At 64.1% G+C, this 92,297-nt stretch carries 78 protein-coding genes and 2 pseudogenes (1 of these 80 only partly in view); 43 read left to right on the top strand and 37 right to left on the bottom strand.

Annotated features, from left to right (window positions below; all coding sequences use genetic code 11):
* Nucleotides 1-139: 139 nt before the first annotated feature.
* The 5 genes and pseudogenes from ACP7AX_RS07710 to ACP7AX_RS07690 all read left to right on the top strand — a co-directional run.
* A pseudogene (locus tag ACP7AX_RS07710) lies at nucleotides 140-634 on the top strand (ParB/RepB/Spo0J family partition protein); the annotation flags it as partial.
* 71 nt (nucleotides 635-705) lie between these two features.
* Complete coding sequence (locus ACP7AX_RS07705; protein ID WP_131685269.1) at nucleotides 706-1,830, top strand: tyrosine-type recombinase/integrase; 1,125 nt, start codon at nucleotides 706-708, stop codon at nucleotides 1,828-1,830.
* A gap of 122 nt (nucleotides 1,831-1,952) precedes the next feature.
* Complete coding sequence (locus ACP7AX_RS07700) at nucleotides 1,953-3,938, top strand: tyrosine-type recombinase/integrase (RefSeq protein WP_426225993.1); 1,986 nt, start codon at nucleotides 1,953-1,955, stop codon at nucleotides 3,936-3,938.
* 102 nt (nucleotides 3,939-4,040) lie between these two features.
* Complete coding sequence (locus ACP7AX_RS07695) at nucleotides 4,041-4,754, top strand: hypothetical protein (RefSeq protein WP_426225992.1); 714 nt, start codon at nucleotides 4,041-4,043, stop codon at nucleotides 4,752-4,754.
* 391 nt (nucleotides 4,755-5,145) lie between these two features.
* Nucleotides 5,146-6,003: pseudogene (locus ACP7AX_RS07690) on the top strand (ParB/RepB/Spo0J family partition protein); the annotation flags it as partial.
* 312 nt (nucleotides 6,004-6,315) lie between these two features.
* On the opposite strand, the gene ACP7AX_RS07685 reads toward ACP7AX_RS07690, so the two are convergent.
* Nucleotides 6,316-7,197: a hypothetical protein gene (locus tag ACP7AX_RS07685; protein ID WP_426225991.1), complete on the bottom strand. Its 882-nt coding sequence runs from the start codon at nucleotides 7,195-7,197 to the stop codon at nucleotides 6,316-6,318.
* Between the two features lie 734 nt (nucleotides 7,198-7,931).
* Between ACP7AX_RS07685 and lepA the strand changes: the two genes are divergently transcribed.
* Nucleotides 7,932-9,785 (top strand): translation elongation factor 4, encoded by a 1,854-nt coding sequence (lepA, locus tag ACP7AX_RS07680; RefSeq protein WP_426225990.1) that lies wholly within the window; start codon nucleotides 7,932-7,934, stop codon nucleotides 9,783-9,785.
* A 36-nt stretch (nucleotides 9,786-9,821) separates the two neighbouring features.
* Nucleotides 9,822-11,051 carry a radical SAM family heme chaperone HemW gene (gene hemW, locus ACP7AX_RS07675; protein WP_426225989.1) on the top strand — a complete coding sequence of 410 codons (1,230 nt, stop codon included), beginning with the start codon at nucleotides 9,822-9,824 and terminating at the stop codon, nucleotides 11,049-11,051.
* 30 nt (nucleotides 11,052-11,081) lie between these two features.
* On the opposite strand, the gene ACP7AX_RS07670 is transcribed toward hemW, so the two are convergent.
* Together ACP7AX_RS07670 and ACP7AX_RS07665 are read right to left on the bottom strand one after the other, a co-directional pair.
* Nucleotides 11,082-11,492 carry a DUF4870 domain-containing protein gene (locus tag ACP7AX_RS07670; protein WP_131684084.1) on the bottom strand — a complete coding sequence of 137 codons (411 nt, stop codon included), beginning with the start codon at nucleotides 11,490-11,492 and terminating at the stop codon, nucleotides 11,082-11,084.
* Nucleotides 11,493-11,618: 126 nt separating this feature from the next.
* On the bottom strand, nucleotides 11,619-12,470 hold the full coding sequence (locus ACP7AX_RS07665) for a DUF3097 family protein (RefSeq protein WP_131684085.1): 852 nt from the start codon (nucleotides 12,468-12,470) through the stop codon (nucleotides 11,619-11,621).
* A gap of 210 nt (nucleotides 12,471-12,680) precedes the next feature.
* Between ACP7AX_RS07665 and hrcA the strand changes: the two genes are divergently transcribed.
* The 3 genes from hrcA (at nucleotide 12,681) to ACP7AX_RS07650 (ending at nucleotide 15,682) form a co-directional block, all read left to right on the top strand.
* Nucleotides 12,681-13,694 (top strand): heat-inducible transcriptional repressor HrcA, encoded by a 1,014-nt coding sequence (hrcA, locus tag ACP7AX_RS07660; protein WP_131684086.1) that lies wholly within the window; start codon nucleotides 12,681-12,683, stop codon nucleotides 13,692-13,694.
* 75 nt (nucleotides 13,695-13,769) lie between these two features.
* Nucleotides 13,770-14,897, top strand: coding sequence for a molecular chaperone DnaJ (gene dnaJ, locus ACP7AX_RS07655; RefSeq protein WP_131684087.1), 1,128 nt, complete (start codon nucleotides 13,770-13,772; stop codon nucleotides 14,895-14,897).
* A 2-nt stretch (nucleotides 14,898-14,899) separates the two neighbouring features.
* Nucleotides 14,900-15,682, top strand: coding sequence for a 16S rRNA (uracil(1498)-N(3))-methyltransferase (locus ACP7AX_RS07650; protein WP_426225988.1), 783 nt, complete (start codon nucleotides 14,900-14,902; stop codon nucleotides 15,680-15,682).
* On the opposite strand, the gene ACP7AX_RS07645 is transcribed toward ACP7AX_RS07650, so the two are convergent.
* Nucleotides 15,669-16,607, bottom strand: coding sequence for a GerMN domain-containing protein (locus ACP7AX_RS07645; RefSeq protein ID WP_426225987.1), 939 nt, complete (start codon nucleotides 16,605-16,607; stop codon nucleotides 15,669-15,671). The two genes, ACP7AX_RS07650 and ACP7AX_RS07645, sit on opposite strands and share 14 nt — an antisense overlap.
* 386 nt (nucleotides 16,608-16,993) lie before the next feature.
* On the opposite strand from ACP7AX_RS07645, the gene ACP7AX_RS07640 reads away from it, so the two are divergent.
* The 5 genes from ACP7AX_RS07640 (at nucleotide 16,994) to ACP7AX_RS07620 (ending at nucleotide 22,514) form a co-directional block, all read left to right on the top strand.
* Complete coding sequence (locus tag ACP7AX_RS07640; RefSeq protein ID WP_426225986.1) at nucleotides 16,994-18,079, top strand: PhoH family protein; 1,086 nt, start codon at nucleotides 16,994-16,996, stop codon at nucleotides 18,077-18,079.
* On the top strand, nucleotides 18,076-18,549 hold the full coding sequence (ybeY, locus tag ACP7AX_RS07635; RefSeq protein WP_108598106.1) for an rRNA maturation RNase YbeY: 474 nt from the start codon (nucleotides 18,076-18,078) through the stop codon (nucleotides 18,547-18,549). The genes ACP7AX_RS07640 and ybeY overlap by 4 nt, the downstream gene beginning before the upstream one ends.
* Complete coding sequence (locus ACP7AX_RS07630) at nucleotides 18,546-19,877, top strand: hemolysin family protein (protein WP_426225985.1); 1,332 nt, start codon at nucleotides 18,546-18,548, stop codon at nucleotides 19,875-19,877. Before ybeY ends, ACP7AX_RS07630 begins: the two co-directional genes overlap by 4 nt.
* A complete protein-coding gene (gene era, locus ACP7AX_RS07625; RefSeq protein ID WP_426225984.1) occupies nucleotides 19,861-20,835 on the top strand; it encodes a GTPase Era in 975 nt (324 codons plus the stop codon). Before ACP7AX_RS07630 ends, era begins: the two co-directional genes overlap by 17 nt.
* Before the next feature lie 98 nt (nucleotides 20,836-20,933).
* The gene (locus tag ACP7AX_RS07620) at nucleotides 20,934-22,514 is read left to right on the top strand and encodes an LCP family protein (protein ID WP_426225983.1); all 1,581 of its coding nucleotides are present in this window, start codon (nucleotides 20,934-20,936) and stop codon (nucleotides 22,512-22,514) included.
* Nucleotides 22,515-22,616: 102 nt separating this feature from the next.
* Here the strand turns inward: ACP7AX_RS07620 and ACP7AX_RS07615 are convergent, their stop codons facing one another.
* The gene (locus ACP7AX_RS07615) at nucleotides 22,617-24,569 is read right to left on the bottom strand and encodes a M13 family metallopeptidase (RefSeq protein WP_426225982.1); all 1,953 of its coding nucleotides are present in this window, start codon (nucleotides 24,567-24,569) and stop codon (nucleotides 22,617-22,619) included.
* Between the two features lie 253 nt (nucleotides 24,570-24,822).
* Here ACP7AX_RS07615 and leuA point away from each other — a divergent pair, with 253 nt between their 5' ends.
* The 3 genes from leuA (at nucleotide 24,823) to ACP7AX_RS07600 (ending at nucleotide 28,220) form a co-directional block, all read left to right on the top strand.
* A complete protein-coding gene (gene leuA / locus ACP7AX_RS07610; protein WP_426225981.1) occupies nucleotides 24,823-26,562 on the top strand; it encodes a 2-isopropylmalate synthase in 1,740 nt (579 codons plus the stop codon).
* An 84-nt stretch (nucleotides 26,563-26,646) separates the two neighbouring features.
* On the top strand, nucleotides 26,647-27,399 hold the full coding sequence (gene recO, locus ACP7AX_RS07605; protein ID WP_426225980.1) for a DNA repair protein RecO: 753 nt from the start codon (nucleotides 26,647-26,649) through the stop codon (nucleotides 27,397-27,399).
* Nucleotides 27,400-27,401: 2 nt separating this feature from the next.
* A complete protein-coding gene (locus tag ACP7AX_RS07600; protein ID WP_426225979.1) occupies nucleotides 27,402-28,220 on the top strand; it encodes an isoprenyl transferase in 819 nt (272 codons plus the stop codon).
* Here the strand turns inward: ACP7AX_RS07600 and ACP7AX_RS07595 are convergent.
* Entirely contained in the window at nucleotides 28,187-29,284 is a 1,098-nt protein-coding gene (locus ACP7AX_RS07595; protein WP_426225978.1) for an alpha/beta hydrolase, read from the bottom strand. The two genes, ACP7AX_RS07600 and ACP7AX_RS07595, sit on opposite strands and share 34 nt — an antisense overlap.
* The gene (locus tag ACP7AX_RS07590; protein WP_426225977.1) at nucleotides 29,281-30,396 is read right to left on the bottom strand and encodes an alpha/beta hydrolase; all 1,116 of its coding nucleotides are present in this window, start codon (nucleotides 30,394-30,396) and stop codon (nucleotides 29,281-29,283) included. The genes ACP7AX_RS07595 and ACP7AX_RS07590 overlap by 4 nt, the downstream gene beginning before the upstream one ends.
* 71 nt (nucleotides 30,397-30,467) lie before the next feature.
* Between ACP7AX_RS07590 and ACP7AX_RS07585 the strand changes: the two genes are divergently transcribed.
* Nucleotides 30,468-31,574, top strand: a complete 1,107-nt coding sequence (locus ACP7AX_RS07585) for a quinone-dependent dihydroorotate dehydrogenase (RefSeq protein ID WP_426225976.1) — start codon at nucleotides 30,468-30,470, stop codon at nucleotides 31,572-31,574.
* Nucleotides 31,575-31,691: 117 nt separating this feature from the next.
* Here the strand turns inward: ACP7AX_RS07585 and ACP7AX_RS07580 are convergent, their stop codons facing one another.
* Nucleotides 31,692-32,294, bottom strand: a complete 603-nt coding sequence (locus ACP7AX_RS07580) for a DUF3043 domain-containing protein (protein WP_131684099.1) — start codon at nucleotides 32,292-32,294, stop codon at nucleotides 31,692-31,694.
* 53 nt (nucleotides 32,295-32,347) lie between these two features.
* Between ACP7AX_RS07580 and ACP7AX_RS07575 the strand changes: the two genes are divergently transcribed.
* The 5 genes from ACP7AX_RS07575 (at nucleotide 32,348) to ACP7AX_RS07555 (ending at nucleotide 37,565) form a co-directional block, all read left to right on the top strand.
* Nucleotides 32,348-33,793 carry a dipeptidase gene (locus ACP7AX_RS07575; RefSeq protein ID WP_426225975.1) on the top strand — a complete coding sequence of 482 codons (1,446 nt, stop codon included), beginning with the start codon at nucleotides 32,348-32,350 and terminating at the stop codon, nucleotides 33,791-33,793.
* A 183-nt stretch (nucleotides 33,794-33,976) separates the two neighbouring features.
* Nucleotides 33,977-34,366, top strand: a complete 390-nt coding sequence (locus tag ACP7AX_RS07570) for a HesB/IscA family protein (protein WP_108600854.1) — start codon at nucleotides 33,977-33,979, stop codon at nucleotides 34,364-34,366.
* 187 nt (nucleotides 34,367-34,553) lie between these two features.
* A complete protein-coding gene (coxB, locus tag ACP7AX_RS07565) occupies nucleotides 34,554-35,426 on the top strand; it encodes an aa3-type cytochrome oxidase subunit II (protein ID WP_131684101.1) in 873 nt (290 codons plus the stop codon).
* A gap of 10 nt (nucleotides 35,427-35,436) precedes the next feature.
* Nucleotides 35,437-37,167, top strand: a complete 1,731-nt coding sequence (gene ctaD, locus ACP7AX_RS07560) for a cytochrome c oxidase subunit I (protein ID WP_426225974.1) — start codon at nucleotides 35,437-35,439, stop codon at nucleotides 37,165-37,167.
* Nucleotides 37,164-37,565, top strand: coding sequence for an aa3-type cytochrome oxidase subunit IV (locus ACP7AX_RS07555; protein WP_131684103.1), 402 nt, complete (start codon nucleotides 37,164-37,166; stop codon nucleotides 37,563-37,565). Before ctaD ends, ACP7AX_RS07555 begins: the two co-directional genes overlap by 4 nt.
* 377 nt (nucleotides 37,566-37,942) lie before the next feature.
* Here the strand turns inward: ACP7AX_RS07555 and ACP7AX_RS07550 are convergent, their stop codons facing one another.
* On the bottom strand, nucleotides 37,943-38,311 hold the full coding sequence (locus ACP7AX_RS07550) for an HPr family phosphocarrier protein (RefSeq protein WP_426225973.1): 369 nt from the start codon (nucleotides 38,309-38,311) through the stop codon (nucleotides 37,943-37,945).
* Between the two features lie 206 nt (nucleotides 38,312-38,517).
* Between ACP7AX_RS07550 and ACP7AX_RS07545 the strand changes: the two genes are divergently transcribed.
* Nucleotides 38,518-39,327, top strand: coding sequence for a GntR family transcriptional regulator (locus ACP7AX_RS07545; RefSeq protein WP_426225972.1), 810 nt, complete (start codon nucleotides 38,518-38,520; stop codon nucleotides 39,325-39,327).
* Between the two features lie 69 nt (nucleotides 39,328-39,396).
* Here ACP7AX_RS07545 and ACP7AX_RS07540 read toward each other — a convergent pair whose 3' ends face one another.
* The 4 genes from ACP7AX_RS07540 to ACP7AX_RS07525 form a co-directional block, all read right to left on the bottom strand.
* The gene (locus ACP7AX_RS07540; RefSeq protein ID WP_131681329.1) at nucleotides 39,397-41,070 is read right to left on the bottom strand and encodes a cytochrome bc1 complex cytochrome b subunit; all 1,674 of its coding nucleotides are present in this window, start codon (nucleotides 41,068-41,070) and stop codon (nucleotides 39,397-39,399) included.
* Nucleotides 41,054-42,115 carry a cytochrome bc1 complex Rieske iron-sulfur subunit gene (locus tag ACP7AX_RS07535; RefSeq protein ID WP_131681330.1) on the bottom strand — a complete coding sequence of 354 codons (1,062 nt, stop codon included), beginning with the start codon at nucleotides 42,113-42,115 and terminating at the stop codon, nucleotides 41,054-41,056. Before ACP7AX_RS07535 ends, ACP7AX_RS07540 begins: the two co-directional genes overlap by 17 nt.
* 102 nt (nucleotides 42,116-42,217) lie before the next feature.
* Nucleotides 42,218-43,006 carry a cytochrome bc1 complex diheme cytochrome c subunit gene (locus tag ACP7AX_RS07530; RefSeq protein ID WP_131681331.1) on the bottom strand — a complete coding sequence of 263 codons (789 nt, stop codon included), beginning with the start codon at nucleotides 43,004-43,006 and terminating at the stop codon, nucleotides 42,218-42,220.
* An 87-nt stretch (nucleotides 43,007-43,093) separates the two neighbouring features.
* Entirely contained in the window at nucleotides 43,094-43,768 is a 675-nt protein-coding gene (locus tag ACP7AX_RS07525; protein ID WP_426225971.1) for a cytochrome c oxidase subunit 3, read from the bottom strand.
* Nucleotides 43,769-43,879: 111 nt separating this feature from the next.
* On the opposite strand from ACP7AX_RS07525, the gene trpD reads away from it, so the two are divergent.
* Entirely contained in the window at nucleotides 43,880-44,938 is a 1,059-nt protein-coding gene (gene trpD, locus ACP7AX_RS07520; protein WP_131681332.1) for an anthranilate phosphoribosyltransferase, read from the top strand.
* A gap of 8 nt (nucleotides 44,939-44,946) precedes the next feature.
* Here the strand turns inward: trpD and ACP7AX_RS07515 are convergent, their stop codons facing one another.
* From ACP7AX_RS07515 to ACP7AX_RS07495, 5 genes are all read right to left on the bottom strand, one after another.
* The gene (locus ACP7AX_RS07515) at nucleotides 44,947-45,540 is read right to left on the bottom strand and encodes a hypothetical protein (RefSeq protein ID WP_426225970.1); all 594 of its coding nucleotides are present in this window, start codon (nucleotides 45,538-45,540) and stop codon (nucleotides 44,947-44,949) included.
* 2 nt (nucleotides 45,541-45,542) lie between these two features.
* The gene (locus ACP7AX_RS07510; RefSeq protein ID WP_426225969.1) at nucleotides 45,543-46,655 is read right to left on the bottom strand and encodes a chitinase; all 1,113 of its coding nucleotides are present in this window, start codon (nucleotides 46,653-46,655) and stop codon (nucleotides 45,543-45,545) included.
* Between the two features lie 95 nt (nucleotides 46,656-46,750).
* Nucleotides 46,751-49,078: a bifunctional polysaccharide deacetylase/glycosyltransferase family 2 protein gene (locus ACP7AX_RS07505; protein ID WP_426225968.1), complete on the bottom strand. Its 2,328-nt coding sequence runs from the start codon at nucleotides 49,076-49,078 to the stop codon at nucleotides 46,751-46,753.
* A 227-nt stretch (nucleotides 49,079-49,305) separates the two neighbouring features.
* A complete protein-coding gene (locus tag ACP7AX_RS07500) occupies nucleotides 49,306-49,587 on the bottom strand; it encodes an Lrp/AsnC ligand binding domain-containing protein (protein WP_131681336.1) in 282 nt (93 codons plus the stop codon).
* A gap of 83 nt (nucleotides 49,588-49,670) precedes the next feature.
* Nucleotides 49,671-50,096, bottom strand: coding sequence for a DUF3054 domain-containing protein (locus ACP7AX_RS07495; protein WP_426225967.1), 426 nt, complete (start codon nucleotides 50,094-50,096; stop codon nucleotides 49,671-49,673).
* Between the two features lie 103 nt (nucleotides 50,097-50,199).
* Between ACP7AX_RS07495 and ACP7AX_RS07490 the strand changes: the two genes are divergently transcribed.
* The 5 genes from ACP7AX_RS07490 to ACP7AX_RS07470 are packed head-to-tail and all read left to right on the top strand — an operon-like array spanning nucleotide 50,200 to nucleotide 60,455.
* Entirely contained in the window at nucleotides 50,200-51,057 is an 858-nt protein-coding gene (locus ACP7AX_RS07490; RefSeq protein ID WP_426225966.1) for a hypothetical protein, read from the top strand.
* Between the two features lie 6 nt (nucleotides 51,058-51,063).
* The gene (locus ACP7AX_RS07485) at nucleotides 51,064-54,333 is read left to right on the top strand and encodes a beta-phosphoglucomutase family hydrolase (RefSeq protein WP_426225965.1); all 3,270 of its coding nucleotides are present in this window, start codon (nucleotides 51,064-51,066) and stop codon (nucleotides 54,331-54,333) included.
* On the top strand, nucleotides 54,330-56,930 hold the full coding sequence (locus ACP7AX_RS07480) for a cation-translocating P-type ATPase (RefSeq protein WP_426225964.1): 2,601 nt from the start codon (nucleotides 54,330-54,332) through the stop codon (nucleotides 56,928-56,930). Before ACP7AX_RS07485 ends, ACP7AX_RS07480 begins: the two co-directional genes overlap by 4 nt.
* 40 nt (nucleotides 56,931-56,970) lie before the next feature.
* Entirely contained in the window at nucleotides 56,971-59,433 is a 2,463-nt protein-coding gene (ppsA, locus tag ACP7AX_RS07475) for a phosphoenolpyruvate synthase (protein ID WP_426225963.1), read from the top strand.
* A complete protein-coding gene (locus tag ACP7AX_RS07470; RefSeq protein ID WP_426225962.1) occupies nucleotides 59,430-60,455 on the top strand; it encodes an ATP-dependent 6-phosphofructokinase in 1,026 nt (341 codons plus the stop codon). Before ppsA ends, ACP7AX_RS07470 begins: the two co-directional genes overlap by 4 nt.
* A 39-nt stretch (nucleotides 60,456-60,494) precedes the next feature.
* Here ACP7AX_RS07470 and ACP7AX_RS07465 read toward each other — a convergent pair whose 3' ends face one another.
* On the bottom strand, nucleotides 60,495-60,917 hold the full coding sequence (locus ACP7AX_RS07465) for an Hsp20/alpha crystallin family protein (RefSeq protein WP_426225961.1): 423 nt from the start codon (nucleotides 60,915-60,917) through the stop codon (nucleotides 60,495-60,497).
* A gap of 156 nt (nucleotides 60,918-61,073) precedes the next feature.
* Here ACP7AX_RS07465 and ACP7AX_RS07460 point away from each other — a divergent pair, with 156 nt between their 5' ends.
* On the top strand, nucleotides 61,074-61,538 hold the full coding sequence (locus ACP7AX_RS07460) for a pyridoxamine 5'-phosphate oxidase family protein (RefSeq protein WP_426225960.1): 465 nt from the start codon (nucleotides 61,074-61,076) through the stop codon (nucleotides 61,536-61,538).
* Between the two features lie 16 nt (nucleotides 61,539-61,554).
* On the opposite strand, the gene ACP7AX_RS07455 is transcribed toward ACP7AX_RS07460, so the two are convergent.
* From ACP7AX_RS07455 to ACP7AX_RS07425, 7 genes are all read right to left on the bottom strand, one after another.
* Nucleotides 61,555-64,005 carry an HAD-IC family P-type ATPase gene (locus ACP7AX_RS07455; RefSeq protein ID WP_426225959.1) on the bottom strand — a complete coding sequence of 817 codons (2,451 nt, stop codon included), beginning with the start codon at nucleotides 64,003-64,005 and terminating at the stop codon, nucleotides 61,555-61,557.
* A gap of 76 nt (nucleotides 64,006-64,081) precedes the next feature.
* Nucleotides 64,082-64,540, bottom strand: coding sequence for a flavodoxin domain-containing protein (locus tag ACP7AX_RS07450; RefSeq protein WP_131681345.1), 459 nt, complete (start codon nucleotides 64,538-64,540; stop codon nucleotides 64,082-64,084).
* A complete protein-coding gene (locus ACP7AX_RS07445; protein WP_131681346.1) occupies nucleotides 64,537-65,592 on the bottom strand; it encodes a zinc-binding dehydrogenase in 1,056 nt (351 codons plus the stop codon). Before ACP7AX_RS07445 ends, ACP7AX_RS07450 begins: the two co-directional genes overlap by 4 nt.
* Before the next feature lie 117 nt (nucleotides 65,593-65,709).
* Nucleotides 65,710-66,564, bottom strand: a complete 855-nt coding sequence (locus ACP7AX_RS07440; RefSeq protein WP_426225958.1) for a universal stress protein — start codon at nucleotides 66,562-66,564, stop codon at nucleotides 65,710-65,712.
* Nucleotides 66,551-67,087, bottom strand: a complete 537-nt coding sequence (locus ACP7AX_RS07435; protein ID WP_426225957.1) for a universal stress protein — start codon at nucleotides 67,085-67,087, stop codon at nucleotides 66,551-66,553. Before ACP7AX_RS07435 ends, ACP7AX_RS07440 begins: the two co-directional genes overlap by 14 nt.
* 89 nt (nucleotides 67,088-67,176) lie before the next feature.
* Nucleotides 67,177-68,181: a zinc-dependent alcohol dehydrogenase family protein gene (locus ACP7AX_RS07430; RefSeq protein ID WP_426225956.1), complete on the bottom strand. Its 1,005-nt coding sequence runs from the start codon at nucleotides 68,179-68,181 to the stop codon at nucleotides 67,177-67,179.
* Nucleotides 68,182-68,187: 6 nt separating this feature from the next.
* Complete coding sequence (locus ACP7AX_RS07425; RefSeq protein WP_131681350.1) at nucleotides 68,188-68,655, bottom strand: pyridoxamine 5'-phosphate oxidase family protein; 468 nt, start codon at nucleotides 68,653-68,655, stop codon at nucleotides 68,188-68,190.
* A 159-nt stretch (nucleotides 68,656-68,814) separates the two neighbouring features.
* Between ACP7AX_RS07425 and ACP7AX_RS07420 the strand changes: the two genes are divergently transcribed.
* Nucleotides 68,815-70,572 (top strand): GAF domain-containing protein, encoded by a 1,758-nt coding sequence (locus ACP7AX_RS07420; protein WP_426225955.1) that lies wholly within the window; start codon nucleotides 68,815-68,817, stop codon nucleotides 70,570-70,572.
* Between the two features lie 24 nt (nucleotides 70,573-70,596).
* On the opposite strand, the gene ACP7AX_RS07415 is transcribed toward ACP7AX_RS07420, so the two are convergent.
* On the bottom strand, nucleotides 70,597-71,280 hold the full coding sequence (locus ACP7AX_RS07415) for a response regulator (protein ID WP_426225954.1): 684 nt from the start codon (nucleotides 71,278-71,280) through the stop codon (nucleotides 70,597-70,599).
* Between the two features lie 86 nt (nucleotides 71,281-71,366).
* Nucleotides 71,367-72,008, bottom strand: a complete 642-nt coding sequence (locus ACP7AX_RS07410) for an NADPH-dependent F420 reductase (RefSeq protein ID WP_426225953.1) — start codon at nucleotides 72,006-72,008, stop codon at nucleotides 71,367-71,369.
* Between the two features lie 215 nt (nucleotides 72,009-72,223).
* Here ACP7AX_RS07410 and ACP7AX_RS07405 point away from each other — a divergent pair, with 215 nt between their 5' ends.
* Complete coding sequence (locus tag ACP7AX_RS07405; RefSeq protein ID WP_426225952.1) at nucleotides 72,224-73,870, top strand: DUF4389 domain-containing protein; 1,647 nt, start codon at nucleotides 72,224-72,226, stop codon at nucleotides 73,868-73,870.
* On the opposite strand, the gene ACP7AX_RS07400 is transcribed toward ACP7AX_RS07405, so the two are convergent.
* Genes ACP7AX_RS07400 through ACP7AX_RS07390 form a run of 3 tightly spaced genes read right to left on the bottom strand, consistent with a single transcriptional unit; the run spans nucleotide 73,854 to nucleotide 77,129 of the window.
* Nucleotides 73,854-75,020: an ABC transporter permease gene (locus ACP7AX_RS07400; protein ID WP_131681354.1), complete on the bottom strand. Its 1,167-nt coding sequence runs from the start codon at nucleotides 75,018-75,020 to the stop codon at nucleotides 73,854-73,856. The genes ACP7AX_RS07405 and ACP7AX_RS07400 overlap by 17 nt on opposite strands.
* Complete coding sequence (locus tag ACP7AX_RS07395) at nucleotides 75,017-76,189, bottom strand: ABC transporter permease (protein WP_426225951.1); 1,173 nt, start codon at nucleotides 76,187-76,189, stop codon at nucleotides 75,017-75,019. Before ACP7AX_RS07395 ends, ACP7AX_RS07400 begins: the two co-directional genes overlap by 4 nt.
* Before the next feature lies 1 nt (nucleotide 76,190).
* Nucleotides 76,191-77,129, bottom strand: coding sequence for an ABC transporter ATP-binding protein (locus ACP7AX_RS07390; RefSeq protein ID WP_426225950.1), 939 nt, complete (start codon nucleotides 77,127-77,129; stop codon nucleotides 76,191-76,193).
* Between the two features lie 69 nt (nucleotides 77,130-77,198).
* On the opposite strand from ACP7AX_RS07390, the gene ACP7AX_RS07385 reads away from it, so the two are divergent.
* On the top strand, nucleotides 77,199-79,100 hold the full coding sequence (locus ACP7AX_RS07385; RefSeq protein ID WP_426225949.1) for a heavy metal translocating P-type ATPase: 1,902 nt from the start codon (nucleotides 77,199-77,201) through the stop codon (nucleotides 79,098-79,100).
* A 17-nt stretch (nucleotides 79,101-79,117) separates the two neighbouring features.
* Here the strand turns inward: ACP7AX_RS07385 and ACP7AX_RS07380 are convergent, their stop codons facing one another.
* From ACP7AX_RS07380 to ACP7AX_RS07365, 4 genes are all read right to left on the bottom strand, one after another.
* Nucleotides 79,118-79,597: a pyridoxamine 5'-phosphate oxidase family protein gene (locus ACP7AX_RS07380; RefSeq protein WP_426225948.1), complete on the bottom strand. Its 480-nt coding sequence runs from the start codon at nucleotides 79,595-79,597 to the stop codon at nucleotides 79,118-79,120.
* 10 nt (nucleotides 79,598-79,607) lie between these two features.
* Nucleotides 79,608-80,468, bottom strand: a complete 861-nt coding sequence (locus ACP7AX_RS07375) for a universal stress protein (RefSeq protein ID WP_426225947.1) — start codon at nucleotides 80,466-80,468, stop codon at nucleotides 79,608-79,610.
* An 87-nt stretch (nucleotides 80,469-80,555) separates the two neighbouring features.
* A complete protein-coding gene (locus ACP7AX_RS07370; RefSeq protein ID WP_426225946.1) occupies nucleotides 80,556-81,998 on the bottom strand; it encodes a DUF5129 domain-containing protein in 1,443 nt (480 codons plus the stop codon).
* Entirely contained in the window at nucleotides 81,998-82,459 is a 462-nt protein-coding gene (locus tag ACP7AX_RS07365; RefSeq protein WP_426225945.1) for a GyrI-like domain-containing protein, read from the bottom strand. The genes ACP7AX_RS07370 and ACP7AX_RS07365 overlap by 1 nt, the downstream gene beginning before the upstream one ends.
* Nucleotides 82,460-82,562: 103 nt before the next feature.
* Between ACP7AX_RS07365 and ACP7AX_RS07360 the strand changes: the two genes are divergently transcribed.
* The 5 genes from ACP7AX_RS07360 to ACP7AX_RS07340 all read left to right on the top strand — a co-directional run bounded on the left by ACP7AX_RS07360 (nucleotide 82,563) and on the right by ACP7AX_RS07340 (nucleotide 87,689).
* A complete protein-coding gene (locus ACP7AX_RS07360) occupies nucleotides 82,563-82,925 on the top strand; it encodes a putative glycolipid-binding domain-containing protein (RefSeq protein ID WP_426226003.1) in 363 nt (120 codons plus the stop codon).
* Between the two features lie 593 nt (nucleotides 82,926-83,518).
* On the top strand, nucleotides 83,519-84,475 hold the full coding sequence (locus ACP7AX_RS07355) for a hypothetical protein (protein ID WP_426225944.1): 957 nt from the start codon (nucleotides 83,519-83,521) through the stop codon (nucleotides 84,473-84,475).
* A gap of 170 nt (nucleotides 84,476-84,645) precedes the next feature.
* The gene (locus tag ACP7AX_RS07350) at nucleotides 84,646-85,827 is read left to right on the top strand and encodes a type III polyketide synthase (protein ID WP_426225943.1); all 1,182 of its coding nucleotides are present in this window, start codon (nucleotides 84,646-84,648) and stop codon (nucleotides 85,825-85,827) included.
* A gap of 13 nt (nucleotides 85,828-85,840) precedes the next feature.
* Nucleotides 85,841-86,545, top strand: coding sequence for a class I SAM-dependent methyltransferase (locus ACP7AX_RS07345; RefSeq protein WP_426226002.1), 705 nt, complete (start codon nucleotides 85,841-85,843; stop codon nucleotides 86,543-86,545).
* Nucleotides 86,538-87,689, top strand: a complete 1,152-nt coding sequence (locus ACP7AX_RS07340; RefSeq protein ID WP_426225942.1) for an FAD-dependent oxidoreductase — start codon at nucleotides 86,538-86,540, stop codon at nucleotides 87,687-87,689. The genes ACP7AX_RS07345 and ACP7AX_RS07340 overlap by 8 nt, the downstream gene beginning before the upstream one ends.
* Nucleotides 87,690-87,716: 27 nt before the next feature.
* On the opposite strand, the gene ACP7AX_RS07335 is transcribed toward ACP7AX_RS07340, so the two are convergent.
* A complete protein-coding gene (locus ACP7AX_RS07335; protein ID WP_426225941.1) occupies nucleotides 87,717-88,136 on the bottom strand; it encodes a nuclear transport factor 2 family protein in 420 nt (139 codons plus the stop codon).
* A gap of 57 nt (nucleotides 88,137-88,193) precedes the next feature.
* Here ACP7AX_RS07335 and ACP7AX_RS07330 point away from each other — a divergent pair, with 57 nt between their 5' ends.
* Nucleotides 88,194-88,850: a peptide deformylase gene (locus ACP7AX_RS07330; RefSeq protein ID WP_426225940.1), complete on the top strand. Its 657-nt coding sequence runs from the start codon at nucleotides 88,194-88,196 to the stop codon at nucleotides 88,848-88,850.
* Between the two features lie 12 nt (nucleotides 88,851-88,862).
* Here ACP7AX_RS07330 and ACP7AX_RS07325 read toward each other — a convergent pair whose 3' ends face one another.
* Nucleotides 88,863-90,893: a S9 family peptidase gene (locus ACP7AX_RS07325; RefSeq protein ID WP_426225939.1), complete on the bottom strand. Its 2,031-nt coding sequence runs from the start codon at nucleotides 90,891-90,893 to the stop codon at nucleotides 88,863-88,865.
* Nucleotides 90,894-90,933: 40 nt separating this feature from the next.
* Here ACP7AX_RS07325 and ACP7AX_RS07320 point away from each other — a divergent pair, with 40 nt between their 5' ends.
* Together ACP7AX_RS07320 and ACP7AX_RS07315 are read left to right on the top strand one after the other, a co-directional pair.
* Nucleotides 90,934-91,818 (top strand): methyltransferase domain-containing protein, encoded by an 885-nt coding sequence (locus tag ACP7AX_RS07320; RefSeq protein WP_426225938.1) that lies wholly within the window; start codon nucleotides 90,934-90,936, stop codon nucleotides 91,816-91,818.
* Nucleotides 91,819-91,930: 112 nt separating this feature from the next.
* Nucleotides 91,931-92,297 carry the 5' portion of an NfeD family protein gene (locus tag ACP7AX_RS07315; protein WP_426225937.1) on the top strand. Its footprint extends 98 nt past the window's final position, so only the first 367 of its 465 coding nucleotides appear in the window; its start codon is at nucleotides 91,931-91,933; its stop codon lies off the right edge, out of view.

The raw sequence follows: 92,297 nt of genomic DNA, 5'->3' as shown, positions 1-92,297 counted from the left end.
CCAGGCGACAACTTGGTCCGCGCCGCACCTGTATCCCGCCCGCTTGACAGACATAGAAGCGTCGGGGGGAGAGGGGAAGCTGGCCGGTCACCACGAGCCGCCCCACCCACCACATTCCTCTGCAAAAGGAGCAAAAACCATGAACACCACACCCACGCTGGAAATGCTCGACCCCAAAACCCTCACCATCGACATCAACGTCCGCAAAGACGCCGCGCTCACCCCCGCCTTCGTGGCCAGCATCAAAGAACACGGCGTCCTCGAGCCCGTCATTGCACACCGTAAGGACGACGGGATCGTGCACGTCCTGATGGGACAGCGCCGCACCCGCGCCGCCGTCGAAGCCGAACGCCCCCTCATCCCGGTCATGGTGACCGAAAGCCCCGAAGAAGCAGAACGCATCGTCACACAGGTGGTCGAGAACATCCAACGCTCCGCGCTGAGCGAGGCCGACGAAGCCGACGCCTACCACCAGCTCTCCCTCATCGGCGTTTCAGCGGCACAGATCGCCAAGAAAACCGGGCGGACCAAGATCACCGTCGAGGACGCGCTGAAGGCCAAATCCACCGCCGCCGGGGACGCCGCCCTGGGCAGAGGATGCACCATTGAAGAGGCCCTGATTCTGGCCGAATTCTTTCTTATGTGGACACTGCGAGCCTCACGGAGGATGAAGGCTGGGGGTGTTGCACTGGGAAGGTGACGCAGATGCGGGTTGTTACGACCAAGTCATCCGGGGTGGTTTCATCGGTGACACTTCATGACCGGGACGGTGCCAAGGTTGTGCCTGTGTGCAGATTCCTGCAGCACATCCTGGATTCGGGCGGGAGCCCGAATACCGCCTCCGCCTACGGATTTGATTTGAAGAACCTGTTCGAGTTCCTGAACCAGGCCGGCATCGAGTGGAACGATTTCCGGCCCGCCGTTGCTTTGGACTTCCTGGGGTGGTTGCGGAGGCGCCCTAGTCGGCGGCCGGCGCAGCGACTGGGTTTGGCCGTGACCGGGTCCGAAGGCCGGTTGTTGGCGCCAGCCACCGCTGCCCGCGTGTTGGCAGCTGTGTCGAGCTTCTATGAGTGGGCCATCATTGCGGAGCTTTTCGATGCCGAGAACCCGATGCGCCGCCAACCGGACGCGGTGCTGGCGAGGGTGGCGGAACGGCACCGCCCGTTTACAGGTGGGGCGAGCAGACAGCAGCCTATCCGGCGGCAGATCCGGGTCAAGCTTCCCCTCCGGTTGCCGCGGCCGCTGGCCGAGCCAGAGGTCGAAGCCCTGTTGGAGAGCATGACCTGCCTGCGGGATCTGGCCATGGTGTTGTTGATGCTCGACGGGGGCTTGCGCCCTGGGGAAGTCCTTAGCCTTCACCTGCGGGACATCTCATACGGCCGCAGGCGAGTCGTCGTCCGCAAACGTGACGACCACCCCGGCGGGGTGAGGGGAAAGTCCCGCCAGGAGCGGGTCGTGGATGTCCTGGAGCCCCGCACCCTGGACGCGGTTAACAGGTACGTCTTACGGGAACGACCCTCACGGTCCGCGAGCCCTTTCCTTTTCCTTGTGGGCGGGCATGGGGCTAGGGCCTGCGAGCCGCTGTCCTATCCCGCGCTGGTGCGGATGTTCGCCCGCCGGCTGGATGGCCTCGGTCTTCGAACACCCGAAAAAACACCGCATGCGCTGCGCCATACGCACGCGAGCCTGATGTGGGAGGCGGGAATGCGTGAATTGGCCCTTCAACAACGCCTGGGACATGCTTCACCGGAATCCACCCGTATCTATACCCGGGTCTCGGACGCCCAAGTCAGGGATGAATATCGCGCCGCACTGGGCAGCCTCAAGTGAGCCCGGGGACCGGCGCACTGAAGCGGGCTACTTTTCCCTCGGCCCGCAGGCATGCTTCGGAAACCGAGTACGGTGCCTGGGTTAAAGCCCATGTCCCGAACCAAGCCGCACGTTACGAGCGGATGGCAGCCTACCGCCGGTTCGTCCGCGCTTGGCCGGATTTGGAGGAATGGTTCGCCGCGCCCCTCCTGGTGAGGGCTGGTTTCACCGGCGGTCCTCTACGCGCGACGGGGCGCACCGGCACGTTCAGCGCCAGCGGCTATCTGGTGTATCTGGCCCTTGTCCACGGCATCGGCCTGGATCATGAGTTCCTCTTCGTCCGTAAGTACGCGCGGCTCTTCAGCGTTCAGGCCGGCGGCCGCGGGCTGGGCGTAGACCTGGAGTTGTTGGACACTCACGCAGCACGCCTGACGGAACTCGGTTACGGCGCCACCTCGTCCCGTTCCAACCTCACCTGGACGATCGGACGGCTACTGCTGTCTCGAGGCGATCCCGACATCACAGTCATCACCGCCGAGGACCTGTTCGATCTGGCTGAGAAGATCCGCAGCTTTGGGCAGCGGAAGGACTTCGAGGAGCTGCGCGCGGCGCTTTACCGGAAGTCTCCCTGGCAGATGACAGGGGAGGACGCCGGAGAACGTTTCATCAGAGCCCATCTGGCCAAAGTCCATTGCCTCCACGTCCTGCTGTTCAACATCAACCAGGTGACAGAACCGCCTATGACCGGGACAGTCCGCCGTGCGGGCTGGGAAGAGAATCTGCTGCCCGAGCCCTGTCCGCCCTTGATCCGGGCAGTTATCGAGCGCTACCTTCTTACCCGCCTGGAGGCAGGGTTTGACCGCCCGCAGACCGTCAGGCTGGCCCGGGACGGCCTACGCCGGCTGGTCAACTGGCTGGGACGCAAACACCCTCACATCACTTCCCTTGCTCAGCTGGACCGGGCCCTGATCGAAGACTACCTGCGATGGCTGCCCACCTACCTCAGCCAGAACACCGGCGAACCTTTGCATGCAAGGACCCGCAAACACGAAATCAACGCCATCGGCAGCTTCTGCCGCGACACCGGAATCTGGGGCTGGGACCACGTTCCAGGCCGGCCCTTGCTGACCACCCGAGACGGGCCCCGCAATCCCCAAACCATTCCCCGCTACCTGCCACAACATGAACTGGATGCCTTGATGAGCGCCGTCGACGGGCTCACAGATCCCCTGCAGCGGACCGCGTTGCTGCTCCTGCGCTGGTCAGGGGCACGGCGGGACGAGATTAGGCGGCTGACCTGCGACTCCCTGGACACTTATGTCGGCGGCCACCCCCGGCTGCGGATCCCGGTCGGCAAAGGCCACTCCGAACGACTGATTCCGCTGCACCCCGACGCAGCTGCCGCACTGCAGGAAGCCATCAAACTCACCAAGACCACGAAAGCGGTACCCCGTCACGACCCCACCACAGGCAGATTAGAAGAGTACGTTTTCATCCGCAAAGGCCGCCTCCTGTCCTCCGCCACTCTTTTCGACGACGCCTTCGAAAAGGCCTGCACAGCCGCCGGACTGGTCGACGCCAACGGAACCAGGACAGTGAGTGCGCACAGGCTCCGCCATACCCTGGGCACCCAACTTGCCGAGAACGGGGCACGGATACAGACGATCATGACCATATTGGGGCACAAGAGCGCAGCCATGTCCATGATCTATAGCCGCATCTCCGACCCGGAAGTCCGGCGTCAATACGAAGCTGCCCTTACAGCCGGCAACCGCATGGCCGGCCCTGCAGCCGAGGCACTCATGAACGACAAACTCGATGACCAGGCCCTCCACTGGCTACAGACCAACTTCCTCAAAACAGAACTGGAGCTTGGCCACTGTCTCCGGCTGCCCGCTGAAGGTCCTTGTGAATGCGAGCTCATGCTTTCATGCCCAAAATTCCTCACCACAAGCGAGTACGTCCCCAGGCTCCAGGCACGATTGAACCGCGAGAAAGACCTCATCGCCGATGCCCAGCTCCGGGGATGGCCGCGTGAAGTTGAACGCCACGAGGCAACACAACGCCGCATAAGAAAGCTGCTGACCGACCTGGACGAGAGCCCATCGGTGGTTAATCATTTGACTTGACTAATTGGGCCTCCGCTGTTTGACTCCCAGCGGGGGAGCGAAGTGAATGGTCCGTCCCCCACTAACAATGATTTGGGGGAACGAACTTTGAAGAAGTTGAAAATGACATTTGTTGCCGTAGCTGCCGCTGCGCTCTGTCTGACCGCAGTGCCACCAGCCACGGCTTCAAATGGGAAGAGCGAAAGCCACGAAGCTCAGGTGGATAAAATTTTGGCATCGAAGTACTGGAGCCAAACAACGCCGGCAACAGAGGTTCAGAAGGCGAACCGCAAAGCTCTACCAGTCGATGTAAAGGAGGCCTTGGCCGCCGTCGCACTTGATGAGACCCTCAACGACGAGCAGTCAGCAGTACTTTCTGCTGCCGGTCTTGCCGAACTGGATCCAAAGAACACGACTTGGAAATTCTCCGAAGCTGAAACGGTGGCGGTGCCAGTTGAAAAGTCGCCAGTAGCCTCACCGCTGACCTTGAACCTGATGGCAGCGCAATGCTGGATCACGACGGCGGAAGTCCAAAAGTGGAGTTTTGCGACTCAATCTTTCGGTTGGAAACGGCAGGTTGATTGGTGCGCCGACGGGTCGCGAGTGACTAGCCGCCACAGGGACTTTCCCTCTGTCGGATACGTGGACTTCACGTATCACTATCGAGGAGCGGACGGTATCCAGGCGAATCCTGTAGGCGGTTGGCAGGTGCGCACCTACCAGTCCGCCACTTTCGAACAGTGCCCGACTCACCTGGGATGCACAAACACCTACCGGCCTTGGATCGAATTCCAGTTGTATGGCAACAACACCGCGTCACATACTAAAGGTGTCTGAAACTTTTTGATGGAGCTTAGGGGGAGCAGTGAATAAGTGGGCATGGATTCTGGTACTTACGGGAACGGCATTTCTCGTGTTCGTTCTGCCATACATCATGGCAGCGTTTGCTGTTGCCCCGAATGGAACCGAAACTCTTCTGCTGGTACTCCTACTCTGGGCCGCCACTTGGATGGTAAGCCGTAGGCGTGCTCGAGGGAGCGCAACAACGAGGTAAGACTCAAAGTTGATCCAGAGACAAGGAGGACCGCGCGAAAATGGCGCGGTCCTCCTTGTCTTACGGGAATCAAGCTCCCCGTCGAGCGTCGTGCGGTCGCAAACTGACGTTCTCGGGGAACGCGGGCTCGTATTCGCAGAACGACCTTGACGGCCAGAATCTGTCCACATAATTGAAGGCGACGCCGAAGCGACCGAGGAACTTGAATCAGTCCTCGCTGACGAACCCGACATGCTCCTGCACGTCACCCAGCGCCTGCGGGACAAGCGGGACATCGCCGCCGCGCGTGCCGCGCTGGTCGCCGAACTCGAAGGCCAGGGCAAGACCATCGTGGAGGACGCGGGCCACTACGCCGACGAAGAAGCCCTGTACGTCTCGGCCGCGAACCGGGCCGATGGTGAACCTGCCACCGAGGACGACGCCAACGCCTACATCATCCAGCGCGACTGGCAAGGCACCCACACCGCTAAACCAGTCATCAGTGGATGGAAGGAACTCGGCTTCACTCCGCGCCACGAGCGCTACGACGGCACCCGACAGGCGCAGTCCGGCCCCATGACTGAGGAACAGAAAGCCGAACGGAAGACCCTTATCGCCAATAACAAGGCCATGGAGTCCGCTGGTTTCGTACGCCGGGAGTTTGTGAAGAACCTGCTGGCTCGCAAGCAGGCACCCAAGGGATGGCAGTACTTCACCGTCCACGCCATCACCCACCACCCTGAGACCGCCAGCGGTTATCAAGGTGAAGTTGCCGCAGAAATGATTGGAGCCAAAACCGAAGACAAGAGCGGACGCTGGGGCTGGAACCCGCTCCGCGACCACGTCGCCAGCACCACCGCACGGCCCGAGTTTTCCTTGATCGCCTTGATCTGCGCGGGGTACGAAAAGACCATAGCCAAGGACTCATGGCGGTCACCGCACCAAAGCCACCGCGACTACCTCAACCAGCTGGTCACATGGGGCTACACCGCATCCGAGACCGAGCAAATCATCATCGACAGCGGCAAGGAAACCACCACCGAAGCCGCATAAGACCACCTTGCCGGGCGGCAGGAACACCGCCCGGCAAGGGCTCCACCCACCACAGGCAGGGCCAGGAACCTCCCAAAAGTGGGGCGGTCCGCCGCCCAAGACACACCACGGCAGCCACTCACCAGCGGCGGACCGCCGCTCAACGCGACACACTCCCTGGAACCATCCCCCCGCGGGACTAGGAACAACGACGATCCCCGTCCCATGGCAGCGTTACAAAGAGTTCAGCTAGGCTGAACCATAGATTTCCTTTGCAGAGGGAAACCCAGGAAGGGCCGGCGCATCAAAAAGTGCCGGCCCTTCCGCTCTACCTCAGTAATTGGGCATGAGGGTGATCCTAAAAATGCGCTCTAGGACATTCTTCTCTTTCGCGGCATCGTATTCGACGATCTGCCACTCGCGTTTATCCTCCCAAAACAGCATCATGACGTTGCCGTAATCCGGATGAGAAGCCAGGTTTTTAACTACAGAGTCGCCTTGCTGGTCATTGATGGCGTTCTTGGTTTCGACAAGCAAAATGCCGTTCCCTCGCTGACGGTTTTTCACTCCAACGACGAAATCAGGGTAGAACTGGTACTTGTTCGGGAGTGGAAGACTGACGGACTCTGGGCGGCGGACTGGGTTTCTGTGCCACCAGCGAACGGTCCCCGTTAAGTCATCATCAAGTTCCTGCGCTAGCTGCAGTTCCCATGAATTCATGTTCGCCGGGAAGACACCATAGATGTTGAGGCGAGCTCCGAGGAGACTCTCCTCCGAGCTGAGGACTTCGGGCAGTGGTTCGGCATCGATTGAAATCATGTTTCGGGTGATGCTTTTCGCGACGGCACTCCGCAGGGCTGTGGGTCGCAATGCCAAGATCTTGTTCAACCCCGCGACTCTTTTTTCTTCCGTTTCGAATCCGGAAAGTCCCGCCCTCTGAACTTCCTTTGTGAACTGCTGCAGCAGAGCCCCTTGCAGCCCCTTCATGTCGATCACCTGAAGTTCGTCAGCGGAGATGAGGATCGCTTGAGCGCGGGCATCAATTTCTTTCTGTGCCAACGCAGCATGGAAGTTCTCAGAAGTTCCAGCGGTCTGTGTGAAGAGGTCGTACTCCCGCTTGATGATCTTGGTGGACGACTTCAATGCCATGAGCAATGCGTCGTTGTCGAACCGGAAGTTATCCACGACATCTTGCAGGATGGTTGAGCTGTCCATCGAACAGACAGCTTTCTTTAGTCGTGACGGTACGCCGAGATCCTGGCGCTTTGGATAGGACCAAGTCTTTGGTGCTGCTGGAGGGCACGTGGGCACAGCGGACGACCCTGTCGGCAGACCAAAGTGATCGAGGATGGCGCCAAACTCCTGTTGGGTGCCAGGACGACCGGGTCTGGTAGCCGAGGAATCGTCAGTAGATTGGACGGCCTCATCTGATCCGCTAGGTGCCGGCTCTGGCTGGGTGCCCACCAATTTGCCCTGCTCGTCCAGATAGTGTGTTTGGCCGTGGGTTGTAGTTGTTGTTGTGGGCGGTAGGTCGCCCACAACCACGACAGCAATATTTGAGGTCACTGAGGCGAGCGAGGATTTTACTGCATTGATTCGGTCGGCCGCCGACGTGAGGCCCGTCTGCGACTCGTTGTCCGAGAGATAGACATAGCCCGAATTGAGACTGTCTTCGGTGTTGCTCTCTGCGGGGCTGCAGGGCCGGCAGGCCGGGCTGTGCCGGATCTGAATTTCTCCAGGACCCTGACCGTCATCCGGACGGCGCTGGCCAAGGAGCGGAGGTTAATAGGCATGGGCCAACAATATCGCCGGCCCGGTGTTGCCCGTTGGATGCGGTGCGATGGGCCCCGACGTGGGACACTGGAGGTTCTAAATGTGCGGCCCGGCCGCAGGGTGCCTTCGGTGCGTCCTGCAGGCGGCCGCGTGAATGCCAACAGTAAGGACCCTGCGTGTCTCCCATGGCCCGCACCGCCCCGGTGCCCGCCGCGACAGATCCGGCCATCATTCGGAATTTCTGCATCATCGCGCACATTGACCACGGTAAATCCACGCTGGCCGACCGCATGCTGCAGTTCACCGGGGTCGTTCAGTCCCGCGACATGAAGGCCCAGTACCTGGACCGCATGGACATCGAACGCGAGCGCGGCATCACCATCAAGTCCCAGGCCGTCCGCATGCCGTGGGAACTCGAAGGCAACAGCTATGCGCTGAACATGATCGACACTCCCGGTCACGTTGACTTCACCTACGAGGTCTCCCGCTCGCTGGCAGCCTGCGAAGGCGCAGTCCTGCTGGTGGATGCGGCGCAGGGCATTGAGGCCCAGACCCTCGCCAACCTCTACCTGGCGATGGAGAACAACCTCACCATCATCCCGGTCCTGAACAAGATCGATCTCCCGGCCGCCCAGCCCGAAAAGTACGCCGCGGAGCTTGCCAGCCTGATCGGCGGCGACCCCGACGACGTCCTCCGTGTCTCCGGCAAGACCGGCATGGGCGTTGAAGCCCTGCTGGACAAGATCGTCCGCGACCTCCCCGCCCCCAAGGGTGACCCGAACGCCCCTGCCCGGGCCATGATCTTCGACTCCGTGTACGACACCTACCGCGGCGTGGTGACCTATGTCCGCGTCGTTGATGGCATGCTCCACCCCCGCGAACGCATCCAGATGATGTCCACCCGGGCCACCCACGAACTCCTTGAAATCGGCGTGAGCTCCCCGGAACCAACCCCCTCAAAGGGCCTTGGCGTGGGCGAGGTGGGCTACCTGATCACCGGTGTGAAGGACGTCCGGCTCTCCAAAGTGGGCGACACCGTCACCAACCTTGCCAAGCCGGCGGCCCAATCCCTCCCGGGCTATGCGGATGCCAAACCGATGGTCTTCTCCGGCCTGTATCCACTGGACGGCACTGACTACCCGGTGCTGCGTGACGCCCTGGAGAAGCTGATGCTTAACGACGCGGCTCTGGTTTACGAACCGGAAACGTCAGCGGCGCTGGGCTTCGGCTTCCGCGTAGGCTTCCTCGGTCTGCTGCACCTGGAGATCACCCGGGAACGGCTCGAACGCGAGTACAACCTGGACCTGATCTCCACCGCCCCCAACGTCGAATACGAGGTGACGCTGGAGGACAAGAAGGTGGTCCATGTGACCAACCCCAGCGAATACCCCACCGGAAAGGTCGCCGAGGTCCGCGAACCGATGGTTTCGGCGACCATCCTGGCACCCAACGAATTTGTCGGCGCCATCATGGAGCTGTGCCAGAGCCGCCGCGGCGTTATCGGCGGCATGGATTACCTCTCCGAAGACCGCGTGGAAATCCGCTACCGGCTGCCGCTCGCGGAGATCGTTTTTGACTTCTTCGACATCCTCAAGTCCAAGACCCGCGGTTATGGCTCGCTGGACTGGAAGGCCGACGGCGACCAGGTGGCCGATCTCGTCAAGGTGGACATCATGCTCCAGGGCGAACAGGTTGACGCCTTCTCCGCCATCACCCACCGTGACAAGGCCTACGCCTACGGCGTCATGATGACCACCAAGCTCCGCGAGCTCATACCGCGCCAGCAGTTCGAGGTACCCATCCAGGCCGCCATTGGCTCCAGGATCATTGCCCGCGAGAGCATCAGGGCCATCCGCAAAGACGTCCTGGCCAAGTGCTACGGCGGCGACATCTCCCGTAAGCGCAAACTGCTGGAGAAGCAAAAAGAAGGCAAGAAGCGTATGAAGATGGTGGGCCGCGTGGAGGTCCCCCAGGAAGCGTTTATCGCTGCGCTGACCACGGACGAGTCCAAGGACAAGGCCAAGAAGTAATGATGAGCGTGGCCCTGACCACCGGAGGCCGCCGCAATGCCTAGCACCCTTCCCCTCGGCGACCCGGCGCCGTCGGACGGTCTGCTGCCCAGCCAGGCAACAGACGGTTCTGCGGAACGCGCCTTTGGGCTGTACGTGCACATCCCGTTCTGTGCTGTGCGCTGCGGGTACTGCGACTTCAACACGTATACGGCCACCGAACTCGGCGGCGGTGCTTCCCAGGATGCCTACGCGTCCACAGCCGTGTCCGAAGTGGATTTCGCCGCTCACGTCCTCCGGGGCTCAGGGCTGCCGGACCGGCCGCTGAGCACCGTCTTCTTCGGCGGCGGTACCCCTACCTTGCTCCCTGCTGAAGACCTCGCACAGATCCTGAGTGCCGCCGTCGGGCATTGGGGCCTGGAGCCTGGCGCCGAGGTCACTACCGAGGCGAACCCGGACTCGGTCACCCCCGAATCCCTGGCCATCCTCAAGGAAGCGGGCTTCACTCGCGTTTCCTTCGGCATGCAGTCCGCCGTTCCCCACGTCCTGAAGGTCCTGGACCGCACGCACACTCCCAGCCGTGTGCCGCAGGTGGTGCAGTGGGCCCGCGACGCCGGCCTGGCCGTGAGCCTGGACCTGATCTACGGAACGCCGGGGGAGTCCCTGGCTGACTGGCGCTTATCCCTGGAGACAGCGCTGTCCTACCAGCCGGACCACATCAGCGCCTATGCGCTGATCGTGGAGGACGGCACCAAACTCGCCGCCCAGATCCGGCGGGGCGAAGTTCCAGGCATCGACGACGACGACCACGCCGACAAATACGAACTCGCCGACGAACTCATCACCGCGGCAGGGCTGGGCTGGTACGAGGTCAGCAACTGGGCCCGCACACCGGAGCAGGCGTGCAGGCACAACCTCGCGTACTGGCGGGGCGATGACTGGTGGGGTATCGGTCCGGGCGCCCACTCGCATGTTGGCGGTGTGCGGTGGTGGAACGTCAAGCATCCCACTGCGTACGCCGGACGGCTGGCGCAAGGGCTCTCCCCGGCCGCCGGACGGGAAACCCTGGATCCGGAAACCCGTGAGGTGGAGCGGGTCATGCTCGAGGCGCGGCTCGTCTCGGGGCTTGCGGTCTCAACACTGGGGGAGCCGGGCCGTCACGCCATGGCCGGGCTGATCGCCGACGGCCTGGTGGAGGCGCCGGCTGCGTTCCGCGGAAAGCTGGTGCTGACCCTCAAGGGCCGCCTGCTGGCCGACGCAGTGGTGCGGCGGATCCTGCCGGACTGAAACCGCTTAAAGCGTTGGTGTGGCTGGGGACTACTTGATCCAGCGCAGGTTGTACTGGTATCGGTGCGGCTGGCCTTTGTTGACATGGATGCCGGCGGCCACCGAGAAGCACGTCAGGGCGATCCAGATCAGGGTGGCGATGACGGCAAATATGTTTCCCACCACGGGGATGAAGACCAGAAGGTTGGCCACCAGTGCAGCAATGGTGGGCGGCAGGCTGAAGTTGAGGGCTTCCTTGGACTCCTGCGCTGTGAAGGGGCCGCGCTCCCTGAAGATCAGGAAAATCAGCAGTGAGGGAACGCAGCCAAGGATCCCGCCAAAGTGGGCGAGGGTGGCCCACTGCCGGTCTTCGCTGGCCGTGAGGGGCAACGCATTTGCGGGAACGCCCTGGTACTCCGAACGGCCGTGATCGTCCGGGTGCTCGCGTGCGTTTTGTGCCACTGTTCATTCCTTCGAGAGTGCAATAGTGCTTGTTGGAGAGTACTTGCCTGACGAAACGGCTGCCTCCGCAGTACCAAGAATACTGGGTCAATGGCCAAATGCCCCGCCGGCGTCCTTCCCGGTCAGCTAAGGCACTGTCAGGAAGTCGATGACTTCCTCCACCCGGCCCAGCAGGGACGCTTCCAGGTCCGCGTAGGTGTGGACCGCGCCCAGGAGCTTCTGCCAGCCGAGCCCGATGTCCTCCTTGGTGGCGTGCGGCCAGCCAAACGCCGCCAGGATGCCCGTCTTCCAGTCCTGCCCCCGGGGAACCACCGGCCACTTGCTAATACCCAGCACCGATGGCCTGATGGCCTGCCAGACGTCAACGTAAGGGTGCCCCACGATCAAGACGTTGCCGGCCGCCCCCGGCGATGCCATTACCCCAGCTGCGATGCGGGACTCCTTGGAGTCAGCCACCAGGTGGTCCACCAGCACACCCAGCCGCCTGCCGGGTCCCGGCTGGAAAGCAGCCACCGCCCCCGCCAGGTCATCGATGCCATGCAGAGGTTCGACGACGATGCCTTCCACGCGCAGGTCATCGCCCCAGACCTTTTCGATGAGTTCGGCGTCGTGCTTTCCTTCCACCCAGATCCTGCTCGCCTTGGCTACCTGCGCACGCTGGCCTGCCACGCGCACTGAGCCGGAGGCCGTCCGGCCGGCGCTGGCCGGAATCCCGGGCTGCCGTGGAGCGGGGGGCATCAGCCGGATGGGCTGGCCCTCCAGGAGGAAACCGAAGCCAAGCTTGAAGGAACGGGACTTGCCGCGCCGGTCTTCGAGGGCCACCACGTGCATGCCGCCGGACTTTTCCACCCGGGTCACGGCACCCACCCAGCCGGACTGCGCGTCTTCGAGGACCATTCCCCGCTCCACCGGAACCTCGGGGAGTTCATTCCTGACGGGCGCCTTGATTTCCTGCGGACCCCAATTCTGGTACTGCATCGGTTGACTCCGCCTTGCGCTAGATGGTCCCCCGGAGTTTCGCCCGGAGCGGTACCAATGCTAACAACGGGGCGAGTCATATTAGACTGTTAGCACTTAGGCATGTCGAGTGCTAACGCCGGCCAGTCCTTCCCGGCTGCCCTGTCCGCAGGATCGGGAGGATGCCGGCGGCCCGGCCGGACAGCCGCGACCCGTAGATGGAGGTGGAGTGTGAGCGAGCCGCGCAAACTTGAAGTACTGCGTGCCATCGTGGAGGACTACGTGCACTCCCGTGAGCCTGTGGGTTCCAAAGCTTTGGTGGAACGCCATCACCTTGGCGTCTCCAGCGCCACCATCCGCAACGACATGGCGGCGCTGGAGGACGAAGGCCTGATTACGGCACCGCACACCAGCGCCGGCAGGATTCCCACTGACAAGGGCTACCGGCTGTTCGTGGACCAGATCTCCGCGGTCAAGCCGCTCTCCCCGGCAGAGCGCCGGGCCATCCAGTCGCTGCTGGAGGGCTCCGACGATCTCGACGACGTCCTCGAGCGGACGGTCCGGCTGCTGTCGCAGCTGACCAACCAGGTTGCCGTGGTGCAGTACCCGCACCTCAGCCGGGCAACCATCCGGCACATCGAATTCGTCCTCCTGGCCCCGCGGCGGGTCCTCGTTGTCCTGATTGCCAACACCGGCAAGGTCGAACAACGGGTGACCGACGTCGGCCAGGACCTTGGCGAGGACGCCGTCGCCGGGTTGCGGACCCACTTCCTCGGATCCCTGTCCGGCACGCCGCTGAGCCAGCTGACCCAACTGCTGCCGGCGGTGGTTTCGTCGGTCAGCCCTGGGCAGCGCGCAGCCGCGCAGGCGCTGGCACACGGCCTGGAAACACTCGCCCACAGCAGCCGCGAAGACCGTATGGTCATGGCAGGAACAGCGAATCTTGCCCGGTCCAATGTGGACTTCCCCCTGAGTATCGGCCCGGTCCTGGAGGCGCTGGAGGAGCAGGTGGTGATGCTCAGGCTCCTGAGCGAAATGGCGCAGGATCCCCGCGGTGTGACCGTGAGCATCGGGCGCGAGAACCCCTACGTCGGCCTGGCCGAAGCATCCGTAGTGGCCACGGCCTATGGACCGGACAGCACCGCCAAGATCGGCGTCCTGGGCCCCACGCGCATGGACTACCCCACCACCATGGCCGCCGTCAGGGCAGTCGCCCGCTATCTTTCAAGAATTCTGGGTCCGTAACAGCACCGGCCCAGGCACCATGAGCAGTGCCGGCGGTCCAGCCGCCGGCAGTACAACAAGGAAGAGATACGAACTTTGAGCAGCCACTACGACGTCCTCGGGGTCTCGCCGGAAGCCACCGGAGAAGAGATCAAGAAGGCCTACCGCAAGCTGGCCCGCACACTTCACCCGGACGTCAACCCCGGAGATGATGCGTCGGACCGCTTCAAGGCCGTGACCCACGCCTATGAGGTGCTTTCGGATCCCCAGAAACGCCGGGTCTATGACACCACCGGCAACGAGAACGGCACCGACAACGGCTTCGGCGGCGGCAGCTACGCCGGCCAGGGCTTCGCGTTCCAGGACATCTTCGACACCTTCTTCGGGGCCGGCGGCCAGGCCGGTCCGGCGTCCCGGGTCCGCCGTGGCCAGGATGCGCTCATCAGCGTCCGGATCGAACTCCGGGACGCCGTGTTCGGCGTCAACAAGAAGCTTGAAGTCGATACCGCCGTCACGTGCCCCACCTGCAACGGTTCATGCTGCCGTGAGGGCAGCCACCCCGAACGCTGCGATATCTGCGGTGGCAGCGGCCAGGTCCAGAGGGCCGTCCGTTCCATTCTGGGCCAGGTCATGACGGCCGCCCCGTGTGGCAGCTGCGAAGGCTTCGGCACCGTCATCAAGGATCCCTGCAACGAGTGCAGCGGCCAGGGCCGTATCCGCAGCCGCCGTTCGCTCACCATCAAGGTGCCGGCCGGTGTGGCAACAGGCACCCGGATCCAGCTCTCCGGCCAGGGCGAAGCCGGCCCGGCCGGCGGACCCTCCGGAGACCTGTACGTCGAAATCCGTGTCAACAACGACGCCACGTACGCCCGCGACGGCGACGACCTCCACGCAACCCTCAACATTCCGATGACCGCGGCCGCCCTTGGCACCGAGCTTTCACTGGAGACCTTCGACGGGCTCCAGGAGATTGACGTGAAGGCCGGGACGCAGTCCGGGGAGATCATCACGCTCCGCGGCCTGGGCGTGACCCACCTGCGCGGGTACGGCCGCGGCGACCTGATGGTCCACCTCCAGGTGGAGACGCCGGCGAAACTCGATGCCGCCCAGGAGGACCTCCTCAGGCAGCTGGCGAAGTTGCGCGGAGAACAGTTCACCGAGGGCAAGCTGGCCGTCAGCGGCGGCGTGTTCGCGAAGCTGCGGGACCGGTTCGGTAACCTGTAGCGGTGAGCAATCCCGTCTTCTTCAGTGGTGCAGGGACGCTGGACCACATGATTCCCGGCGCTGTGTTCGTCCTTGAAGGTCCGGAGGCGCGCCACGCGGTGACCGTGAAGCGGCTCGCCGCGGGGGAACCGGTGGACATCGCCGACGGCGCCGGAAAGCGGCTCACCGGAAAAGTTGTTTCGGCGTCCCCCGCTGGGCTCACGGTGGAATGCGCGGCGCTGGCGCTTGAGGAACAGCCTGCTGTCAGGCTGGTGCTGGTCCAGGCTTTGGCCAAGGGGGACCGGGACGAACTGGCCGTCGAAACCGCCACGGAGTTAGGGATCGACGCCGTGATCCCCTGGCAGTCGGAACGGTCCATTGTGCGGTGGAAGGGTGAGCGGGCCGCCAAGGCACATGCCAAATGGCAGTCCGTGGTCACGGCCGCCGCGAAACAGGCACGCCGCGCATGGATCCCCGAGGTGCGTGCCGCCGTCGAGACGCCGGGCCTCGCCGCCGCCGTCGCGTCCGCAGACCTGGCGGTGATCCTCCATGAAGACGCAGTGCGGCCGCTGCGTACTGTGCTGGAGGCGTGGCAAGCTGCCGAACCCGGGCCCGGTCCGCTGGAAATCCTGCTGATCGTCGGCCCGGAGGGCGGCATCAGCCCCCGCGAAGTCACCAGGCTCTGTGATGCCGGCGCAGTGACGGCACTGCTGGGGCACCACGTCCTCCGGTCCTCCACAGCAGGGCCTGCAGCGGTGGTGCTGGCGAGTGACGTACTGGGGCGCTGGAGCGCTACCCGACAGTAAAGTTCCGGGTATCCACGTTCAGCTCCTGGCCGGTGCCGGCGTCCACCTGCGAGACCCGGAGCTCGTAGTTGCCTGAGGAGAGACTGAGGGCAAGCGTGAACAGGCCCGACTGGGCGGCTTCTGTACCGGCGGTGGTTTCCCCGGTCAGGTAAGGCGCTTTGTCCCCGTTTCCTTCCACCCGCAGGATCTGCCACCCCAGCTTGCCGCCCGCAATGGTACTGCGGCCGCTGATCTTGACACTGCCGCCCGCGAGGGTGGTGCTTTCCTGCGGGTCGATGATCCACACGGGTGCCGCCAGCCCGCCGGCACGTGACATCGGGCCACCGAGCTGGACGTGATCGAATGCCATATAGTCCGTGTGACTGTCCACCAGCACCCTGACCTGGATTTGCTGGCCGGAGTCGATCAGGCCGGAGCTGGCCGCTGCGGCCGTGGCCGTGTAGACCAGCTGCTGGACGGCACGCACGGCCATATCGGCGTCGAGGTTGCTGTTGAACGCGTCCTCGGAGAGGTCCACGGTGATCACATTCTTGCCTGAGATGGAGGACGCCAGTTTTTCGGGATTCTGCCAGGGCGTGAAGAAGTCCGGGTCCAGCGGCTTTTCGGACATCATGGCGCGCAGGGCACGCGTCACCGGATTTTCCTGTTCCGGCACGTCCCGGAATTCGCGGTAAAGGAAAACGTTGCCGTTGCTGCGGCCAAGCCAATAGACCGGAGCTTTGTTCGAGGACTGGGTGGTCTCCAGCGGTGCGCTGGTGGCGGGAACACCGGGCGAGCCCGACGCGGCAGCAGTGGCGCTTCCCGGCAGGGTGGATTCCGGGCCAGGCTCCGCGATGCAGCCGCTGAGCAACAGGAGGGCAGCGAGGGAACCCACGGCTGCGCGCAGACGCAACCGCCGCGCGGCACGTCCCGCAGTAAGGGGCATCGCTGTGTCCGGCACTCTGGTGGCCCTGTCCTTCCTGAAAGTGAATACTGAGGCGTGGGCCTCCTGAGCCGGTCCCCGGACGGCTTTGATTTCCAGCATGGCATAGCGGGTTGTGCCACAAGGCCGGAAGCGGGCGCGGGGGCGCAACTGCAACGGGAACGATATGAGCCCGATATGAAGTTGATACCTAATGACATCCCTGCAGTTGGGAATCTTCGGGTCCGCCGGCTGCCCGGGGGCATCAGTGGCTCCGCCGGAGTGCGCCTGCTGGCGTAAGATGGAAGGAATCCGTTGGCTCCTGCGTGCGCGGCAACAACCCGCTCAGGCAGCCGCCGTCGGCAGATGAAATCGAACTGGAGGGGACCACGGGCCTGCGGGCCAGCACCATGACTGAATCAACGAACGGAAAGCGCCGGCTGAATACCGACCGCGCCGCCGGAGAATTCCCCCATTCACTTCCCGGTGTCCGGACGGAGGTGGTTCTCTTCGACAACTCCGATCAGATGGTCCAATCCCTCGGCAGCCACGATGAGGCCCTGCGTTTCATCGAAGAGCAGTTCCCTTCAGTCAACTTCCATGTCCGTGGGAACGAACTGTCCATCAGCGGACCTGCCACCGAAGTGCCCCGCATCATGCGGCTGCTTCATGAGGTCCGCGGCCTGGTAGCCCGCGGCACAGTCATCAGCCCCGCGGTTCTGCAGCAGCTTGTGGCCTTGCTGCGCAGCCAGTCCCTGCAGAATCCTGTGGACATCCTGACTCACGACATCCTTTCCAGCCGTGGAAAGACCATCAGGCCCAAAACGCTGAACCAGAAGAACTACGTTGACGCGATTGACGCGAATACCGTCATCTTTGGCATCGGCCCAGCAGGCACCGGCAAGACGTACCTGGCCATGGCCAAAGCGGTCCAGGCATTGCAGCAGAAGGAAGTCAGCCGGATCATCCTGACCAGGCCCGCGGTTGAAGCCGGCGAGCGGCTTGGCTTCCTGCCGGGCACCCTCAGCGACAAAATCGATCCCTACCTGCGTCCGCTGTACGATGCCCTCCACGACATGATGGATCCCGAGTCCATCCCGCGTCTTATGGCTGCCGGCACCATCGAAGTGGCTCCTCTGGCGTACATGCGCGGACGCACGCTCAACGACGCCTTCATCATTCTGGACGAGGCACAGAACACCACGCCTGAACAGATGAAGATGTTCCTGACCAGGCTGGGCTTCGGCTCCAAAATGGTTGTCACCGGCGACGTCACCCAGGTGGATCTTCCCTTCGGCACCCGCTCCGGGCTGCGGATTGTGGAGGAAATCCTGCAGGGCATCGAAGACGTCAACTTCACGGTCCTGGACTCAACGGATGTGGTCCGCCACCGCCTGGTGGGTGACATCGTCCGGGCCTACAGCCTGTGGGACGACGTCCAGCGGAACAAAGTCAAGCATTCGGTCAGTCGCGAAAAGCGGGGGGAACACGCATGAGCATCGAGGTGAACAACGAGTCTGGCGTCCAGGTGGACGAAGCAGAGCTCGTGGCCCTGTCGCGGTACATTTTCGAGCAGCTGTACATCCATCCGCAGGCTGAACTCTCGATCCTCCTGGTGGACGAACCTGCCATGGAAAAGCTTCACATTGAACTGATGGACGAGCCAGGTTCCACCGATGTGCTCTCGGTCCCCATGGACGAGCTGACACCCGGCACACCGGACCGGCCCACCCCGCAAGGAATGCTGGGGGACATTGCCGTGTGCCCGCAGGTGGCCCAGGCCCAGGCCAAGAATGCCGGCCATTCCCTGCAGGATGAGATGCTGCTCCTGACCACGCACGGGATTCTCCACCTGCTCGGCTACGACCATGCCGAGGCCGAGGAGAAGGAAGAGATGTTCGGCCTCCAGCGGCAGCTGCTCTCGGGATTCACCGGCAAAGACGCACCCGCCGAGACCACGCAGTGACGCCCCTGATCCTTGTTGGCATGGCCCTGGCATTCCTCAGTACGGCGGCACTCCTGACCGCGGCTGAAGCCGCTTTTACTTTCCTTCCCCGGCACGATGCCGAAGACGCGCTCCTGAAGAGCCGCGGCAACGCCATGAAGCGCATTCTGGCCCAGCCGGTAGCCCACATCCGGGCGTTGAGGTTCTGGCGGGTCTGGTTCGAGATGGCCTCCGCGGTTGCCGTGGCGGTCCTGCTGCACAGCCTGCTGGACAACGTGTGGCTCGCCGGCCTTGCAGCCACCGGAATCATGGCCCTGCTGGGGTTCGTTATTGTCGGGGTTTCCCCGCGCCAGATCGGCAGGCTCCACTCCGCGGCCGTTGTCCGCTCCACCGCCGGCATGATCCGGTTCCTGACGTGGATCCTCGGCCCCATCCCGGGATGGCTCGTAGCACTTGGAAGCGCCGCAGCGCCCGGCGCGCCGGCGGGGGATGAAGCCTTCTTCAGCGAACAGGAGTTCCGCGAACTGGTGGACCGGGCCTCCGAATCGGACATGATCGAGGACACGGAAGCGGAAATGATCCAGTCCGTCTTCGATTTCGGCGATACCCTGGTACGCGCAGTCATGGTGCCCAGGACGGACATCCTCACGATCGACGCCGGCTCAAGCCTCAGGCGGGCTATGTCCCTTTTCCTGCGTTCCGGGTATTCCCGGATGCCCGTGATCCGCGACAATACGGACCAGATCCTCGGGATTGTCTACCTGAAGGACGTCGCGGCAACGCTGCACGAACTGGGACCCGACGACGAACAGCCGCGGATTGAAGCACTGGCCCGCGAAGTGCGTTATGTCCCCGAATCCAAGCCGGTCAGCGACCTGCTGCGGGAACTGCAGAAGGAATCGACCCACGTGGCCATCGTCATCGACGAATACGGCGGCACGGCCGGCCTTGTCACGCTCGAGGACCTCATTGAGGAAATTGTGGGCGAAATCGTGGATGAGTACGATACCGAAAGCGCCGAAGCCGTTGCCCTGGGCGACGGCTCCTACCGTGTCAGTGCCCGGATGAGCATTGACGATCTGGGGGAGCTTTTCGATATTGAGCTCGACGACGACGAAGTGGACACCGTGGGCGGCCTCCTGGCCAAGGCCCTGGGCCGCGTACCGATCGTGGGAAGCAGCGTGGATGTGGATGGCATCACCTTGCGCGCCGAAAGGCTTGAAGGCCGGCGCAACCGGGTCAGCCACATCATTGCGGCACCCGCACCAGCAGTAGACACTGACCTTGAAGACCTCCTCGACGAGGCCGAAGCAACCCAGCAGGGAGTTCCACGTGAACAAGAAAAATAAGCCACCGGCCAACCAGAATCCAGCCGCACCGGACTTCGGCGGCTACCGGGCCGGTTTTGCGGTCCTGGTGGGGCGCCCGAACGCAGGAAAATCGACCCTCACCAACGCCCTGGTCGGGCAGAAGGTGGCCATCACGTCCGCCAAGCCGCAGACCACCCGGCACACCATCCGGGGGATCGTCCACCGCGACGACGCCCAGTTGATCCTGGTGGACACCCCTGGCCTGCACCGCCCCCGGACCCTGCTGGGAAAACGCCTCAACGACCTCGTGGCGGACACCCTTGCAGAGGTTGATGCGATCGGCTTCTGCTTGCCTGCAAACGAAAAGATCGGCCCCGGCGACAAATTCATTGCCGCACAGCTCGCCGCCATCGGCAACAAGCCGGTTATTGCCATTGTGACCAAGGCGGACACGGTTGACCGCCAGGGGCTGACCGAGCAGCTGCTTGCGGTCGCTGCCCTGGGACGCGACGTCCTGGGGGAGGACGGCTGGAAGGACATCGTGCCCGTCTCCGCCACCGACGGTTTCCAGGTCAGTACGGTGGCCGACGTGCTGATAACCCACATGCCGGCGTCACCCCCGCTGTATCCGGACGGCCACCTCACGGACGAACCGGAAGCGGTGATGATCGCCGAACTCATCAGGGAAGCTGCCCTCGAAGGCGTCCGCGACGAATTGCCGCACTCGTTGGCAGTCGTCGTCGATGAGATCGTCCCGCGTGAGGGCAGGCCGGAGGACCGGCCGTTCCTCGATGTCCGGGTCAATCTCTATGTGGAACGTCCTTCCCAGAAGGCCATCATCATCGGCAAGGGCGGCGCCCGGCTCCGCGAAGTCGGCACCAATGCCCGCAAGGCGATCGAAGCGTTGCTCGGTGCCCGGATCTACCTGGACCTTCACGTCAAGGTGGCAAAGGACTGGCAGCGCGACCCCAAACAGCTGGTCAAGCTGGGGTTCTGACGCCGTCATTATTCTCCTTCCCCGGCCGGTCATCGGGAAGTTCCCAGCCTGGGCAACTAAAATGGACCGGATTTTGATTTCAGAGGAAGGTACACCACATGGGGCGAGGCCGCGACAATCGCGAGTACGGTGCTGACCCGTCAGCCGGAAACGGTCCGGTTTCCCGGCACGCGGACAGCTCCACCATGGGCGTTGCCCGGCACCTTGGATCCCAGGGGCGGATGCCCGCCTGGCTTAAAGTGACAGCCGCGGTCCTGACAGTCCTGGTGGTGGCTGGCCTCGGCTTTGCCGGGTACTGGTACTTCCGGCTGCAGTCCAACATCACCACCGCACCCCTGAATGCCGGTGACAGCAACGGGAGCGGTACCAACGATTTCACCGGCAGGATGCAGATCCTGATCCTGGGCTCGGACACCAGGGACGGAAAAAACTCCGAGTACGGTGGCGTGGACGAGTCCACGGGCTACGGCAAGGCCGATGTCATGATGCTGATGGACATCTCGGCGGACAACAAACGCGTCAGCGTCATCAGTTTCCCCCGGGACCTGCTGGTGGACATCCCGCAGTGCACGGATCCTGAGACGAAGCAGGCCTACCCGGCACGCAGCGGCATCATGATCAATGAAGCCATGGCGGAGGCGGGCATCGGTTGCGCCGTCGACACGGTTAACCAGCTGACCGGCCTGGAAGTCGACCACTTTATGATGGCTGACTTCAACGCCGTCAAGGAACTCTCCAATACGGTGGGCGGGGTGGACGTCTGCATCAGCGATGCTGTTTACGATCCGGACTCCCAGCTCCGGCTGCCGGCGGGCACGTCCGCTGTCCAGGGCGAAATGGCCCTGGCCTTCCTGCGGACCCGGCATGCTTTCGCTGACGGTGGCGACCTCGGGCGCATCCGGGCGCAGCAGGGTTTCCTCTCCTCCCTTACCCGCAAGATCAAGGACGACGGTACTTTGTCCGACCCTGGGAAGATGCTCAAGATCGCGGATGTGGTGACGCAGAACCTCACGGTTGACGAAGGCCTCGCTTCGGTCCCTTCATTGGTCACCATCGGAAACCGGCTCAAGGACATCGACATCAGCAAGGTGGCCTTCGTGGCAGTGCCCACCACGCCGGCAGTGACAGATGTCAACCGCCTCCAGGTCGCGGAGCCTGCCGGTTCGCAGCTGTTTACCGCCCTCCGCGAGGATGTGGACCTCACAGATCCCACAGCCCCCACCACTCCGTCGCCGGCGCCTTCAGAAACGGCGTCCCCGTCTGCGGCGCCCACCGAAACAGCCCCCCCGGCGGCTCCGTACGACAAAGCGATCCAGCCGGTCACCGTGGCCAACGGTACCGGCGTCACAGGACGGGCCCAGGAGATCGTGCAGGCCCTGCTTGCGGGCGGCTTCGCTCAAACGGGGCAGTTCGCAGCCGCTCCGGTGGAGCAATCGGTGATCTACTACGGGCCGGACTTCGCAGATGTGGCCGCTGACGTCGCTGCCGTGCTGGGGATTCCCGCCACGCAGGTACTGTTGGCTCCTGCCATCCCGGGTGTGCAGGTCTACCTGGGGACGGACTTCATGTCCGGCACTGCTTACGGAGCCGGGGTGACCCTCCCCGAGGACATCGTCAACCAGACTGCAGGTGACAGCGTGTGCCAGCAGGCCAATCCGGTGCTGATCGTGCAGGACTGACGGACAGTACGGCTGGACCGGACCTGCAAGGGTCCACAGGTTGCAGCTGAGGCGGGGCCCGTAGTGAATCGGGCCCCGCCTCTTTTTGCCTCGTCTGAACTGCTACCAAATGCTGACGCGTGCCTCCGGCTCCATCCACATGCCGTCCTGGTCCGTCACGCTGAAGGCCTCGTGGAACGCGTCGAGGTTCTTCGCGATGGCGTTCGTCCTGAACTCGTTGGGGGAGTGGGGATCGGTGGCGAGCCGCCGGATTGCTTCCTCGGGGCGGATCACCTGCCGCCAGCCGGCCGCCCAGGAAGCGAAGAAGCGCTGCTGCCCGGTCAGTCCGTCCAGCACTTCAGGCTCTTTGCCGTCAAGGCTGAGAAGATACGCCTTGTAGCCGATGGTCAGGCCGCCAAGATCGCCGATGTTTTCCCCCAGCGTCAGTTTGCCGTTGACGGTGTGCCCCGGTGCGGCGTACGGGGACAACACCTCGAATTGGGCCACCAGCTTCGCGGTGAGTTCCTCGAATGCCTTCCGGTCTTCCTCGCTCCACCAGTTCCGCAGGGCGCCGCCGCCGTCGAACTGAGAGCCTTGGTCGTCAAAACCGTGGCCGATCTCGTGGCCGATCACTGCACCGATACCGCCGTAGTTGACCGCGTCGTCGGCATCCGCCGTGAAGAACGGCGGCTGGAGGATGGCGGCGGGGAAGACGATCTCATTGAGCATCGGATGGTAGTAGGCATTCACCGTCTGGGGTGTCATGAGCCACTTGTTGCGGTCCACCGGCTTGCCCACCTCGTCCAGGTGACGGTCGACGTCGGCATTATGGGCGCGCTCGACGTTACCCAGCAGGTCGCTGGGATCGATTTCCACCGCGGAGTAGTCGATCCACTCGTCCGGATAGCCGATCTTCGCCCGGAACGCGTCAAGTTTCCGCAGGGCTTCAACCTTCGTCTCCTCGCCCATCCAGTCCAAACCTGTGATGCTCTGCCGGTAGGCCTCGATCAGGTTGGCCACCAAGGTCTGCATGCGGGCTTTGTGCGTTTCGGGGAAGTGCTTCGCGACATAAATCTGGCCCACGGCTTCGCCCAGACCGGCTTCGACCACCGCCACACCCCGCTTCCAGCGGTCCTTGTTCCGGGGAGTTCCACTGATGGTGGTCCCGTAGAAGGCGAAGTTGGCATCCACAAACTCCGAGGACAGATAAGGGGCGGCTGAGTTGATGACCCGCAGGGCGAGCCACTCCTGCCAGACGGACAACGGCTCAGATTCCAGCAGGCCGGCGGCTCCGCTGAAGAAGTCCGGGGTGCTGACCACGATTTCCTGCCGTTTCCCGGCTTCCACGCCCGCGGCGTCAAACCAGGTGTTGAGGAGGGGGAACAAGGCACCTGCTTCCTCGGCGGACTTGAGGTTGTAGGTCTTCTGCGGATCCCGCAGGGTCACATTGTCCCAGTGATGGGACGCGAGACTGGTTTCGAGAGCCACTACCCGGGTGGCTGCCGTGGCCGCATCCTCTACTCCCGCCAGCGTCAGCATGGTCCGCACATGGTCTGTATATGAGCTGACCATCGGCGCGAACTTTTCTTCGCGGTAGTAGGACTCGTCCGGCAGGCCCAGTCCGCCCTGGCCTGTATAGAGCAGGATGCGGTCGGGGTTGCCGGCGTCCGGTGCAGGGTAGATGTAGAAAAGCCCGGAGACGTCGGCGCGGAACAACCTGCCGGCCAGCGCCACCAGCTCGGAAACCGAGCCGGTGGCAAAAACCTCGGCCAGCCGCCCGCGGATGGGCTCCATTCCCTTGGCCTCCACGGTGGCCTCGTCCATGAAGCTGTTGTAAAGCTCCCCGACCTTGCGCTCGATCCCGCTGGCGGCCTCGCCCTTGCCCGCTGCTTCTTCGATGATCTCGCGGACCGCAATTTCAGCCCCATCGCGAAGTGCGGTGAAGGTCCCTTCCAGCGGCCGGTCATCGGGAATCTCCGTGGCTTTGAGCCATGCTCCGTTGACGTGCTGGTAAAGGTCATCCTGCGGCCGGACGGTGTGGTCGATGTTGGACAAGTCGATCCCGGAGATGGGCACGAAAGCTCCTTCGTGTGACATGCCGCTGCCGGCGCTGGCACCGGTGCGGCGTCTGCATGGTGGACGTAACGGGAGTTGTAGCTCCTCCATCTTACGCACGCGTGTTACTCTCAAAAGGTGCGCGCAGAGCTCCTCCTTCTTAGTTGCCGCGGCGAGGCCTCAGACGCGATCTAGCGCAAGGCCCATCCTCGTCGCGGAGTTTGTGTTGCCCGGCCTCCCTTTCACAAGAACCATAGAAAAGGCCCGATAAGTAATGCGAAACGCACAGAAGCCCTCAGGAATGCCTGCCCACCGCTACCGCCCGTTCCAGGACCTGATCAAGGTTGAAATGCCGGACCGGACCTGGCCGGACAAAGTCATCACCAAAGCCCCCCGCTGGTGCGCCGTGGACCTGCGCGACGGAAACCAGGCGCTCATTGATCCCATGAGCCCGGCGCGCAAGATGAAGATGTTCGAGCTGCTGGTGGGCATGGGCTACAAGGAAATCGAAGTCGGTTTCCCCTCCGCATCCCAGACAGACTTCGATTTCGTCCGCCAGCTCATCGAGGGCAACCGCATCCCGGACGACGTCACCATCCAGGTCCTGACCCAGGCCCGCGAACACCTGATCGAACGGACCTACGAGTCCCTGGTCGGGGCCAAGCAGGCAATCGTCCACCTGTACAACTCCACCTCGGTCCTGCAGCGCCGGGTGGTGTTCAACCAGGACCAGGACGGCATCCTGGACATTGCGCTGCAGGGTGCGCGGCTGTGCAAGAAGTATGAGGAAACACTGGGTGACACCCGCGTCACCTACGAATATTCCCCGGAGTCCTTCACCGGCACGGAGCTGGATTACGCCGTCCGGGTCTGCAACGCCATCGCCGATGTTTTCGAAGCCTCGGCCGACAACCAGGTCATCATCAACCTGCCCGCCACCGTGGAAATGGCCACTCCCAACGTCTACGCCGATTCCATCGAGTGGATGAGCCGGCACCTCCACCCGCGCGAGGGCATCATCCTGTCCCTGCACCCGCACAACGACCGCGGCACCGGGGTGGCCGCCGCCGAGCTGGGCTACCTGGCCGGCGCCGACCGGATCGAGGGCTGCCTGTTCGGCAACGGCGAGCGGACCGGCAACGTTGACCTCGTCACGCTGGGACTGAACATGTTCGTCCAAGGCATTGACCCCATGATTGATTTCTCCAACATCGACGAAATTCGCCGCACCGTCGAGTACTGCAACCAGCTGCCGGTCGCCGAACGCTCACCCTACGGCGGGGACCTGGTCTTCACCGCTTTCTCCGGGTCACACCAGGACGCCATCAAGAAGGGGTTCGAGGCGCTGGAGAAGGACGCCGCGGCGGCAGGACTGGACGTTGCGGACTTCAACTGGGAGGTGCCGTACCTGCCCATCGACCCCAAGGACCTCGGCCGCACCTACGAGGCCGTCATCCGGGTCAATTCACAGTCCGGCAAGGGCGGTGTGGCCTACCTGCTCAAGAACGAGCACAGCCTGGACCTGCCGCGCCGCGCCCAGATGGAATTCTCCGGCGTCATCCAGAAGCGCACCGATACCGTTGGCGGCGAAGTCAGCGGCGCGCAGCTGTGGCAGGCGTTCCAGGATGAGTACCTGCCCTCCAGCCAGGCGGACGGGCAGTGGGGCCGCTACGCTTTGGGCGCGGTCAGCACTGAAACCGACGACGACGGCGGGATGACACTGCACGCCAACCTGACCGTGGATGGTGCACAGGTCCGCCGGACCGGGACCGGTAACGGGCCGATCGCCGCGCTGCTCAGCATCCTGCGCGAAGACGGCATGGATGTCAGGGTCCTGGACTACAGCGAACATGCTCTCTCCGAAGGCGGTAACGCCCTGGCGGCCGCCTATGTCGAATGTGCCGTGGGGGAGCGGGTCCTGTGGGGCGTCGGCATCGATGCGAACACCAGCATGTCCTCGCTGAAGGCAGTCATTTCCGCTGTCAACCGCGCCGTCCGGGACGCCCGCGCCTGATCCCGTTGCGGGGTTGGGGGCGGGTACCCCCGCCCCCCCACCCCCCGGGGTTGCCCTTTCCGGCAGTCAGTGCGAAGATTAACCGTGGTCCAACAATCCTTTGCCTCGCGGTCCTACCGCGATGACGCCGTCGTGCTCCGGACGCACAAGCTGGGCGAGGCGGACCGCATCATCACGCTGTTGACCAAGCATCACGGCCAGATCCGCGCCGTCGCGAAGGGCGTGCGCCGGACCAGCAGCAAATTCGGCGCCCGGTTGGAGCCATTTATGGTGGCCGACCTTCAGCTCGTGTCCGGCCGGACCCTGGACATCGTCACCCAGGCCGTGGCCAAAGGGGCCTACGGCGGCGCTATCGCGGCCGACTACGCCAGTTATACCGTCGCGGCGGCCATGACCGAAACAGCGGAGAAGCTGACCGACGTCGACGGCGAGGCCGGGACCGCCCAGTACAACCTGCTGGTCGGCGCCCTGGCGTCCCTGAGCCGTGCTGAACATGCGCCCGGTCTGATCCTCGATTCGTACCTCCTGCGGGCCCTCGCCACGGGCGGCTGGGCGCCCAGCTTCACAGACTGTGCGCGCTGCGGGCGGCGGGGGCCGCATACAGCGTTTTCCGCCCCCATCGGCGGCATGGTCTGCGCTGACTGCCGTCCCCCCGGCTCGCCCGCCCCTGCAGCTGAGACCGTCAGCCTGCTGGCCGCCTTGCTGACGGGAGACTGGACGACGGCGGACGGCTCGCAGGAGCCGCACCGCAGGGAAGGTGCCGGCCTGGTGGCCGCTTACCTGCAATGGCATCTCGAACGAGTCCTCAAATCCCTCAAGCATGTGGAGCGTAGCTGATAGTGGCACTGGGAAAAAAGCAGAACCTTGCGCGGCAGCGGACCCCCCCGGTGATGGCGCCGTATCCCCATCCTTCCGGTGCTGTTGCCCCGGCGATTCCCGCAGAATTCGTTCCGCGGCATGTAGCCATCGTCATGGACGGCAACGGCCGTTGGGCCAACCAGCGGGGCCTGCCCAGGATCGAGGGCCACAAGGCCGGTGAGCCGGCGCTACTGGACGTGATGGCCGGCGCCATCGAGCTGGGGATCGAATATGTCAGCGTTTATGCCTTCTCCACCGAAAACTGGCGCCGCTCACCCGAAGAGGTGCGCTTCCTGATGGGTTTTAACAAGGATGTGCTACGGAGGCAGCGGAACCAGCTGGACGAGTGGGGTGTCCGGGTACGCTGGTCCGGCCGCCGGCCACGGTTGTGGGCCTCGGTGATCCGCGAACTCGAAGAGGCGGAAGAGTTCACGGCCGGCAACAGCACCTGCACCTTGAACATGTGTGTTAATTACGGTGGGCGGGCTGAGATCACCGACGCCGTCTCGGCCATCGCCTCGGAGGTTGCGGCCGGGCGGCTCAAGCCTGGGGCAATCAGCGAGAAAACAATCCAGAAGTATCTGGACGAACCGGACCTGCCCGATGTGGACCTGTTCCTGCGGAGCTCGGGGGAGCAGCGGTTGTCGAACTTCCTGCTCTGGCAGTCGGCCTATGCGGAGTTCGTCTTTATGGACACGCTGTGGCCCGATGTGGACCGCCGGACCCTCTGGAAAGCCGTGGAGATCTACGCCCAGCGGGACCGGCGTTACGGTGGCGCTGTGGACGCGGCCGCGCCGTAACCTCCCGCTCCGTGAGGATGGGAGCGCGCCCAGCCTGCAACGTCCCCGTAGGCTTCCTCCCGGATGAGCCGCCGCGAGAGGAAGACATCGTGGATCGCACCGGGGTAACGGAACACGGCGACCCTCCGCCCCAACCGCAGGGCCCGCCCGGCGGTTTCCTCAACATCAATCACAGCATCCACATGCATCAGGTCCTCGGACCACTCGGCCTGGATCCTGGTCCGGTCCGAGAGCAGCACCAGCACCGGTGCGGTGATGTCCAGCCCCTTGGCAACGGCAGCGTGCCCTGCCAGCACCGCTTTCGCCCAGCCGGCCCGGATGGGGAATGACGCAGCAGGCCGCCAGACGGGATGGAGCTGCCACTCACCATGTGCCTCGCTGCTGACGCTTTGCCAGTAGCCAGGCATTTCAGGAAAGTGGAAAGGACGCCGCGGATCCGCCCGGGCTACCGGTTCCACCAGGTGCATGGCGATGTTCCGGATCAGGCTGCTGCCCTGGAGCTCCAGCCACGGCGCGTTCAGGATCAGGGTCCCCAACGCACCCGGATGACGGTCCGCCCACATCGCCGCTATGAGGCCGCCGAAGGAATGCGCCACAAGGTGAATTGTCGGGGAGCCGCCCGGACCGGCGGGATGACCGACGTCGGCCTTGATCGCCGCCAGGGCAGCCTCCAGGTCCTCATCGTAGATATCGAGTTCCGTGGCAAAGCCAGGGGTCTGCCACTCGCGCAGGCTCCGCCCGAACTTCCTGAGGTCAAGGGCATAGAAATGGAAGCCCTGCGCCGCGAGTTGCTCAGCCAGTTCCGCCTGCAGAAAGTAGTCAGCCCAACCATGCAGGTAAAGCACCACCCCGGCACCGGAACCATGGCTGTTGTCCTCGCCCACCTCCGGCGGCCTGGCGTACCGGACCAGGGTGGCAACAACGGCTCCTTCGTCGTCGGGCGCCAGGGGCAGTTCCCGGACCTGGAAGTCCGGGCCGAGGAAATCCTCGGTCCAGGGGTCCTTGGCTGCGCCCTCCGGTAACGGATCCCTGCCCGGCAGGGCCCCGGCCCTCGGCCCTGTCATGGGCGGTGTCCAGGTTCGGCGCTGCCCGGGAAGCCGTAACCCCGCAACCACCGGGTGAGCCGCTCGTAGGCATCTGCCCGGATTCTGGCCGGTGAGAGGAAGACGTCATGGAGAGCGCCGTCAATCCGTTCCACGGTGACAGTGCGCCCCAGCGTCAGCGCCCGGAGCGCAATGATATTGACGTCCAATACGGCATCGGTCCGCCGCATTTCTTCGGTCCAGAAGGGCCCGGTGGCGCTGCCCCGGGAGAGCAGCACCAGGATGGGAACATCGATGGCCAGGCCGCGGGCCACCTTTGCATGGCCGGAAAGCACTGCACTCAGCCAACCTGCCCGTAAGGGGAAAGCCATCGGCGGCCGGAATTTGTCATCAAGTGCCCACTCGCCGTCGGCCGAACTGCTGATGGTCCGCCAATAGAATCCCCGCTCCGGAAGGCGAAGGACAGCCTCCGGGCGGAAGCGGGCCACCGGCCCCACCATGGTGGATGCCGCGCGGCGCACCAGCGAGCTCCCGTGCATCTCCAGCCACGGGCTGTTCAACACCAGGTGGGACACCGTGCCCGGGTGGTTGCTGACCCAAAGGGCCGCCACGAGGCCGCCGGTGGAGTGCCCCATCATGGTGAGCAGCATTGATTTGTCCGGAGCGCGGGACTGGTGGGACTGCTCATCGGGGGACATGTCCTTACCAGGGGACACATCGGAACGGATGATTCCGATCGCGTATTCAATCTCGGCGTCGTAATCGGCAAGGTTGGCCACGTAACCACCGGGAGCATCAGGACGGAGGCTGCGCCCGTGGTTGTGCATGTCCAAGGCATAGAACTCGTAGCCGTGACTGGTCCAGAACTGAGCCAGGTCCACGTTGAAGAAGTAGTCGCTCCAGCCGTGGAGGAACAGCACGGTGCGCCGCGGCCCCTGCCAATCCCCGGGATCCGTGGCGGCACCCGCCGCAGGACCCGCCCCAACGGGCGTCCCCTCCCCAGGACCCTCGCCAACGGGCGTCCCCGGACGAAACCGGACCAGCGTGGCGGTCCGCTGAACGCCGTCGGCGCCGGCGGCCAGGAACGTGCGCGCCTCAAAACCTTCACCAAGGATGTCTGGCTGCCACGTCATGGTTTCATGCTAACCGCCCTGCAGAAGGCTGCCGGTTTGGTCTGGACCGCCCAAGACGGAAAACTAGAGCCATGCGCGTATATCCGACATTCTTCAGGCTGGCCTTTTCATGGATGGACGCCGAACGCGCCCACAAGATCGGATTCAAGGGGATCAGGCTCGTCCATGCTTCCGGCGCGGGCCGCGCACTGGCCAGGTTCACGGCACCGGCGCCGTCCCTGCAGACCACGGCATTCGGGGTCACCTTTCCATCCCCGTTCGGACTCGCCGCCGGCTTTGACAAGGAAGGCCTGGGCATCGAGGCGCTGACCGAGCTTGGGTTCGGCCATGTGGAGGTGGGGACCATTACCGGCCAGGCGCAGCCTGGTAACGAGAAACCGCGCCTGTTCCGGCTGATTGAGGACCGCGCGGTGATCAACCGGATGGGGTTCAACAACGACGGCGCAGCAGCCGTGGAGCCGCGCCTCAAGGCAGCGCGTGCGGCCCTGCAGCGCAGACACCCCAACGTGCGCCCCGTGATTGGGGTGAATATCGGGAAGAGCAAAGTGGTGGAACTCGAGGATGCCGTGGCTGACTACCTGGTGAGCGCACGGAGCCTCGCGCCGGCCGCAGACTATCTGGTGGTCAATGTGAGCTCGCCGAACACGCCGGGCCTGCGGCTCCTGCAGGATGTGCAGACGCTGCGTCCGCTCCTGACCGCGGTGGGGGAGGAGGCGGACCGTGCGGCCGGGCGGCATGTCCCCCTCCTGGTGAAGATTGCCCCGGACCTCAGCGACGAGGACATCGACGACGTTGCCCGGCTGGCATTGGACCTCGAACTGGACGGGATCATCGCCACCAATACGACCATCGCCCGTACCGGGCTGACCTCGCCGGCAGGGAAGGTTGCCGAGTGCGGCCCAGGCGGGCTGTCCGGGGCTCCCCTGAAGCAGCGTTCGCTGGAAGTCCTCCGCCGGCTTCGGGAAGCCACCGGTGGCGCCATCACCCTGGTGGCCGTTGGCGGCGTGGAGACGGCCCGGGATGTTCAGGAGCGCCTCGACGCCGGTGCAACCCTGGTCCAGGGCTACACCGCCTTCCTCTATGAAGGGCCGTTCTGGGCGGCGCGCATTAACCGCGAACTGGGCAAGGCCCGGAACAGCAGAGGCGTTGGCAGCGGGAAAGCCACTACTGAAATCTGACTACCCAGCGCAGCGCATTCCGGCGGGCTGAAAACAACGAAACCCCGGCGGAAAGTCCGCCGGGGTTTGTCGGTTAAGAAAGGGAGTGTGCGGCGGAACAGGGTCCGGCCGGGCACATCAGGACGGGTACTGGCCGCGCTTCACGAGTGGCTTGGGAAGCCTCAGCTTGCGGAACTGCAATGACCGCATGGAGCCGTACCAGACAGTGCCGCGCTCCACTTCGCCGAATTTGGCAGTCAGCTTCTTGCGGAGCTGGCGGGACAGGATAAATACGTCCACGAAGACAGCCAGGAACATCACCCAGAAACCACCCAGGACATAAATCATCTGCTCGCTGGAGGCGGGGACGATCAACGAGATGATAACGAAAACGAGGGCACCGAACATAAGGTACTCACCGAGGCTGAAGCGGGCATCCACGTAATCACGGGTAAAACGTTTTTGCGGGCCCTTGTCACGCAGGGGCAGGAATCTTTCGTCACCGGTATCAAGTGCCTGGCGCATTTTGGTCCGCTGGTCCTGGATGGCCTGGCGCTCAGCAGCCTTGGATGCCTTGCGGTCCTCCGGCACCAGGGGCCGCTTCCGCGCAGCTTCCTGGGCCTTACGCGTGGGCGTGGGTGCGCCCTTGCCAAACGCGGCATCCTGCCGGGCGGCCGCTTCAGCGGCCTGCTGGTCTATTGTTTGCTGCGCCGTTGGCGCTTCCTTTTTACGTCCGAACACCCCAACAGAATACCTTGCGGCCCGGGAGATTCCGCGCGGGTATTGTGATCGCCATGACTTCCTCTCCAACGGACACTCCGCGCGATGCCACCAGCTCCGAGAACCCCCGCCCGGCCGGGACCTTTGATACGGCTGAGCTCCGGCTGTCCGTCAGCAAGTCCTTCGACGCCACGATGGCCCGCCTCAAGGAGCTCGTAGCCATCCCGGGCATCGCCTGGCCAAGTTTTGATCCCGCCCCGCTGGATGCCAGCGCCCGGTCGGTAGCCGAACTGCTGCGTGCGGCAGGACTCGAAGAAGTTCAGGTTCTGCGCAGCAAGAAGGCGGACGGAACCGACGGCGGGCCAGCCGTCGTCGCACGGCGCCAGGCAGCGGCCGGAAAGCCGACCATTCTTTTGTATGCCCACCACGACGTCCAGCCGCCCGGCGATCCGGCGCTGTGGGAATCGGAGCCGTTCGCCGCCGTCGAGCGTGACGGCCGGCTCTACGGCCGCGGCGCGGCGGATGACAAAGCCGGCATCATGGCCCACGTGGCCGCGTACACGGCTGCCACTGAGGTCCTGGGCAGTGAGTTCGGCCTCGGCGTGACGTTTTTCATCGAAGGTGAGGAGGAAGCCGGCTCGCCCACCTTCCGCCCCTTCCTGGAGACGCACCGCGAACTGCTCAAGGCGGACGTCATAGTTGTCGCCGATTCAAGCAACTGGAAGGTGGGCGTTCCCGCCCTGACCACCAGCCTGCGGGGCCTCGTGGACGGAACGTTCGAAGTCCAGGTGCTCGAGCATGCGGTCCATTCGGGCATGTTCGGCGGCGCCGTGCTGGATGCCCCCACCCTGCTGGCCAGGCTCATTGCCACACTCCATGATGCCGAAGGCAACGTTGCCATTGAAGGCCTGGTGTCAACCGATAACGTCGCCGTGGACCTCAGTGAAGCGGAGTACCGCGCTGACGCCTCCGTCCTGGACGGCGTGCGACTGGCAGGCACGGGCAGCATTGCCTCACGGCTGTGGACCAAACCGGCGTTGTCCATCATTGGCTTTGATGCTCCCGCCGTTGACGTGGCTTCCAATACCCTGCTGCCGCGGGCACGCGCCAAGTTCAGCCTGCGGCTGGCCCCGGGACAGGTGCCCTCAGAAGCGATGGACGCCGTCCGTCGCCACGTTGAAGCCAACGCACCCTTCGGGGCAAAGGTGGTATTCACCCCGGGTGAAAGCGGCAACCCGTTCCTGACCGACACGTCGTCCCGGGCTGCAGGGTTCGCCATGTGGGCCTTGGGGGAGGCCTGGGGTGTGCCCGCAGTGGAGATGGGAATCGGCGGATCGATTCCCTTTATTGCGGACCTGACCGAGGTGTACCCTGACGTGCAGATCCTCGTCACCGGTGTCGAGGACCCGGATTCGAGGGCCCACAGCGCCAACGAGTCCCTCCACATTGGCGATTTCGAGAACGCAGTGGTGGCCGAGGCGCTGCTGCTGGCCCGGTTGAATGCGGACGGCCTGGCCTGAGCCTGCTGCCGAAAACGGCAATGGGCGCCGCGCAGGGAACAACCAGGCCGTACTGATGGTTACGCCAGGAGTTAGAGCTACACGTCTGACCGAAGTAGCATGTAGCTATAGCCCGTACCGTATCCGTAGGGGCAGGTGCCGCCCAGGCAGCACCGCCAGGACCCGTCCTAAGAAGGTAGGCCAATGAGCACCGCAACCAATGAGAACAGCACCGAAACCACCAGCGCCGGCAGTGAAGAACTGGCTGCCCACGAGGTCAAGTTGACCGACGTCGCCGCAGGCAAGGTCCGCAGTCTTCTCGAACAGGAAGGCCGTACCGACCTTCGCCTCCGGGTTGCTGTCCAGCCCGGCGGGTGTTCGGGACTGATCTACCAGCTCTACTTCGACGAACGCCTGCTCGACGGCGACGCCGTCCGCGATTACGACGGCGTTGAAGTTGTCGTTGACAAGATGAGTGTGCCCTACCTGAGCGGTGCCAGCATCGACTTCGAGGACACCATCTCCAAGCAGGGTTTCACCATCGACAATCCCAATGCCGGCGGATCCTGCGCCTGCGGTGATTCGTTCCACTGACCCGGTCTTTTCGCCCGATGCCGGCGCCTGTTTTCCGTAGCCCAGAAACGGCACGGAGGCACGGCGCCGACATGTGGGCGAAACGCCCGGCGGAGCGGTAAGCTCTACACCGAGTAGTAAAACTTTTAGTGTGCCCGGGACTGCTTTTTGCTTGCCGGGCTCCAGCAACAAGTAGGAAGGGCCGTCTGTGAGTTCGCAGAACCGAACCGGCAGCCGACGCACAACGATCACTACGATCTCAGCCTTGGCAATCGCCGGCGCGTTGGTTTTGACTGGATGTTCGCCAGAGGTAGAGAGAGGGTGGCTGCCCACAGAACGTGGCACCACCAGTAACACTGACCGCATCATGGACCTCTGGGTCAACTCATGGATTGCTGCCCTGGTTGTGGGCACCATTACCTGGGGTCTGATCATCTGGTGCATCGTGGCCTACCGGCGCCGCAAGGGGACAGTAGGATTCCCGCGCCAGACCAGCTTCAACCTCCCGCTCGAAGTCTTTTACCTGACCATCCCGATCTTCATGGTCCTGGTGTTCTTCTACTTCACTGACCGCGACCAGCAGGCCATTGACGACCGTTCCCAGCCAGCCGACGTCGTCGTTGACGTCCGTGGCAAGCAGTGGGCCTGGGACTTCAACTACAAGGCCGGCGAGGTCATTCAAGAGGACGTCTACGAAGCCGGTGAGCAGGCGCACCTGACAGGCAACACGATCGACAAGGAAAAGCTCCCCACGCTTTACCTGCCGGTCAACAAGTCAGTCGACCTTGAGCTCAACGCCCGCGACGTCATCCACTCCTTCTGGGTCCCCGCCTTCCTGCAGAAGCGCGACATGATTCCGGGCAAGACCAACTACATCAGGTTTACGCCAACCAAGGAGGGCACCTACGACGGTAAGTGTGCCGAGCTCTGCGGCGAGTACCACTCCGAAATGCTGTTCCGCGTCAAGGTGGTGTCCGAAACTGAATTCCAGGCACACATGGACGAACTCCGGTCCGCCGGCAACACGGGCCTCCTCGGTGAAGAGTACGACCGTAACCCCAACCTGAACGAAATTAAGTAAGGGGAGCGACGTGGCTACGTACACTCAATCCGCACCCACCACCGGCGTCCTTACGGCCCCCGTGGTTCCCAAATCCAAGGGACGCATCGTCGTCAACTGGATCACCTCCACTGACCACAAGACCATCGGGTACATGTACCTGATCGCGTCCTTCGTGTTCTTCTGCTTCGGCGGCGTGATGGCCCTGCTGATCCGCGCCGAGCTCTTCGAACCCGGTATGCAGATCCTGCAGACCAAGGAGCAATACAACCAGCTGTTCACCATGCACGGCACAGTGATGCTGCTGATGTTCGCTACGCCCCTGTTTGCCGGCTTCACCAACGTGATCATGCCGCTGCAGATCGGTGCCCCGGACGTGGCCTTCCCCCGTCTGAACGCGCTGGCTTTCTGGTTCTTCCTCTTCGGTTCCACCATTGCGGTCTCCGGATTCATCACCCCCCAGGGTGCCGCTTCGTTCGGCTGGTTCGCTTACGCGCCGCTGTCCAACACAACCTTCAGCCCCGGCGTTGGCGGTGACCTGTGGGTGTTCGGCCTGGCGTTGTCCGGCTTCGGCACCATCCTTGGCGCGGTCAACTTCATCACCACCATCGTGTGCATGCGGGCCCCTGGCATGACCATGTGGCGCATGCCGATCTTCACGTGGAACGCCCTGATCACGTCCATCCTCGTGCTGATGGCGTTCCCGCCGCTGGCTGCAGCGCTGTTCGCCCTGGGTGCGGACCGGCGTTTTGGTGCGCACATCTTTGATCCGGAAAACGGCGGTGCAGTCCTCTGGCAGCACTTGTTCTGGTTCTTCGGGCACCCCGAGGTGTACATCATCGCGTTGCCGTTCTTCGGCATCGTCTCGGAGATCTTCCCGGTCTTCAGCCGCAAGCCGATCTTCGGCTACAAGGGTCTGGTGTATGCCACCATCGCCATTGCTGCGCTGTCCGTGACCGTATGGGCCCACCACATGTACGTGACCGGCTCGGTCCTGCTGCCGTTCTTCGCCTTCATGACCATGCTGATTGCAGTACCCACCGGCGTGAAGTTCTTCAACTGGATCGGCACCATGTGGCGCGGTTCGCTGACGTTCGAGACGCCCATGCTCTGGAGCATCGGCTTCCTCATCACGTTCCTCTTCGGTGGCCTGACCGGCATCATCCTGGCCTCACCGCCGCTGGACTTCCACGTCTCGGACTCGTACTTCGTGGTAGCGCACTTCCACTACGTAGTGTTCGGCACCGTGGTGTTCGCCATGTTCGCCGGCTTCTACTTCTGGTGGCCAAAGTTCACCGGCAAGATGCTGAACGAACGCCTCGGCAAGATCCACTTCTGGCTCCTGTTCCTGGGCTTCCACGGCACCTTCCTCATCCAGCACTGGCTCGGCGTTGAGGGCATGCCCCGCCGCTACGCCGACTACCTGGTGGAAGACAACTTCACCTGGATGAACCAGTTCTCCACGGTGGCCTCCTTCGTGCTGGGCGCCTCGCTGATTCCGTTCTTCTGGAACGTCTACATCACCTGGCGCAGCGCCGAACGCGTGGAAGTGGACGATCCCTGGGGGTTCGGTGCTTCGCTCGAGTGGGCCACGTCCTGCCCGCCGCCGCGCCACAACTTTACCTCCCTGCCGCGCATCCGTTCGGAGCGCCCGGCCCTGGATCTGCACCACCCCGAGCTCTCCCAGGTCCACACAGTGGAGTCACCGGCTCCGGCCGCAGCAGTACTCGGTAACGCCGACCAGAAGGACACAGCCAAGTGAAGATCGAATCATGGATTTTTGGAGGCGGCGTATTCTTCTTCATTCCGGTCGCCTTGGTTTATGGTTACCTGACCGACTGGAATGAGCCCGTGGGCCTGTTGGGTGTCCTGCTGCTGGCGGGACTTGCAGGCATGATCGGCGCGTACCTCGGCTTCACCGGCAAGCGCGTCGGCCCCCGTCCGGAGGACCGCAGCGACGCCGAGATCCACGAGGGCGCCGGCGAGCAGGGGCACTTCAGCCCTTGGAGCTGGTGGCCGCTGGTCCTCGGGCTTGCGTGCGCTGGCGGGTTCCTTGGACTGGCTGTTGGCTTCTGGATCGTCTACATCGCAGCCGGACTCGCCGTAGTTGCCCTGGTTGGCTGGGTCTACGAGTACAGCCGCGGAGACCACGCGCACTAAGCGCGGGTTCACCGCTTCTCAAATAAGCAAATATCGACGTCGGGCCCCACTGAAAGGTGGGGCCCGACGTCGTTGATTCCATCCCGCCAGAATTCGGTGGCCACAGTCGCCATGCAGGAAGCCACCACCGACGCTCTCTCACTTACTGCGCCTTTTCCGTCGACGCTCTCTCACATCCTGCGGCTTTTCCAACGACGCTCTCTCAGTTCCCGCAGGCCCACCGGAATTTCTCGAACTGCCGACGACGGCCGGCGGCTTCTGCATCCCGTTCGGGGAGCCACCGCAAGCGGAAAATGCGACGGCGTTTGGCGCAGCGCCGCAGGATGGCGTGATGTGACAGAGCGTCTTGATTGGTGCGGCGGGAGGTGAGAGAGCGTTTAGAGAATTGTTGCGGTAAGGGAGAGAGCGTTTGGAGGGGTGACGGCGGGGTTCAGTTTGCCTCTACGCCCGGGGTTGAGTGGCCGCGGCAGGGCGTCAGCGGCCCCCTGCGACTCCAGGAGTTGCGCGAGCGACTGGAGGGTCACCTCGGCTGCCTGAAGACTGGAGGCGTCCGTGACGGCGTTGTCGGGGACTGAGAGCTCCACCTCACAGCCGAACTCGAAATCCGCCGTCATAACTTCGAGCAGGGACCTGGCGTCGACACCTTCGATGCCTGCCTTCCGGATTCTGATGGGAAGTCCAGTCTCCGTGACGGCCCTGACGAAAACGGCGGCCGGACGGGCGTGCAGGCCGATTGACGCCGACACGACCGCTTTATGCACTGGCAAGTGGACTCCCTTTTTCCTGACGGGCCCCCACCGTCTTCAGCTGAAATTTCCTGTCCAATATAGCTGGCCGGGGCCCGGTCATCTAAATGTGGCGGCCAGCCGCTGACCCCGGGTCCTGCTGGTCTAGACCTGCTCCCGGTTGCTTTAAGATTGGAGGGTGAAGACAGAAGCAGGAGCGTCCTTCCGTGGCTGCTGATGCCGGCGGAGTTACCGGTGAGATTGACCGGAGCAGCGGAATTGCCATCTACGTCCAACTGAGGGAACTCCTCAGGGCGTACATCAGTGATTCCTGTCCACCGGGATCTGCTTTGCCATCTGAACGCGATTTGGCGGCAAGGTTTGGCCTCGCCAGGATGACGGTCCGCCAAGCCATCGACGCCCTCGTCGGCGAGGAGGTCATCGAGCGCGTTGTAGGACTTGGCACGTTCGTCCGGAAGCCCAAGCTCGACCTGCAGGTAAAACTCACTTCCTACAGTGAGGAAATGCAGCGACGCGGAATGGTCCCGGCGGCTAAGGTGCTCAGCTTCGAGCAGATCGGTGCGAGTGCATTCCTGGCCCGTGAGCTGCAGGTCGAGGAGGGTACACCCCTGGTGCGTTTCCGGAGGCTTTTGCTGGCCGACGGCGAGCCCATGAGCGTGGATGAGAACTTCATTCCGGCGCACCGTGTGCCCGGTCTCCTGGACGGCGATCCTCCTACCTCCCTCTACAACGTGCTCAGCGAACAGTTCGGCCTGGTGATGGAGTGGGGGGAGGACATGATCGAGGCTACAGCGGCCTCCCCGTCCACCGCCCGGCTGCTCAACGTGGATGTGGGCACACCGTTGCTCAAGATCCAGCGCCACGCCTTTGTTGCCCGCGCGATGGTTGACTACTCCGTCTCGTACTACCGGGCCGACCGGTACAAGCTGTGGGTGCCGTTGCAACGCCCCGGGGCCCGTCCGGCCCGCAACCACTCGTCCGGGAACCGAACAAATTCGCAAAACGGGGGGGGGTAAACCAACCAAACACACACGGCCTGGCCCCAGGGGCCCCGCCCTTCTGCGTGGATCTTAATAGCTGTGGAGTCAGTGGCTGAGGCTCTTGCTTTCCTCTGCTGCTTCCACTGCCGGTGCGTGGTGGCCGTGTGCGGCCTCCAGCTCGGCAGGCGTAGCCGGTGCGACACGGTCCTCGAAGAACCACTTGGACAGGAACGCACGCCGCTTTTCCTTGCGGGTCACGATGCCGTGGTCATTGGGAACTGCGGGCAACGGTGCCGGGGATTCGAAGCCGACAAGCTTGTAGCGCTTGTACTCGTCCAGCGGTGCGTGCACCTCGATGAACTCGCCATGCGGCAGCCGTACGATGCGGCCGGTTTCGCGGCCGTGGAGTGCGATTTCGCGGTCCTTGCGCTGGAGCGCCAGGGCAACGCGCTTGGCAACGATGAAGCCGATGATCGGGCCGATGAAGAACAAGGTACGCAGCCAGTACGTGACGTCGTTCAGTGACACGTGGAAGTGCGTGGCAATGAGGTCAGAGCCTGCAGCAGCCCACATCACGCAGTACCAGATGAAGCCTGCGACGCCGATCGCTGTGCGGGTGGGGGCGTTGCGCGGACGGTCCAGGACGTGGTGTTCGCGGTTGTCCTTGGTGATCCAGCTTTCGATCCACGGGTACATGAACATCACCGTGAACAGAATGCCTGCCGGCACCAGGGCCGGGAGGAGGACGTTCAGGGACAGTACAAAACCGAAAACGACGAACTCGAACTGGAAGTCTCCGAGCGTGCCAGGCATCAGCCGGAGAGCCCCGTCAACAAATCCGATATACCAGTCAGGCTGGGTACCGGCGGACACCGGCGAGGGGTCATACGGCCCATAGTTCCAGATTGGGTTGATGGTGAAGAAGGCTGCCATCAGCGCAATAACACCGAAGACGATGAAGAAGAATCCACCAGCCTTGGCGGCGTAGACCGGTCCGAGCGGGTAGCCAACCACGTTGCCGTCGTTGCGGCCCGGGCCGGGGTACTGGGTGTGCTTGTGGACTACCACCATAAAGAGGTGCAGCACGATCATCAGGAGGATGAGCGCAGGCACCAGCAGGATGTGCAGCATGTACAGGCGGCCGATGACCATGGTGCCCGGGAATTCTCCGCCGAAGAAGAAGAACGATGCATACGTTCCAATAACGGGGATGGCTTTCATAACGCCGTCGATGATCCGCAGGCCGTTGCCGGACAGCAGGTCATCGGGGAGTGAGTAACCGGTGAAGCCGGCTGCCATGGCCAGGATCAGAAGGACGCCGCCCACTACCCAGTTCATTTCGCGCGGTTTGCGGAAGGCTCCCGTGAAGAACACCCGGAGCATGTGGACAGCAATCGAGGCTACGAACAGCAGTGCCGACCAGTGGTGTACCTGGCGCATGAAAAGGCCGCCGCGGACGTCGAAGGAGATATCCAGCGACGAGCTGTAGGCCACAGACATTTCAACGTTCTTCAAGGGAACGTAGGAGCCGTCGTAGTGCGTTTCCGCCATGGAGGGGTCAAAGAAGAAGGTCAGGAAGGTACCCGACAGCAAGAGAATAACGAAGGAGTACAGCGCGACTTCGCCGAACATGAACGACCAATGGTCGGGAAATACTTTTCGTCCGAATTCGCGCAGGATGCCTGATCCGCCGACGCGTGAGTCGACAAAATCAGTAATGCGTCCGGCTTTGGTCTTGGCGACGAAGGCGGGGGCTTCAGCTTTAGACGCTGCGCTCATGCTCATCACGCTCCCAGTAACTTGGTCCTACAGGTTCATTGAAGTCGCTGGTGGCGACCAGGTAGCCTTCGTCATCAACTGCGATCGGCAGCTGGGGGAGGGGCCGGCTGGCGGGGCCGAAGATCACCTTGCACTCGTTCGTGAGGTCGAAGGTGGACTGGTGGCACGGGCACAGCAGATGGTGCGTCTGCTGCTCGTAGAGAGCAACAGGGCAACCGACGTGGGTGCAGATCTTGGAGTAGGCAACGATGCCGTTGTAGCTCCAGTCCTCGCGGCCCTCAGAGGGGTTCAGCGAGGCGGGGTCAAGGCGCATGAGGAGGACAACGGCTTTCGCTTTTTCGTTGAGCTTGCCTTCATGCAGTTCGTTAAGGCCTTCCGGAATAACATGGAACGCCGAACCGATGGTGACGTCAGAAGCCTTGATGGGCGTGCCGTCGGGGTCACGGGTAAGGCGTTTGAGCTTGCCTTCCTGCGGGGCCCACATGGTGTGGGCCAGTTTATTGTCCGGGCGGGGGCCAAGGTCACCGAAGATCGCCAGGGCGGGCAGCGGTGCGAGGGCCACGGCGCCGAGAAGCGTGTTGCGGATGAGGGGGCGGCGCTTGATGCCGGTCTCGTCAACGATATCGTCCACGATCCGAACGGCGGCCTTGCGGTCGTCTTCGGTGCGGATGGGGTGGCGCTCTTCGGAGACCTCGTGATCAGGCATCAGGGCCTTGGCCCAATGCACGATGCCGGTTCCGATGCCAAGCATGGCAAAGGCAGTGCCAAGGCCAAGCAGGGCGTTCTGCAGCCTAATGGTGGCGATGCTCGCATCACCCAGATCGATGGCGAAGTACGCCACCAGGAACAACACGGTGCCAAGCACGGACGCGCCGAAAAGAAGGGCGACCTGCCGTTCTGCACGCTTTGCGGCCTTCGGGTCCGTGTCGGCCAGGCGCAAACGGTGCGGGGGAATTCCAGGATCCTGGAACTTCTCCACCTCATTCTGACCAGCCGTAGCTACGGTGCCCGAGTGGCTCGGACTGCCGTCACTATGGTTGCCCATAATTCGCCTCATCCTTCTCTCGTCCCGGCTTTTTTGCCGAGTTAGTTTTCAATGTCAAACTGCTGACTTGGCAGCAGAAGTTCTTAATTCTTGCCGAGCGTCCTAAGACGTTCGGGAAGTGAGCCAAATGGTGAAGGCGATGATAACGCCCAGGCCTGCCACCCAGACGAAGAGGCCTTCCGCTACAGGGCCGAGAGCGCCGAGGTCAGCGCCGCCGGGAGAGCCGTTGGCTTCGATCTGCTTCAGGAAGGTGATGATGTCGCGCTTGCCTTCGGGGGTGACGTTGGCGTCACTGAAGACCGGCATGTTCTGCGGACCGGTAACCATGGCTTCGTAGATGTGCTTGCCGGAGACATCAGCAAGGGCAGGTGCGAACTTGCCGCGGGTAAGGGCACCACCGGCAGCAGCGGCGTTGTGGCACATTGCACAGTTCACGCGGAACAGCTCACCGCCGGCGGCTGCGTCACCCTTTTCGTCCAGCAGGCCCTCTTCAGGGATTGCCGGGCCGGCTCCCAGGGAAGCTACGTAAGCTGACAGTTGGTGGGTCTGGGTCTCATTGAACTGGGCCGGCTTTTTGTAGGCCTGCGGGCCGTTCATCTGCATCGGCATGCGGCCGGTTCCGACCTGGAAGTCAACAGAAGCCGCACCGACACCGACCAGGGACGGTCCGTCCTGGGTGCCGCTGGCGCCCATGCCGTGGCACGTGGCGCAGTTGGCGGCGAAGAGCTTCTCGCCCTCTGCGGTGTCGTTTGCACTGAAACTCGTGGTGGAGGCCTTGGCCTCGTTGACGGTGGTGGCCACGGCGTAGAGCCCACCAGTGACGAGGAGTCCCATCAGGAGCAGCGCTATTACTGCAAGTGGGTGACGCCGCTTTTGCGAGAGAGCCTTCACGTGGTGGTTCCTTTATTCGATCCTGCGCCGGCTCCGTGAGCCGCTTCTTGAAATTCTGCCTCTTGTAGAAAAGGAAACAAAGCCCGACTACTTCAGCACGTAGATGACCAGGAAGAGGCCGATCCAGACAACGTCGACGAAGTGCCAGTAGTAGGACGTGACAATCGCCGAGGTCGCTTCGAAGTGGCCGAACTTCTTCGCTGCGAACGAGCGCCCGATAATCAAGAGGAAAGCAACGAGGCCGCCGATGACGTGGAGGCCGTGGAAGCCGGTGGTGATATAGAACGCCGAGCCATAGGCGTTGGAAGAGAGCGAAACGTGCTCTGAAACCAGCATGGCGTATTCCGTGGTCTGGCCGGCGACGAAGAATGCCCCCATGATGAACGTCAAGGTGAACCATTCGTTCATGCCCCAACGGACAAACTGGAACGGGCCGCCGGTCTTGCGCGGCTGCAGCCGTTCGGCGGCGAACACGCCCATCTGGCAAGTAAAGGAACTGGCCACGAGGACGATGGTGTTGACGAGCGCAAAGGGGAAGTTGAGCTTCGCTGTCTCTTCCGCCCACATCTGCCCGCTCGTGGAGCGCAGCGTGAAGTACATGGCGAAGAGACCGGCGAAGAACATCAACTCACTGGACAGCCAGACTACGGTTCCTACAGAAACCATGTTGGGGCGGTTCAGCGTTGGGTGCGCCGGGGTACTGGGGGCATGGGTCGCAGATGTCACATAGACATTATGTCTATAAAACTCCGTACTTCCCAACGCGAACCGCCTTTTCAGGGGACTTTTTCTACAAAGACGCGAAATCACTGCGAAAAGTTCCCGTTGCCGTCCGCATTGGTCATGGCCGGGGTGGCTGGATAGCATCAGGAGGTGACTTCTCAGGCAACCGCATCGGCACCCGGCAACACCTGGCCGCGGCTCATCTCCGCTCTCATCAATGGCACCGACCTGACATCGGACAACACCGCCTGGGCCATGGACACCATCATGTCCGGGGAGGCCACGCCCGCCCAGATCGCCGGATTCCTGGTCGCCCTCAGTGCTAAAGGCGAGACCGTTGACGAGATTTCAGGGCTGGTCGATGCGATGCTTGGCCACGCCAGGCCGATCAGCATCCCCGGCGAAAAGCTGGACATCGTGGGCACCGGCGGTGACCAGCAGAACACCGTGAACATCTCCACCATGGCGGCCCTGGTGGCTGCCGGAGCCGGCGCGAAGGTAGTCAAACACGGCAACAGGGCAGCGTCGTCGTCGTCGGGTTCGGCGGATGTGCTCGAAGCCCTCGGTGTCAGGCTCGACCTGCCGGTGGAACGGGTGGCGCTGAACGCAGCGGAGGCGGGCATCACCTTCTGCTTCGCGCAGGTCTTCCACCCGTCGTTCCGCCACACGGCCGTGCCGCGGCGGGAACTCGCCATTCCCACAGCGTTCAATTTCCTGGGTCCGCTCACGAATCCGGCGCTGGTGCAGGCATCCGCCGTGGGTGTGGCCAATGCCAGGATGGCACCCCTGGTTGCCGGGGTCCTTGCGCAGCGCGGCAGCCGCGGGCTGGTTTTCCGGGGCAATGACGGCTTGGACGAACTGACCACAACAGGGCCCTCCACTGTCTGGGAAATCCGCAACGGAGCGGTGTCCCGGCTGGTCTTTTCACCCGCCGATCTGGGGATCCGTCCCGCAACGGTGGAGGAACTCCGCGGCGGGGACGCCAAGGCAAACGCCGCCGTCGTGCGTGAAGTCCTTGCGGGCAGGGGAGGAGCCGCCAGGGACGCAGTCCTGGTTAACGCTGCGGCCGGTCTGGTCGCGTTCGACCTGACGGCGGAAGGTCCATTTCTTGACCGCATGCGCACGGCGCTGGCCAAGGCCGCCGAGTCAATCGATTCAGGCGCCGCGGCCGCTGTCCTCGACAAATGGGTATCGCTCACGCATCACTGAGTACGACGTCACTTCGTGATCACGGTGTTGCCGTAGTCAGCATCACAGCTGTCTTCGTGAATAACCCCCGCCCCAGAGGCCACCAGGTAGTTCCCGCCCGGATTGAGGATCACTGTATGGACGCCCGTGATGGCCTTCGCACAGCTGCGGGCCAGTGCTGCCCTCTCGCCTTCGCCGCCGATCCACAGATCGATCCAGAGGGAGGCATCGCCGAACTCTTCAGCTCCTGAATGGCAGGGCCCATCCTCCGGCGAAGGCCCGTCCCCGCAGGTGTCCTCCACGATGAAGTATCTCCGCACGCTGGGCACGTAGATTTTTGTTCCTGCGGGAATATCTAAAACGTCCTCGCCTGTCTCCAGCGAGTGTCCAACCGCCACTGTGACAGGATCCTCATAGGTGCCCGTGCCGCCCGCGGTTTGATGCAGAACGGGATGACTAATGGCAGGCGAACCGGCGGGTGTGTTGTCGAACCAGGAGTACGCAGTGACATATACGTTCGGAAGAAGAAGTTCACCGGCCACCGGCGGAGACTGGCCTGCGCAGCCGGCTGCCACCAGGACCATGACGAGAAACGCCGACGCCGTGACGTGACGTTTTCGCATTCTCAAGGTCCCGCCGCCGAATCAGTGTCCGCAAACCCCCGGCTCAGGGCTTCCGCGAACATCCCGGGGGGCCCCTCGACGCCACTGCAGCTATGCGCAGCCACGTTCGGTGCCTGCACTTCGTCAAGCGAACTGCAGCCTTTGTCCCTGTTCAGGGACCACATGGACATTCGCCCCACACCACGTTCCTGTGCAAAGCTGTTCAGCCCCTCGGCGTCCTCAAGAGTGAAGATCTGACCTGGCACGTCGTTTTGGCCGATCATCGGCGTGAGTCCGATTCTTTCCCACAAGCCTGCGGCGTCGAGGGGTTTGCCGGCGTTTTCGTAGATGCCTGCCAGGGTGCGGTGGCTAGCTTCTGCCGCGCTGGTTGATGCGTCGAGCATCGATTGTCCTTGAGCCAGCGGGCCGAAGTTCATCGTCATGAGGTTCACGCCGGCGAGTTCAACGCCGGCCGCGATCATCGTTTCCAGTGAGATCACTGCCGCGGGTGTCAGTCCCTGTACCGAGACCGGAAGGGTCAGCCATACCTTTAGCGGCGCTTCAGGAGGACGGCTGTCCTGGAGCCGTGCCATGGCAGCGGCCCGTCGTTGGGCAGCGGCGGGATCGGCGGCGGCTGCTCCTTCGACGTCGAGATCCACGGTGGCGGGCCCGTACCGGTTGATGACCTCTTCATAGGCCCGGGTCAAGGCGTCAGCGTCCGTGCAGGTCACAGCCAATTCCTTGCCGAGTTGCCCGCCGAAGGATATGGCGATGTCATTACCGGCTTTGCGGAAGGCGTCCACCTGTGCGTCGAGGCCGAGCCTGCTGCTGGCCTGTTCGAGGCCGTAGGAGCGGCCCCAGGACGGTTCACACGGATTGTCGGGACTGGAAGTGATGAAGGAAAGGACTGTGGTGGCCTTTCCCGGCGATGGCGCATCCTGGAGGCTAAGCCCAGGGAGGATGGTGACGTCCAGGTATCCACCAAACCAACGTAGGCCCGCCGCGGGCTGGGTCACTTCTGCGTCCTGGCCATTTCCATCCTGGCCGCTGGCGTCGCGGCCGGAAGCGCACGCCGCAAGGGACAACGCCGCAGCCAGGCCAAGGGCAACGCTGCCCCGCCACATGGATGCCGGCATTGCTCGATGCCACCTCGCTGGTCAAATGCGTGCATGTCAGGATGGACCACTATATTCCCGTCGCATTTATTCGGCCATAGTGGCGGAACCCCGGGTCAGACCGCGCCAGCAGTTATGGAACCTGCCTTTCGCGGGGCGGGGGCCATCACCACGCTGTTGGTCCGCTCCGGCCTGTACCAGCCCACTGCGGTGCCACGAACAGCCTGAATGGCGGACCCAAAGACGACGTACGCACGAAGGGGCTCGTAGATGAGCCTGTAGATGGGGACCATCAGCAGGTGGAGCGGGCTTTCCCGGACCATCAGCACCGCCACGATGGAAATCACCAGGTGGGTTGAGGCGACGAACGCGGAGAAGATGGCTATGGCCTGCCAGTCACCTCTGCTGAGGCTCATGAACGCGACAAGGAGCGTCAACGGCATAAAGATCAGCGGCACCAGCACTGAAATCAATGCATAGGGCATGGTGAGCATCCCCAGGGCACCGTACTTGGGCCTGAACAGCATGGAACGGTGCTTGTAGAGCGTTTGGATGTTGCCGTAGGTCCAGCGCAGCCGCTGCTTGAATAATCCCCGCAGCGTCAGGGGAGCTTCGGTCCAGGCCACTGCCTCGTTCTCCTGCACGATGCTGTAACCAAGCTTCTGCAGGGAAAGCGTCAGGTCAGCGTCTTCTGCCAGGGTGTCGTGGGAGTAGCCGCCGGCTTTCCTCAGCGCCTCCCCCCGCCATGCGGCGCAGGCACCCGGAACAATGGAAATCGCGCCCATCAGGCCCTCAGCCATCCGGGTGACGCAAATGCCGGACAGGTACTCGAGGCTTTGCCAGGCGGAGATGAGGTTGCGGCGGTTTCCTACTTTCACATGGCCGGCCACGGCTCCTACTTCCTTGCCGTTGCGGGGAGCAAGGAAGTGGCGGGTGAGCATTTTGATGGTCTGGGGCTCAAACAGCGTGTCGCCGTCGAGCGTAACAATGATCTCTCCCCAGGACTCGTCGATGCCGTGGTTACTCGCAGCAGGCTTTCCGCCGTTGGGCTGGTCGATCACACGCAGCCCGGGCCAGGTCCTGGCGTATTCGGTCAGCACGGCCAGTGTGCCGTCGGTGGACCCGTCGTTCACTGCCACAACTTCCATCAGGGGGTAGTCGCTCGCCCGGAGGGCGTCCAGGGTTTTTGCCACCACCAGCTCTTCGTTGAAGACCGGCAGGACCACGCTGACGAACGGCCAGTCCTTGTCCTCGATCTCGGGCCAAAGGCGTTTCCTCTGGCGGGCGTTGCTGACCAGGGCCAGGACCACGAACAGGAACGTCAGCACAGTCAGGGATCCGATGCCGAACCAGAATAGCCAGGTCAGCACCACATTAGGCGTCACCAGGAGCGTGGTCAGCGCCGCCAGCGTAGCGGTGTCCTCCACACTGGTGGGCACGCTCCGCTGGGGGATGTATTCCGGGGGCAGCAGGGGCTGGACTGTAGTGAACGTGTAACCCTGCGCTTTTGCCCGGGGAATGAACTCCTTGAGCATGTTGATCGTCGCGGTGCGGTCGCCGCCGGCGTCGTGGGTCAGGATGACGTGGCCCCGGCCGTCCAGCTCCGGCAGCTGGATGGGAACCCCAGGGGCGTACTCCCAGTCGCGGGTGTCAACGTCCATGTTGACGTGCAGGTATCCCAGCTGTTGTGCCTGCAGGAGCGCAAGGGTGTTGTTTTCAGGGTTGCCGGTGGGGATCCGGAACAGCCTGGAGTCGTAATGGTCCGTAGCACGCATCACCCGGTCGGCGCCGATGATCTGCTGGCGGTTGTCGGCGTCGTCATGCGCCCAGAAATCGATGTGGGACAGGGTGTGGTTGCCAACCATGTGCCCTTCGCGGATGATGCGCTGGAAGATGTCGGCGTACTTGACGATGTTGTCTCCCACAGGGAAGAAAGTCGCAGGCACGCCCTCTTTTGACAAGAGATCCAGGATCTCCGGGGTGAAGCGGGGATCAGGCCCGTCGTCGAACGTCAGCATCAGCGTGCGTTCCAGCGGTTCGCCATACGCCTCCACAACGTAGGGGCTGGTGCCAATCAACGGTATTTCGTCGGGAGTGGCCTCCCTCCAGACGGTGTCGCTGAACGGATCCTTGAGCACAGTCTTGCCGTCCCGCTGCTCCACCAGGGCGATGCGGTGAAAAATGGAAGCTTGCTCGTGGTACCCAAGCTTGGGAATGTTCTCCAGGTCCTGCAGGGCCAACAGCTCCCGCGGGTAATCAGACGCCTGGTGCCGGTGCCCCGGATGCACGGGCGCAGTGGCAGACGGGAGGATGCCTGCAGTCGACAGGACAACCGACATCATCGCCGCAAACAAAAGGCCCAGGACTCTTCGCCAGCGGTTGCCGCTGGCATCAAAAAACACTGGTGCCCGGCCACGTGGTGTCTTTGCGGCTGGTTTCGCCATTATTGCCTCGGAACGAAACTGTGCGTAGAGGGCGCCTCACAAAACAGGCATGTGACTGCTCAGGAGAGGCGGATCAGGGGTGGGATCTGCTCGCCGAAGTTCCTTTGGGCCCAGCCGTCCCTGAAGGTCACCTTATTCACGACTCTAAGAGGGCGGGCCCCCGGGACACATGCGTAGGGGGTACTCGTTTTTTAAGTAGGCGGTACTTGCTTACTGCGGGGCGACGCCTACTCCTCGAAACCCAGCGCAAACGCCGCATCGAGATCGTGCTGGGAGTATGCGCGGAAAGCAATATGCGTGGTGGTGTGGACGACGGCAGGCACTTTGGAGAGTTTGTCGGCAATGACATCGGCCAGGTCCTCGTGTCCGGCCACACGGGCCACCGCGATGAGGTCCCATTCCCCAGTGACCGAATAGACCTCGCTGATGCCCGGAATAGCCGAAATCTCCTCGGCAGTTTCCGGGATGCGGGCGGCGTCGGTCTTGATCAGAACGAATGCGGTGATCACTTGTCAATCCCTCCGGGATCTGTTGGCCGTAGCTGTGCCCGGCAGGCTGTATCGTCTTGCCAGCCTATTACATGCGGGCCCTATCAACGCTGGCCGCGCGCCCTGCCCATGCGGCGTATGCCGGCAAGGAGGAGCCGGTAGCCAACAAGCAGGATTCCCAGGCTTAGCAGGGCCACAACAACAAATGCGAACACGACTGTCTGCCCTGTGAGGGCCCGGAGGATCATGCCGCCGGCAAGAGCGCCGATCCAGACCCCCAGCCCCGAAGGCAGCACGGCCAGTGGGCTCCGCCAAACCCTGAAGGACAACCACCCAAGCGCCGCCCCGGCAAGAAACGGCCATGCCGTCAGGAGCACCCCGATGATGATGTCCCCGCGCTGGTGTGCGTCCCTTCCGATCGCGGCGAACACCATGATCAGGAGGGCATCGGCGACGGCGGCGCCCACAACGGTGCTTAGGCCGGCGCTCCGGTGGCCGGACCGGGGGTGGGGCTTTGTCTCAGAAGTCATGGGATACCAGCCTAACGTGGCGCAGGCTGCTGGGACCAAAGCCTCTGCCCTGGGCAAGCGGCGCGGTGCTTGAGTTGGCGTTGACAGGAAGGCGCCAAGAATCGTGCTCAGAAACCTCCGGCTTCACAGGGTCCTGTGGGCTGTCACAGGCCTGCTTGCTCTCGTGGCAGCAGTCACGGGTGTGGCCGTCCCCGGAATCTACGCGGGCGTCGTTGCGGAGGACCTGAGGCCGGGCGCCTTCTCACAGGACATCATTTCCGCCCTTGCCTCAGCAGTGCTGATTGCCTTGGCGCTGGCGGGCGGAAACGAGCCTGCGAAAGGGCAAATCGCCGCGCTGGGGTTGCTCGGCTACTTCTTCTACGCCTACGGAATCTACGCCATCGAGCGGGCGTACAACGGCTTCTACCTTGTGTACCTGGCAATCTTCGGCCTCTCCTTCTGGGCGCTTATTGCTGCCGGGGCCAGCCTCGAGCGGAATCTCTTCGAACCGGATCTGCCCCGGAACCTCCGCATCGTGTCTGCCTCCGGCGCGCTCCTTCAGCCGCTGATCTTCTACCCGCTCTGGATCGCCATGCTGGTGCCCCTGATGATCTCAGGGGACCAGATCGATTCGCTGTACTCGATCTTCATTCTGGACCTCTGCTTCATCATGCCTGCTTTCCTGCTGCTGGCCTTCCTCACCTACCGGTCCCATCCGCTGGGGCTCCTCCTCCTGCCGGCCCTCTATGTCCTAGGATTCACCCTCATCTTCTCGCTGGCGCTGGGGGAACTCGCAAAGCCCATGTTCGGACTGGAGATCAATCTCCAGTCGTTCTGGCTCTCCCTGGTCCTCTCCGTGTTTTTCGCGGCAATCGGCACTTTCCATCTGCTTAAGCTGGACCTCACGCCACGCCCACGCCAGCCGGCGTCCCAGGCGGCGTCCCAGCGGCCGCCCGGTCCAGCACCCGAGCATCGACGGTGACCAGCCATGGTGCACTCACCCACAGCCTCGGCAGCCCTGTCGCCGTTTGACGCGGTCATTTTCGACCTGGACGGAGTGGTCACCGACACGGCCTCTGTTCACGAGGATGCGTGGAAGGAACTCTTCGACGACGTGCTGAAGGACCCCAGGATCCCGGCCGAGGCCATAAGCAGTCCCTTCAGCCACTCCGATTACGTCAATTACGTGGATGGCCGGCCGCGGCGGGAAGGTCTGGAGGCCTTTCTCGGATCCCGCGGCATCATCCTTCCGGAGGGAACGGCTGCAGATGCCGCCGGGGACTGGTCAGTCCATGGGCTGGCAATGCGGAAGGACCAACTTTTCAGGCAGCGGCTGGGGCGCGACGGCGTCAAGGCATTTCCGGGGACCGTGGCCCTGCTTGACAGGCTGCGCTCAGCACGGGTTCCCGTGGTCCTTGCAACGTCCAGCCGCAACGCATCCGCTGTCCTGGCCGCAGCCGGCCTCACGGACGCCTTCGACCTGGTGGTGGGCGGTGTCATCGCCGGCGAGCTGGGGCTGCCCGGCAAGCCTGACCCTGCATTGTTTCTTGAGGTAGTCCACCGGCTGGGGGTCCCTCCCGCCAGGGCCGTGGTGATCGAGGATGCAGTGGCAGGTGTGGAAGCTGCGCGACGCGGCGGTTTTGGCCTGGTAGTAGGGATCGACAGGGCGCAGCGGCGGGCCGAGCTGGAGGCAGCAGGCGCCGACGTTGTCCTGACGGACGTGAGCCAGCTCGATCTGGGCCGCGTCCTGACTGACCCGTGGCGCCTGGTCTATGAGGGCTACGACCCGGCCCATGAAGGTCACCGGGAGGCTCTGACTACCCTCGGCAACGGGTATGTGGCAGTCCGCGGCGCTGCTCCCGAGAGCCGGATGAGCGAAGTCCGTTATCCGGGGACGTACCTGGCCGGGGTCTACAACAGGCTGATCAGCCGGGTGCAGGGCCAGGATACCGAGGACGAGCACATGGTGAACCAGCCCAACTGGCTGGTGCTGGATGTCCGGCTGGATGGCTCAGGGTGGTGGTCCGGCGGTGGCCTGAGGATTCTCCGGGAACGCCGGGTCCTCGACATGCGCACGGCAACCCTGGAACGCGAAGTATTGCTGGAGTCACCCGATGGACGCCGGCTGGCTGTGGTCCAGCGCCGGTTCGTGTCAATGGCCCAGCCGCACTTGATGGCGCTGGAAACCACTTTCACAGCTCTGGGCTGGAGCGGGGCTTTGGTGTTGCGCACCGGAGTGGACACCAACGTCACGAACGAGAATGTTCCGGAGGACGCGCTCCTGTCCCACCACCATCTTGTCCCGTTGGGCTTGCCGGCACCTGCGGAGCCTGTTCCGGTCATTGAGGTGGAAACAAGCCAAAGCCATATCAGGATCGCCACCGCGTTGCGGACGGCCATCTCCGGAACAGCACCCGGCAAGGTGCCGGACCCTGGCGCGCATGGCACTGGCGCGCATGGCACTTGCGCGCCGGACCTCGGCGCGCACGGTGGTGCGCATGGTGCTGGCGCACCGGGGGAGGAAACCGGCGTGTATTGCCGGACCTGGGACCTTCAGCTGACCGACGCCGCGCCGGTGGTGGTAACCAAGACGGCAGCTATGGTGACCTCCCGGGACCGGGCGATTTCCTCTCCGGCGTTGGCCGCCCTGTCAGTGCTCAGGACTGCCGGCTTGGATTTTGACGGGATGCTGGCCGAGCACGGGGCCGCCTGGGGCAGGCTGTTGCATCTGTTCGCCATCGATTTGGGCGGCAGCCCGCACGTGCAGCTGATCCTGAACCTTCATGTCTTCCACCTGCTCCAGACGTTGAGCCCGCATACGGCGGAACTTGACGCCGGTGTGCCAGCGCGCGGGCTCCATGGTGAGGGCTACCGCGGACATATTTTCTGGGATGAGCTCTTCGTCCTGCCCCTGCTGACGACACGGCTGCCGATGGTTGCCCGCTCCCTGATCAACTACCGTTGGCGGCGGCTTCCGGCGGCCAGGGAAGCAGCAGCGGCGTCGGGGTTCCGGGGTGCGCTCTTTCCCTGGCAAAGCGGCAGCGACGGGCGGGAAGAGACACCCAGGCTTCTTTTCAACCGGCGCTCCGGCCGGTGGGTGCCTGACTACTCCCATCTTCAACGCCATGCGGGGCTGGCGGTGGCCTCGAGTGCCTGGCAGTACTTCCTGGCCACGCAGGACAGGGAATGGCTCCTCCGCCACGGCGCGGAGCTCATCGTTGAGGTGGCACGGCTGGTCTCCTCCATGGCCGATTACGACCAGGACTCGGAAAGGTTTCATCTGCGTGGCCTCATGGGCCCCGATGAGTACCACACGGGCTATCCGGCAAACCCGGGCGCCGGCCTGGACGACAACGCCTACACGAACGTGATGGCTGCCTGGGTATGCGCCCAGGCCTGCGAGATCATGAGCCTGCTGTCCGGCCACGACCTCGAAGACCTTCAGGACCGCCTGAACATTGACCCTTCGGAAATCGACGGTTGGCTGCAGGTCAGCACGAGAATGTCAGTGCCATTCCACGGCGGCATCATCAGCCAGTTCGCAGGCTACGAGGATCTGCTGGAGCTTGACTGGGAGCACTACCGGAACACCTACCGGAACATCGAACGGCTGGACCTGATCCTCGAAGCCGAAGGGGACAGCACCAACCGGTACAGGCTGGCCAAACAGGCCGATGTGCTGATGCTGCTGTACGTCCTGGGCGAGAACGAACTGACCTCTTTCCTGGCCCGCCTGGGCTACGAAGTCTCGGCTGAGCAGGTGGCACGCACCGTTGACTACTACCTTTCCCGCACGGCCCATGGTTCCACCCTGAGCCGGGTGGCCCATGCATCGGTGCTGGCCGCGAGGGATCCGGAGCGGGCATGGAACACCTTCCGCGAAGCGCTGAGTGCGGACCTTGACGACACGCAGGGAGGCACCACCCACACGGGCATCCACCTCGGCGCGATGGCAGGAACCATCGACGTTGTCCAGCGAAGCTTCGCAGGCCTCAGGATCACCAGGGACGCCCTCCTTTTCGCGCCGAAAATGCCCAAGGGCATCAGCACCGTGGAATTCCGGGTCCGTTACCGGGACCATCTGCTCACAGTCCACCTCGAACACGGAACACTGAGCGTCTCCGCAGCTCCTGGCGATGCCGCGGCCATCCGCATGCAGGTTGGTCCCGAACAGGTACTTTTGGCCGCCGGCGAGACCCGGCGCTTCACGCTCGGCCCCCTGGTGGACACGCACGTGCCGGGGCTGAAGCTGCCGTGACCCAGCCAGCGGGCCCACCGGCTCCTGGGCCGGTGGCCGCAGGGTTGAGCTCGCAGCGGGCAGCGGCGTTGTTGAGGGAGACCGGTCCCAATGTCCTCCCGGCCGCGAAGACAGTGTCCCGTTGGCGGAAACTGCTGGGCGAGCTGACCCACTTCTTTGCCCTCATGCTCTGGTGCGCGGCAGCACTGGCCTTCATCGCCGGGATGCCGGAACTGGGCGTCGCAGTCATCCTGGTGGTGATCGTCAACGGGATCTTCGCCCACGTCCAGCAGGAACGGGCCCAGCACGCAGCGGCTAAGCTCCGTGGCCTGCTCCCGGCTGACGTCTCCGTCCGCCGGGACGGACGGCTGCTGAGGGTGCACACCAGCGGTCTGGTCCCGGGGGACGCTGTAGTTCTGACCGCGGGCGACCGGGTTCCCGCCGACGTCGTCCTTGCTAACGCGTCCGGCTGCGCAGTGGACGAGTCCATGCTGACCGGTGAGAGTGAAGCCGTGGCCAAGTCCAGCGGCGACAGCGCCTGGGGCGGGACATTCCTTGTCAACGGAGAGGCCGACGGCGTGGTGTCCCGTACCGGGGGGAACACCCGGCTGGCCGGCATTGCAGCGCTGACCAGCGGCACGGAATCGCCGCCCACGCCGCTGGCGCTCGAGCTGCGCCGGATTGTCCGCCTCATCGCGGCGGTGGCACTTGCAGTGGCCGGGTTCTTCTTCCTCGTCTCCCTGCTGGTGGGCATCCCCTGGCGCGACGCCTTCCTGTTCGCCATCGGCGTCGCCGTCGCACTCATCCCGGAGGGGCTCCTGCCAACAGTGACCCTTTCGCTGGCAATGGGTGCCCAACGCATGGCGGCGCGGAACGCGCTGGTCCGCAACCTCGAAGCGGTGGAAACCCTGGGATCCACCACCTTCATTTGCACAGACAAGACCGGAACCCTGACGCAGAACCGGATGAACGCCGTCGAAGTCTTCACAACGGACGGGCTGGTGAAGATCACCGGTGAGGGGTACCAGCCCGTGGCCGACGTCGCGGGGCCGGGGATCCCGGCGGCAGCCCGCGTGGCGCTCGCCGCCCGGGCAGCTTCGCAGGGCCGGGTTATGCTCCGCGGCGATGAGTGGAGGGCCGAGGGTGACCCGATGGAGGCTGCCATCGATGTCTTGTCCCGCCGCCTCTCCGGGTCAGAACCGGATGATGAACAACCGTTGCGGCGGTTCGCCTTTGATCCCCGCCGGCGCCGCGAATCGGTGATTGTGGGCACCACTGTTTTCGTCAAGGGCGCGCCGGAATCTGTCCTGCCGCTTTGTTCGGGATCCGCCGCCGCTGCGGCGGAGGAAGTCGAAGCGATGGCCTCACGGGGCCTGCGGATCATGGCCGTAGCTGCCCGCACGCTTCCCGGGGAGTTGCAGCGGTGGCTGGGGAGCCCGGTAGCGGAGGTCGAGGACGGGCTTGAGTTCCTGGGGCTGATCGCCCTCCACGACCCGCCCCGGCCGGACGTCGCCGAGGTGATCAAAACTGCCCGCGGCGCCGGGATCAGGGTGGGCATGATCACCGGTGACCATCCGGCCACGGCTGCCGCCATTGCCCGGGAAATTGGACTGATGGGATCCCCGGAGACCGTGCTCGAAGGTTTCCAGCTTCCAGAGGATGAGCAGATCCTTGGCGCGCTGCTGGACAGGGACGGCATTGTGGTGAGCCGGGTGTCCCCGGAGCAGAAGCTGCGCGTGGCCAGAGCGCTGCAGAGCCGCGGCCACGTTGTTGCCATGACGGGCGACGGCGTCAATGACGGTCCCGCACTGCAGGAAGCTGACATCGGGGTAGCGATGGGGCTCAGCGGAACTGACGTTGCGCGTGAAGCCGCTGACCTGGTGCTCCTGGATGATCACTTCGCCACGATCGTGGCCGCCATAGAACAGGGGCGTGCCACCTACTCGAACATCCGCCGGTTCCTGACCTACCACCTAACAGATAACGTGGCAGAACTGACACCGTTCGTCATCTGGGCCCTGTCCGGCGGGCAGTTTCCCCTCGCCCTCGGCGTACTTCAGATCCTGGCCCTGGACATCGGCACGGACCTTCTTCCTGCGCTCGCCCTTGGCGGTGAAGCACCCAGTAAGGGCGTGCTGAGACGGCCCCCGGAAAGACGGCACCTGATGGACCGCGCCCTGATGTTCCGGGTGTTCTGCATCCTCGGCCCGGTAGAAGCAGCAGTGGCAATGGCGGCGTTTTCCACGGTGCTGTTCGGCGGCGGCTGGGCACGCGGAGAACCTCACGATGGGGGGCTGTTGATGGCGGCCTCCGGAGCCGCGTTCACCGCCGTCGTGCTTGGCCAGTTGGCGAATGCCTTCGCGTGCCGCAGCGCTTCCGTGCCGCCGTGGCGGCTGGGCTGGCTCTCCAACCGGCTGCTGCTTGGCGCAGTGCTGGCGGAACTCGGCGCCCTGGCAGTATGCCTCTACGTGACCCCGGTTTCCTCCGCTCTGGGCCACCTCCCGCCGCCGCTGCAGGGGTTCGCCGTCGCAACCTTGGCGGTTCCAGCCGTGTTCGCCGCGGACTGGATTTACAAGCGGACGTTGCGGCCGGGGAAGGCCGGCAGCCGCAGGACCTAAGCCTCTGCAACGGCTGCGTCCGGCACGGGAGGATCGAGCCATGAATGCACGGACGATCCTGACTGATGTTCACGTGGTGTGGCTCGAAGACGTCGGCATGTCCGATGTGCCCTCGGTCGGCGGCAAGAACGCATCGCTCGGTGAGCTGACGCGTTCGCTGCTGGGTTCAGGCGTCCGTGTTCCGGAGGGCTTTGCCACCACCGCCTCCGCCTACCGTGCCTACATCGCTGCCAACGGACTGGAACCGGGAATACGCGCCGCCATTGACGACTACCGCGGGGAGCGGAAAACACTGCGCGAGGCCGGCGAAGCCATCCGGGAGCTCATTCTTGATGGCCAGTTTCCGCCGGACATAGCCACGGCTATCCGGGAACACTACCGGGCCTTGTCCACCCGGGCAGGACGAGCCACGGCCTCGGTGGCGGTCCGGAGCAGTGCCACTGCCGAGGACCTGCCGGACGCCAGTTTCGCCGGTCAGCAGGAAACCTTCCTCAATATCGCGGGCGAACGCGAGCTGATGGAGGCGTGCCGGCGGTGCTATGCGTCCTTATTCACGGACCGAGCCATCAGCTACCGCGAAATCAAGGGGTTTGATCATTTGGATGTGGCCCTGTCCATCGGTGTGCAAAGAATGGTGCGTTCGGACCTGGGCGCTTCCGGGGTGATGTTTTCCATCGATACGGAATCCGGGTTCCCGCGCAGCGTGCTGATCAGTGCCGCGTGGGGACTGGGGGAGACTGTGGTCCAGGGCAGCATCAATCCCGATAAATACCAGGTGTTCAAGCCGTTGCTCACCAAACCGCAGTTTGAGCCCATCATCGAGAAGACGCTGGGCTCCAAGGAACGGAAGATGGTTTACAGCCGGGGCGGGCATGCACGGACCAGGACCGTCGATACGGCGGAGCAGGAGCGGCGTTCCTTCGTCCTCACAGACGCTGAGATCGTGACCCTTGCCCGGTGGGCCGTCTCGGTGGAGAAGCACTACGGGCGGCCGATGGACATGGAGTGGGCAAAGGACGGCTCAACGGGGGAACTGTTTATGGTCCAGGCCCGTCCGGAGACTGTCCAGGCGCGGCGCAGCGAATCAGTCTTCAGTGTCTATCATCTCCGCGGATCGGGCCGGCTCCTGGCCTCCGGTGCTGCTGTGGGCGAATCGATTGCCCACGGAGTTGCCTGCGTGATCAGGGATGCCAAGGACATCGACGATTTCAAGGATGGTGCCATCCTGGTGACGCGGATGACGGACCCCGACTGGGTTCCCATCATGCAGCGGGCAGCCGGGATCGTGACCGATCATGGCGGTCCCACCAGCCACGCCGCGATCGTCAGCCGTGAACTGGGCGTCCCCGCCGTCGTAGGTACCGGCAACGGCACCACGGTGCTGGCGGACGGCATGCCCGTCACACTTTCCTGTGCCGGGGGAGAAGACGGGGAAATCTTTGAGGGCACCCTGGCTTTCGACGTCGAGGAGGTTGACCTTGGGGCGCTGCCGGAGACCAGGACCGCCGTCATGGTCAATATTGCGAGCCCGGCGGCGGCCTTCCAATGGTGGCGGCTGCCCGCAGCCGGCGTGGGGCTGGCCCGGATGGAGTTCATCATCAGCAACCTCATCCGGATCCACCCCATGGCGCTGGTCCATCCTGAACGGGTCACGGATCCAGCCGAGGCGGACCGCATCAGGGAGCTCGCCCATGGCTACAGCGACCTCAAGGAATACTTTGTTGACGTCCTCGCGACCGGCATCGGCAAGATCGCCGCGCCCTACTACCCGCAGCCTGTGATCGTCAGGCTCAGCGACTTCAAAAGCAATGAGTACGCCCACCTGATCGGAGGCAGCTCATTTGAGGTTGCCGAGGAGAATCCCATGCTGGGCTTCCGCGGGGCGTCACGTTATTACCACGAGCGCTACCGGGAAGGGTTCGCCCTGGAATGCCGGGCGTTGAAGCGGGTCCGCGAGCGGCTGGGCTTCGCCAACGTGGTGGTGATGGTGCCGTTTTGCCGCACCGTTCAGGAAGCTGACCTGGTCATCAAAGTCATGGCCGAAAACGGACTCGTCCGAGGGGCAGGGGGGCTCCAGCTCTACATGATGTGTGAGATCCCTTCGAACGTCATCCTCGCCACAGAGTTTGCCCGCCGCTTCGACGGGTTCTCCATCGGCTCCAACGATCTCACCCAACTTGTCCTGGGCGTCGACCGCGACTCCGAACAGCTGGCGGAGCTGTTCGATGAAAGGGACGAGGCCGTCACCACGATGATCGCGGAGGTTATTGGTAAGGCCCATAAAGCCGGCATCAGGATCGGGATCTGCGGCCAGGGCCCCAGCAACCACCCGGACTTTGCGCAGTTCCTCGTGTCGCAGGGAATTGATTCGATTTCCCTGAACCCGGACACGTACCTCAAGACCGTTCCGGTCATCGCTGCCGCTGAACTCGCCGCCGGTGAACCCGCTGCCGCCGAACTCGCCGCCGGTGAACCCGCTGCCGCTGAAACGTCCGCAACGTGAGCCGGCTGGGCATTCTCACCAGTGGTGGGGACTGCCCTGGCCTTAATGCGGTGATCCGCGGTGCGGTGCTGGGCGGCATCATCTCCCACGGCCACGATTTCGTGGGGTTCCGGGACGGCTGGCGGGGAGTACTGGAGCAGGACGTGGTCCCTTTGCCGCGGCAGGCCGTCCGCGGGATTGCCCGCCTGGGCGGCACCATGCTCGGAACCTCGCGGACCAATCCCCTCAGGGACGGCGGAGCTGACGCCGTCCGTGACAGCCTTGGTGCCCTGGGCGTTGACGGGCTCATCGCCATCGGGGGAGAAGGCACCCTGGCGGCTGCCCAGGAGCTCTCACGCCAAGAGGTCAAGGTGGTGGGCGTTCCCAAGACCATCGACAACGATCTGGATGCCACTGATGTCACCTTCGGTTTCGACACCGCGGTCCAGACGGCCACAGAGGCCATGGACAGGCTCCGCACCACCGGCGAGTCGCATCACCGCTGCATGATCGCAGAAGTCATGGGCAGGAACGCCGGGTGGATCGCCCTTCATGCGGGGATGGCTTCCGGCGCCCACGCCATCCTCATTCCAGAGCAGCGGGTCCCGCTGGCACAGGTTGCCGGGTGGGTTCAATCGGCCCGGGACCGGGGACGGGCGCCACTGGTGGTCGTCGCGGAAGCCTTCACCCCGGAAGGTCAGGAAGCACCGTATTCTCCCCGTGGCCTGGACGCCTTTGGCAGGCCACGGCTTGGCGGAATCGGCATGCTGCTTGAGCAGGAACTGCAACGGCTGACAGGGATTGAGACCAGGGCAACCGTCCTCGGCCACATCCAGCGGGGCGGCGCCCCCACCGCCTTCGACAGGGTGCTCGCAACCCGGCTGGGGCTGGCCGCCGTGGATTCCGCCGCCAGCGGACGGTGGGGGACCATGGTCTCCCTACGCGGGACAGACATCGTCAACGTTGACTTCGCTGCCGCGCTTGGCCGGCTCAAGACCGTGCCGGAAGACCGCTACCGGGAGGCAGCGGTCCTGTTCGGCTGAGGAGGCGCCCCGGCTTACCACGCGCCGGCGCAACGGGCATTAGCCGCGCTGTATCTCGATCTTCCGTGATGGTGCCTGCTGGGCTTTCTCCGGGACCGTGGTCCGGACTTCGAGCACACCGTCCCTGTAGGAGGCGGTGATGTTGTCCTGGTCAACGCCTTCCGGCAAGGCAACCCGCCGCATCAGCGAACCGTACCGGAACTCGGACCGGTAGCTGTTCTTGTCCTTCTGCTCGGTCTTTTCCCTTCGCTCAGCCTTGATCTCCAGGGCGCCGTCCACCAAGGAGACGCTGACGTCCTTGTCAGGATCAATCCCGGGCAGTTCGGCACGCACTACGAGGGTGTTGCCTTCAACAGACTCTTCGACCCGGATTCCCGAGGCGGCCGTGTCGCCCTCGAAAAGCCTTTCAATCAGCTCTACCGGCGAGCGCCGGGTGTCGAACCACTTCATCAAATCAGCCATGTCTGCCTCCATGCAATGACGACCGCCGGGGCCCTTTGCCCCGCCCCTTAATCGTCAAGCCACGGGCAGGAGCCACCCAGAGGCTTTGGTCCCTGCAGCACGGGCCCACGCAACACGGGGCCCGCCGGAGCCGGGCAGGGGGCTAGGATCACTTGCATGAGCAGCTCCTCTTCAGGGTCGCAAACGGAAATCCTCGCAGCCGACGAGTGCTGGAAGTACCTGCATTCCTCGTACATCGGCAGGCTTGCGGTGATCAACGACGCTGTGCCGGAGATCTTTCCGGTGAACTTCATGACCATGGGGACAATGGTGGTCTTCCGCACAGCTCCAGGCACGAAACTCCGTGCGCTGCTCAGCGGTGGCCCCGTGGCCTTCGAAACTGATGGTCTGAACGCCTACTCCACCGAGGTGTGGAGTGTTGTGGTCAAGGGAACCCCGGGGCCTTTCGACGGCGATCCCGCCAGCCTGCAGCAAGGCGGTCCTGACCGCGAGCCCTGGCAGGCCGGCCTCAAGGAGCATTTGGTACAGATAACCCCCTCGGAAGTCTCCGGGCGCAGGTTTGCCTTAACGCCGCGCACACGGTGGTGGCCGCCGCAGGATTTCTCGTCCGACTGGACCTAGCGGAACCCGAACGGGGTCACGGTGACTGGTTCACCGGGTAGCGCCGGGCGTGGACCCGGCTCAGGACTGCGACGCCGCACATCGCGACGACGGCGGCTGCCACTGCCGCGGCTGCCAGCCCGGGTGGTGGCCACTCGAGCATGAAGAAATCCTGGAGCGCCGGGATGGTCAGCAACAGGACAAGCCCTGCGCACATGGCCACGATGATGGCCAGCCGAAGGCGGCTGAGCGGGCGGCTGATGGCCGCCAGAACGCTCAGGGCAACGAGTGAGAGCGTCAGCACCGAGGCCGTGCGGTTGGCGGTGTCGCTGAAGCCACCCGCCGCGGCGGAGTACACGTTCACCGCCAGCACCGCCGCCGCAATGATGAGTCCGGCCGGGACGGCCATGGCCAGCGAACGCCGCAGGAATCCGGGCTCATAACGCCGGGCATTGCTCATCAGTGCCAGGAAGAACGCGGGGATTCCGATGGTCAGGCCGTCGGTGGCGGAGAGCTGCCGCGGCAGGAACGGAAAACTCCACATCAGCGCCCCGAACACAACGGAGAACACCACAGCGTAAGTGGTTTTGCTCAGGAACAGGACGGAGACCCGCTCAATGTTGGCGATGACCTGGCGGCCTTCCGCCAGGACTGCCGGCAGCCTGTCGAAACGCCCGTCCAGGAGCACCAGCCGCGCTACAGCTTTGGTGGCTGGGGCGGCCGTGTCCATGGCAATGCCGATCTCCGCTTCCTTGATGGCCAGTGCGTCATTGACGCCGTCCCCTGTCATGGCGACGGTGTGCCCCATCCTCTGCAGCGCCAGCACCATGTCCTTCTTCTGCGCAGGGGTGACCCGGCCAAAAACCGAATGACTCGCCAGAGTCTCTTCCAGCAGGGGCGCGTCCGAAGGCAGGTGCCGGGCATCGTAGCCGCGTCCGACGTCGAGGCCCACTTCGCGTGCCACGGCAGTCACTGTGCGGTGGTCATCGCCGGACAGAATCTTCACGGCAACACCCTGCCGGCGGAAATAGGCCAGGGTCTGCGCAGCGTCGGGGCGGACCTTTTCCCGGAACGTCAGGAGCGAGGCGGCTGCAAGACCGGACGGAAGCTGCACGTCCTCCGTTCCGCCGTCGGGCATGATCGCGCTGGTGTGCGCCAGGACCAGGGTGCGCAGCCCGGAAGACGCAAGGCGGCCCGCGTGCGCGAGTACTGCCCCGGAGGGGGAGAGATCGTGGGTAGATAAGTCCTCCGTGAACACCATTTCGGGTGCACCCAGAACCCACGTCCCCGCCGCAGCATGAGGTGGAGGGAAACTCGCCGCACTCCATTTCCTGGTGGAGGAGAACGGCACGACGGCGGCGGGTGCCGTGCCGCCGTCGAACGTGAAAGTGCCCGCAAGGCAGCGGGCGGTGGCATTGGCGTGCGGGTCCGCGCCGAACCATCCCAAGGCCTCTTCCCACCCTGCGGGAGCGGGCCGGCCGGCACGGTGCACGCCGTCCAGGATCACTTTGCCCTCCGTGAGGGTGCCGGTCTTGTCGATGCAGAGAACGTCCACTCGGGCAAGCCCCTCCACGGCCGCAAGCTCCTGCACCAGCACGTTGTGGCGTGCCAGACGCACCCCGCCCACCGCGAACGCAACGCTGGTCATCAGCACCAGGCCCAGCGGTATCATTGCGATGGCGCCGGCCACGGCACCGACGAAGGCTTCCACCCAGGCCCCGGTCCTGAAAGCTTCCTCCCAACCTCCCTGTGCCTGCATCTGGCCGTTGGTGATGATCACCATGACGGGCAGGAGGGCCCAGCTGATCCAGCGGAGCACACGCCCGATCCCGTTGCGGATCTCAGAATTGACCAGTGAGAAGCGTTTGGCCTCGGCAGTGAGCCTGCTCGCATATGAGCCCGCCCCCACGGCCACAACCCTTGCCCTGCCCTGGCCGGCCGTGACCGTGGAGCCGGACAGCACGGAGGAACCTCTGTCCTTTCCGATGGGATCTGATTCCCCGGTCAGCAGGGACTCGTCAATTTCAAGGCCGTCCTCATCGAGAATCAGAGCATCTGCCACGATCTGATCGCCGGCCTGCAACACCGCAACGTCCCCCAGGACCACGCCAGCAACCGGGATTTCCTGGACAAGGCCGTCCCGGAGCACGCGGGCGAGGGGAGCATCAAGGACGGCCAGCCGGTCGAGCAACTTCTTGGCGCGGTACTCCTGAACCACCCCGATGACGGCGTTGCTGACTGCCGCAAACCCGAAGAGCGCGTCCTTCCACTGTCCCAGCACGAGCAACAGCAGGAAGCAGGTGCCCACGATCGCGTTGAACAACGTCAGCACATTCGCACGGAAAATCTGCCAGAGGCTCCTGCTGGACTCCTCAGGTTCGCCGTTGGCCAGTCCTGCGAGCGTTCTTTCCCGGACGTCGGCGGCGGACAGTCCGGACCCGGCAGGAGCATCCGCACCGGGCGGATAGGGTGCCGCTTCCGTACCCACCGTTCGACTCAGGAATGCGGCAAGTCTGCTGGGCCGGGCATTCCGCTGCTCTTGGGGCCCGGTCTGATGGCTGAATTCACGGCGTTGCCTTCCGCTCAAGTGCGGCCGCCAACTCAGCGGCCCAGCTGGCTGCTTTCTCCAGTTCGCCGCTGCGCAGCGGACCTTCGGTGCCCCTGACGTAGAACATAGCCGGGCTGGAAATGACGTGGGCGCCGCCGTCCTTGAGCATTTTGGTCATTTTCTTTGCTGCATCGCCGTGGATGAAGAAGCGGATGCGGGTATCGAAAGCGGCCGCGTTGATGCCTTTGAGCTTGCCGTTGGCCAACTGTCCCAGCAGTTGAGTGATCCTGGGCGTGGGTCGCCAGCCGTTGATGGGGGAGCCCACTACCAGCAGGTCATCGGCTGCCAGACTCCCCGGATCGAAGGCCGCCACCGAAACTGCAGTGGCACTGAGGGCTTTCAGTCCCTGGGCGACCGCCTCGGCAACAGTTTTGGTGTTTCCGTAGGCGGAGTCGTAAACAATGTGTGCTTTCATCCCGAAATGACCACCTTCAAAGCGTTCGTCTCGGCGGCCCGGGCGAAGGTGTCGTAGGCATCCATGAACTCATCAAAGCGGAAGTGGTGGGTTGCGAACTTCTCCGCGGGCAGCTTCTTCTGCGCCACCAGTTTGAGCAGCATGGGTGTGGTGTTGGCGTTCACGAGGCCCATGCTGATATTGATGTTTTGGATCCAGAGGTCCTGCACCGGAAGTTCAACGGACTTCCCGTGAACGCCTACGTTGGCCACGTTCCCGCCGGGCCGGACGATGTCGGTGCACATACGGAACGTTGCGGGAATGCCCACCGCCTCGATGGCCACATCCACGCCCTGGCCGTCCGTTAGGGCCAGCACCTGTTCCTTCCAGTCGGCATCCCCGGACAGCACAACCTCTGTTGCACCGAATTCCCGGGACTTCTCCAACCGGTTCCGGTCAAGATCAACCGCGATGATGGTTGCCGCGCCGTAAAGTCCCGCGGTGGCGATGGCTGCGAGCCCTACGGGGCCTGCCCCAATGACCGCGACGGTATCGCCCGGCTTTACCCGGCCATACTGGACACCGATTTCGAAGCCCGTCGGGAGGATGTCCGAGAGCATCACCGCCTGTTCGTCCGTTACGCCTGCGGGCAGCAGGTGCAGCGAGTTTTCGGCGTACGGGACCCTCACATATTCAGCTTGGGTTCCGTCGATCAGATGGCCGAAGACCCAGCCGATTCCAGCGGCGCCCTCCTCGCCCATGCAATGGGAATAGAGCCCGGTCTTGCAGTTGGCACAATGGCCACACGATTTGATGCAGGAAATGATCACGCGGTCCCCGGGTTTCAGGCTGGTCACCGATGATCCGACCTCCGTTACGGTTCCCACGCCTTCGTGGCCCAGGATTCTTCCCTCCTGCACGGCAGGAACGTCGCCTTTGAGAATGTGCAGGTCCGTCCCGCAGATGGTGGTGGTATCCACTTTGACGATGGCGTCGCTGGGACTCTTGATTGCGGGGTCCGGCACGTCTGTCCAGGATTTCTGGCCGGGTCCGCCGTAGACGATCGCTTTCATAGCTGTTCCTCGCTGTTGATGATGGGTCCGCTGTGCATGCGGAAATCAGGGTTCCCTCAACCATGGCGTCCGGTTGTCGGGGCCGTTAGGGACGAAAGTCCCGTAGGGGACCTCCGGCTAGCTACCGGGCGGTTGCCGGCAGATCATGACAGGCCCGGTCGCGTGGTGAAGGACTGCATGGGCATTTGACCCGAACGTTCCCTTGATGAGCCCTTGGCCCCTGCTTCCAACCACGATAAGTGCGGCTCCGCGGGCGGCGTTCAGGAGTGCCCGCGGGATGGACGTGTCCGTTGCCAGTTCCTGGCTGATGGTCAGCTCTGGAGCCAACGCGCGGGCTTGGCGGACAGCAGTCCGGAGGATGCGGCCGGCGGCGTCGAGCCCGGCTGGTACGGCGCTGCCGGCCCGGCTGTCAGGAGACTGGATAACGTGGATGATCAGCAGCTCCGCGCGGGTCGCGGTGGCGATGGCACACGCCTTACCCAGTGCGGCCTCCGATCCGGCCGAGTCGATTCCTACCACCACGCGCCCGTCCGGCTTGTTATCGAACCTGACCACCACAACGGGGCACGTGGCTGTCGCCGCGAGTTCAAGGCTTACCGATCCCACCAGAAGTCCCATAAAACCGCCGATTCCGCGGCTGCCCAGGACCAGCATCGCCGCCCCGTCGGAAATGCGCCGGAGGTGAGGGGGAGGGAGTCCATACAGGAGGCTGGTCCGGACCCTGACCTCGGAAGCGGCGGTCAGCGCCTCAGTCTTACCCTGGTCCAGAACCGCCTGGGCCTGATGCCGCAGACCGCTCCCGGCTATGCCTGGAACGGGCCCGAGATCACCGGTGAGCAGCGGCCAAAGGGAGCAGTGGACCACCTCAAGTTCAGCAGCCAGGAGCCGTGCATGCCGTGCAGCCCAGCGCACGGCCAGTGCGGCGGGCTCAGAGCCGTCGTAACCTGCCACAATGCGTTCAGGGGACGGCATGGCTGGACCCGGCCCGGCTGCTCCCTTCCGGGGATGCCTGCCCGGGGTCAGCCATAAGCCCGGCCGGCAAGTCTGTGCCATGCGCTATGAAGACCGGGCATTTTGCATGTTCGGCCACTGCCGTGCTCACCGCACCGAGGAGCAGCCCTTCAAAACCGCCATGCCCCCGGCTGCCCACCACCACGAGCTGGGCCGTCCTGCTCTCCTCGACGAGGACTTTAGCCGGCGGCCCCTGGCGCACAATCAGCTCCAGCCCTTGTGGCGGAAGCCCGTTGAAGGCCGCGGCAACAGCTTCGGCGCAGATTTTTCGTGCCTCCTCCTCCGGGTTCCAGTGAACGGGGGTGAAAGTGCCCAGGGCGATCTGGTACTGCCACGCGGTCACGGCCCGGATGTGCCCTTTGAACAGCGGCGCCAAGGCCCCGGCCCAGCGAAGGGCAACTATTGAGGGGCCGCTCCCGTCAACGCCTACCACGATTGGCGCCCGTTCAGGGTCATGGTTTCTGGCGTGTCCGCTCTCACTCATGGCAGTACCTTCTCCCCGGCCTGTGCCCAGTGCCTAGGGCCGAAGGTCACCAAGGAAAATGAGGGTCCGCGCAAACGCGTTCAAACGCCTCAGGATGATCTGAGAAGGACAGCAGCGCCCGTGAACCGGTCAGCGGCGAGATCCTGCAAAGCCTGGTCCGCTTTTGTCCAGGGATAGGGGACCGTGGTGGGATTCAAAGGGATGTTCCCTGCCAAGGCCAGGAATTCCTGGCCGTCTGTCCGGGTATTTGCAGTCACACTGCGGAGACTGCGCTCGTTGAAGAGCTCCTTCTGATAGTTCAGCTCCGGGATGTCGCTCAGGTGGATTCCGGCAACGGCGAGGGTGCCTCCGCGGTCCAGCGCCCGGAGGGCTACCGGGACCAGCCCGCCCGCCGGCGCGAAAAGGATTGCTGCATCCAGCAGTTCGGGCGGAGCCTCTTCTGCACTGCCCGCGAACACTGCTCCCAGTTCCAGCGCGAGCCGCTGTGCCGCCGCTGACCGGGTCATCACATAGACGTCCGTACCTTCAAACATGGCCATTTGTGCCGTCAGGTGCGCTGATCCGCCGAAACCGTAAATACCCAGTCTGCCGCCAGGGGCGATGCCGGAGCAGCGCAGCGCCCGGTAACCAATAATCCCTGCGCACAGCAAGGGCGCCGCCTTCTCGTCGGTAAAGACTTCCGGTATCCGGTACGCGTAATCCTCATGGACGGTCATCATTTCCGCATAGCCGCCGTCGGTGTCCCAACCGGTGAAGGTTGGCGTGAGGCAGAGGTTCTCGGAGCCCCTGCGGCAGAACCGGCACATGCCGCACGTGCCTGCCAGCCAAGGAGCCCCTACCCGCTCACCGAGCCGGAACCTGGTGCATCCGGCCCCAAGCCCCACAACCTCACCGACTACCTCGTGGCCGGGAATCCGACCGGCTGCCCGGGGCCGCAGGTCTCCCTCGGCGAGATGAAGGTCGGTGCGGCAGACACCGCAGGCGCGGACCGAGAGGAGAATCTCCCAGGGCCCGGGTGACGGATCAGGACGTTCGCCAAAACGCAGCGGGCCGGACGCGATGGGACCTGTAGCCTCAACCCACCATGCCCGCACGAAGGGTTACTCCAGACCTGCCCGGGTGGCCTCATCCAACGAACCGCCCCAGGTCAGGGGGGCCGCAATCTTGAATCGCCGGCCGCTGACACTCTCCGGCACTATCCGGATGAAATGGTCCTTACGGCCTGTTTCCCAGGGAAAGAGCAACTGGCCAATAGAGTCCATGACCTCGGGAGTCCGGCTCAGGGCTGTGGCCTGGCCTTTGACGATCACGCTCCAGGCGACACCCTTGTCCGTGTCGGCCCCATCAGCCTCCAGGGCCACCTGCTTACCCAGTGAAGAGGCCAGCTTGGTGCCGGCACCCGTGCGGAAGACCAGGGACTCGTGATCGACCTTGTAGTTGATGGGAAAGATCTCGGGATGATCATTTACCCAGACGGCCAGGCGGCCCACCGAATCACCGCGCAACAGCTGCCAGCAGTCCTTCGGTAGGAGCTCTGCGGTTTCCGGAAGAGGTGCATCTGCAGTCATGGCCAAGATCCTACGGAACCCCCAAACCCCCATCTAGGGCATAAAGACCCCTAATCGGCCCGCGGGCATAGGTGAATCGGGCCGGGAGCGATATTCTGTGAGCAACTGCAGCAGCCGGTGGACCTTCGCATGCGGTACATTCCGCGGAAGGCGGTTTCCGTGAGCGATCTGTTCCAGACCAGCAGGAAGAATCATCCACCCGGGACGGGTGCCCGAATAGGAGAGATCCTGACAGACTTCGTGGAATCCGCAGACGAACCGGAAAGCGCAAACCAACGGATGCAGGGCCTGCTGAATGCCGTTGTGGCACTCGCCGAGGACCTCAGCCTTGAAACCGTTCTGCACCGTGTTGTCAGCTCAGCCTGCCAGCTGGTCCAGGCTGAGTACGGGGCGTTGGGGGTTATCGGCGCCGATCGCGACCTGAGCCATTTCATTACAGTGGGCATCGACGACGAACTCGCCAGGCGTATCGGGCCCCTTCCCACCGGTCATGGCGTTCTGGGCCTGCTGATCCGCGACCCCAAACCCTTGCGGCTGCATGATCTAAGCCAGCACCCGGACGCATACGGGTTTCCCCCGAATCATCCACCGATGAAGTCGTTCCTGGGCGTCCCCATCCGGGTCCGGGACGCCGTTTTCGGCAATCTTTACCTGACGCAGAAGATGGGGGGCGGGGACTTCACCGACGACGACGAACAACTGGCTGAGGCGCTAGCCGCTGCCGCCGGCGTCGCAATCGAAAATGCCAGGCTTTTCGAGGACGCACGCCGCCGGGCCGCCTGGCTCCAGGCGTGTATGGATGTGACCGGACGGATGATGGGTTTTGAGGACGGCCCGGCGGGCCAGAACGGGGGACTGGACATGATTGCGGCCAGGGCTCTCCGGGAGTCCAATTCGGCTCTGGCCCTCATCCTGGTACAGGAAAACACAGCCCAGGGGAGGGCAGCACAGAACCATCAGCCACACGGCAGCGCAGCACACTTCCGCGTGGCAGGAGCCGCAGGAAACAGCCCTTCGCAGTGGCTGGGGCGGCTGCTGTCGCTTGATTCGGACGGGATCAACAGCGTGGTTGCCACGGGCCGGGCCGTCACTTTCCAGGATGCTGCGTCGGTACTGGGCGCCTGCGACCTACCGGTTCCCAGCCGGCTGCTCGCCATCGATCTGAGCGCCCACGGAACCCATCACGGTTTGTTGGTTCTTCTGCGGGAAGTTCCGTCGGGGACGTTCACCACCACGGACATTGAAATGGCCCCGGTGTTCGGCTCGCACGTGGCCCTGGCGCTTGAATTGGCGCGTGCCCACCGGATGCGGGAACAGATTGCGGTTTTCAGTGACAGGGACAGAATTGCCCGGGATCTCCATGACCTTGTGATCCAACGGCTGTTCGCGGCTGGGCTCAGTATTCAAAGCCTGCGGCGCTACCTGACCGATGATTCCGGGGCCGCAACCATCCAGACCGTCACCGACGAACTGGACGAGACTATCCGGGAGCTCCGCAACACCATCTATTCGCTAAGTGACTCCGAGACAGGCAAGGAGCTTCTTAGCAGCCGCATCCTCCAAACCGTCCGCAGCAGCACCCAGTCCCTCCCGTTTGTCCCCCTTCTGACGCTGACGGGTGCCATTGACGCCGTCCGGGACGAGGAGACGGCCGCGAATGTACTGGCGGTCATCACCGAGGGCGTGAGCAATGCTGTCCGCCACTCGGGAGCGGATTCCATCCGGGTTACTGTGTCCGTGGACGACGGCCACGTTTCCGTCCACATCCAGGACAATGGGGAAGGCTTTGCAGCAGCGGTGCCGGGCAACGGACTCACCAATATGGAACACAGGGCGCGATCCATGGGCGGAACCCTGGATGTCGTTAGCGCCCCTGAATCCGGGACCTCGCTGACGTGGACCGCCCCGGTGTTCTGATCGCCTGGTTCGCGACTGCCCCTTTTAGGATTCCGGTGGCGAGTACTGTGCAACATGCACTGCGGCCTGGGTCCGCCGTTCGAAACCAAGCTTCGCAAGCAGCGATGAGACGTAGTTCTTTACCGTTTTCTCTGCGAGGAGCATCCGCTCGCCGATCTGGCGGTTGGTTAGGCCTTCGCCCACGAGTTCGAGTACCCGCCGTTCCTGGGGCGTCAATGTCGCCAATCTCGGATCCACCCGCTCCGGTTCGGCCAACCCCTGGATGATCCTCGCCTTGAGGTTGGCATCAAACAGGGATTCACCCCGGGCCGTCCTGCGCAGCGCACCGATCAGGTCCGAGCCGCCGATCTCCTTGAGGACGTAGCCGGACGCCCCAGCCAGCACCGCTCCGCGCAGGGCCTGCTCGTCGTCGTAACTCGTCAGAATCAGGCAGTTGATTGTCTGGTCAACCGAATGCACGTCCCGGCAAACTTCAATGCCGGTTCCGTCAGGCAGCCGGGCGTCCAGGATGGCCACGTCAGGACGCAGTGCCGGAATCCTCCGCGTTGCTTCCGCCGCCGAGCCGGACATGCCGACGACGACGAAACCTTCACTTTCCAACAGGTCCTGGAGGCCACGCCGCACCAGTTCATGGTCGTCCAGGACGAAAACCCGGATGGCTGAATTGGATGACGACTCCGCCTGCGCCGGTGATGCCGAAGCATTCATGTCGTCCCTTCCGTTTTGTCCTGTGGGTACCGCAATGAATCATTCTTTAGTACGGGCCATATTGCCACAAGGCGCCCGGCCCGCCGTCACGGAAATATCCGAAGGGCAGTGTCCCAGTTGAAGTGCTCATGCTCCGGGTTGACCTGCAGACCCATCACGATGAGCATGATCGCTTCCAATTCCCGCGAGCGGCGCAGCGGGCCAACGTCAATGGGCCTCAGGCCGCCGGCTGCTGCCACAGCGCTGACCTTTTCCTTTGCCTGCTCCGAGTCCCCGGCGATGAACACATCAAGGTGTTGGCCACCGACCTGTCCTGCCTCCAGGGTCCCGGGGAACGTGGTGTTGAAGGCCTTGACCACCTCAGCACGTCCGTTGAGCATCCTGGCGGTTTCCTCGGCCGCCGAGGTACCCGGCGGCACGGTCAGCTGGTCGAATGTAGCCGGATCCACCGGGTTGCTGATGTCCACCACTACCCGTCCGTCGAGCGAATCTCCCGCCTCGAGGACGGCCGCATGCACTTCCTTGTGCGGAATGGCAAGGAAGACGATTGCGCCGGTGAGGTCTGCGCCTACTATGCCGCCGGTGGCACCAGGTCCGAGCCCCTCCACCAGGGAGCGGGTCTTGGCGCCGTCCCGGCCCAGGATCTGCACCGGGTTGTTCCCCCGCAGCATGGTGACCGCGAGCGCCCGCGCCATTTTTCCGCTGCCGAGAATGCTGATGTTTGTCATTGCTGCTCTCTTCCGGTCCGCAGACGGCGTGCGTGTCTTCCAGTAGATAACGGGGCGGGTTCGGGCAACAGGGACGAAAGCCCCGCCGCCCGCGGTGATTTGTCACGGGGGTGACTTTCGGCCCTATTGGCCCGGCATGGTGTGGCATAACGCTGGAGGAGACTCGGTACGGCTGGGGCTGGGCTGAAATGCTCCGTCAATGTCGGGAGGTCGACATGAAAGCCCGTTCCATCACCATGCTCGTTCTCGGCATACTCTTGTCGATGATCGGCGTTGGGCTCCTCTTCGGGGGCATCGGCACTTCGTGGATCAACTCACGCCAGAACGACGGCGGCTATCTCACCTCTCCGAGGGAGCGGTTCGCCGTCGGTTCCACTGCCATTGTTTCCGCCCGCGCGGAGGGCATGCGCGACGATGCCTACCCGGGGCCGCTTCCCTTTGATGTGGGCAGCATTCGGATCAGGGCTGAATCGGCCAATCCCGGAAAGGATATTTTCGTCGGCATAGGGCCCAGGGCTGACGTGGACCGCTACCTTGCCGGGTCCAACTTCTCTGAGCTGCGCGACGTAAGTTTCCGTCCCTTCAATGTGGAGTACCGGGAGATCCAGGGCACCGCGCAGCCGCCTGCACCCACAGAGCAGGACTTCTGGGCCGCCTCCTCGACCGGAAGTGGCGAGAGGGAGTTCAACTGGAACATAGCGGCCGGTGACTGGTCAGTGGTGGTCATGAACGCTGATGCCAGCCCGGGGGTTGCAGTGGACCTGCAGGCCGGGTTCCGGTCCGAGCTGTTCGGACCGATAGCGGCGGGACTGCTGGCAGGCGGCGCCATCCTCCTGGTGCTCGGCGTTCCGCTCCTGATTTTCGGAGCCCAGGGGCTGGGCAGGCACACTCCAGCACCGCCGTCGGGCCCGGGACAGTACCCGGGTTCCACCGCAGCGCCCTACCCGGGGGCCGCGGTGCCGCCCTCTTCCGGTTCACCAGTGCCGCCCGGCCCCGGGGCTCAGCCATTGGCCTACCAGAGTCCATCCGCGCAGACACCGGCCGTTGCCCCTGCAGTTGACACGGCGCCCTATCCGGCCAGGCTCAGGGGTGATCTGGATCCCGTGTTGTCCAGGTGGATGTGGCTGGTGAAATGGTTCCTCGCCATACCGCACTTCATTGTCTTGATATTCCTCTGGTTTGCCTTCTTCATCGTTACGGTCATCGCTGGCTTCGCCATCCTCTTCACGGCCCGTTACCCGCGATCCCTGTTCAATTTCAATGTGGGTGTCATGCGCTGGAGTTGGCGTGTGGGGTTCTATGCCTACAGCGCATTGGGAACAGACAGGTATCCGCCGTTCACCCTGGCCAAGACCGACTATCCCGCCGATTTCGAGGTTGACTACCCCGAGCGGCTGTCCCGCGGGCTGGTATTGGTCAAGTGGTGGCTCCTTGCACTGCCGCATCTGCTGATCATTGCGGCGCTGACGGGCGCCAGCACCGTCCGCTGGACCGACCCGCAAAACCCGGGAGTCAGGTATGAGACCGGAAGCGGGTTTTCCCTGTTCAGTTTCCTGGTGCTTGTCGCAGCAGTGATCCTGTTGTTCAGCGGCCGCTACCAGCGGCCGCTTTTCGACCTGCTGATGGGCTTCAACCGCTGGATTTACCGGGTCATGACCTACGTCGCGCTGATGCGTGATGAATACCCGCCATTCCGCCTGGACCAGGGCGGCAGGGAGGCCCACGGCAGCCCCGCAGATCCCGACTGGCAGCCAGATGCAGGCGGCGTCGTCAGGGTCCCACCGCCGGTCCCGTCCCAAGGCCCGCCGCCCGGTCCGGCTCCCCAGGCTCCTGCGTCGCCGAACCCTACAGGGCCCGGCTAAGGCTCCGGCGAAGCAACAGCGCGCCCAGCACCAGCAGCCCGGCGGCCATGGCAGCCAGGACGCCCAGCTGTGGAAGGATGTCCATCAGCCCGCCGTCGTGCCGTTGGATCTCGGCGAAGGCGTCGTAGGCCCAGCGGTGCGGCGTGGCGCGGGAGACGGCCTGGAGGTTTTCGGAGAAGAACTCCGGCGGCACCATGGAACCGCCCAGGCCGCCGAGCACCAACCCGAGGCCGACGCCGATCCCGGATGCAGCGGAGTCGTTGTCCAGTACCGAGCCGATGACCATGGCGGCCGCAGCAGCCACTGCGGAGAAGACGCCAAGGATCAGGCCGGCCAGGACGGGATTTCCCCAGTCGACGCCGAACAGCAGGGCAGTGCCGAGCATAATGTATCCGCCCTGGACCACGGCGATGCCAAAACGGCCCAGCGCCTGCCCGGCGATCACCCGCCAACTTGCCACGGGAGCGGCCATGACCCGTGCGATGACCCCCAGCCGGCGGGCCTGGATCAGGGTGGTTGAACCGGTGAGGGAGCTGAGGAAGACGAACAGCAGCAGCTGCTGGGCAGCGCCAAGATCGAACTGGCCCAGGCCGGTGAAAACCCGGGAGACGTTGTCCACATCAATGATCTCAAGCCGGGGAGGCTGCACCGACGCACTGGCCTGCTTCAGCGCTTCGGCCGCCTGCGCGGCGTCGACGCCGGCGTCCTCGAGGACGGCTTGCTGCCGCTGTTCAGTGGCCACGGCCTGCACTGAGGCGCGCACCCGCTGAAGCGCCGCCTGGGCTCCTGATTGGGAGGACATCACCACTTCAAGATCAGCCGGCAGGCCGGAGTCGAAAGCTGCAGCGGTGGCGTCGTCGATGAAAACCCCGACGTCGGTCCGTCCGCGGCTCAGCTCTGCCCTCACTGTTTCGGGGCGGCCGGAGCTGACTTTGAGTCCGTCCGCCTCAAGCTTCCCGGTAAGCTGTTTTGCCAGTTCCGAGCCTGTCCCGCCCGCCAGCGAAACGTGGGCCTGTCCGCTGCCAGCGCCGAACTGGGAGCCGAGCAGGAGTATCAGGAGCAGGGGAAAGATGAACACGAAGAAGACGTTTGACCTGTCGCGGAGGAAGCGCCGGATTTCCACGCCCCCGATTGCCAGGATGCTGATCATGCGCGGGTTCCCCTGTCAGGTATGAGCCTGGATGCCAGCGTGCAGACGGCGGCAAAGCCCAGCATGACGGCCAGCGGCACTGCTACCTCCGCCGGTCCGCCGCCACCCGCAGAAATGCCCAAACCACGGATGAACGCGCCAACGGGGTTCAGGTCCATGATGGTGGCGATGACGCCCGTGGCTTCAATGGGGAAGAACGCGCCGCCGGCGATCCCGAGGACCATGGCAACGATGGATTGGACAATGTTGGCCTGCTCCGCGGACCGGACGAGACGGGCGACGATGAAAGTCATGCTGGTGGCTGCTGCCGCGACGCTCACGACGAGCAGTCCAATTACCAGCGGGGAGCCGAAGGACACGCCGAACAGCAGCGTCCCTACGACGAGCAGCACTGTTGTTGCGGCGATGCCGAGGATGAATCCCACCAGAGCTTTTGCGGTGATGATTGACCCTGCCGGGACGGGGGTCGATTTCAGGCGGGCCAGGGTGCCTTGCTCCCGTTCGGCCAGCAGCCCCAGGACCCCGAATCCGACGGTGAACAGCAGGAACAGCCCGGTCTGCCCTGCAACGAGCGTGCCCCGCAGCGAGAGTTGTTCCGCGGACGCCTGGCCTTCAGACATCGTCAGGGCAGCGGGCCCGGCAGCTGTCTGCTGGCCCAGTCCGCCCAGTGATTCGCGGGGGAGCCCGGCAAGTTCGCCGGCGGTGGCTGTGACGGCCCCCGCGCCAAACTGGTCCAGGAGGCCGTCCACCACCGAGATGAGGACGTCTTTTTCGAGCCCGCCCTGTTCGCCCTCGACCACCTGCACGGTTATGGTCCGGCCCGAGGTGACCGCGGCGGTGAAGTCCGCGGGAATGGCAAGGCCCAGTGCGGCTCCGCTGCTTTGGGTCTCCTGGCGGACATCCGCGCCCGCGACCCGCCTGACGGTGACGTCCATTATCGGCAATGAATCTAAGGAGTCGAGCAGCGCGGCGCCCAGCGGACCGGCGTCTTCAGCGCTGGCAATCACGGTGGCCGGCTTGAGGTTTACAGACTCGTTGCCGAGGCCGCCGAAGGCAAGGTTCAGGACGCCCATGAGCGATAGGGGGACCAGGAGCGAGTAGATGAAGACAGACTTGTCCCGAACGCGTTGCCTGAGGTCATTGACGACCATTGTCCAGATGTGCCGCATGTCAGTCCCGTAAGGCTTTGCCGGTCAGGTGCAGAAACACCGATTCGAGGTCCGGCCGGGCAATCTCGACAGCCGTCAGAGCCATTCCCGCTTCGCCGGCCCCGGTGACGAGTGCCGGCAGGTTCCTTGGTCCGTCCTGGACTGTCAGAATCAGTCCCGCCCCGTCGCCGTCGACCTTCTGAACCCCCGGCGCGGACCGCAGTGCCGCCGCTGCCGCGCTGGTGTTGCCGTTGCCGCGGAGGTTGATGCGGTCAAGGCCGCCCGTCAGCCTGACCAGCTGGTCCCGGGTGCCTTCCGCCTGGACCTTGCCTTCGTCGATGATGGCGATCCGGTCGCACAACCGTTCGGCCTCTTCCATGTAGTGGGTGGTGTAGAGGACGGCCATGCCCTCAGTGGCCAGCCCTTCCACGGACTCAAGGATGGAGTTGCGGGACTGCGGATCAACGCCCACGGTCGGTTCATCCAGGATCAGCAGCGTGGGCCGGTGCAGCAGGCCGATCCCGATGTTCAGCCGGCGCTTCATGCCTCCCGAGAACTTCTTAACCTGTTCGCCGGCGCGGTCCGCCAGGCCAATAAGTTCGAGCACCTCATCAATCCTGGTCCGGAGCTCCTTGCGGGGGAGACCTTGCAGGCTGCCGAAGAACCGCAGGTTTTCCCGTGCCGTCAGGTCCGGGTAGATCGCGAGCTCCTGGGGGACCAGGCCGATGTTTCCCTTGGGGGCCGTGGTGGACGGGGTCATGGCCTCGCCTGCCACCTTCACCGAACCGGCGTCCGCAGGGATCAAACCGGCCACCATGGAAATAATTGTGGTTTTTCCTGCACCGTTCGGTCCAAGCAGTCCGTACGTTTCCCCGGCCCGTATGCGGAAAGAAACGCCATCCACCACGGTCCGTTCGCCGTAACGCTTGACCAACCCATCAACCGCCAGAACATCTGCCATGCACTGAGCGTACCGGCTAAGGTCCGAAGACCTCTGGCAGCGTCCGCGTGGCCGCATTAGTGTCAAGTAATGACCCTAGGCGCTTTGAGAACGTCCATTGCGCGCTTCCCGCTGGTGGCTGCCACCGTAGCGGCGGGACTGGTCGTTGCAGTGCTCCTGGCAGCGTCGCAGGAGTCGGCGGCACAATGGCTTGCGAGCGCCTACGCCCTGCTCGTTGCCGTCTTCCGGTCCGGCGCGATGGTCAAATCATTGTTGAGGGGCCGGTGGGGAATTGACCTGCTGGCGCTCACTGCCATTGCCTCAACGGTGGCGGTGGGGGAGTACGTCGCCGCCCTGATCATTGTGCTGATGCTTGCGGGAGGTGAGGCCCTGGAGGAGATCGCCCAGGGCCGGGCCACCCGCGAGCTCAGATCCCTGCTGGAGCGTGTTCCGCAAACAGCCCACCGCGAACTGCCGGGCATGCCTCCGGAAGACATCCCGGCCGGAGAGGTCCGCCCTGGCGACATTCTTTTGGTCAAACCCTCGGAGGTGGTTCCGGTGGACGGGTTGCTGCTGAGTGCAACGGGGGCCTTTGACGAGTCAACGCTGACGGGTGAGAGCCTTCCTGCCGAACACGTGGAGGGCGATGCCCTGCTCAGCGGGTCCGTCAACGGTGAGGATGCCGTGCACATGAAAGCCACGTCCACGGCCAAGGACTCCCAGTACAGCCAGATTGTGGCGCTGGTCCAGGAGGCGGCAGCAAGCCGGCCGCCCGTGGTCCGGCTCGCTGACAGGTACGCCGTTCCCTTCACGCTCCTCGCCTTCGCCCTGGCCGGGGTGGGCTGGTACTTCAGCGGGGACCCGGTGCGCTTCGCCCAGGTGCTGGTGGTGGCTACCCCCTGCCCGCTCCTCATCGCCGCTCCTGTCGCGTTCCTGGCGGGGACCAGCCGGGCCGCCCAGGCGGGCATCATCATCAAGAACGGCGGAACCCTGGAGCAGCTCGCTCGGGTGCGGACGGCAGTCTTCGACAAGACCGGCACGCTTACCCACGGCCGGCCCACCCTGCATGGCGTATGGGTCCCGCAGGCGGCCAGGGGGATGATCTCCGAGGACCGGCTGCTGCAGCTTGCCGCGTCGGCAGAGCAATACTCCTCGCACGTTCTGGCGTCGTCGGTCATTGATGCTGCCAGGCACCGCGGCCTGGACCTGTTGCCGGGAAGCAACGCGACCGAACACGCCACGCAGGGAGTCACCGCCAGCTGTGGCGGCCGGACGGTGGTGGTCGGCAAGCCTGACTTTGTGCGGTCCGTTGCCTCGGGGTTCGAAGAGGCGGATTTGGGCGGGGGACAGCTTGCGGTCTATGTCGGCGTGGACGGCAGGTTCGCAGGTGCCCTGATCATGAGCGACCCCCTGCGCGCCAATGCCGTGGACACCCTTGCCTATCTCCGCCGGCTGGGCATTCAGGACACCCTGCTGCTGACCGGCGACGCTCCCGCCACAGCCCAGAAGATTGCTGCGCAGGCCGGGATCTCCCGGTTCCAGGCCAGCTGCCTCCCCGGTGACAAAGTCAGCGTCGTCGCCGGGCTGCGGGAACGGCCAGTGATGATGGTGGGTGACGGGGTCAATGACGCACCGGTTCTGGCAGCCGCCGACGTTGGCGTGGCCATGGGCGCCAAAGGATCCACCGCGGCCAGCGAGTCGGCCGACGTCGTCATCATGCTTGACGACCTCTCCAAGGCGGCGCTGGCCGTTGACATCGGCCAGCGCACCATCCGCATTGCGCTGGCCAGCATCTGGACAGGCATCCTGCTGAGCATCGGCCTGATGATCGCAGCGGTCTTCGGCTATATCCCGGCGGTTGCCGGCGCGCTGCTCCAGGAACTGGTCGATCTGGCCACCATCCTGAACGCCCTCCGGGCGCTGCGCGGCGGCGGCGGAGGACGTCCGACGGCGGTGGGCGGCACCCGGGTCAGCGTCGGCGCAGCGAGGTGAGCGCCGGCGTCGTACGCTCAGCTCCCGGATTTCGGCGCAACGTCTCCTGTGGCGTCCAAAGGCGGCCACCAGCTCCCCGGCGCAGTGATGACGAACCTGCGGCCGGTGACGTCCGACGGCGTAATCCGGACGAGGTGCTCCTTGCTGCCCGGCTCCCACGGTGACAGCCCGGCCTCGGCTGCCTCCCGAATGTCTTCCTCAGTGTCCACCACCTTGGCCGTTCCTTTGACCACCACACTCCACGCAATGGTTCCGTAGGCGTTCAGGCCGTCCGCTTCCAAAACGACGGGTCCGCCTGCCAGCGCGGCGTCCAGTTTGGTGCCGGGCCCGGTCCGGAAAACAACGGTGCCGTAATCGGGGACGTAGTTCACCGGGAAAATCTCGGGCCCGGCATCGGTGGTCACGGCAAGCCTGCCCACTGACGCCGAGCGGAGGCATTTCCAGCAGTCGTGGATGTCCAGGACCTCGGTTTCGGGTGCTGATGCGTTGTTTTGCATTGCCCGGACCCTACTTCAGGTGTTTCACGCGTCGGACGGGTGTGATGACTGTCGGGCACGGCAGGTTCGTCAAAACGGCGTGCGCTGTGGAGCCGAGCAACAGCCGCTTGAAGCCGCCCCGGCCACGGCTGCCCACCACCAGCAATTGAGCGTGTGCTGCTGCATCAACCAGTGCCTGGGCGGGCTCCTTCTCGGTTTCCAGGACCTTGTGCACCACCAGGTCCGGGTAATCCTCGCGGAGGCCTGAGACAGCTTCAGAAAGGACAATCTGTTCCTCTTCGACAATCAGTTCAGCAAGGCTGCTGGTGGGCAGGCCGGACCGGACCCAGCGGTTGGGGCCGCTGAAGGCGTACAGCACTGTCAGCTCCTGCCCGTGCCGGTCTGCCTCGGCGGCGGCGAACGCGACTGCCTGCGTGGATTCCTCCGAGCCGTCAACGCCTACCAGCACTCCGCTGCGTCCCTGCAGGTCATGCATGCCGACGACGGCGACGGGACACTTGGCGGCGGCGGCCACCTGAAGCGCCCGGTCAGTCAGCGAACCGCCCAGATGGGTGCCCCCGGACCCCACCACCAGCATGGCCACTTTCCCCGAATACTTGCCCAATGCCCCGGCAACGCTGCCTTCAAGGAGTTTCGTGGTGATCTCGATCGGCACAGTGCCCCGGACCCGCCCCGCAGCGGTCTCCAGGAGCTCTTCGCCCTTTTCCAGCAGCACGCCGGTCCAGGGGATCGGCTCGGCAACCCAGCGGATGTCAACGACGTGCAGGATGATCAGGGGGAGGCCGGCGCTTGCAGCGCGCTGTGCCGCCCAGGTCACCGCCGCCTGGCTTTGCTCGGAGTCGTTCGTGGCGACGGCGATCGGTTTGGACATTAACACGGCTGGCCTCTCTGTTGGCTGGGCTTCCAGCCTGCGGTGCGGCGGTCAGTACCTGTAGGGCCAAAGGTCACCAAGGGCCATTTAGAAGCTGGAGGAGCTGCCTGAACCCGAGAAGCTCCCGCCGCTGCTGCCGTAGCCTGTGGTGCCACCGCCGCCGCGCGCTGCGTTGACGCTCCCGACGCCGGTGTTGAAGCCTGAATTGAAGACCGGAACCGAGAAGAAGTAGTAGGACGGGTAAACCGTTCCAAGGATGCTTGGTTCGTAGGTCCGCCGGCGGTGGTCCAGGCCTTCCTGAGCCTCCTGCATCTCCTTGCGCATGAGCTTGGCTTCCCGCTCGGTTTTGGCAAAGCCCTCGATGACGGTTTCTGCATGGCTCTTCAGGAGCGTGGACAGGTGGGTACGCGCATCGCGGAGGCGGTCCAGTGCCGTTTCGGGGGTAATTGTCCCGTCAGCAAGCTGGGCGGTCCAGTGCTCGATATCGCGGATGCTCTGGTCGCGGAAGGACCGAAGGGCTGCGGCGGTGGCTGAGTCGCCTTGCCCGTTGCGTTTGTTCAAGAGCTGTTCCAGTCCCGCCAGGTCGTTTCGGAACGGCGCCAGTTGCCGGTCCCATGCTGTGGGCCAGGTGTTTCCCCGGTTCAGCAGCGCATTGCTGTCGGCAATGACGTCGTCGAGGGCATCGAGTTCAGCGGCCGCGTCGGCATATTCGCGGGCAAGTTTGAGGCTGGATCTGCGGCTGAGGGCCCTGGGTGTGAGGGCGTGAACGCGGTTCGACAGTTCGGTGGCGGCGTTGTACCGGTTGAGGAATGTGCGGTGCTTTTCGAGGACACTGCTGCCGTAGCGGGAATCCTCGGGAATGGTGCTGGCGTTCAGCTCCGTGACGTCCAGGTCAGTGCTGACGCTGGCGTAGCTGCGGTCTCCGCGCTCGACCTCCTTCCGGCTGCCGGCCCTTGTTACGGCCCTCACAATGAACCACGCGCCCGCCCCCAGTGCGGCCAGCGCTCCGGTCACCCACGCCGTGATCACGAAGGCTGCTGAACGGTACCAGGGCTGGTTGATCAGTTCGGCACCGCGCCGGACCCCGGCGATGGTTCCGTCCGTCCATTGGGCATCCCGCAGGAGGTCCTTGGTGGCGTTCTGGATATCATCGCGTAGCTCCAGGGAAACCTTGCGGTCCTCACCCATGTAGGTGCCCACGTGCCGCCCCACCGGGTCCAGGGCGAAGATGTACAGCCCGTCCGCCCACTTCTGCCCGTCTGCGCTGATCCACTCCGGGTGTTCCGTGCGGGCAAACCTGAGAACCTCTTCATTGAGGTTGTCTGCGGCGCTTCCGTTGTAGGTGTAGACGGCAACTTTGGTGGGGGAGTAGAACTCGATCGCGTTGATTGCCGGGACCAGCGTATTGCGGTCCAGGATCCCGGCCCGGTCCTCCACCACTACGTCCACCGGGGTGACGGCAAAGGCTGCCGGGGCCCCGCCCACAAGCATGGCGAACACCACCAGCAGCAGCCTGAGGATCTTGGGCATCAGGCCACCGGCCATATGACCCGGGTCTGCCAGTTCTGTGGATCGGGCCCGTCCGAGGGACCGTTCAAATAGTATTCCCACATCATTTCCGAAGGTGTTTTACCCGCCGCCTTGATCTGTTCCTGGAGGGCAGTATAGGTGCGCTCCAGAGTGTCGTAGGGTCCTGTGTGCACCGCCTCGTAGGCCTCGGTCGCAGGGAGGATGCCGCCAACGACTGACCTGGTGTCCGCGAAGGTGCCGTTGATCGGAAAGCCCGCTTCGACGTCGACCGTTTCCGCTGGCGTCCCGCGGTAGAGGGCGAAAGGCGGACCGGCCAGCTGGACGTCTTGCCTCGCAGCCTCTGCGGCCACCATGGCGTACACGCGCCCGAAGAAATCAGTCAGGGCAGTCATCGGGACCCGTTCGCGCACGACGGCGGCGGGCTGCTCAGCGCACTGGACCAGCATTGGTTCGGGGTTCATGGCCTTCATAGTGACAGATTCTGCCGGGGGAGGGGCCTGGGACAAGGGCCAAAGGTCATTGCGGCGGGCATTCAGTTGCGGCACCAGGATTTGAAGCGGTGACATCAGTCATCTGCGCCCCCATGACGACCGCTGGCAGTTTCGTTCGTTGTCCCTCGTGCTTGGGTCTCGAACGCTTCGGGTCGAATTTGACGGCACGGTGTGGATGGTGGACGGCCGCGAGCGGAACGACCTCGAGGCGGCCCGCGAAGTGGATATTGCCGTCTCACCGCTGAGCAATACGCTGCCTATCCGGCGGCTTGAACTGGCCATCGGTGAGAGCGCCGACATTACGACCGCTTATGTCGCTGTGCCCGAACTAACGGTGGTGGCCGACCCCCAGCGCTACACCCGTCTCGCGCGTCATGATTATCTTTACGAGTCGCGGGACTCTGACTTCCGGCGGGTGCTGACCGTGGATGAGTAAGACATCCAGCGGAAGGCCACTTTCAGCTTTACTTTACATAATGTAGATTATCGGCGTTTTCTGAGCGGTGTAGAAGTAGCTGCGAGAAGCTGATACCCGAGCCTGAGTAAACAGGCACCCTGCAGTCTCCCTGCCAAATCAAACCTGCCGCGTGGCAATCAGGCGCCGTTCAGCTTGAGCCGCTAGATGCGCGGGATGCCGGCGCAAGGCGTTGTCGCCTTTCACCATTGCCTCAAGCTGGTCATCTCTGGCTTAGATCGCTGCCGGGGCACGATAGATCTGGGGTGATGCCCTGCTCGAAAAATGAACCAGGTTGACATAATTCACGAGGGTTCAGCGTGGGCCTTGCAGCCACGACCTCGCGGTGCATCCTGACTTAGGGGGGTGGACACGCCGAAGATTGGCTTCTCCCGCGACGAAAAAGGTAACGTTTAGGTCACTGGTTGGCGCACACGTACCGCAAGGTCTCCCCCAATTCTTCGCGTGTGATAAGTCCCAGGCGGCAACGCCTTGCATTCCGCAGGCCAGGATCCGGGCGTGACTTATTCCTGTTGGACCGCCCGTTTTCGCACCGATGAAGAGGCTTTATTTCCATGCGCAGAAAACATCTGCTGGCCGCCGGCATGCTCTCGGTCCTACTCGCGACCTCGGCGTGTGGCGCTGTAACCGGCTCCCCCACCTCCCCCGTTCAGTCTTCCGTGCCGGTCGGCGCCGGGATTGAAGTCAGCTCCAGCGCGGGAACTGACAAGTCCGGCGAGGTTGGCGCCTCCCAGCGCGCGGCCGCCGAGAAAGCGGCAAAAGCCGCAGCAGCCGCCACCGTCGAAAAAGCCGCCGCAGAGGCGGCTGCTGAGAAAACCAAAACTGAGAAGGCAGCCGCCGAGCAAGCAGCAGCCCGGAAGGCAGAAGCCGAGGCTAAGGCCGCGAGCCCGGCACCGGCGGCCATTCCCGCACCGGCTGCCATTCCCGCACCGGCTGCCGCTGCCGCCGTCGTCCCTGCAGCTCCAAAGCCCGCCCCCGCGCCGGTCCAGCCGGCGTCGTCCTCCGAGCAGATCGTCAACACCGCCTACACCACGGCATACACCTGGCACGACAACACCCCGGCAGGCTCGGTGGCCATCAGCCACCCGGTACTGCACCAGACTGCGGGCGGCACCGGCACGTACGCTGACCCGATCACCATCGCCGTGGGGCACTCACTGGCCACCGGCCAGGACGTGCTCGACTTCCCGGCGGGAACAAGGATCTACCTTCCGGACGTCCGCCGCTACTTCATCGTTGAAGACACCTGCGGCGACGGCAACGATCCCGAGAACGGCCCGTGCCACCAGGGCACCAACGTGCACGGCACCAACTCCAGCATCTGGATCGACATGTGGATCGGCGGGCAGAGCATGAGTTCAGCCGAGGCTGATAACTGCGCAAGCAAGGTCACCGACGTCCACACGGCCGTCTTCAACCCGGCAAGCAACTACGTTGTGGCATCAGGGGCGGGCGTCATCCATGACGGCAAGTGCGATGCCGGCTACGGCAGTGCACTCCTGAAGCAGTAGCAACAGTCGATTGGTCCCATGCTGGGCACGGAAGCGGGGTCGGTGAATATTGCAGGCCCCGCGCCTCTGTCCGGCAACAGGGTCCTAACGTCCGTCAAGGGCCAAGCATCCTCGTGCTCCGGACTGCCCCTGCCATTGTCTAATCGGGGAGGCTCGCCAAGAATGAACCAATGACGGTCTATCTGCGTTCACTCGAAACCGCTGTTCCGCCCACTGTGCTGATCCAGGCAGAAGCCCGGGATGTTTTTGCAGCCCAGCCGGGCCTGACCAGATTGGGCTCGCGGCTGGTGAACACCTGCTTTGATTCGGCCGCCATCGGGACCCGCCATACAGCGGTCGAAGAAATGACCATGGCCTTCCGCTCGGACGATCCCCAGTTCTTCGATCCCGCAACCGGTCTCCTGCTGAACCCCACCACCCAGGTGCGCAACGACATCTTCGCCCGCGAAGCCACCAAACTCTTCATCGATGCCGCCCGGGCCGCCGTCGAGGCCTGCCCGGACCTTACGCTGCTTGACATAACCCACGTCATTACGGTCTCCTGCACAGGCTTCTTTAACCCAGGTCCTGACTACAAGATTGTCCGGGCGCTGGGGCTGGACCCGGCCGTCCAGCGGTATCACCTTGGCTTCATGGGCTGTTATGCCGCGTTCCCGGCACTGCGCGCCGCCAAATCGTTCTGCGAGGCTGACCCGGATGCCGTCGTCCTGGTGGTGTGTGCCGAACTGTGTTCCCTGCACGTGCGGACCTCGAACGATCCGGACACCATCATGGGTTCGGCTCTGTTCGCGGACGGCGCCGCAGCCGCCATTGTGACGTCCCGGGACGATCCAGAGGCACCTGCCCTGATGCAGCTGGACCATTTTGAAACCGTCCTGACGCCGGTGGGCGAGGAAGCCATGGCGTGGAACATCGGCGATCACGGCTTCGAAATGATCCTCGGCAGTTACGTCCCGCACATCATCGATGACCACATCATCGGCGCCCTCAAACCGCTCTTGGACCGGGACCCGGCGCTGAGCGGCCTCCCCTACCGGGACATCCGCCATTGGGCCATTCATCCGGGCGGCCGGAGCATCCTGGACAAGGTCCAGAACCGCCTTGAGCTCACGGACCAGCAACTCGTTCCTGCCCGGGACACGTTGCGTGACTACGGCAATATGAGCAGCGCCACCGTGCTCTTCGTCCTTCGACACATCCTGGAGCAGCCCGCTGTGGAGGGCGGTGAACGCATCTGCTCCATGGCGTTCGGCCCCGGGCTCACTGTGGAGACAGGCCTGTTCACCAAGCTCCGGGTGGCGGGTGGCGCCCCGCAGGTCCGACGAACGGCAGCAACAGCGTCGCTGGCTTGATCGCATGTTCCAGATGCGGCAGCGCTCTGTTGACGCCGTCGAAATGATGGACCGGCCGGACTGTGACCCGGTGAGGCTCGAACGGACGTACAGGCAGTTCGGCCTGGTTAACCGGCTCTTTTCCGGCTGGCGCCTGCTCTATGTCCGGGAGCTCCGCCCTCTTCTGTCGGCGGATCGTCTCACCACGGTCCTGGACATCGGATGCGGCGGCGGGGACGTCGCACAGCTGCTTGCCGGCTGGTCCGCGCGGGACAACCTGCAGGTGGAGATCACCGGCATCGATCCGGATCCGCGGGCCGTCAGCTACGCAGCCCGGAGGAAAACGCAGTCGATGTACTTCCGCCAGGCAACCAGCGCTGATCTGGTCCGGGAAGGCGGCCGCTATGACGTGGTGATCTCCAACCACGTCCTTCACCACCTGCAGCCGGCGGAACTGGCGGCATTCCTGGCAGACTCGCAAAATCTGGCCAACCGACTGTGCCTGCACAACGACCTTCGCCGGAACCCGGCAGCCTACGCCCTGTTCTCCTTGGCAGCCCTGCCATTCCGCGGCTCCTTTATCCGCCCCGACGGCCTGGTCTCCATCCGCCGCAGCTACACACCTGCGGAACTGCGCACCGCCGCTCCCCCCGGCTGGCACGTCCGCCCCCAATCCCCTTTCCACCAGGTGCTGGTGCACCGCCCGGCGCAACACAGCACGCAGGCCCGCCATGGTTGAGGTGCTGATCGTCGGCGGCGGTCCGGTGGGGCTGTATCTCGCCGCGCTGCTCCTTCAGGAAGGTGTGAAGGTCAGGATCCTGGAACAACGGACAGGCCGGGACCTGCACTCACGGGCCATCGGCATCCACCCGCCTGCCCTCGCCGCGCTGGAGAGCGCGGGAGTTGCGGACACGATGGTGGAAGCGGGTGTGCAGATCCGCCGCGGCGTTGCCATCAGCGGCGGCAGGACCCTGGGCTCAATGTCCTTCGCCCCGGTTTCGGACCGCTTCCCTTTTGTCCTCTCACTCCCCCAGTTCACCACCGAGACCCTGCTGGAGGAGCGCGTGAACCACCTGGACAGCTCGGCCCTGGTAAGGGGCGCCCGGGTCACGGATATAGCGGACGACGGCGGCCGGGTCACCGTTTCCATTGACGGCACCCCCGGCCCTGGCGGCCGGAACCCCTCCACCAGGCTGTCCGCTCAGCTGTTGGTCGCCGCTGACGGTTCCCGGTCATCCGTGCGGGGACTGCTCGGTATCAAGGCACGTCCCAGAAGCTACCCGGACCACTATGTCATGGGCGATTTCGAAGACTCCGGCGGCCACCGTCAGGAGGCCGTGCTGTACCTCGAGGCCGGCGGGATCGTGGAGTCCTTTCCGCTGCCGGGCGGTGTGCGGCGCTGGGTGGCCAGAGTGGACCGGCCCACCCAGGTGCCGGACGCCGGCGAGCTGGCCCGGATCGTGCACCGCCGCACCGGAGTCCGGCCGGAACCCGCCACCAATACGATGCTCAGTGCCTTCAGCCCACGTTCTGCCATGGCCCAGAGGTCTGTAGCCGGGCGTGCGGTGCTGATCGGGGATGCCGCCCACGAGATTAGCCCGATCGGCGGGCAGGGCATGAATCTCGGCTGGCTCGATGCGGCGGAACTGGCGCCGCTCATTTGCGCCGCTCTGGCCGGGGAACCCGTTGGACGCCGCCTGCAGGCGTACGCGGCGGGCCGCCGGAAAGCGGCGAGGCTTGCGCGGTGGCAGTCTGAAGTGAACATGACGTTGGGCCGGCCCTTACCCCGGCCACTCCTGGCCCTGAGAAGCCACGCCATCGGGGCCGTTGCCGGCATCCCCGCTGCCAACAGGCTGGTGGCCCGCCGGTTCACCATGCAATGACAGTGCAGGAGCCGCCGCCGGTTCCGGTCAGGAGTTCAGGAAGTAGCAGTCGTAGCTGTCCTGGCTGACGATCCTGCCGTCACGCACTTCGAAGACCGACGACGTCCGGGCGCGAAGGGTCTCCCCTGCGTCCCAGTGCCGCAGGTCCATCAGTAACGTGGCGGACCAATCCGCCTCGACAACAACCCGCCCGCCCTCGCAGGTGGTCCGCCGGATCTCGAACTTCTGGCCGGACACCACCTGACCACTTTGATCAGCACCGGCAAGAACCTGTTCCAGTGTCCGGGTGGAACCCTCAGGAGCGAGCAGATGCGGCGCCTCCAGGAGGACAAAGTCCTCGGCCAGGAAGCGCCGGATGGCTTGGCTTCCCCCTCCTACTTCAAGGGTCCGGACAAATTCCAGGACGTGCTCCCGTGGCGAGGGTTCCGTCGAGATCAGTTCAGCCATGGGTTCGACACTAGCTGAACCATCCGTCTCATGCGTCCCCGACTATAGGATTTCAGCATGACCGCCGCCTCACCGCCCACCCCGTTCACGCCCGCGCAGATCCGGGAATGCGTACAGGCGATTCTCTCAGCAGAGTCATTGCCGCCTATTGTCCAGGCCGGCCACCCGGTGCTGCGCCAGGAGGCCGCGCTGTTCGATGGCCAGATCAGCCCCGGTGAACTCGAGCAGCTGATAGCTGTGATGCGCCGAGTGATGCACGAAGCCCCCGGGGTCGGTCTCGCCGCACCGCAACTCGGGATTCCGCTTCAAGTGGCCGTATTGGAGGACCAGTACGACGTCGACCCGGAGGCGGCCGCCCTACGTCACCGATCCCCGCTGGACTTTCTGGCGATCCTCAATCCGCGGTACAGCCCCGTAGGTGACCAGACCGCCGCGTTCTTTGAAGGGTGTCTTTCCCTCAGCGGACTCCAGGCCGTGGTGGTGCGCCATGAACGCGTGCTGCTGCAGTTCCAAACACCCGAGGGACTGGGCTCACAACGTGAATTCGAGGGCTGGCAGGCGCGGATAGTCCAGCACGAGACCGACCACCTGCACGGCACCCTGTACGTCGACCGCGCCGAGCTGAGATCCTTGAGCGGCAACGCCGAGTACGCTGCGCACTGGGCCGAGCCCGGCATTGGAAAGGCACGCGCAGCCCTGGGCTTCCTGCCCTGAACACCATGCCACTCAGCCCTGTCCTTCGCCCGCCGGATTGGCTGCCGTGGGAAGGAACTTTGCCCACCAGCGCAGGATGTGCTCGAAGCGTTGGCGGCGGTGCTTAGGCGTTCCTGAGCGGGAGAGTTCATGGTCTTCACCGGGAAAAACCAGGAGTCCGGTTTCGATGCCGCGCCGTTTCAGTGCCGTGAAGTAGCGCTGGCCCTGTTCCAGCGGGCACCGGAGGTCGTTTTCACTGTGGATCACCAGGGTGGGGGTCCGTACCTGGTCCACGTGGTGAAGCGGGCTTTGGGCCGCAACGTCAGCAGGCGACTCACCGAGATATTCGTGCCCGAAGTACCAGCCAATATCGGCTGTTCCTTCGAAACTGACCGGATCAAGGAATCCGCGCTCCACGATGGCTGCCGCGAACCGGTGGTCATGGGCAATGGTCCAGGCAGTGAGATACCCGCCGTACGAGCCGCCCATGATTCCCAGCCGGTCAGAGTCCAACGCCGGGAATTTTGCGAGTGCGCCGTCGAGGAAGGCGATGATGTCCTGCCGGTCGTCGGTGCCGAACCGGCCCTTGATGGCCAGTCCGTGGTCCCGGCCGTAACCGGCGGAGCCCCGCGGATTGCACATCAGGACGGCGTATCCCGCCGCAGCGTAGACCTGGGCCTCGTCGAAGAGCCCAACGGTGAACTGCGCAAACGGGCCGCCATGGATGTTCAGTAGCACTGGGTGCGGACCCTTGCCGGGAGGACGGACCAGCCAGCCATGGACGGGATAACCGTCCGGGGCATTAAAGGTCAGCTCCTCCGGAACCACCAGGTCAGCCTGCGTCCGCAGGCCAGCCGAAAAGTCGGTCAACAGCCGCAGCTGACCGTCGTCGAGCACTGCCACATCACCGGCCGTGGACGGATCGCTGAAGGCAGCAACCAGCGAGCCCCCGGCCCACGCCGCCCCGGTTACCACCTTGTCCCCATGCACCAGGAGGGCATGCCCGCCGGTGGCACCCAACTCGAGGAGCTCCACAGTGCCCTGCGCGTTATTGAGCACCAAGGCACGGTCCGGGCCGCGGAGTTCAATCCGGCTTCCAGGGGCGGAGATATCCATGACCTCAGGGTCGCTGAGCGGCACCGGAGTCCCTCCGGCGGCCGGGAGGCAGTACAGCACCGAATTCCTCGCCACGAAGTCCCTGCCCGATTCCCCCAGATCCTGGGCAATATAGAACAGCCAGTGGCCGTCCCGCGATTGCCGGACAGCAAGCACTTTCCGGGCTGGGGCGTCTGCCGGCTCTACAGCGAGTGGCTCGCCTCCCGTGGCAGGTACCTTGAAGACGCGGGTGGACAGGTCTTGATCGATCCCGGGTTCGTCGGCGATGAAATAGACCCATGCTCCATCAGTACTCATGACACCGCCGCTCAGGTCGGCGGCGAAGGACGTCAAGAGGCGGGCGGCCGGCACTGTCGCGTGGCGCTCCTCACGGGCATGATTCACTGGGCGGCTCAGGTGCTGGACCGGAGGCTCGCCGCCGAGCTCGGGGACGTCCACCATGAACAGCCGACGAGGCTTGTCCCGGGTGTACCCCACACCGTTCAGGCGGTACTGGAAGGAGCTGATGAACCGTGGCTCCTCTGCCTCCGGGGTTATGTCCTCGTTGCTGCCGTACCGTCCCGGGTCCGGCTCACGGGAGCAGAAGACGATCCGGTGGGAATCAGGCGACCAGGAGAAGTCCTCCACGCCCAGGAGCCTGTCCGTGATGACCTGAGGCTCGCCGCCTTCAGCCTCCACGATGCAGAGCTGGGCCTTCGAGGACCGCCCGTCCGTCCGGAGGAACGCCAGCACCAGGCCGTCCGGCGAGAAGGCCGGGGCAGTGTCCCGGAAACCCCTGGTAATCCGCCGGGGCAGTTGCTCAGGGTCCAGCGGAACATTCCATAACTGGCCCACGGCGGCGTCGGCAACAAAATCCGGCCGGGTGACCGAGATTACGGCCCGGCTTCCATCGGGATGGACAGCCGGGGCGGAGACGGAATTCAGCAGGGGGAGGTGTTCAGGCTTCACCCACGAGAGCCTAACGTGCCTGCCACATAGGATGGTGCCTATGCCGTCCACCCCTCCCCTGCTGCTGCGTTGTCCGGTCTGCGGGGGCCCCCTTTATGGTTCCGAAAACCCAGGTGCGTCCCGCGGGGCGCTGGTGTGCGGAGCCGGGCACAGCTTCGACGCGGCACGTCAGGGGTACTACAACCTGCTGGTTGGCAAGGGGACGGTTTTCGAAGCTGACAGTGCGGAGATGGTGGCATCCCGGTTCAACTTTCTCGACGCCGGGCATTACCGTCCGCTGGCGGAGGCTGTTGCGGGCACCATCGCCCGGATGGTTACCCCTCGGGGCGAATTTACTGTCCTGGACTCCGGAACAGGGACGGGGCAGTACCTCCGGGTAGTGCTCGATGAGGTAAGGCGGACAACGGAGCGCTGCACCGCCGTCGCGCTTGATATCTCCAAGTTTGCGCTGCGCCGCGCCGCCCGGATCAATCCGGAGGCTCTCTGCCTGGTTTGCGATGTGTGGCAGCCGCTGCCCCTGGCTGATGCAGCGGTCGACGCCGTTATGGTCATTTTTGCGCCCCGCAACGCGGCGGAGTTCGCGCGGGTCCTTCGCCCGCGCGGCAGGCTGGTAGTGGTCACGCCGCGTGCAGGGCACCTGGCCGCCGTCGCCGAGAGCACGGGAATGCTGTCAATAGAGGACGATAAGGACACCCGGCTGGCCGGGGCGCTGGCCGCCCATTTCGTACCAGACTCCGCCCAGGACATTGATATCCGGATGATGCTCACGCCCGCGCAGATCGCCGACCTGGCGTTTATGGGGCCTGCCGGCCATCATCTGGACCGGGCAGCGCTGGCCTCCGGCCTCGGCGCCGGGGACGCGGCGGCTGCGGTGGACGCCATGTTCAGGATCACCGTGTTCCGGCTTGCAACGGACGCCTCGTAACGACTTGGCCACGTTCCCTCGCTGGCCTCCGGGGCCACCTGCCGCCCGGCCTGCCAGCGGACTAGGATGAAAGCACACTTACCGGAAATCGGCCGCGGTCGAAGGGGACGGAATGTTTGAATGGCTCGGCGAAAACTGGTGGGCCTTGTGGCTCACCGCTTTCCTCGCTTTCGCGGTGATCGAGATGATCACCCTGGACCTCTTTTTCATCATGCTTGGCGGCGGAACGCTGGCGGCCGTCGTCGCTGACTTTGCCGGCGCTGACCTCTGGCTGCAGATTGTGGTCTTTTGTGTTGTTTCCCTGCTGATGATCGCCTTTGTCCGCCCGGTTGCCCTCAGCCACCTGAAAAAGGGGCCCTCTGAACAGCGCACCAACGTGGACCGGCTCATCGGCGAGCAGGCCCTGGTCATGGAAGCCGTCAGCTCCACCGGTGGCCTGGTGAAGATCGGCGGCGACGTCTGGAGCGCCCGGTCCGCCG

This window comes from Pseudarthrobacter sp. DSP2-3-2b1 (assembly GCF_049895945.1).
Taxonomy (GTDB): Bacteria; Actinomycetota; Actinomycetes; order Actinomycetales; family Micrococcaceae; genus Arthrobacter.
Note: the sequence above shows the minus strand (reverse complement) of the source record. Positions and strands in the feature narration are given on the sequence as shown.

What these genes read in the sequence shown, in the direction of transcription:
- ACP7AX_RS07705 (WP_131685269.1), top strand. Translation starts at nt 706, where the DNA reads ATGCGGGTTGTTACGACCAAGTCATCCGGGGTGGTTTCATCGGTGACA.
- ACP7AX_RS07700 (WP_426225993.1), top strand. Translation starts at nt 1,953, where the DNA reads ATGGCAGCCTACCGCCGGTTCGTCCGCGCTTGGCCGGATTTGGAGGAA.
- ACP7AX_RS07695 (WP_426225992.1), top strand. Translation starts at nt 4,041, where the DNA reads ATGACATTTGTTGCCGTAGCTGCCGCTGCGCTCTGTCTGACCGCAGTG.
- ACP7AX_RS07685 (WP_426225991.1), bottom strand. Translation starts at nt 7,197, where the DNA reads ATGGACAGCTCAACCATCCTGCAAGATGTCGTGGATAACTTCCGGTTC.
- hemW (WP_426225989.1), top strand. Translation starts at nt 9,822, where the DNA reads ATGCCTAGCACCCTTCCCCTCGGCGACCCGGCGCCGTCGGACGGTCTG.
- ACP7AX_RS07665 (WP_131684085.1), bottom strand. Translation starts at nt 12,470, where the DNA reads ATGCAGTACCAGAATTGGGGTCCGCAGGAAATCAAGGCGCCCGTCAGG.
- ACP7AX_RS07645 (WP_426225987.1), bottom strand. Translation starts at nt 16,607, where the DNA reads ATGCCCCTTACTGCGGGACGTGCCGCGCGGCGGTTGCGTCTGCGCGCA.
- ACP7AX_RS07640 (WP_426225986.1), top strand. Translation starts at nt 16,994, where the DNA reads ATGACTGAATCAACGAACGGAAAGCGCCGGCTGAATACCGACCGCGCC.
- ybeY (WP_108598106.1), top strand. Translation starts at nt 18,076, where the DNA reads ATGAGCATCGAGGTGAACAACGAGTCTGGCGTCCAGGTGGACGAAGCA.
- ACP7AX_RS07620 (WP_426225983.1), top strand. Translation starts at nt 20,934, where the DNA reads ATGGGGCGAGGCCGCGACAATCGCGAGTACGGTGCTGACCCGTCAGCC.
- leuA (WP_426225981.1), top strand. Translation starts at nt 24,823, where the DNA reads ATGCGAAACGCACAGAAGCCCTCAGGAATGCCTGCCCACCGCTACCGC.
- ACP7AX_RS07595 (WP_426225978.1), bottom strand. Translation starts at nt 29,284, where the DNA reads ATGACAGGGCCGAGGGCCGGGGCCCTGCCGGGCAGGGATCCGTTACCG.
- ACP7AX_RS07590 (WP_426225977.1), bottom strand. Translation starts at nt 30,396, where the DNA reads ATGACGTGGCAGCCAGACATCCTTGGTGAAGGTTTTGAGGCGCGCACG.
- ACP7AX_RS07585 (WP_426225976.1), top strand. Translation starts at nt 30,468, where the DNA reads ATGCGCGTATATCCGACATTCTTCAGGCTGGCCTTTTCATGGATGGAC.
- ACP7AX_RS07575 (WP_426225975.1), top strand. Translation starts at nt 32,348, where the DNA reads ATGACTTCCTCTCCAACGGACACTCCGCGCGATGCCACCAGCTCCGAG.
- ACP7AX_RS07570 (WP_108600854.1), top strand. Translation starts at nt 33,977, where the DNA reads ATGAGCACCGCAACCAATGAGAACAGCACCGAAACCACCAGCGCCGGC.
- ACP7AX_RS07540 (WP_131681329.1), bottom strand. Translation starts at nt 41,070, where the DNA reads ATGAGCGCAGCGTCTAAAGCTGAAGCCCCCGCCTTCGTCGCCAAGACC.
- ACP7AX_RS07535 (WP_131681330.1), bottom strand. Translation starts at nt 42,115, where the DNA reads ATGGGCAACCATAGTGACGGCAGTCCGAGCCACTCGGGCACCGTAGCT.
- ACP7AX_RS07515 (WP_426225970.1), bottom strand. Translation starts at nt 45,540, where the DNA reads ATGCGAAAACGTCACGTCACGGCGTCGGCGTTTCTCGTCATGGTCCTG.
- ACP7AX_RS07510 (WP_426225969.1), bottom strand. Translation starts at nt 46,655, where the DNA reads ATGCCGGCATCCATGTGGCGGGGCAGCGTTGCCCTTGGCCTGGCTGCG.
- ACP7AX_RS07505 (WP_426225968.1), bottom strand. Translation starts at nt 49,078, where the DNA reads ATGGCGAAACCAGCCGCAAAGACACCACGTGGCCGGGCACCAGTGTTT.
- ACP7AX_RS07495 (WP_426225967.1), bottom strand. Translation starts at nt 50,096, where the DNA reads ATGACTTCTGAGACAAAGCCCCACCCCCGGTCCGGCCACCGGAGCGCC.
- ACP7AX_RS07485 (WP_426225965.1), top strand. Translation starts at nt 51,064, where the DNA reads ATGGTGCACTCACCCACAGCCTCGGCAGCCCTGTCGCCGTTTGACGCG.
- ppsA (WP_426225963.1), top strand. Translation starts at nt 56,971, where the DNA reads ATGAATGCACGGACGATCCTGACTGATGTTCACGTGGTGTGGCTCGAA.
- ACP7AX_RS07465 (WP_426225961.1), bottom strand. Translation starts at nt 60,917, where the DNA reads ATGGCTGATTTGATGAAGTGGTTCGACACCCGGCGCTCGCCGGTAGAG.
- ACP7AX_RS07460 (WP_426225960.1), top strand. Translation starts at nt 61,074, where the DNA reads ATGAGCAGCTCCTCTTCAGGGTCGCAAACGGAAATCCTCGCAGCCGAC.
- ACP7AX_RS07450 (WP_131681345.1), bottom strand. Translation starts at nt 64,540, where the DNA reads ATGAAAGCACACATTGTTTACGACTCCGCCTACGGAAACACCAAAACT.
- ACP7AX_RS07445 (WP_131681346.1), bottom strand. Translation starts at nt 65,592, where the DNA reads ATGAAAGCGATCGTCTACGGCGGACCCGGCCAGAAATCCTGGACAGAC.
- ACP7AX_RS07440 (WP_426225958.1), bottom strand. Translation starts at nt 66,564, where the DNA reads ATGCCGTCCCCTGAACGCATTGTGGCAGGTTACGACGGCTCTGAGCCC.
- ACP7AX_RS07435 (WP_426225957.1), bottom strand. Translation starts at nt 67,087, where the DNA reads ATGAGTGAGAGCGGACACGCCAGAAACCATGACCCTGAACGGGCGCCA.
- ACP7AX_RS07425 (WP_131681350.1), bottom strand. Translation starts at nt 68,655, where the DNA reads ATGACTGCAGATGCACCTCTTCCGGAAACCGCAGAGCTCCTACCGAAG.
- ACP7AX_RS07415 (WP_426225954.1), bottom strand. Translation starts at nt 71,280, where the DNA reads ATGAATGCTTCGGCATCACCGGCGCAGGCGGAGTCGTCATCCAATTCA.
- ACP7AX_RS07410 (WP_426225953.1), bottom strand. Translation starts at nt 72,008, where the DNA reads ATGACAAACATCAGCATTCTCGGCAGCGGAAAAATGGCGCGGGCGCTC.
- ACP7AX_RS07405 (WP_426225952.1), top strand. Translation starts at nt 72,224, where the DNA reads ATGAAAGCCCGTTCCATCACCATGCTCGTTCTCGGCATACTCTTGTCG.
- ACP7AX_RS07400 (WP_131681354.1), bottom strand. Translation starts at nt 75,020, where the DNA reads ATGATCAGCATCCTGGCAATCGGGGGCGTGGAAATCCGGCGCTTCCTC.
- ACP7AX_RS07395 (WP_426225951.1), bottom strand. Translation starts at nt 76,189, where the DNA reads ATGCGGCACATCTGGACAATGGTCGTCAATGACCTCAGGCAACGCGTT.
- ACP7AX_RS07390 (WP_426225950.1), bottom strand. Translation starts at nt 77,129, where the DNA reads ATGGCAGATGTTCTGGCGGTTGATGGGTTGGTCAAGCGTTACGGCGAA.
- ACP7AX_RS07385 (WP_426225949.1), top strand. Translation starts at nt 77,199, where the DNA reads ATGACCCTAGGCGCTTTGAGAACGTCCATTGCGCGCTTCCCGCTGGTG.
- ACP7AX_RS07380 (WP_426225948.1), bottom strand. Translation starts at nt 79,597, where the DNA reads ATGCAAAACAACGCATCAGCACCCGAAACCGAGGTCCTGGACATCCAC.
- ACP7AX_RS07375 (WP_426225947.1), bottom strand. Translation starts at nt 80,468, where the DNA reads ATGTCCAAACCGATCGCCGTCGCCACGAACGACTCCGAGCAAAGCCAG.
- ACP7AX_RS07370 (WP_426225946.1), bottom strand. Translation starts at nt 81,998, where the DNA reads ATGCCCAAGATCCTCAGGCTGCTGCTGGTGGTGTTCGCCATGCTTGTG.
- ACP7AX_RS07365 (WP_426225945.1), bottom strand. Translation starts at nt 82,459, where the DNA reads ATGAACCCCGAACCAATGCTGGTCCAGTGCGCTGAGCAGCCCGCCGCC.
- ACP7AX_RS07355 (WP_426225944.1), top strand. Translation starts at nt 83,519, where the DNA reads ATGCGCAGAAAACATCTGCTGGCCGCCGGCATGCTCTCGGTCCTACTC.
- ACP7AX_RS07350 (WP_426225943.1), top strand. Translation starts at nt 84,646, where the DNA reads ATGACGGTCTATCTGCGTTCACTCGAAACCGCTGTTCCGCCCACTGTG.
- ACP7AX_RS07345 (WP_426226002.1), top strand. Translation starts at nt 85,841, where the DNA reads ATGCGGCAGCGCTCTGTTGACGCCGTCGAAATGATGGACCGGCCGGAC.
- ACP7AX_RS07340 (WP_426225942.1), top strand. Translation starts at nt 86,538, where the DNA reads ATGGTTGAGGTGCTGATCGTCGGCGGCGGTCCGGTGGGGCTGTATCTC.
- ACP7AX_RS07335 (WP_426225941.1), bottom strand. Translation starts at nt 88,136, where the DNA reads ATGGCTGAACTGATCTCGACGGAACCCTCGCCACGGGAGCACGTCCTG.
- ACP7AX_RS07330 (WP_426225940.1), top strand. Translation starts at nt 88,194, where the DNA reads ATGACCGCCGCCTCACCGCCCACCCCGTTCACGCCCGCGCAGATCCGG.
- ACP7AX_RS07320 (WP_426225938.1), top strand. Translation starts at nt 90,934, where the DNA reads ATGCCGTCCACCCCTCCCCTGCTGCTGCGTTGTCCGGTCTGCGGGGGC.